General features: G+C 62.3%; 84 protein-coding genes and 1 pseudogene (1 of these 85 only partly in view). 51 read left to right on the top strand and 34 right to left on the bottom strand.

Annotation, left to right across the window (positions count from 1 at the left end; all coding sequences use genetic code 11):
• On the bottom strand, positions 1-378 hold a 378-nt coding region (locus VLU25_03465; GenBank protein HSR66978.1), incomplete at its 3' end, for a hypothetical protein.
• A 42-nt stretch (positions 379-420) separates the two neighbouring features.
• Positions 421-774 carry an MGMT family protein gene (locus VLU25_03460; protein HSR66977.1) on the bottom strand — a complete coding sequence of 118 codons (354 nt, stop codon included), beginning with the start codon at positions 772-774 and terminating at the stop codon, positions 421-423.
• Between the two features lie 150 nt (positions 775-924).
• Here VLU25_03460 and VLU25_03455 point away from each other — a divergent pair, with 150 nt between their 5' ends.
• On the top strand, positions 925-1,302 hold the full coding sequence (locus tag VLU25_03455; GenBank protein HSR66976.1) for a response regulator: 378 nt from the start codon (positions 925-927) through the stop codon (positions 1,300-1,302).
• Between the two features lie 16 nt (positions 1,303-1,318).
• Here VLU25_03455 and VLU25_03450 read toward each other — a convergent pair whose 3' ends face one another.
• The 3 genes from VLU25_03450 to VLU25_03440 are packed head-to-tail and all read right to left on the bottom strand — an operon-like array spanning position 1,319 to position 3,583.
• Entirely contained in the window at positions 1,319-2,104 is a 786-nt protein-coding gene (locus VLU25_03450) for a hypothetical protein (protein ID HSR66975.1), read from the bottom strand.
• Between the two features lie 56 nt (positions 2,105-2,160).
• Positions 2,161-2,958, bottom strand: coding sequence for a zf-HC2 domain-containing protein (locus VLU25_03445; GenBank protein HSR66974.1), 798 nt, complete (start codon positions 2,956-2,958; stop codon positions 2,161-2,163).
• A 4-nt stretch (positions 2,959-2,962) separates the two neighbouring features.
• The gene (locus tag VLU25_03440; protein ID HSR66973.1) at positions 2,963-3,583 is read right to left on the bottom strand and encodes a sigma-70 family RNA polymerase sigma factor; all 621 of its coding nucleotides are present in this window, start codon (positions 3,581-3,583) and stop codon (positions 2,963-2,965) included.
• Positions 3,584-3,926: 343 nt separating this feature from the next.
• Between VLU25_03440 and VLU25_03435 the strand changes: the two genes are divergently transcribed.
• From VLU25_03435 to VLU25_03425, 3 genes are read left to right on the top strand one after another with little or no spacing between them, the layout of a single operon-like run.
• Positions 3,927-5,543, top strand: a complete 1,617-nt coding sequence (locus VLU25_03435; GenBank protein HSR66972.1) for a M28 family peptidase — start codon at positions 3,927-3,929, stop codon at positions 5,541-5,543.
• A 14-nt stretch (positions 5,544-5,557) separates the two neighbouring features.
• Complete coding sequence (locus tag VLU25_03430) at positions 5,558-6,049, top strand: DinB family protein (GenBank protein ID HSR66971.1); 492 nt, start codon at positions 5,558-5,560, stop codon at positions 6,047-6,049.
• A gap of 13 nt (positions 6,050-6,062) precedes the next feature.
• Complete coding sequence (locus tag VLU25_03425; protein HSR66970.1) at positions 6,063-8,900, top strand: insulinase family protein; 2,838 nt, start codon at positions 6,063-6,065, stop codon at positions 8,898-8,900.
• Between the two features lie 315 nt (positions 8,901-9,215).
• Here the strand turns inward: VLU25_03425 and VLU25_03420 are convergent, their stop codons facing one another.
• Genes VLU25_03420 through VLU25_03405 form a run of 4 tightly spaced genes read right to left on the bottom strand, consistent with a single transcriptional unit; the run spans position 9,216 to position 15,622 of the window.
• Positions 9,216-10,709 (bottom strand): hypothetical protein, encoded by a 1,494-nt coding sequence (locus VLU25_03420; protein HSR66969.1) that lies wholly within the window; start codon positions 10,707-10,709, stop codon positions 9,216-9,218.
• A gap of 27 nt (positions 10,710-10,736) precedes the next feature.
• Positions 10,737-12,095 carry a DUF4340 domain-containing protein gene (locus tag VLU25_03415; protein ID HSR66968.1) on the bottom strand — a complete coding sequence of 453 codons (1,359 nt, stop codon included), beginning with the start codon at positions 12,093-12,095 and terminating at the stop codon, positions 10,737-10,739.
• Positions 12,092-14,824: a Gldg family protein gene (locus tag VLU25_03410; protein HSR66967.1), complete on the bottom strand. Its 2,733-nt coding sequence runs from the start codon at positions 14,822-14,824 to the stop codon at positions 12,092-12,094. The genes VLU25_03415 and VLU25_03410 overlap by 4 nt, the downstream gene beginning before the upstream one ends.
• Positions 14,825-15,622 carry an ABC transporter ATP-binding protein gene (locus VLU25_03405; protein HSR66966.1) on the bottom strand — a complete coding sequence of 266 codons (798 nt, stop codon included), beginning with the start codon at positions 15,620-15,622 and terminating at the stop codon, positions 14,825-14,827. It lies immediately after the preceding gene.
• Positions 15,623-15,806: 184 nt separating this feature from the next.
• Here VLU25_03405 and VLU25_03400 point away from each other — a divergent pair, with 184 nt between their 5' ends.
• Positions 15,807-16,802, top strand: a complete 996-nt coding sequence (locus tag VLU25_03400; GenBank protein ID HSR66965.1) for a tetratricopeptide repeat protein — start codon at positions 15,807-15,809, stop codon at positions 16,800-16,802.
• Between the two features lie 54 nt (positions 16,803-16,856).
• On the opposite strand, the gene VLU25_03395 is transcribed toward VLU25_03400, so the two are convergent.
• The 4 genes from VLU25_03395 to VLU25_03380 all read right to left on the bottom strand — a co-directional run bounded on the left by VLU25_03395 (position 16,857) and on the right by VLU25_03380 (position 22,105).
• Complete coding sequence (locus VLU25_03395) at positions 16,857-18,251, bottom strand: NAD(P)(+) transhydrogenase (Re/Si-specific) subunit beta (GenBank protein ID HSR66964.1); 1,395 nt, start codon at positions 18,249-18,251, stop codon at positions 16,857-16,859.
• Positions 18,252-18,260: 9 nt separating this feature from the next.
• On the bottom strand, positions 18,261-18,551 hold the full coding sequence (locus VLU25_03390; GenBank protein ID HSR66963.1) for an NAD(P) transhydrogenase subunit alpha: 291 nt from the start codon (positions 18,549-18,551) through the stop codon (positions 18,261-18,263).
• Positions 18,551-19,702, bottom strand: coding sequence for a Re/Si-specific NAD(P)(+) transhydrogenase subunit alpha (locus tag VLU25_03385; GenBank protein ID HSR66962.1), 1,152 nt, complete (start codon positions 19,700-19,702; stop codon positions 18,551-18,553). Before VLU25_03385 ends, VLU25_03390 begins: the two co-directional genes overlap by 1 nt.
• Positions 19,703-19,804: 102 nt before the next feature.
• Entirely contained in the window at positions 19,805-22,105 is a 2,301-nt protein-coding gene (locus VLU25_03380; GenBank protein ID HSR66961.1) for an amino acid permease, read from the bottom strand.
• Positions 22,106-22,297: 192 nt separating this feature from the next.
• On the opposite strand from VLU25_03380, the gene VLU25_03375 reads away from it, so the two are divergent.
• The gene (locus tag VLU25_03375; protein HSR66960.1) at positions 22,298-23,002 is read left to right on the top strand and encodes a hypothetical protein; all 705 of its coding nucleotides are present in this window, start codon (positions 22,298-22,300) and stop codon (positions 23,000-23,002) included.
• Positions 23,003-23,403: 401 nt separating this feature from the next.
• Here the strand turns inward: VLU25_03375 and VLU25_03370 are convergent, their stop codons facing one another.
• Positions 23,404-23,763, bottom strand: a complete 360-nt coding sequence (locus VLU25_03370; protein ID HSR66959.1) for a hypothetical protein — start codon at positions 23,761-23,763, stop codon at positions 23,404-23,406.
• 348 nt (positions 23,764-24,111) lie between these two features.
• On the bottom strand, positions 24,112-27,486 hold the full coding sequence (locus tag VLU25_03365; GenBank protein ID HSR66958.1) for a glycosyl hydrolase: 3,375 nt from the start codon (positions 27,484-27,486) through the stop codon (positions 24,112-24,114).
• A 149-nt stretch (positions 27,487-27,635) separates the two neighbouring features.
• Between VLU25_03365 and VLU25_03360 the strand changes: the two genes are divergently transcribed.
• The gene (locus tag VLU25_03360) at positions 27,636-28,118 is read left to right on the top strand and encodes an HXXEE domain-containing protein (protein HSR66957.1); all 483 of its coding nucleotides are present in this window, start codon (positions 27,636-27,638) and stop codon (positions 28,116-28,118) included.
• Positions 28,119-28,478: 360 nt separating this feature from the next.
• Here the strand turns inward: VLU25_03360 and VLU25_03355 are convergent, their stop codons facing one another.
• A complete protein-coding gene (locus tag VLU25_03355; protein HSR66956.1) occupies positions 28,479-30,149 on the bottom strand; it encodes a hypothetical protein in 1,671 nt (556 codons plus the stop codon).
• A gap of 172 nt (positions 30,150-30,321) precedes the next feature.
• Complete coding sequence (locus VLU25_03350; GenBank protein ID HSR66955.1) at positions 30,322-30,945, bottom strand: hypothetical protein; 624 nt, start codon at positions 30,943-30,945, stop codon at positions 30,322-30,324.
• 847 nt (positions 30,946-31,792) lie between these two features.
• Here VLU25_03350 and VLU25_03345 point away from each other — a divergent pair.
• From VLU25_03345 to VLU25_03275, 15 genes are all read left to right on the top strand, one after another.
• Positions 31,793-32,335 (top strand): RNA polymerase sigma factor, encoded by a 543-nt coding sequence (locus VLU25_03345; GenBank protein ID HSR66954.1) that lies wholly within the window; start codon positions 31,793-31,795, stop codon positions 32,333-32,335.
• A gap of 22 nt (positions 32,336-32,357) precedes the next feature.
• The gene (locus tag VLU25_03340; protein ID HSR66953.1) at positions 32,358-33,098 is read left to right on the top strand and encodes a zf-HC2 domain-containing protein; all 741 of its coding nucleotides are present in this window, start codon (positions 32,358-32,360) and stop codon (positions 33,096-33,098) included.
• A 26-nt stretch (positions 33,099-33,124) separates the two neighbouring features.
• On the top strand, positions 33,125-35,644 hold the full coding sequence (locus tag VLU25_03335) for a CHAT domain-containing protein (protein ID HSR66952.1): 2,520 nt from the start codon (positions 33,125-33,127) through the stop codon (positions 35,642-35,644).
• A 172-nt stretch (positions 35,645-35,816) separates the two neighbouring features.
• On the top strand, positions 35,817-36,812 hold the full coding sequence (locus tag VLU25_03330) for a serine protease (protein HSR66951.1): 996 nt from the start codon (positions 35,817-35,819) through the stop codon (positions 36,810-36,812).
• A gap of 106 nt (positions 36,813-36,918) precedes the next feature.
• Positions 36,919-37,140 (top strand): hypothetical protein, encoded by a 222-nt coding sequence (locus VLU25_03325; GenBank protein ID HSR66950.1) that lies wholly within the window; start codon positions 36,919-36,921, stop codon positions 37,138-37,140.
• Positions 37,141-37,270: 130 nt separating this feature from the next.
• Entirely contained in the window at positions 37,271-37,852 is a 582-nt protein-coding gene (locus VLU25_03320; protein ID HSR66949.1) for a DUF2585 family protein, read from the top strand.
• 45 nt (positions 37,853-37,897) lie between these two features.
• On the top strand, positions 37,898-38,125 hold the full coding sequence (locus tag VLU25_03315) for a ribbon-helix-helix domain-containing protein (protein HSR66948.1): 228 nt from the start codon (positions 37,898-37,900) through the stop codon (positions 38,123-38,125).
• The gene (locus tag VLU25_03310) at positions 38,122-38,532 is read left to right on the top strand and encodes a PIN domain-containing protein (protein HSR66947.1); all 411 of its coding nucleotides are present in this window, start codon (positions 38,122-38,124) and stop codon (positions 38,530-38,532) included. Before VLU25_03315 ends, VLU25_03310 begins: the two co-directional genes overlap by 4 nt.
• A gap of 193 nt (positions 38,533-38,725) precedes the next feature.
• The gene (locus VLU25_03305) at positions 38,726-39,268 is read left to right on the top strand and encodes an ArsI/CadI family heavy metal resistance metalloenzyme (protein ID HSR66946.1); all 543 of its coding nucleotides are present in this window, start codon (positions 38,726-38,728) and stop codon (positions 39,266-39,268) included.
• Positions 39,265-39,849, top strand: a complete 585-nt coding sequence (gene sigZ / locus VLU25_03300) for an RNA polymerase sigma factor SigZ (GenBank protein HSR66945.1) — start codon at positions 39,265-39,267, stop codon at positions 39,847-39,849. The genes VLU25_03305 and sigZ overlap by 4 nt, the downstream gene beginning before the upstream one ends.
• Positions 39,850-39,940: 91 nt before the next feature.
• Positions 39,941-40,960: a TIGR00341 family protein gene (locus VLU25_03295; GenBank protein HSR66944.1), complete on the top strand. Its 1,020-nt coding sequence runs from the start codon at positions 39,941-39,943 to the stop codon at positions 40,958-40,960.
• A gap of 55 nt (positions 40,961-41,015) precedes the next feature.
• Entirely contained in the window at positions 41,016-42,002 is a 987-nt protein-coding gene (locus tag VLU25_03290; GenBank protein ID HSR66943.1) for a DUF72 domain-containing protein, read from the top strand.
• A 14-nt stretch (positions 42,003-42,016) separates the two neighbouring features.
• Positions 42,017-42,439 carry a VOC family protein gene (locus VLU25_03285; GenBank protein HSR66942.1) on the top strand — a complete coding sequence of 141 codons (423 nt, stop codon included), beginning with the start codon at positions 42,017-42,019 and terminating at the stop codon, positions 42,437-42,439.
• 25 nt (positions 42,440-42,464) lie between these two features.
• Complete coding sequence (locus VLU25_03280) at positions 42,465-43,646, top strand: cystathionine gamma-synthase family protein (protein HSR66941.1); 1,182 nt, start codon at positions 42,465-42,467, stop codon at positions 43,644-43,646.
• Positions 43,647-43,754: 108 nt separating this feature from the next.
• Entirely contained in the window at positions 43,755-44,930 is a 1,176-nt protein-coding gene (locus VLU25_03275) for a M20/M25/M40 family metallo-hydrolase (GenBank protein ID HSR66940.1), read from the top strand.
• Here the strand turns inward: VLU25_03275 and VLU25_03270 are convergent.
• The 3 genes from VLU25_03270 to VLU25_03260 all read right to left on the bottom strand — a co-directional run bounded on the left by VLU25_03270 (position 44,927) and on the right by VLU25_03260 (position 46,705).
• The gene (locus tag VLU25_03270; protein HSR66939.1) at positions 44,927-45,574 is read right to left on the bottom strand and encodes a hypothetical protein; all 648 of its coding nucleotides are present in this window, start codon (positions 45,572-45,574) and stop codon (positions 44,927-44,929) included. The two genes, VLU25_03275 and VLU25_03270, sit on opposite strands and share 4 nt — an antisense overlap.
• A 213-nt stretch (positions 45,575-45,787) precedes the next feature.
• Complete coding sequence (locus tag VLU25_03265; protein HSR66938.1) at positions 45,788-46,246, bottom strand: YHS domain-containing (seleno)protein; 459 nt, start codon at positions 46,244-46,246, stop codon at positions 45,788-45,790.
• A 51-nt stretch (positions 46,247-46,297) separates the two neighbouring features.
• Positions 46,298-46,705, bottom strand: a complete 408-nt coding sequence (locus VLU25_03260; GenBank protein HSR66937.1) for a DUF4383 domain-containing protein — start codon at positions 46,703-46,705, stop codon at positions 46,298-46,300.
• A gap of 241 nt (positions 46,706-46,946) precedes the next feature.
• Here VLU25_03260 and efp point away from each other — a divergent pair, with 241 nt between their 5' ends.
• From efp to VLU25_03245, 3 genes are read left to right on the top strand one after another with little or no spacing between them, the layout of a single operon-like run.
• The gene (gene efp / locus VLU25_03255; GenBank protein ID HSR66936.1) at positions 46,947-47,504 is read left to right on the top strand and encodes an elongation factor P; all 558 of its coding nucleotides are present in this window, start codon (positions 46,947-46,949) and stop codon (positions 47,502-47,504) included.
• A gap of 25 nt (positions 47,505-47,529) precedes the next feature.
• The gene (locus VLU25_03250; protein HSR66935.1) at positions 47,530-49,206 is read left to right on the top strand and encodes an electron transfer flavoprotein-ubiquinone oxidoreductase; all 1,677 of its coding nucleotides are present in this window, start codon (positions 47,530-47,532) and stop codon (positions 49,204-49,206) included.
• Complete coding sequence (locus VLU25_03245; GenBank protein ID HSR66934.1) at positions 49,203-50,168, top strand: threonine dehydratase; 966 nt, start codon at positions 49,203-49,205, stop codon at positions 50,166-50,168. Before VLU25_03250 ends, VLU25_03245 begins: the two co-directional genes overlap by 4 nt.
• A gap of 18 nt (positions 50,169-50,186) precedes the next feature.
• Here the strand turns inward: VLU25_03245 and VLU25_03240 are convergent, their stop codons facing one another.
• The 5 genes from VLU25_03240 to VLU25_03220 all read right to left on the bottom strand — a co-directional run bounded on the left by VLU25_03240 (position 50,187) and on the right by VLU25_03220 (position 59,992).
• Positions 50,187-50,384, bottom strand: coding sequence for a hypothetical protein (locus VLU25_03240; GenBank protein HSR66933.1), 198 nt, complete (start codon positions 50,382-50,384; stop codon positions 50,187-50,189).
• A gap of 1,099 nt (positions 50,385-51,483) precedes the next feature.
• A complete protein-coding gene (locus VLU25_03235) occupies positions 51,484-53,328 on the bottom strand; it encodes a carbon starvation protein A (GenBank protein ID HSR66932.1) in 1,845 nt (614 codons plus the stop codon).
• 379 nt (positions 53,329-53,707) lie between these two features.
• On the bottom strand, positions 53,708-57,202 hold the full coding sequence (locus tag VLU25_03230; protein HSR66931.1) for an FG-GAP-like repeat-containing protein: 3,495 nt from the start codon (positions 57,200-57,202) through the stop codon (positions 53,708-53,710).
• 341 nt (positions 57,203-57,543) lie between these two features.
• Positions 57,544-58,062, bottom strand: a complete 519-nt coding sequence (locus tag VLU25_03225; protein ID HSR66930.1) for a polymer-forming cytoskeletal protein — start codon at positions 58,060-58,062, stop codon at positions 57,544-57,546.
• Between the two features lie 151 nt (positions 58,063-58,213).
• Complete coding sequence (locus VLU25_03220) at positions 58,214-59,992, bottom strand: SLC13 family permease (protein HSR66929.1); 1,779 nt, start codon at positions 59,990-59,992, stop codon at positions 58,214-58,216.
• Between the two features lie 326 nt (positions 59,993-60,318).
• On the opposite strand from VLU25_03220, the pseudogene VLU25_03215 reads away from it, so the two are divergent.
• Positions 60,319-60,711, top strand: a pseudogene (locus VLU25_03215) (peroxiredoxin-like family protein).
• On the opposite strand, the gene queC reads toward VLU25_03215, so the two are convergent.
• Complete coding sequence (gene queC / locus VLU25_03210) at positions 60,699-61,367, bottom strand: 7-cyano-7-deazaguanine synthase QueC (protein HSR66928.1); 669 nt, start codon at positions 61,365-61,367, stop codon at positions 60,699-60,701. The pseudogene VLU25_03215 and the gene queC sit on opposite strands and share 13 nt — an antisense overlap.
• 104 nt (positions 61,368-61,471) lie before the next feature.
• On the opposite strand from queC, the gene VLU25_03205 reads away from it, so the two are divergent.
• From VLU25_03205 to VLU25_03155, 11 genes are all read left to right on the top strand, one after another.
• On the top strand, positions 61,472-61,753 hold the full coding sequence (locus VLU25_03205) for a hypothetical protein (GenBank protein HSR66927.1): 282 nt from the start codon (positions 61,472-61,474) through the stop codon (positions 61,751-61,753).
• A 5-nt stretch (positions 61,754-61,758) separates the two neighbouring features.
• Positions 61,759-62,601: a hypothetical protein gene (locus tag VLU25_03200; protein HSR66926.1), complete on the top strand. Its 843-nt coding sequence runs from the start codon at positions 61,759-61,761 to the stop codon at positions 62,599-62,601.
• A gap of 22 nt (positions 62,602-62,623) precedes the next feature.
• Complete coding sequence (gene menC / locus VLU25_03195; GenBank protein HSR66925.1) at positions 62,624-63,751, top strand: o-succinylbenzoate synthase; 1,128 nt, start codon at positions 62,624-62,626, stop codon at positions 63,749-63,751.
• Positions 63,752-63,951: 200 nt separating this feature from the next.
• Positions 63,952-64,398, top strand: coding sequence for a cytochrome c maturation protein CcmE (locus tag VLU25_03190; GenBank protein HSR66924.1), 447 nt, complete (start codon positions 63,952-63,954; stop codon positions 64,396-64,398).
• A gap of 58 nt (positions 64,399-64,456) precedes the next feature.
• The gene (locus VLU25_03185) at positions 64,457-66,454 is read left to right on the top strand and encodes a heme lyase CcmF/NrfE family subunit (protein ID HSR66923.1); all 1,998 of its coding nucleotides are present in this window, start codon (positions 64,457-64,459) and stop codon (positions 66,452-66,454) included.
• 29 nt (positions 66,455-66,483) lie between these two features.
• A complete protein-coding gene (locus VLU25_03180; protein ID HSR66922.1) occupies positions 66,484-66,804 on the top strand; it encodes a hypothetical protein in 321 nt (106 codons plus the stop codon).
• On the top strand, positions 66,801-67,544 hold the full coding sequence (locus tag VLU25_03175; GenBank protein HSR66921.1) for an ABC transporter ATP-binding protein: 744 nt from the start codon (positions 66,801-66,803) through the stop codon (positions 67,542-67,544). The genes VLU25_03180 and VLU25_03175 overlap by 4 nt, the downstream gene beginning before the upstream one ends.
• Positions 67,545-67,552: 8 nt before the next feature.
• Entirely contained in the window at positions 67,553-68,221 is a 669-nt protein-coding gene (locus tag VLU25_03170; GenBank protein ID HSR66920.1) for a heme exporter protein CcmB, read from the top strand.
• A complete protein-coding gene (locus tag VLU25_03165; protein ID HSR66919.1) occupies positions 68,205-68,927 on the top strand; it encodes a cytochrome c biogenesis protein in 723 nt (240 codons plus the stop codon). Before VLU25_03170 ends, VLU25_03165 begins: the two co-directional genes overlap by 17 nt.
• Before the next feature lie 15 nt (positions 68,928-68,942).
• Positions 68,943-69,083 carry a hypothetical protein gene (locus VLU25_03160; GenBank protein HSR66918.1) on the top strand — a complete coding sequence of 47 codons (141 nt, stop codon included), beginning with the start codon at positions 68,943-68,945 and terminating at the stop codon, positions 69,081-69,083.
• Between the two features lie 115 nt (positions 69,084-69,198).
• Entirely contained in the window at positions 69,199-70,146 is a 948-nt protein-coding gene (locus VLU25_03155; GenBank protein ID HSR66917.1) for a hypothetical protein, read from the top strand.
• 94 nt (positions 70,147-70,240) lie between these two features.
• Here VLU25_03155 and VLU25_03150 read toward each other — a convergent pair whose 3' ends face one another.
• A complete protein-coding gene (locus tag VLU25_03150) occupies positions 70,241-70,681 on the bottom strand; it encodes a prepilin-type N-terminal cleavage/methylation domain-containing protein (protein HSR66916.1) in 441 nt (146 codons plus the stop codon).
• A 266-nt stretch (positions 70,682-70,947) separates the two neighbouring features.
• Between VLU25_03150 and dnaK the strand changes: the two genes are divergently transcribed.
• The 3 genes from dnaK to VLU25_03135 all read left to right on the top strand — a co-directional run bounded on the left by dnaK (position 70,948) and on the right by VLU25_03135 (position 74,417).
• Positions 70,948-72,876: a molecular chaperone DnaK gene (gene dnaK / locus VLU25_03145; protein ID HSR66915.1), complete on the top strand. Its 1,929-nt coding sequence runs from the start codon at positions 70,948-70,950 to the stop codon at positions 72,874-72,876.
• A gap of 114 nt (positions 72,877-72,990) precedes the next feature.
• The gene (locus tag VLU25_03140; protein ID HSR66914.1) at positions 72,991-73,992 is read left to right on the top strand and encodes a J domain-containing protein; all 1,002 of its coding nucleotides are present in this window, start codon (positions 72,991-72,993) and stop codon (positions 73,990-73,992) included.
• A gap of 32 nt (positions 73,993-74,024) precedes the next feature.
• Positions 74,025-74,417 carry a helix-turn-helix transcriptional regulator gene (locus VLU25_03135; GenBank protein ID HSR66913.1) on the top strand — a complete coding sequence of 131 codons (393 nt, stop codon included), beginning with the start codon at positions 74,025-74,027 and terminating at the stop codon, positions 74,415-74,417.
• On the opposite strand, the gene VLU25_03130 is transcribed toward VLU25_03135, so the two are convergent.
• Positions 74,414-74,842, bottom strand: a complete 429-nt coding sequence (locus VLU25_03130; GenBank protein ID HSR66912.1) for a hypothetical protein — start codon at positions 74,840-74,842, stop codon at positions 74,414-74,416. The genes VLU25_03135 and VLU25_03130 overlap by 4 nt on opposite strands.
• Positions 74,843-74,897: 55 nt before the next feature.
• Here VLU25_03130 and VLU25_03125 point away from each other — a divergent pair, with 55 nt between their 5' ends.
• From VLU25_03125 to VLU25_03090, 8 genes are all read left to right on the top strand, one after another.
• Positions 74,898-75,197: a BMC domain-containing protein gene (locus tag VLU25_03125; GenBank protein HSR66911.1), complete on the top strand. Its 300-nt coding sequence runs from the start codon at positions 74,898-74,900 to the stop codon at positions 75,195-75,197.
• A 57-nt stretch (positions 75,198-75,254) separates the two neighbouring features.
• A complete protein-coding gene (locus VLU25_03120; protein ID HSR66910.1) occupies positions 75,255-76,988 on the top strand; it encodes an aldehyde dehydrogenase family protein in 1,734 nt (577 codons plus the stop codon).
• A 160-nt stretch (positions 76,989-77,148) separates the two neighbouring features.
• Positions 77,149-78,723 carry a VTT domain-containing protein gene (locus tag VLU25_03115; GenBank protein ID HSR66909.1) on the top strand — a complete coding sequence of 525 codons (1,575 nt, stop codon included), beginning with the start codon at positions 77,149-77,151 and terminating at the stop codon, positions 78,721-78,723.
• 7 nt (positions 78,724-78,730) lie between these two features.
• Positions 78,731-79,813: an FtsX-like permease family protein gene (locus VLU25_03110; protein ID HSR66908.1), complete on the top strand. Its 1,083-nt coding sequence runs from the start codon at positions 78,731-78,733 to the stop codon at positions 79,811-79,813.
• Positions 79,806-80,543: an ABC transporter ATP-binding protein gene (locus VLU25_03105; GenBank protein HSR66907.1), complete on the top strand. Its 738-nt coding sequence runs from the start codon at positions 79,806-79,808 to the stop codon at positions 80,541-80,543. The genes VLU25_03110 and VLU25_03105 overlap by 8 nt, the downstream gene beginning before the upstream one ends.
• Before the next feature lie 3 nt (positions 80,544-80,546).
• Positions 80,547-80,816 carry a hypothetical protein gene (locus VLU25_03100; protein HSR66906.1) on the top strand — a complete coding sequence of 90 codons (270 nt, stop codon included), beginning with the start codon at positions 80,547-80,549 and terminating at the stop codon, positions 80,814-80,816.
• Positions 80,817-80,895: 79 nt separating this feature from the next.
• Positions 80,896-81,603, top strand: a complete 708-nt coding sequence (locus VLU25_03095) for an outer membrane lipoprotein carrier protein LolA (protein HSR66905.1) — start codon at positions 80,896-80,898, stop codon at positions 81,601-81,603.
• 56 nt (positions 81,604-81,659) lie between these two features.
• On the top strand, positions 81,660-82,529 hold the full coding sequence (locus tag VLU25_03090; protein ID HSR66904.1) for a symmetrical bis(5'-nucleosyl)-tetraphosphatase: 870 nt from the start codon (positions 81,660-81,662) through the stop codon (positions 82,527-82,529).
• Positions 82,530-82,542: 13 nt separating this feature from the next.
• Here the strand turns inward: VLU25_03090 and VLU25_03085 are convergent, their stop codons facing one another.
• The 3 genes from VLU25_03085 to VLU25_03075 all read right to left on the bottom strand — a co-directional run bounded on the left by VLU25_03085 (position 82,543) and on the right by VLU25_03075 (position 87,003).
• Positions 82,543-84,006 (bottom strand): sodium:solute symporter family protein, encoded by a 1,464-nt coding sequence (locus tag VLU25_03085; GenBank protein HSR66903.1) that lies wholly within the window; start codon positions 84,004-84,006, stop codon positions 82,543-82,545.
• Complete coding sequence (locus VLU25_03080; protein ID HSR66902.1) at positions 83,999-84,247, bottom strand: DUF3311 domain-containing protein; 249 nt, start codon at positions 84,245-84,247, stop codon at positions 83,999-84,001. Before VLU25_03080 ends, VLU25_03085 begins: the two co-directional genes overlap by 8 nt.
• An 80-nt stretch (positions 84,248-84,327) precedes the next feature.
• Complete coding sequence (locus tag VLU25_03075; protein ID HSR66901.1) at positions 84,328-87,003, bottom strand: TonB-dependent receptor; 2,676 nt, start codon at positions 87,001-87,003, stop codon at positions 84,328-84,330.
• 146 nt (positions 87,004-87,149) lie between these two features.
• Here VLU25_03075 and VLU25_03070 point away from each other — a divergent pair, with 146 nt between their 5' ends.
• Genes VLU25_03070 through VLU25_03060 form a run of 3 tightly spaced genes read left to right on the top strand, consistent with a single transcriptional unit; the run spans position 87,150 to position 88,451 of the window.
• Complete coding sequence (locus VLU25_03070) at positions 87,150-87,644, top strand: GNAT family protein (protein HSR66900.1); 495 nt, start codon at positions 87,150-87,152, stop codon at positions 87,642-87,644.
• A gap of 28 nt (positions 87,645-87,672) precedes the next feature.
• On the top strand, positions 87,673-88,101 hold the full coding sequence (locus VLU25_03065) for a cupin domain-containing protein (protein HSR66899.1): 429 nt from the start codon (positions 87,673-87,675) through the stop codon (positions 88,099-88,101).
• Positions 88,098-88,451 carry an extradiol dioxygenase gene (locus VLU25_03060; GenBank protein HSR66898.1) on the top strand — a complete coding sequence of 118 codons (354 nt, stop codon included), beginning with the start codon at positions 88,098-88,100 and terminating at the stop codon, positions 88,449-88,451. Before VLU25_03065 ends, VLU25_03060 begins: the two co-directional genes overlap by 4 nt.
• Before the next feature lie 282 nt (positions 88,452-88,733).
• Here the strand turns inward: VLU25_03060 and VLU25_03055 are convergent, their stop codons facing one another.
• The 3 genes from VLU25_03055 to VLU25_03045 all read right to left on the bottom strand — a co-directional run.
• Positions 88,734-90,377: an MBL fold metallo-hydrolase gene (locus VLU25_03055; protein ID HSR66897.1), complete on the bottom strand. Its 1,644-nt coding sequence runs from the start codon at positions 90,375-90,377 to the stop codon at positions 88,734-88,736.
• Entirely contained in the window at positions 90,374-90,745 is a 372-nt protein-coding gene (locus tag VLU25_03050; protein ID HSR66896.1) for a DoxX family protein, read from the bottom strand. The genes VLU25_03055 and VLU25_03050 overlap by 4 nt, the downstream gene beginning before the upstream one ends.
• A gap of 198 nt (positions 90,746-90,943) precedes the next feature.
• On the bottom strand, positions 90,944-92,879 hold the 3' portion of the coding sequence (locus VLU25_03045; protein ID HSR66895.1) for a winged helix-turn-helix domain-containing protein. The gene runs 179 nt beyond the window's last position; only the last 1,936 of its 2,115 coding nucleotides appear in the window; its start codon lies off the right edge, out of view — the gene reads right to left on this strand; it ends in the stop codon at positions 90,944-90,946.

Genomic DNA, 92,879 nt, shown 5'->3' with positions numbered 1-92,879 from the left:
CAAGAGCTTGAACCAGGCGCTCCATTCCATCAGCGCCGGCTGAGGCAGCAACAGGAAGAGCATCTGGAAGGGATTGAGAGCCGCTGACACGGAATTGGCCAGAAAAGGCACTCCGGCCTGTACGTAGGGATTCCACAGGGGCAGCCTCCCTTGGGCCAGTTCGCTGCGCAGGTAGACCTGGTAGGGATAGACCTGGTCGGTGATGTCGCTGATGATGGGATTCTGGACCGACTTGAGGTCGATCAGCTTCCTCCAGGGCTGCATTTGGCCCACGATATCGGCCGGAACGAGGGTCTGAGAGGTGGCCAGCGCCCGGATTAGAAAGAGGGCCGCCAGCAGGGCCAAGACCAGCAAGTGGAGCGCGCTGCGTTTGCTCATCTCAGCGTTCGATGTTGCCGCGCCTGCCTCTCGCCGTCAACGTCAGGACTCCTCGCGGCCTGGCTCCGCAGGCCGCCAGCGGCAGCGCTGCATGTCGACGTTGCCGTTTTTGTCAAAGTGCACGCCTTCGGCTTGCAGTAGTGCCTTTTGGGTGCCTTGGGGAAGATGGGGAAGGCTGTCGGTCGAGCAGCCTCCGCGGGCGTTGACGACGCGGTGCCAGGGAACGTCGTCGGGACAGCGGCGCATGGCCCAGCCCACCGCACGCGCCGACAAGCGGCTGCTCAGCAGGTTTGAGATCTGGCCGTAATTCATGACCCGTCCGGCAGGGATGCGGCGGACCCAGCGATAGACTTCGTCGAATGGTCCTTTCCGAATAGTAGTGTATTTTTTCGACACAATAAGGTCATTCCTTCATTCAAGGGCGGGTAGCGCCGATGATTTCGAGTCGCGGAGATTGTTCTATAATACTTTTTTTCGGGCAACCGATAAGTAGGGGAGCGACTGGCGGCCGCCAAGCCGCTGCTCCATAGACAAAGGGGAGGACACTTGGCTCGCATCTTACTGATCGATGACGAGGATATGACTCGCGCAATGCTGCGCCAAGCGCTGGAAATGAAGGGCCACGAGGTGCACGAGGCGTCCAACGGGGACGAAGCTCTGAGAGTTCATCGAAAGACGCCCTGCCCGCTCGTCATCACCGACATCTTGATGCCCGAGAAGGAAGGGCTGGAAACCATCGTGGAACTTCGCCGCGATCATCCCGATCTGAAGATCATCGCCATGTCGGGAGGCGGATCCGCCGGCAACCTGAATTTCCTGGAAACCGCCGGAAAGCTGGGCGCCCAGGCCACTTTGCAGAAGCCCTTCGAGTTGGCCGCCCTCTTTAAGACCGTCGATTCCCTGCTTGAGAAGGAATCAGCCTGAGCGGGCACTCGGGCAATCAGTAGACAATGACCTGGGCCTTGACCTGGGCCATATCGCGCCGCCCCGCCTTGTACTCGCGGATGACCGTGACCGGTATGGAGACGATCTGACGCGACTCGACGCTTTTCCCCCCGGACAGTACGCTGTACTGGTTATGCGGGCCCAGTACCCGCAAGCCGCTGGCGGAAGTGGTGAGCACCAGATTGACGTACTCGCCCTCGCCCACGTGGCTGAGGCGGTCGCCGTATTCGGCTACGGTCTCAACCAGGTATCCTCTCACCTTCTCCAACTCGTCCAGGCTGCGGCTGCGCAGTTCTTCCATTTCTTGCTGCATCTCGAGCTGGCGCTGGTGAGCCTCCTTCAACCGTTCCCGCACGGTGAGTTGCGGCTCGGTCTCCTCGCCGCCCTGCTCGCGTGCCCGTCCCCCGGCGACTATCTCGCTTTGAAGCTGATAGGCCTTGCGCAGGTTCCATTCGGCTAAAGCGACTCCATCGTTCTTAAGACTCAGAGTCTGGGCCACTGGGATGGTGAGTACAAAGACGGCGCCTTGGCGGGGCAGGTAATAGCTCTGCACCGAGGTGGATGAGAACACCATGAAGTTCCCTTTCACCTCTCCGCGGGTTACCACCTCGACGGTGGTTTCCAGCAGCCCGTTCAATCCCTCCAATTCCCTCTCCACCTGGGAAGCGTCGATTGAGGCGCTTTGCTGAGCGGCAACAGGCAAGCTCATCAGCAACGCCGTCAGCGTCAGCAACAAAGCGTATCGAAGCCCGGTCGTAAGTGTCTGGTAATGGTTCTGCACGATGACCTCCTAAGTATTGCCTGAGGCGACGGGAGACTGTTCCTCCCGAGCCTGCTTTATTCACCGGTCTTTTGGGGCGAACGCCGGTCCATGCTCTGGGCCAGCGCTTCTCCCAGAAAGGAAACTCTCTCGCCCAGCACGGCATCGCGCTCGACGAACTGCTGCATGTTGGAGTCCACCACGGCAAGGCGCCTCAAGTAATCGCGGCGCAGATCGCCGTAGGCCTGATTGATCCAGTGCTCAACCTGACGCAGCGACTGTTGATCGTCCACCTTCCAGGCCAGGCTGAGTTCTTCCTCCAGGTCGGCGGCAAGCGACTGAAGACTGCGTTGGCGGGCTTGCTCGCTCTGGCTGAGGCGGTGCTCCAGCAGACGCACCCGGGCCAGCGCCTCGGTCAGCGCGCGGTCCCGAAAGGCCAGGTTTTCATCCACTTGGGTGAGCAGTTGGCTGCTCCAGTCCTGCAAGCGCTCTTCGCTCAAGCTTGAGGGGGGCGCCGAGCCGAATCCGGCCGTCAGGACTCCGTCCGTTACCTGGAGGCGAAAGCCGCCGGCCGCCAAGCCTGCCACCGTCAGCAACAACAACGCCGCCAGCGCCACCAGGGCCCTGCCCAGGCTGGACAGCCGGCCCCAGGCTTGCAGCAGGCTCAGGCGGGCCTCGTCTTGAGGCACGAAGAAGTGATGAGGTACGGGCACGTCCTCCAAGCTCTCCAGCGCGGCGAAGGTCTCTTGCAAGCTCTCCTTCTCGCGGCGGCAGACGTCGCACTGCCGCAGATGCTGGCGCAGGGCCCGCCTTTGCGAGGCGGAAAGGTCATCCATCAGGTAAGGGGCTATCTCTCGGCTATGGCGGCATTCCATGATGTCAATCTCCCATCCCGCAGGCCTGCAGGCGCTGTTTGAGGCCTTGCAGTCCCGCGTAGAAACGCGACTTGACGGTGCTCATCGGTATCTCGGTGACAGCCGAAATCTCTTCGAAGGTCAGGTCTTGAAAGACCTTGAGCTCGATGGCCATCCTCTGCTCGGGCGGCAGTCCGCCCAGGGCCCGGCGAACCCACTGGCGGCGTTCCCGCCGCAGAAGGCTCTTTTCCTGCTGGGAGTCGCCGGCCGTCAGCTTGCTCGAGAGCGGCCCGGCATGACCGGGTTCGTCCAACGAGCGCGGGGCCTTCCGCGGTTGCTTGCGCAAGCGGGTCAGGCAGTGATTGGAGGCAATGCGGTAGATCCAGGTTGAGAACTTGGATTCCAATCTGAACCTCCGAATGTGCCGGAAGGCGGCCATGAAGGTCTCCTGAGTGACCTCTGAGGCGTCCTCGGGATCGCGCAGCATGCGCAAGGTCAGGTTGTAGATCGGCTGCTGCCAGCGCAGCACCAGGCGGTTGAAAGCCACCCGGTCGCCCTTCTGGGCCTCGACCACCCATTGCAACTCCTGATCTTCAGTGTTGGCGCCGAGCGTCGCGGACCGTTCCGCGGAATCTGTGATTCTCAAAGCTTCTTCCATGCCTTGCGGCCTCCCGGCCTCGCATCGTGCCCCGGTCTCTTGCTGCGGCGGCCGACCGCCTGCTCCCGGACGTTGCGGGCTGGAGCCCTCCTCCATTTTCATCGTCCCGTTTCGCCCTCTTTAGACACGGACTGCGGGGCCTTGGTCGAAAAACTTGAAGGGGCCCGCTCGAACCATCCCTCCATCCTTTCGTCTAAAAGGCGCGGCTTGACTTACAATTATAAGACCGGTCAGCCATTGACCTTTTGGGAACAAGGCCAGGGAGGCCATCTTGCACTTCAGTCGGCAGAGGACAAAAGGATGGAATTCCACAGGCAGGGCGGCCCTTCGCTTGCGGGCCTTTTGCCTGCTCATGGCCGGACTCTGTCAGGGTCTGGCCGCTGAGACTCCCTCCGACAGCGACCGCCTGCGCCGGCGCGGCTTGGAGAGCATCACCTTGGAGGAATTGCGTGAGGACGTCGAATTCTTCTCTTCTGAAGCCATGCGGGGACGCGAGGCGGGCAGCGAGGCCAACCGCCGCAGTGCCGAGTTTCTGGCCGAGCGCTTTTCCCGACTCGGACTCGAGCCGGCCGGCGAGGAAGGCTATTTCCAGCCGGTAACGCTGGTCCGCTCGCTTCTGGCGGGAGACAACCGGCTGCTCTTCAAGACAGGACGCACGGGGGCCGAGACCCCTCTGAGTCTGCAGGAGACCTTCACCGCAGAGCGCTTTTCAGCATCGGGGGAGGCGTCAGGCCGGCTGGTCTTCGCGGGATACGGCATCACGGCTCCCGAATGGGGCTACGACGACTACCAGCAGGTCGACGTCGATGGCCGCATCGTCCTCATCCTTCCCGGCCAGCCCGAGGGCCGGGATGAAGACGCCCGCCACGGGCAGGAATTGGAAAAGCTGCTCAACGCTCAACGGCACGGCGCCGCAGCGGCCATCGTCCTGGACCGCTCGCACAATATGTCCTTCTCCGCCCACTTAGCCTGGCCCAAAGACCTCTCCACTCAACGCTTCCTGCTGCAGGAGGAGGTCGATCAGGTTCGGATTCCAGCGGTGCGGGTGGCCCTCGAGGCCGTCGAAGAGCGCTTGCTGACCTCGGGCTTGGACGTCGAGCTATTCATCCAAGAAAGCGGCCGCTACGCCAAGCCCCGCAGTTTCTTGCTGCCGTCTTTGGAGGCCGAGTTGGCGGTGAGCGTGGAACGCCAAGCCTTTCAGGTGCGAAACGTGCTGGGCAGGCTGGAGGGAAGCGATCCCCAGGTCTCGCAGCAAGTCGTGGTGCTGGGTGCTCATTTCGACCACATCGGCACCCGGGGAGCCGAAATCTATCCCGGCGCCGACGACAACGCCAGCGGGGTTTCGGCCCTCCTGGAGATTGCCGAAGCCCTAACCGAAGGCCGCCGACCGCCCCGCCGCAGCGTACTTTTCGCCGGTTTCAATGCCGAAGAAAAAGGATTGCTGGGCTCGCGCCACTACGTCCGGCACGCCAGAATTCCGCTGGATGAAACGGTGGCCATGTTTCAAATGGACATGATCGGCCGCGATGAAGAGATTCCGGCCACCGACGACTACCGCTTCACAGGGCTGGAATTGCAGACGGCCCGGCAAAACCAGAACGCCCTCAACGTGCTGGGCTACAGCTTCAGCCAGGACCTCCGCGAACTGGTCAACCGCAGCAACCGGCGCGTCCTGCTGCAGGTACGTTTTCGTTACGACGACCACCCCATCGATCTCTTGCAGCGCTCCGACCAGTGGCCTTTCCTGGAGCGGGGAGTGCCCTCGCTGCTCTTCACCACCGGACTGCATCCCGACTATCACCGTCCCGGCGACACCGCCGACAAGCTCAACTACTCCAAGATGGAGCGGGTCGCCCAACTGGTTTATCTTTGTGTTTGGGAAGCCGCCGAAGCTCAGTCGCGCCCGGCATTCGACGGCACTCCCCTTATCAGTCCGCCGGGCCAATAGCCGCGAGCCTGAAGATGAACGACGAAGTGGCCCGGGTTTTTACCGCCCAAGCTCGCCATCACCTGCAAGAAGATTTCATGCCGCGAGTGGGCAAATGCGTTGAGCAACTCTCGGCCAAGGAACTCTGGTGGCGTCCCAACGAGAACTGCAACAGCATCGGCAATCTGCTCATGCATCTGTCGGGCAACGTGCGCCAATGGATCATCGCCGGCGTAGGGCAACAGCCCGACGTGCGCAAGCGCGATGAGGAATTCGCCGCCCGTCAGGGGGCCGGCGCCCGGCAACTGATGGAGAATCTGCGGTCCACCGTGGACGAGGCCTGCCAGGTCATCGAGACGCTGACCGGCCCGCAATTGCTGGAAACCCGCCGCATACAAGTCTATGACGTCAGCGTGCTGGAGGCCGTCTTTCACGTTGTCGAGCACTTTTCACATCACGTCGGCCAGATCATCTACATCACCAAATCGTTGCGCGACACCGATTTGAAGTTCTACCAAGGACTCTGATAGGAATTCCCCGATGAAGCGTTTCTGCCTCACTCTGCTGGCCCTGTCTCTGTTCGTCCCTTATCTGCAGGCTCAACGCCCACGGGGCGAGGCCCCTGCCTGGGAACATGAATCCTCGGATATCCCGGTCAATCCCCGCATCCGATTCATCGATCTGGAAAACGGCATGCGCCTGGCCTGGATGGCCAATCCTGAACCCGACCAGCGCAGCTACCTGCGCATGCGCGTCTCGGTGGGCTCGCTGGCCGAAGAGGACGATGAGCTGGGAATGGCCCACTTTCTCGAGCACATGGCCTTCAACGGCACCCGAAACTTCCCTCCCGGCACCCTGGTGGAGTGGTTTCAGGAGCACGGAATGGCCTTTGGAGCCGATTCCAACGCCTCAACAGGCTTCGAGGCCACCGTCTACCAGATCGATCTGCCCTCCTCGGACGGCCAATCGATCGAAGAAGGGCTGCGGGTGCTGCGCGATTTCGCCGACCGCATCGTTCTCAGCGCTCAAGAGGTGGAGGCCGAGAAAGGCGTCATCGACGCCGAGCAGGTGGAGCGCGATTCCGCCAGCCTGCGGACCTTCGTCAAGCAGATGCAAATCGAGCTGGCGGGCACACGCATCCCCCAACGCCTTCCCATTGGCGAAAAGGAGGTGCGGGCCCGCTTCAGCGTCGACATGATCGAGAACTTCTACCGCAAGTGGTACCGTCCCGAAAACGTCACCCTGGTGCTGGTGGGAGACCTGGAAGATCTCGACCCCGAGCCCCTCATGCGCCAGGCCTTCGAGGACTGGAAGGCGCCCGACGGCCCTCCTCAGGAGGTGCCTCCCGTCCGACAGCCCACCTTTGAGGAGCGCTATTACAACATCTATGAGCAGGAGATCCCGACCGCTCAAGTCAGCCTGGAAATGCTGCGCCCTTACGAAGAGAGGCCGGATACCAAGGCCGAACGGCTCAAGGACCTGCCCCTCTCCATCGCCCGCGGCATGCTGAATCTGCGCTATTCGGAATTAGCCAAGCGGGCCGGCGCGCCCTTTCTCAACGCCAGCGTGGGCCGCAGTTCGGCCTTCGAGGTGATCGAGGGACAAAGCTTGACGGTCATCGCGGCTCCCGACAAGTGGCGGGAGGGGCTGGCTCAAGCCGAACAGGAATTGCGCCGGGCTATCCGCTTCGGCTTTCAGCAGCCCGAGCTTGAGGAAGTCAGGGCCAACGTCCTGCGCAGCCTGGACGAGTCGGTCGAGCGCGAGAAGACCCGCGCCAGCGGCGGATTCGTCAACAGCATCCTCTCGGCCGCCGGTAACGACGTGGTGGTCTCTGACGCTGAAACCAACCGCGCCATCCTTCGACCCGCCCTCGATGCACTGACGCTGCAGGCCTGTAACCAGGCCTTCTCGGAAGCCTGGGAGGAAGGCACGCTCCAACTCAGCCTGGTCGGAGCCGTCGACCTGGGCGAGGAAGCCGAACAGATCCTGCGCCAAGCCTTGCAGGAAAGCCGCCAAGTCGAGGTGGAGGCGCCCGAAGCCATCAGCGTGGAGGCCTTTGCCTATCAGTCCGACCCGGAAGTCAAGGGCGCGATCACCGAGCGGCGCCACATCGAGGATCTCGACATCCACCAGGCGGCCTTCGCCAACGGTGTCCTGGTCAACATCAAGAAGACCGACTTCAAGGAGAAGCAGATCCTCATTCAAGGACGGCTGGGGGAAGGCCTGCTGACCCTCGACAAAGACCGTCACCCAATGAGCCTGGTGGCCTCGCAGGTCTTTGCGGCCTCCGGACTCGAGGCCCACAGTTCGGATGATCTGCGCCGCATCCTGGCCGGCAAACAGACCGGCTTCAGTTTCTCGGTGGCCCAGGACTATTTCGGCATCGGAGGTTCCACCACCTCCGAGGACCTGCTGCTGGAGTGCGAGCTGATAGCGGCCTACCTGCAACATCCCGGCTGGCGTCCCGAGGGCATGAACCAGTTCAAAGCCGTGGTGCCGCGCATTTACGAAGGACTGCGCCATCAGCATCAGGGGCCGTTGCAAAGCCAGTTCATTCCCGGACTCTATAACAACGATCCGCGCTTCGGCCTGCCTCCTCAAGAGGCCGTCAGCCAGGTCAGCATGGATGACTTGCGCGCATGGCTCGATCCGCATCTCAGGGAGGCCCCGCTGGAGGTCACTTTCGTGGGCGACCTCGACGTGGAAGCGGTCCTGGATGCCGCCGCCCGCACTCTAGGACGCTTGCCTCAGCGGCGGCCCTTCCGCCGCTATCAGGACCGCCGCCAGGCTCCCGCGCCCAAGGCGGGGGTGACGGCTGAATACCAGATCGAAACCAGCGTGCCCAAGTCGCTGCTCTACATCGCTTATCCCACCACCGACGGCATGGAAACCGAGGTGCGGCGCAAACTCTATTTCCTCAGCCAGGTCGTCGACGACCGGCTGCGCAAGGAGATCCGGGAGAAGTTGGGAGCAGCCTACAGCCCCTCGGCCTCCTCCCAGACCAACACCGTCTTCCCCGGGGTGGGACTGCTGGCCGTCCAGTCCATGTCCGATCCCGAAAAGGTCTCCGAACTGCGCCAGGCCTGTCTGCAAGTGGTCGCAGCGTTGGCCGGCCAAGGGACCACTCAGGACGAAGTCGACCGCCTCAAGCAACCTCTGCTCAAGCAGATCCGCGACCTCAAGCGCTCCAACAGCTACTGGCTTTCCAGCATCGACGAGAGCCAAAGCCGCCCTCAAGTGCTGGACGAGGTGCGGAACCTGGAGGAGTTCTACCAAGGGCTGCAGGCTGCAGACCTCAACCCGCTGGCCTCCCAGTACCTGCCCCAAGAGCGGGCCTCGTGGGCCGTCGTCAGTCCTCAAGAGGCAGGCGGGCGATAGTCTTGGGAGGCAGCGAGCGGGCCAGTGCAGTGCGTCAGAAGTTTTGAGCCACCCTGTCGGTTTATTCCGCGCTTTCAGCGTTCAGACCTTTGCCGTCCAAAACCCAGGGTGGCGCCGCCGTCTCGCTATCGCTCGCCGCGGCTGACCGTGGGCTGGGCTGGCGAATCTGTCGCTGTCAGGGACAAGAACGGAGGGCCCTGTCTCAGAACTCATGACCGGCAGCACGAGCCTCATACCGCCTGGAGTGATCAAGCCTTCACCCGCGGTCGCTGGAACTTGACTTCCGGGTGTGAACTTGTCGGCCACCTGGTGGCCCTAGCGGGAAGGAAGCCAGGTTTCATGGACGTGCAGCCAGCGCACGCCGTTGGGAGCTCCCTGAGTGCGGCGGAAGAGGGCCGAGGCGACGCGGCCTCGGCTTTTCCGGCCGTCCAGGTTCTGCCATTCCTCATAGACCGCCAGGAAAACCCCCGGAGCCACTTCGGTTCCCCGGAAGTTCTCGATCCAGTAACGGGCCTGACCCCCGGGTGCCGAACCGTAGGACTGGCGCAAGGCGGGGGCCAGCTCTTCGATGGGAAAGGCCATGCCCGAGGGATTGATGATGTGGAAGTTGTCGTCCATGGCCGAAGTGAAGCGGGCAAAGGTTTCGTCGCTGTTCTCCAGCACCGAGTTGGCCCAATCCTGAAAGAACTGGTGCAGTTCCTCGACTTCGCGCTTGCATTGGTCCCGCAAGATGGGGCCCGCGGTGGACTGGCTGGGAACGGAGGCGGACTGCTGCTCGGGCGAGTCCTGGGCCTTGGCGGGGGAGGACTGGTTAAAAGCCATGGTTTGCAGTTGCTCCACGAGATCTTCCAGGGTTCTGAGTTTGAGGACGGCCAGTTGATGGCTGCCTTCCGACGATATCCACAGCGTCTCCCCTGAAGGGTGAACCGCCATTACGATGGGAATCTCGCCCGCGGGGAGGCGGCCCAGCGTGCGCGCTCCCGGAATGGAAATCACGGATATGTCGTGACTGCCGGTATTGTTGACGAAGGCCATATCGCCATCCGGCACGACCACGATCGAGAACGGCGATTGCCCGATTCCCTTCTCGAAATCGGCGCTGAGAGTGCGTCCTCGGATATCGATCATCGAAAGTTTGTTCTCGCCGCGCACGGCCACGCCGTAGACGGTATCGCGGCGCATCACGGCGCCGCCGCTGGGATTCCGGCCCACCGGGACGTCGGCCAGCCTTTCACCGCTCTGCAGGTCAAAAATGGAGACATCGCCGTCATCGTAGTTGGGCACGAAGGCCAGTGTCCCGTCGGAGGTAGCGGAAGGCGGGAAGGGACGGTTGCCGGTGGAGAGCACTTTCTCCACCTTGAAGGTGTTGCCGTCGATGACCCGCAGTTCATTGCTCTGCTCGGTGCTGACCAGGAAGCGCCCTTCGGGCAACGGCACCAGCAGGGAAGATCCCGGTGCCGTCTCGATCTCCTCCAGGAATTCAAAATCGGGAAGGCTGTAACGGGCGATTCCGCCCTGGCCGAAGCGGGTGACGGCCAAGCCTCCGCGGTTGGGCAAGACCGCCACTCCCAGAGGTTGGCCGGCAACTTCGTGACGAGCCCTGACTTTGAGGGTCTCCACGCTGATGACCGCTACGCTGTCCGATCCCGAGGCCGTCACGTAGGCGGTCTTGCCGTCCTCGGAGAAGGCGATCTGGTGAGGATTCTGTCCTACGTCCAATAGCGCCAGGAGTTGGAAACCCAGTTTCTCCTGCCCCTGCAGGCAGGAGATCATGGCGGCTATCGCCGCGACGCTCCAAAACGTCCTCATGAAAAGATCCTTCCGCTCGCTGGGAGGTTAATCCTCCTCCTTGATCAGGTCCGACCGCTCCACGCGGACCTTGCGGAAGCTCTCGTCGGAGATGACATAGTACCAGTCGGCGAAGCGGGCGTTAAGTTCCTGAGACTTGCGGCGCCCTGCCTCGACCCGTTCCTTCCAGCGCTGGTGGACGTCGTGCAGGCCCTTGTTCTGCTGATCGGCGGCGGTCCAGTCGTCCCGCTCCTTGTCCTGGAAGTCGAGGTTGGCGGGCTTTGGCGGCTCGGGAAAATAGTCGGGCAGGAACTCGGTGGTGACGAAGAGATAGCGGTTCTCTCCCGGGCCCTGCGACTCGTCCTGCTCCGATTCCCCCCCGGCACTGATGGTCTCGCCGCTGCCGTAGACGATCTCGCCGAAGCGCAGAGTGTAGCGTACGCCCTTGTTGGTGCGCACCTGCAACTCGCCTTCGTTGGAAAGCAGACTGCCCTCCACCGAGAAGAAGTAGCCCTTGTCTTGAAGATCCATCTGGTCCTGGCGCGTCAGCCGCAGGCCCTCTTCCTCGATGCGGTTGAGACCCTCGGAAAGCCCTTGCGGCTTGGGACGCACGCCCACGATGGAAAGCTCGTCGACAGCCGTCAGCAGTTGGTCGACTTTGCTGCTGTCGACTTCTTCACGCGAGCCCTCGATCTTCCACTCGCCGCCGTCCTCAACCACCACCAGCGAGCCCCGGTTGCGCACCACCCCGCTGCGCTCGTCAACGGAGTAGTCGAGCAAGGTCAGCTTATCGATTGCGGCCTTGTCGACCTCCAGCAGATCTTGCTTGATCCAGTCCTGAAAACGCGTGGAGATATCGAAATCGACCTTGGCCGAGTAGACCCTCTTCTGGCCCGGCAGGCGCACGAAGCGGTATCCGGGACGGTCCTCGACTTCTTTGCCGATGATGATGTCGGCCAGAACTTGGTCGTTTTCGCCCCTCATGGTGACGCGGCGTCCGCGGCCTTTCAGCGAGGCCGCGGTGTCGTCGAGCGGATCGCCCACGCCCATGGCCTCATGATCGGCCGCATTGTCGCTGCGGAAGTCGTCGCGCGACAACTGGATCACCCCGGCAGCCGTCTTGGCCAACTGCTCTTCGCCGTCGGCGGGATACCCATGGTGGGAAGGAATAGTCCAGACGCCGCCCTGGGAGGTCACCTTGAAGGCGTCGGCGGAAGCGGTTTCATCGTCCCAGGTCACGACCTCCAGGGTCACGGCCTGGTTGGGATCGGTGAAATCGGGAAAGAAAGGCTGTCCCTGGTCGATGAAGCTGTCGGGTGTATATCCGGCGGGAGCCGTAACGACGGCCAGCAGTACCAGCAGGACGGCTCCGGCGGCGAAGGCCATGGTCTTGGTCAATTCGTTCATTGCTCCTCCTTGAGTTTCCGGCTTTCCGCGGCGCCCACGTTCTCGCGGCGGCGGCGGCGCAGGAAGATCCAAACGCCCAGCAGCAGCACGGGTATGGGCGGCAACAAAACCGCGAAGGTGCGGATGTTGCTCTGGATGCTGCGTATCTTGGCCTCCATCTCTTCCTCGGCCGCCCGCACCTGGGACTGGCGGCGCGACTCGATATTGGCTTCGGTCACCTCCAGCTTGCGGCTTTCCACCTCTTGCAGGTTGCGAGCCATGAACTGCTTGGCCTGCTGGTCGAGATCGGCGCGGTTGCGCACCTCGGCCACGGCATCGTTGAGGCGCTGCTGAGCTTCGGCCAAAGCGGTGTCGGCTTCCTGCTGAGCGGCCTCTTCCTGAATCAGGCGCTGTTCGTTGAACTCACGGATCTGCTCTTCTACCGCGGTCAACGTCCGATGCTGTACCCTCCGGCTGCGCAGATCGATGAAGGACTCGTCTCCCAGGAGGCTGTCCATGGCGTTGAGGAAGAAGGTCACGTTGTCGAAATTGAGGTTCTCCGGCCCGGCCGCCCGGATGCGGAAGAACTGCTCGGAGATGAAGTCGAGGTCGGTGACGACGATGACGTCGGTTCCCGAGGCCGACTCCTCTTCGGAATCCGCCGAGCCGGCGTCCTGGTCTGAATCCTGCGAATCCGCCTCCTCGGAATCGGCCTCCGCCGGGGGCAGCGAGCGTGAGCGGACGCGGGCGGCGCAAACGAAAGAGCCCGGTCCGCGGTTGCGCAGAGGACGGGGATTGAGCTGGGCGCCGAAAAAGCCGCGGCTCACCATTTCCTGGTAAAGCACCGTCCCCGCTTGTTGCCCGGTGGCCAGCAGGGGAGTGAATTCATGCTCCTCGTCGGCGCCGGTCAGCAGTCCGGGATAGAGCAGCACCACTTCCTGCAACTGGGAGGTGATGATGGAGTCCGGATTAAAGGCCATGGGATTGCCGCTGCCTCGGCCCACGAACACCACCTCGGGAGGAAGGGTGGAGAGGTCGGGATGCGGATTGTAGGAGTCCCACACCACCAGCGCAGGCTGCCACATCACTCCCAGCGCCGTCATGAAAGATTGAATGTCGCCCTTAGGCTTGGGCGGGGGCTGATTCTGCATGAAGGGATTGCGGTTTGCTCCCGCCTGCTCGCTGGGAGCCTGAGAAATATCGCTTACCGGCAAGGGATCGACCAGCAGCAAGGAGGGAACGCCGGTCTCGATGTAGGCTTGCAGATTGTCCATCTCCTCCTGAGAAAGGGAAGACGGAAGCACCACCAACAATCCGTCCAGTTGTTGGGTGATGGGGGCGGCGGCCGAGATTTCCACCACGTCGTACTGTTTGCGCAACTCCTCCACGACCGACCAGGGCGGCTGGGTGCGCATGGTTTGGAAGTCCATGCCCCCGAAAAGCCGGATGCCGGTATTGACCACGCCCACCCGCTTGCGCTGGGCGTCGGCCACCACCCGGATGCTGCGCATGATCTCGTATTCGGGGGGCAGTCCGCGGTCAAAAAACTCGATCACCTGTTCGCGCGGTCCGCTGGTGAAGGCCAAACCCATGAAGATTTCGGAGACACTGCTGCGTCCGCCTTCCAGGTCGGCCGCCTGGCGTGGACCGATGCCGAATTTCTCGCGGGCCTCGCGGGCCTCTTCGCTGAAGGGCTCGGTGGACTGGATGTAGACCTCGACGGCGCCTCCCGCCACTTCGTCCACCTCGCGCAAAGTGCTGAGCAGATTGGCGCGTGCCTGCACGTAGCTCTCCGGCACCTGGGGCGAGATATAGGCCTGAATCAGCACGGGACGGTCGTCCGGCAATTGACGCAGCACGCGATGGGTCTGCTCGCTGAGGGAGTGCAGTTGCTCGGCGGTCACGTCCAGCCGCAGGCCGGCGCGTCCCAGCATGACGTTGAGGGCCAGAACCGACACGGCGATGGCTGCCACACGGACCAACTGATGCGTCCACATGGGGTAGCCGTCAGCCTGGCGCGGCCAGTGACGGCGCCCGATCAGCAGCACGTTGGCATAGAGCAGCAGCGCCCCCAGCGAGAAGAAATAGAAAAGCCCCGAAAAGCTGATGACTCCGCCGGCGAAGTCGCTGAAAGGATCGAAGACGCTCATGGGCGAGAGCATCCCGCTCAGCCAGGCCCAAACCGAATCGGCCACCGGCCCGATAAAGACGAAGAAGGAGCAGAAGACGGCGCCCAGGATGAAGGCGATGGTGGCGTTGTCGGTCAGCAGCGAAGCCAGCATGCCCACGGCGATAAAGGCGGCTCCGATCAGCCAGAATCCCAGGTAATTGCCGAACATCAGTCCCAAGTCGGGACTGCCCAGCCAGAAAAGCACCAGGACGTGGCTGAGCGACAGCAGCAAGGAAGCGGTATACACGCCCAGGGCGGCCGCATACTTGCCCAGCACGACCTCGAGATCGGTGGCGGGAAGCGTCAAGAGCAGCTCATCCGTCCCCTGCTTGCGCTCCTCCGACCACACCGACATGGTCAGTGCGGGGATGAAAAAGAGCAGCAAGTAAGGGAAGAACTCGTTGAGCTGGTCGAGATTGGCCAGGTTGTTGCGGAAGAAGTCCTCCTGCCAGAATCCCGCCGCCGCACTCAGGAAAATAAACAAGGTGATGAACACGTATCCCGAGGGATTGGAGAAGTAGCGGAGCAGATCGCGCTTGATCAAGGCCCAAACGATGTCCCAGTTGATCTTGAATTCCATTTATCCTGCCTCCCCTGCAGCGCCGGCGCCGTCGGAATCAGCCAGGTGCCCATAGTTGGTGAGCCGGTAAAAGGGTTGCTCCAGGGACCCGTTCTCTTTGAGCTCATCGGGAGAGCCGTCGAACACCAGGCGCCCGTTATGCACCAGCAGAACCCGGTCGGCCACCGCGTCCACCTCTTGCAGGATGTGGGTGGAAATGAGAACCGTCTTGGTGCGTCCCAACTGCTGGATGTTCTCGCGGAAGCCGCGGATCTGGTTGGGGTCGAGTCCCGCCGTCGGCTCGTCCATGATGAGCACTTCGGGATCATGGAGCAGGGCCTGGGCCAGCCCTACGCGCTGGCGGTAACCGCGCGAGAGCTTGCCGATGGGCTTCTCCAGCACCTGCTCCAGGCCGCACTGGTCGATGACCGTACCCAGACGGGCTGTGAGTTGCTCTTGCCCCATCCCGCGGGCCTCGCCGAAAAACTCCAAGAGTTCCATCGGCGTCATGTCCTCGTAGAGCGGACCGTTCTCGGGCAGGTATCCCAATTTTTTGACGGCCTCGATGCGCTGCGAGCGCACGTCCAGGCCGGCGATGCGGGCCTCGCCCTGGCTGGGGCTGAGATAGCCGGTCAGGATCTTCATGGTGGTCGTCTTGCCGGCGCCGTTGGGCCCCAGAAAGGCGACGATCTGGCCCTGAGGAATGGAGAAACTGATGTCTTCGATGGCGACGAAGGGTCCGTAATACTTGCTCAACCCTTGCGCCTCGATCATTGACTGCGATGGGGAACCGTCCATATCAACAATCTCCATGTTCATTACCGGATCGTGGTCGTGGTAACCGCCTCGGACCGGAATCGGTCCAGTATGGGAGAAAAAGAATTTAGCAAAAAGAACGCAATTCCTCAACCCCGACTCCACCGATTGCAATCTTGGCGTCGATGCACTAAAGTTGTTCAATCGCTCTATCGCAAACATCGGACACGGTTTTTCGGAGGCTGAGGTGAAGAAAGCGGCGTTTTTTCTGCTCTTGACTTTTCTCTCCCTTCCCCTGGCGGCCCAGGGTCCCAGCCGCGACGCAACCAGCACCTTGCAGGTCAAGGTCATGAAGGCGCCCGGCGAGGATACGCTGCCCCAGAGCATGATGCTGTCTGTGTTCTCCAACACGGGTTATTACAGCCAGGAGATCGTCCACCCCACCCGCGGCAACGTTTACCTGGACGGACTCAAGACCGGCAGCTACACCCTGCGCCTGGAAAGTCCCGGCAGGGAAACCGTGGAAACCATCGTGCGCATCGATTCCGGCTTCAGCACGGGCAGCCGCAAGACCGTCACCATACGCCTCGGCAAGCCCAGAGTCGACGCCGAACTGCCGCCGACCGACGAAAGCAAGGTCAGCGCCGCCTGGCTCGATTTGCCCAAGGACGTCCGCAAGGAAATCGACAAAGGCGATCAGGCCGCGGCCAAGAAGGACCACGAAAAAGCCGTCAAACACTACCTCAAAGCCTTGAAAAAGAAACCCGACGTCTTCCACGTCTACAACAACCTCTCGGTCGAGTATCTGGCCCTGGGCCAACCCGACAGAGCCATCGAAGCCCTGCACAAGAGCGCCGAGATCGCACCCGACCAGCCGGTGGTCTACCGCAACCTGGGAGCCATTCATCTTGATCTGAGCCAACCCCAGGAGGCCATCGGTTACCTGAAGAAAGCCGCCCAGATGGACGCGCAAGACCAAGAAACCGCCATGTTCATGGGCGAGGCCCATTACCAGCAGGAAGACTTCGGCCAAGCCCTGGCCTGGTTCCAGAAGTCGGAGCGCGACAGCGGCAATTCGGCCGAGTTCTACGTCTACACCGGCAACTGTAATCTGCGCACGGGAAACTACCAGGAAGCCATCCGCCGCTTCGAGCAGTTCCTGGAAGTGGAATCCGAGGGCTCCCGCGCCGACAGCGTCCGCGACGTTCTGGCCAAGGTCAAAGCCTTCATCCAGCAACAATAGTTCGACTTTAAAGTTCGAACAGTTCGAACTTGGCAACTCGGACTTCGAACTTCCCTAGTGTCCCTTGAATTCCGAAACCACCGCCTGCACCGAGGCCTTGGCGTCGCCGAAGAGCATGCGGGTGTTGTCCTTGAAGAAGAGCGGATTCTGGATGCCGGCGAAGCCGGTGGCCAGCGAGCGCTTGGAGACGATCACCGTCTTGGCCTTGTCGACGTCGATGATGGGCATGCCGTAGATGGCGCTGGACTCGTCTTCGCGGGCCGAGGGATTGACCACGTCGTTGGCCCCGATCACCAGGCACACGTCGATGGTCTCGATGATGGGGTTGATGTCGTCCATCTCCACCAGATTGTCGTAGGGCACGTCGGCTTCGGCCAGCAGTACGTTCATGTGTCCGGGCATGCGTCCGGCCACCGGATGGATGGCGTACTTGACCTCGCAGCCGTTGGCTTCCAGCAGATCGCCCAGCTCCTTGACCACGTGCTGGGCTTGGGCCACCGCCAGTCCGTAACCGGGCACCACGCAGACCGAAGAAGCGGCTTCCAGAATCAGGTAGGTGTCCTCGGGCGAGATGGGTTTGGCTTCGCCCTGCTCGCCGCTTCCCTTGGCCGGACCCGTGCTGACCGCTCCGAATCCGCTGAAGAGCACGTTGCCCAACGAGCGGTTCATGGCCTTGCACATGATCTGGGTGAGGATGATTCCGCTGGCTCCCACCAGCGATCCGGCCACGATCAGGATGTTGTTCTGAATCACGAAGCCCGCGGCGCAGGCGGCCAGTCCCGAGTAGGAGTTGAGGAGCGAGATCACCACCGGCATGTCGGCGCCTCCGATGGGCATGACGCTGAGGACGCCCAGCAGGAGCGAGATACCGATAACCACATAGAAGTAGGTCTCGGCCGTGGCGCCGGCGGGCTCCAAGGCGAACATGACGCCGGCGGCCACCATGCCCAGAAGCAGGAGGCTATTGACGAATTGCTGCCCGGGATAAAGAAAGGCGGGACCGACCTTGAGCGGCCCCAGCTTGAGGTCCTGCAGCTTGGCCCAGGCCACCAGGCTTCCGAAAAAGGTGACGCCTCCGATGAGGACGGCCAAGAGAATGGTGACGGAGAGAAAGAGCGTCATGGCCTGCGGATCTCTCACGTATTCGCTCCAGCCCACCAGCAGCGAGGCGGCGCCGCCGAAGCCGTTGAAAAGGGCCACCATCTCGGGCATGGCGGTCATGGCCACGCGCTGAGCGGCCACGGCGCCGATCAGGCCTCCGACAACAACCCCGATGGCGATGTACTGAAATTCCAGGATGCCCTGGTGAAAGAGCGTCGCCCCCACGGCCAGCAGCATGCCGAAAGCCGAAACCAGGTTGCCCCGGCGGGCGGTGGCGGGAGAGCTGAGCAGCTTGAGTCCCATGGCGAAGAGAAGGGCCGAGACGATGTAGACGAGTTCAATGGCGATAATCATTTACTACTGTCCCTTCTTCTTGAACATGGCCAGCATGCGGTTGGTCACCATGTAGCCTCCCACCACGTTGATGGTGGCGAAGGCCACCGCCAGGGTTCCCAGGATGACGCTGAGGCCCTCGGCTCCCGAGCCCGAGGCCAGCAGCGCTCCCACCAGGGTGATGCCCGAGGTGGCGTTGGCGCCCGACATGAGCGGCGTGTGCAATGTGGATGGGACCTTGGAAATCAGCTCGAATCCCAAAAAAATCGAAAGCATCAGGATAAAGGCCAGAAAGATTGCGACTTCGGCTCCCATTAGTTGCCCTCCTTTTGCTTGGCGCGGATATCCAGCAGCATCTGATTGACGACCTTGCCGGCGTGGGTGATGAGGCAGCCCTGGACGATCTCGTTTTCAAGGTCGAGCACCAGCTTCTTGCTCTCCTCGTCCCACAGGTCGGTGAGCAGATTGGTGAGGTTGCTGGAATACATCTGGCTGGCGTCGGCGGCCAGTTCTCCGGGCAGATTGACGAGACCGACCAGCTTGACCCCGTCCTTCTCCACGATCTCGCCGACTTGCGAGCCCTCGACGTTGCCCCCGCTTTCAACGGCCATGTCGACCACCACGCTGCCCGGCTTCATGCCCTTGAGCATGGCGGCGTCGACGATGCGGGGCGCGGGGCGTCCGAAGAGCTGGGCCGTGGTAATGACCACATCCGACTGGGAAATAATCTTGGCCATCCCTTTCTTCTGCATCTCGATCTGCTCCGGCGTCAGTTCCTTGGCGTAGCCCTGCTCGGTCTGTCCGGTCTCGCCCAGATCGATCTTGACGAACTTGGCTCCCAGCGAACGCACCTGCTCTTCCACCACCGGACGCGTGTCGAAGGCCTCGACCCGGGCGCCCAGGCGCTTGGCGGTGGCGATGGCCTGCAGTCCGGCGACTCCGGCCCCGATGACGAAGACGCGGGCGGGAGCCAACGTCCCCGCCGGAGTGGTCATCATGGGCAGTCCCCGGTTCAGTTGGCGGGCCGCCACGATGACGGCCATGTAGCCTCCCAGAGAAGCCTGGGAACTGAGCGCGTCCATCTTCTGGGCGTAGGTCGAGCGCGGAACCATCTCCATGCTGACGGCGCTGACGCCGGCCGCGGCCAGTTCGTCCACCAGCTCGCCCTCCTTGAAAGGGTCGAGGAAGGAGACGTGGATGGCGCCTCGCTTGAGCCAGCCAACCTCCTCGTCGGGAGGCTTGCGCAGGCGCAGCACGACGTCTGAGGAAGACACCAGCGCCTGGCGGTCGGATACCACTGCCGCGCCGGCTTCCTCATACTCTTCGTCGCCGACTCCGATGCTCTGCCCCAAGCCGGATTCCACCTCGATTTCGGCGCCTGCCGAGACCAGTTTCTTGACGTTGGGGGGAATCATCGAAACCCGCTTTTCGCCGGCATGAGATTCTTTGGGAATTCCGATCTTCATCGAACTGATAACCCCTTGTCTTGCGATTGTTTACCCATTTCGCGTGCATCTTAACAGGTGGATGGGCCGATAGCGAGCAGGGGGGAGAAAAAGACGTGACCCTCAACCGAGGATTTTCTTGATCCAGCCCTTGGTCTTGCCCTCGAAACGCCTTACGATCATCACCGAGGACTCGGAGAAGCGGGCCACTTTCTCGGGGATCTCGCCGAAGAGGACGCTGGAAAAGACCCCTTCGCGCGAAGAGCCCATGACCAGCATGTCGTACTCGGAAGCCGCCTTGACCAGCGAAGTGGCGATGCGGTCCGATTCGATCAGCAGGTGCTCGGACACCTTCTCAAGGGCTGTGCGCTGGACGGTCTTTGAAATCCACTCGTCGGCGATCTGACGGTCACGCTCCGTGGCGCCCTTGGCCAGCACGTAGCAACAGGCCACTTTGCTCTTATATTCCGACCGCAGTATAGCCACGAATTCGGCTGCCAGCGTAGCGTGAGGTCCACCGGCGGTGGGCAGCAGGATGCGTTTGAACTTGAAGGGTTCGACCAGCTTGACGGTCATCAGGTCGCAGGGAGCGTGACGGACAACCCGGTCAGCCACTTCGCCGAAGATGCGGTCGCGCGTGGTCGTATATCCCTTCCAGCCCATGACGATAAGCGAGGCGCCTTCGCTTTCGGCGGCCTGCAGAATGCCGTCATGAGCCTGGTGGGCTATGCGCAGCGCGGTGCGGGTGTGGACTCCGGCCTCGCGTCCCTGTCGCCTGGCCGCCCGCAGCAGGGGCGACTTCTGCTTGATGAAGCGCATTCCCTCGTGGATGGGAAGGTTCTGAGGTATGGTCACCACCGAGAGAACCACGATCTCGCCTTCTTTGGCCTTGGCGATGGGAACCGCCAGCTTCATCAGCGGCTCCACGTGATCGGGGTTGTGAATGGGGATGAGGATGCGGTAGTGCTTGATGGCCTGGGCCGCCGGACGCCCCACCTCCAGCACCTGCGGGATCTCGGTGGCCGCCTTCTTCTCGAAATAGGCGAAGTACACGAAGAGTCCCATCAGCAGCCAGGCGATGGCGATATACCAGGAACGGGGGTCGAACTTGAACTGGTAGACGGCCAGTCCCAGGTTGAGCACGATGGCCAGCAGCGGCGTGACCGGATAAAAGGGCACCCGGAACATGGCCTGCCGCTCTCCGGGGAACTTGCGCCGCAAAGCGATCAGGGCGAAGTTGACCAGCGCGAAGGTGAGCAGAAACATGAGGCTGGCCGCCGATCCCAGCACCTGGATGGGAAAGGCCGCCGCCAAAATGGCCGTCACCACCCCGGTGGCGGCCACCGCCAGATGAGGCGTGAGCCGGCGAGGATGGATGCGGCTCAGCGAGCGCAGCAACATCTTGTCGCGGCTCATGGAAAAGGCCACCCGCGAAGAGGCCAGCACCGAGGCGTTGAGCGCCGACAGAGTCGAGAGCAGGCCTCCGAAAATAATCAATCCCACCCCGAAAGAGGGCATGAACTGCTCGGCCGCCCTCACGATGGCCGTCTCCTGATAGGCGCCCAAAAACTCCCAGGACGAGCCTTCCTGAGGCTGAATGGCTCCGACACAGACGATGACGATGAGCAGGTAGATCACCACCGTGACGACGAGGGAGATCATGGTGGCCCTGGGGATATTGCGCTCGGGATGCTTGATCTCCTCTGAAACGGTGGCGATCAGGTCATAGCCTTCGAAAGCGATGAAGGTCAGCCCCATGGCCAACAACACGCCGTTGAATCCCAGAGGCAGAAAGGGATCGAAGCTGGCCGCCGCCTGGGCCGGCTCGGCGGCGATCTGGCGCATGCCGAAGTAGATGAAGATGGCCAGGATGATGATCTTGGCCACCGTCAGGATATTTTCCACCGACCCGCTGACGGCGGTGCCGTGAATGTTGATAAGGCTGAAGGCCAGGACGATGAGCAGGGTGAAGAAGATGATCGAGACTTGCTCGCCGAAAGTGCCCGCGGCCCATTTCGTGAAGAACGGCACTACGCTGTGCAGGCTTTCCCAGAAGTAGCTGCCGAATCCCAGTGCATAAAGGGCGCAGGCGATGATGTAGCAGAACCAGAGCATCCACCCCGATGCGAATCCCACAGGTCCGGGAAAAGCCGTTTTGATAAAGGCGTATCCGCCTCCCGACTTTGGATAGGTGGATGCCAGTTCGGCATAGGCCAGGGCCGTCAGCAACGTGACCAGTCCGTTGAGCATGAAGGCCAGCAGAGCCCCCGGCCCGGCCACTCCGGCTGCGATGCCGGTAAGTACGAAGATGCCGGCGCCGATCATGGCTCCGATGCCGATCATGGAGGCATCGAAGAGCCCCAGGCTGCGCGCGAAGGAAACTTCGTGGTTCTTGCCGCCGGCCGATTGCGATGGCTCGCCCATGGGCCATTGATTGTACGGCGCTGGCCTTCAAAGGTCCAATCGGTTTCTGACCGGGGGCCTTGCCGCCAGGTCAAACTTTTCCAATACGCGAGGAATCCTCCTCTGGCAAACTGAGAACCGTCAAATGCTCGTACATGGCGGCTGGAAGGGAGATCGGAGATGTCGTTCAAAAAATCAGGCGTTTACCGTTGAATGGCGGTTTGGTGGCGCACGGAATCGGAGGAGGAGGAACGCAGCCCCCACCTCTACATCATGAACGCCGACGGCAGCGGCCAGCGCAGGCTGATGGCCGAGTCGCTCGGCACCTCGGCTGGCGCCACCTTCTCGCCCGACGGCCTCCGCATGGTCTTTTCCCGCAAGGCCGAAGGACAGCCCAGCGACATCTTCGTGGCCAATGCCGACGGCAGCGATCCGCGGCGCCTCAGCGACGATGACCGCACCAACTCCTCGGCCGCCTTCTCACCCGACGGCTCGCTCATCGCCTTCTATTCCGATGACGGCGAAACCTCCAACATCGAAGTCATCCGTCCCGACGGAAGCGGCCGCCGCGCGGTCGTGAAGGGAGGCAAGCACTGGTATCCGCAATGGTCTCCCGACGGCGCCTGGCTCCTCTACACCACCGCCCCCGACCCCCAAAACCTCGACGACCTCGACCTCTACATGACCCCCCTGGACGCCTCCTCCCCGCCCCGCCCCCTCATCCAAGCCCCCGGCCGCGAGCCGAGGGCCGCTGGAGGCCGCATTAGAAGGTGCCACCCGATGCCGGTGTACAAGATCGCCGCAAGGATGCGCCTCCCCACTTGGCCGGGGGCCGAGCGTCTCTTTCGGCCATACCAGCCGGCCGGATCGATTCATCCAGGTGATGGCCATGATAATCGCCCGTGGTCGCTGAGCTAACCCGCGGCACTGAGGGGATCGCCGCAGGGATGCGCTTTCCCACCTGGAGACAAGCGGCCCGGCTCTCGGCCAGGCGTGCGCGGCGTCTGGCCGCGGCGGTGAGTTTTGCGAGGTGCGGAATTGCCATTGCAGCGCGTCAGAAGTTCTGAGCCACCCGTCGCGTTATTCCACGCTTTTCCAGCGTTCGCACCTTGGCCTTCAGGGAGCTTGTGCTGACTTCTCAACCCAGTCGGTGCCTCCGATGCCCTCGGTCGATCCCGTCACCAATGCCACTTTGCCTTCTATTCCCAGTTCCATCTCTGATTTCTCCTCAAAAGGGGAGCCGTCCTTTTGTTCCTTCGCTTTCTCTGGAGTCTATGAACGATGGCTGCTGGGGCGGATGTGTTTCAGGGACTCGGCACTTAGTGAGCTGGCCTTTTGGCTCTTAAGGCGGCGAGAGCGAAGAGGACGGCGGTTAGGAAGAGGGGCAGGGAGACGCTGAGGAAGGGGGGCCAGGCGCGGTAGGTGGAGAAGAAGAGGGTGAAAACCAATGCCAGTGCCAAGAGGGCCAAGGCTCCTGCCAGAGGGTGTTCCCAGGCCAGCCAGAGGGCGGAGCCGAAGATGGCCGCAGGGATGAGGTGGATGGCGAAGCCGATGAGCTTCTCCCACCACTGGCCAGGCAGGGAAAAAGCGTCCAGGCTGAGGATGGTGAGCAGGAGCAAGTAGGCTAAGCCGATGCCTCTGGCGGTCCAGAGGGCGATATTGCGAGAAGTGGCATCCATGAGACACCTCCTTCTTCCATGATACTCGCGAAGGGGCGCTGAGGTAACCCCGCGGCACTTACGGGATCGCCGCAGGGATGCGCCTCCCACCCGGCTGGGGGCCGAGCCGCCTTTCTGAGCGGGGAGACGGCTGGCTGGTTTTCTGCCTTCTCCAGTCTGTGGCCGGGAGCGGGATGCTCGCCTGAGCGGGGGAGGCGGCTGGCTGGTTTTTTCTGCGGCCGGGGGTGAGCCGCCTCGCCTGAGCGGGGAGACGGCTGGTTGGTTTTTCTGCCTTGCAGTCTGCGGCCGGGGGCGGGCCGCCTCCCCCGGCAGGAGGAGGCAGGCGGTTGGTCTTCTATTGGCGGTTTCTTACTTTCTCCAGTCGATGGTGCGGCCGGGGGTCCAGGGGGCGCCCAGGTCGGAGAGGCGTTGTTCCAGGGCCGGGACGCCGTTGCTGAGCATGTCGTTGATCTCAGCGATGAGAGGGTCGAACTCCTGCTCGATGATCTGGTAGACCTGCCGCTGGGTTCCGGTGGGATCGCCGATGGAGCGGAAACCCGTGAAGATGGTGGTGTTGACCCGCGATGAGAGCGAGGGGGGCTGGTCCTGGTCGAGGCGGCGCCGGGTGGGGTCGCCGAAAAGCGTGCGGCGGACGCTGTCCAACCGGTCTTCCAGGTTGTCGAGCTGATCTTCGACGTCCTGCGGATAGGGTTCGACCGCCTTGAGGGCGCCGCGCATCAGTTCCAGCTTGTTGCCCAGATCGCCCACTGCCTGGCGGGCGCCGTTCATGGCCCGGCTCAATTCCATCAGACGCCGGTTGAAGGCCAGCATGGCCTCGGGATCGCTGGGCGGGAAGGTACGGTCGCCCAGCAACGTGACCTGGAAGCTCTGCGGACCCGCCACCTGGGTCACCTGGCCGTTGACGCTCTTGGAGAGGGTCACGTTGTAGGTGCCCGGCAGCACCAGGATTCCCGAATCGACATCTTCGTCGGGATCGGCTGCATCGTCGTCGGCGCGGGTGATATTGGGGAAGCGAAGGTCCCAGTTGATGCGGTGTACGCCCTCGCGGGCCGCATGGCGCAGACGACGCACCTCGTTGCCCTGAGCGTCGGTGATGATGAAGAGCAGGAAGGGCTCCTCCTCTTCTTCCTCGGCCCGCATCTCGTCATAGGAGGGGTACGCGATGACTTCCTTGTCCTTGAACTTCTTGGACTCCTCTTCCTCGCGCTTGTCTTCGAGGGTCTTGATGGTTTCCTTGAAGTAAAAGGTGATCTTGGCCCCCACGTCGGGGTTGGGGGTGACGAAGAAGTTCTCGCCCTGAAAGCCTTTGCCGCCGCCTCCGACACGGCTGTAGGGGATGAACATGAGGCCGTCTGAAACCTCGAAGATGTGACCTTCCTGGTCGATCAACTCCTGGCTCAAATCGCGCAGGGCGCTGTAGTTGTCGAGGACGTAGAAGCTGCGTCCGAAGGTGCCCAACACCAGGTCGTTCTCACGCTCCTGGATGGCGATGTCGCGCACCGCGATGGTGGGCAGACCCGCCTTGATCTGCTTCCAGTACTGGCCTCCGTCGAGGGTGTAGAAGACGCCGAATTCGGTTCCCGCGAAAAGCAGGTCGGGATTGACGGGATCTTCGGCCAGGGCGTAGACCGAGCCGCGCTCGGGCAGGTTGGCGGCGATGGAGGTCCAGGACGCCCCGCGGTCGGTGCTCTTGAGGACGTAGGGCTTGAAGTCGCCCCGCTTGTGGTTGTTGAAAGCGGCGTAGACGGTGTCGTCGGCGTGGCGCGACGGCAGCAGTTCGTTGACGTAGGTCATGTCGGGAACGTCGGGGAAGGTGTCGTAGCGGGTCCAGGCGCCGCCGCCGTCGCCGCTGACGTGGACCAGCCCGTCGTCGGTGCCGGCGTAGAGCAGTCCTTCCACGCGGGACGACTCCTCGAGGGCCACGATGTTGCCGTAGGTGGACGTGGAAGCGTGCTTGGCCACGGCGTCCATGGGCCAGGTCTGACCCATCACCTCCAGGGTGTTGCGGTCGATCTGGCGGGTCAGGTCATCGCTGACGGCGGTCCAGCTTTCGCCGCGGTCGTCGCTGCGGAAGACCTTGTCGGCGGCGAAATAGAGGCGCGTTCGAGAGTGGGGACTGATGAGCAGAGGCGCGTCCCAGTTCCAGATGTAAGCGTTCTCGCCCGCTCCTTCCTGGGGCTGGATGGCGATGCTTTCCCCGCTGCGCCGGTCAAAGCGGGCCAGGTTCCCGTACTGAGACTGGGCGTAGATGATGTTGGAGTCTTCGGGATCGACCTGGGTCTCGAAGCCGTCGCCGCCCTTGGTGACGAACCAGTCGGCGTTCTCGATGCCGTTGCGGCTGGTGGTGCGGGACGGCCCTCCCAGGCTGTAGTTGTCCTGGGTGCCGCCGTAGACGTTGTAGAAGGGCTCGGCGTTGTCGACCTCCACCTTGTAGAACTGGGTGATGGGCAGCGTGGTCATGTAGCGCCAGTTGCGTCCCCGGTCGTAGGACTCGTAAACGCCCCCGTCGTTGCCGTTGAGCAGGTAGTCGGGATTGTCGGGATCGATCCACAGGGCGTGGTCGTCGACGTGGCGGTTGCGTCCGCCGTAGCGTTCCCAGGTGGCGCCGCCGTCGTGGCTGACCTGCCCGAAGGTGTCCATCGAGTAGACGCGGTCGACGTCGGTGGGATCGGCGAAGATCTCCTGGTAGTAGTTGCCGCGCGAGGTGTAGGAACTGCGCCTGCTCCAGGTTTCGCCGCGGTTGGTGGAGCGGAAGAATCCGCCCCGGCGCCCCTGGGCTTCCACGATGGCGTAGAGGACGTCGGGATCGGCGGGCGAGATGTCCATGCCGATGCGTCCCACGTGGCCGCCGGGAAGGCCCTTCATGATCTTGCGCCAGTTGGCGCCGGCGTCCTCAGACTTGTAGACGGCCGACTCGGGTCCTCCGTCGATGAGGGTGAAGACGTGGCGGCGGCGCTGGTGGGCCACGGCGTAAATGAGGTCGGGATCGCGGGGGTCGAGGTGGACCTCGCTGACTCCGGTGTGCTCGCTGATCTCGAGCACCTTCTCCCAATTCTTGCCGCCGTCGGTGGACTTGTAGAGTCCGCGGTCGCCTCCCGCCGACCACAGCGGACCGTAGGCCGCCACGTAGACCACGTTGGAGTCACGGGGGTCGACGGCGATCATCCCGATGTGCTCCGACTCTTTGAGTCCCATGTGCTTCCAGGACTTGCCGCCGTCCAACGACTTGTAGACGCCGTCGCCGTAAGCCACGCTGCGCTGGTTGTTGTTCTCCCCCGTCCCCACCCAGACCACGTGGAGATTGTTGGGATCGAGAGTGACGCAGCCGATGGAATAGGAGCCCTGGCTGTCGAAGATGGGATCGAAGGTGATGCCCTTGTTGTCGGTCTTCCAGACGCCGCCCGAGGCCACAGCCACGTAGTACTGGGCGGGGTTGTCGGGATTGACGGCGAAGTCGGCGATGCGTCCTGCGGTCAGAGCCGGGCCGATGCTCCGGAACTTGAGCGCCGGCGTTTTTACTTTGTAGAGAGGAGGCGTCTCGTCCTTTTTCTCTTCTTCCTCTCCCTCGGCTTGCGCCTCCTGGCCCTCCCCGCTTTGTTGCTGCTCCTGGAACAGGGGTGCGGAAAGGCCGTGGGCCGTAACCGGGGCCACCGCAACAGCCGCAAGAATCAACACCAGGACAAGCGTCACATGTCCCCCAATAGCTCTCACCTTCGTTTTCATGGTTCTTTTCCCGTTCTTGTGGTCGAGTGTTCACATTCGTTCTTCCCGTAATCCTAGCGGGAGAGAAGCGGCGAGTCGAGGACGCGCACCAAAATAAGGAAAATCGGCGGCATCGGGCTCCTTTTCCCGAAAGCGCAGGCAGCCTTAGAATGCAGGCGAAGGGATACGGTTTGACTGGACGCTGGACTTGGCTCTATCCGATCACGCTGACACTTCACCTGTTGGAGGAGTTGTGGGCCGCGGGCGGCTACCATCCCTGGCTGGCCAGTCATGGAGGAGCGGCCATGTCCACGGTCTCTTTCTTGGCTTTGACGGGCGCGGGCGTGGTGGCGCTGTCGGCAGGGCTCGCACTGCTGCGCGAGGACTGGCTGCAGTGGCTGGTCATGGGCCTGGCCTTCTTCTACCTGGTCAATACGGCGGCTCATCTTATCGAGTGCCTGTTGACACACTCCTTTTCGCCTGGCTCATTCTCAGGGGTATTGCTGTGGCTGCCGTTGGCTCTCTTTACGCTCTCCAGGACTCGGCAGCGGCACGGACGCATCCCGGCCTGGGGCAGGCTGCTGGCGCTGACCCTGGGGGGCCAGGCAGTCCTTACCTTCAGCTTGTGGCGTCCGCTGCTTTGGCAGGGCTAGTGCTGCCGGTCATAAATTCTGAGCCAGAGGCTCCGTTTCTTGTTCCTGACGGGGACAGACTCGCTATCCGAGCGCTGCCGGTCATAAGTTCTGAGCCAGTGCCGCCGTTTTTGTCCCTGAAAGAAACAGATTCGCCAGCCCAGCGACTGTGTTGGAAGTCAAGTCCGGGCTCGCTGAAGGCAAGCGATTCGCTAGCCCAGGGTCAGCCCCGGCGAGCGCAAGCGAGACGGCGGCGCCACCCTGGGTTTCAGACGGCAAAGGTGCGAACGCTGAAAGCGTGGAATAACGCAACTGGGTCACTCGAAACATCTGACGCACTGCATCAGCCGGCCATGGCCGCAAGGATGCGCAGGCCACCACTCAGAAGCGGGAGGCGGCCAGTTCGATGTCGGCGTTGGCCCAGGCCTTCTCGAACCGCTCTTTGACCAGGGCGGCCTGATCTTCTTTGCCCTGGCGCATCAGGGCCTGGTGGAGCCCGAAAAGGGCCCAGCCGTTCTCGGGATTGCGCTTGAGGTCCTCCCAGTAGACCACTTCGGCTTCAAAGTCGCGTCCCGCTTCAAGCAGCACGGCGCCCAGGTTGAGGCGGGCCGGGAAGTCCCAGTCGGCAGGTTCGGTGTAGGTCATGCCGTCCTCGTAGCGGACGGCCGTCGACAGCTCTGCCACGGCCTCGTCGTAGCGTCCCTTGCTGGCCAGGATCTCGCCGGCCAGCACGTGGCGGGCCACCTGCAGAACCAGTTCGCCGGGATTGGACTGGGCGTGCTGGTCATCCATGCCGGGATCGTTGAGGAGGACGTTGAGGCGGTCGAGTTCGGCAGCGGCCTGATAGAGGTGTCCCTGGCCCCTGAAGGCCATTCCGCGGGCGTAATGCCAGACACCGCGCACCAGTAGCGCCTCTTGGGGAGGCTGAGGCTCGGCCAGGATCTCGTCCCACTTGCCGAAGCGGACTAATGCGAAAAAGGGCGCGATGCGGAAGTTGGAAACGTGATGAGCCATCTCGTCGGGCACCTTGCTGGCTGTCTTGCGGGCGGCGGCGATGGCTTTCTCGCCGGCTCCTTCGCGCGAGGCGGCGGCCCAGATGAAGTGGATGTTGTGGGGGTAATAGCCCTCGGGATAAAGCCCTTGAGCGGCGCACTGGGTGATGTAGTCCTCGTCGGCTTCCACCGCCATTTCGTTGCTCCTGGTGGCGTCGGCGTAGCGTCCCACGCGGATGTAGACGTGGGAAGGCATGTGTACGATGTGTCCGGCGCCGGGCATGAGTCCGCCCAGCTTGTCGGCGCTGGGGACGGCCAGATCAGGCTCGGGCGAGGCCTCCACGGCGTGAATGTAGTAGTGATGAGCCCCGGCGTGATCAGGATGCTTTTCGATCGTCTCCTCCAGCACCCGGGTGAACTCCACCGTGCCGGGACGCGGCGTGCCGTCCTTGTTCCAGTATTCGTGCCCGGGCCAGGGATTGACGTTCATCACCGAGGCGGCGAAGAAGGTCTGGATGTCGGGATCGTCGGGATAGTCGTTGGCCACCTTGCGCATGGCGTCGCGGTAAGCCTCGTCCAAGGGCAGCCGCTCGGCCTCGGGATCTTCAGCGTAGCGCTGGGCCAGGGCTTCGATGAGGGCTTTTTCCTTGTCGCTGACCGAGCCGCGCAGGGCCATGGCCTTTTGGATGGCGGCATAGGCCTTCTTGGCGTTCTCGGGACCCATGCGCGAATTGATGTTGGGTCCCAAAGCCAGAGCCTGTCCCCAAAAGCACATGGCGCAGCCGGGATCGCGCCGGGCCCCCTCGCGGAAGGCGCGGATGGCTTCGGCGTGATTGAAGCCATAGGTCAGCGCCAGTCCCTGGTCGAAAAACTTCTGCACGTCCTGGTTGGCGGCGGTAATGGAATAGGAGTGGTCGCCCAGCCCCTCCAGGTAAGGGGCGATCTGCCCTTCCTCCAGCCGCGGGTCGGTCTTCCAGCGTTCGTCGTCGTTCTGAGCGGCGAGGGCGGCGCTGGCCAATAGCACCAAACCGCAGATCATCAAAGACTTCTTAATACTCATCGCTTTGCCTCCGTCACAGTTCAGTCTACAGCATAAGGCATAGACTGCTCTTAACTGCATGCGAAGAATCTGCGGAAAAGGGATCATGGCCCTCATCTCACACATTCGCGATGGAGGCAAGTTGGTCAGAATCGCCATCGAAGGAAAAAGCCGGGGCAGGCAGCGAACCTCCTCAGGGATGTCCGTGGCCGTTGCTTTCCAGCTCAATGGCTGTGACCGTGCCCGAAGTGGGATCGAATTCCTGAAGGGCCGCCATCGACGCCCGGTTCGGGCCAGAGGCTCGAACACGAGCCTGCCCGCCTTGTCCCGGCCGCCGGTTGAGGATGGCCCTGACGACAGTCAGCCGCGTCGAGTTGAACTCTTTGAGGACTTCCCCGAAGCGGAGTTCCAGCTCGGGATTCGTCAGGTCGGGCACGCCCAGACGGTGCCACTTGAATTCGATGCCGGGACATTGGTTGTCTTCCACGCTGGCCATCGAATAGATGACCTTGCGGCGGAACTTGAAGCGGAACAGGCCCTTGATCAAGCCGGCAGGGGAGAAATGCTCCAACCACTTGCGCACGCTCGGTGAGCGGTGCAGCTTGAGCCTCCAGTAGAGACGCTTCAGGTCTTTGTGCTTGGAGATCCTGAGCAACTCATGGTTCCAGGTGATGTTCAGATTTCTCTCTTCAGCATCGCCGATCTTGATGGTCATGCCCTCGGGATCGAAGGGCTCCTCAAGAAAGATATCGAACTCCCTGTCCGGATGGCCCCTATTCTTCTCTAAGTTGTAGTCGGAACTCAGGCTAGCCCTCAACACGGGAGCCCTGAATACGAAGCCGTATTCCGGAAGCCGAATCTCAAGGCCCCGGACCTCGGCCTCAACACTCGTCTTGGCCGAGCTTTGACCCCGTATGAGTCCTTCCACCGACGTGGATGCCGCCTGGAAGGAAAGAACTGCATTTCCCTGCGGCCCTTTGCTCTCTTCTTTGGCTCGGCCTCCGATACTGGGAAGACACCCCGAGGCCCACACAGTCGGAGCGTCACCCCGATTATCGGGGGCTTCGTTCTGGGCGCCGCCGGTGCCGAAAGTGGCCGCAACGCCAACCGCGCCGCCGCGAAACATGAACCGATCATCGTCTCCAAAAGCGCCCCCGCCACCCTGGTTGGCAAGCCGCGTCGTTTGAGCAGGTGTGTCATTCATCGTTTAGACTCGCTTTCCCTTTTGAGGTTGTGAGAGACGCCAAAACCGCGCTCTCCCCGTCCTCGTGCCTCTCTTGTTCGTTCAGGAGTAAGTAGGGCCGGGGGCGCCAACTGTTCGGAAAAAATCAAAGTCGAAACGTTAGACGGCCTGAAAAGGACTTTTCGGCCCTTGACGACCGGCTGCCAGGCTGCTTAAATCAGCCGCAAGACGCAATACCTGGCAGGACTGCACCTCCGGCAGACTGATTTTTGCGAACAGTTGCGAGAGTTCCCATTACTTACTTGTCAAGACTGCCGTTAAGCGGCGGCGGGCCGATGTAGTTAAGTTCGATTGGAGAACCTTTGTGGCAAGGACTTCTCGCAGCAACCTTTTGAGGTTCTCGACGCCCCGCGACCGGAAAGAGAACCGGTTTTCAGCCGGAGTTGAGCCCTGCTCGGATTCCTCGAATTCGAGGTTGGCCATGTCACGCTCAGAACGTGATCTCAAAGCTAAGCAGTGGCTGAGAAAGATTGCCCAGGAAGGAGATCACGAGGCTGGCGGCATGCTCTACAAGACCTTTTCACATCCGATCATAAAGTTCCTATACGGCATGCTGGGCATTTACGAAGATGCCGAAGGAGTGTTTCACGACGTGATGATCGCAGTCTGGACGGGAGCGGCAAAAAGATACCGGGGCGGCAATCCGACCAGCTACTTGTTCGGCATCGCCCACAAACAAGCTCTCGCAAGGATCTCGAGAAGGACTCCCTCGGTCGATCCCGGGCGACTATTCGAATGCGAAGACCACAACCCCCTGATCGACGAACTCCTGATCAAGCACGATCTGACAATGCGAATGCTGAGAGGGCTGCCCCAACCAGACCGGGAGCTTCTGATCCTCTCCGAAGTCCATGAACTCTCTTCTATTGAGATTGGGAAGATCCTCAACCGTCCTGACGGAACAGTCAGACGACGTCGACGTGAGATCCTTGAGAGGCTGCGAAGCTCCAGGCTGGGAAAATAAAGAACCTAAGGAAAGTGGTTGAATGAGTCACGAAGACCTTGAAATGCTGTTGCCTGATTACGCGGCAGGGCAACTTCCCCGGCTTCAGCGCTGGAGAGTGAGCCGTCACCTAAGAGGCTGCTCCTCTTGTCGGCAAGCGGTGGAGGATTACCGGCAAATCAGAGCGTCAGTGCGCAAGTGGTCCGACGACATCCCCCAACCTTCGCCGGAGAACTACGACCGGTTCATGAGTTTCATCGCCGAGACCGAACCGGCCCCAGACGATTCGGCCCGCACCCTGCCCGTCTGGATCTGGAAGACCGTCCCGCTCACGGCGGCCGGCCTGCTGGCCGGCCTGAACCTGACGCTCGGTTTTCAACTTGCCGATCTCAAGTCTCCCCGTGATTTCGAGCTGGTCAACCTAACTAACGTCCGAGGGCCGGGTTCCCAAGGCCAAAACTCCGACACCCTCAACGTCCCGGTGGCAGAAGAACAGCGCTTTGTCGCCTTGCAGATCGACATCAACACCTTCGATGACGCTTTGCAGCAGTTCATCGAGTTCAGCGAATTCCAGTGCAGCCTTCGCGGCGAATCCGGAGAGGAGCCTTTCGGAACTTGGCAGGCGACCGGCCGGAGTCAACTCAATCTGCTGTTGCCGGCCCAACCGCTGGGGATTGGCAAGATCTGGACCCTGACCATTGAGGGCCGCAGGGATTACGATAACAGGCTTGTGCCCATCAGAAGCGTTTCCTTTGTCACCACGCGGCCACTCCCTCGTGAATAGGTGCAAAACCTCCAGGAGAACCATCGATGAGAGAATGGGTAGCGATTCTCACAATGCTCCTGACCGCTTGCAGCCAGGGAACAGCACCGGAAGAGCCTGGCGAGGCCGAGGAGCGTATCATCTCGGCAATCCGGAGCGGCGACTGGACAGAAGCGTCCAATGCCGCCAAGAGGACCCTCGAAACCTGGCCCAATCTTCCCGAGGTGCAGCAACTCAAGTTTCGGCTGCTGAGAGCCGAAGCCCATCTGGGGGCCCGCGAGCTGGCTCAGGCGGCGGTTCTTCTTCAGGCCGAAATCCCGGAAAGCGAGGAATTCGCCCGCCTGCGCGTGAGACAGCAGATGTTGAGGGCAGACATCCCGCGCTACCGCAGCCGGGCCGAGCCAGACGAAGAACTGGGACTCGAGTTGCGCCGTTCAGCCATCGATCTCTACGACAAGGCCTTAGCGGAAGCTGAAGAACTCGGCGACAGCCTCCTGAGAGCCGAAATCCAGAACCGCCAAGGCCAGCTCTTGATCCGGATGGGCGAGTTTGCCACGGCTGAAACGGCCCTGCTGGAGGCGCTGGACTCGGCCCGCGAGGAAGAAGACGTCTACCTTGAATCCCTGGCCACTTTGAATCTTGGCTATCTGAATCTGGCCCGCCACCATTGGGACAAAGCCCTCAATTGGCAGGAGCAGGCCCTTGAGGCGGGCCGAAAGGCGGGTTCGCGCATCGTCCAGCAAGTCGCCCTCTTGGATCTGGCAATCAGTCATCGCAGGCTGGGACATTTCGAGGAGTGCCGTCAACGGTGTCGCGAGATGCTGAACTGGGAGGAGGCGCCTGCCTTCGACGTCGCTGAATGTCTTGGAGAGATCGCCAACAGTTACGTGAGGGAAGGACGCTATGCAGAGTCCGAGGAGCATTTCCGTTCGGGCATAGCCAAGGCCTTGGAGCTTGAGGAGCTCCATCAGGCCGGGCGCCTCGCCGGCAACTTCGCCGTTGCTCTGCTGCTGCAAGAACGGTGGGAGGAGGCCGAGGACTTCAATGCCAGGGCGATGGACTGGAAACGCTCACAGGGCGACGTCAGGAGTTTGATCTATCAGCGGCTGACCCTGGCCCGCATCCACCTGGGCCGCGGGGAGTTCGACCGTGCCGAAGTCATCCTGAAGACGATCCTGCAGGACCCGGATCTGCATGCTCAACTCCGCTGGGACGCCATGGCGGGACTAGCCAAGATCTCCGCGGCGCGGCGCGATTGGGACGAGGCCGACCGCTACTACCGACAGGCGCTTGCCGTCATCGAGCGCTCCACCGACCTTCTGCAGGAGCAGATTCACCGCATCGAGTTCTTCGCCGTCCTAGCCCGCTTCTACCACGACTATGTGGAGATGCTGCTCCAGCGGGGTAAAGTGGCCGAGGCCCTGCAGGTGGTGGAATCCAGCCGGGCCAGAGTACTGGCGGAACGATCCGAAAACGCCGCTATGCTGCGTAACGGATACCAAGCGCCCGATTATCAGGGAGCGGCCCGGCGCTCAGACAGCGTCTTCCTCTCCTACTGGCTGGGACCCGAGCGTTCCTGGCTGTGGGAAGTTACGGCACAGGGCATTGACGTACATGAGATTCCCAACCGGGCCAGAATCGCCGATTGGGTGGAACGTTATCAAGACTCGGTGATCCGAGAGCGCAATTACTCAACGGCGTCCAAGCTGGGACAAATACTCTACGAACGATTGGTGTCACCCGCCGACATCGCCCCGGGCAGCACGGTTTACCTGGTCGCCGACGGACCTCTGCATGGACTGAATTTCGAAACTCTAGTCGTGGACGGGCACCAGCCTCATTACTGGATTCGGGACGTCACCCTGATTTTGGTGCCCACGCTGGATCTGATCGCCGCGCCAAGCGAGGCCGAGGGTCGAGCGGACCGGGTGCTGCTCATCGGGGATCCGGAAGAAATGCCCCCATGGGGCCGGCCTCCCCGAGCCGCCGAGGAAATCCTGGTAATCATCGAAAGTCTGCAAGAGCGGACCCATCTCGTATTGCGCCGCGCCGAGGCCACGCCAGAGAGGTATCTGGAAGAAACAATGAACCAGGGCTTCAGCTTCATCCATTTCGCAGCTCACGCCGAAGCAAATCAGGAGAAGCCGCTGGAATCGGCGATCATCCTGTCCCGCTCCTCCCCTCTGAAAGCTTTTAAGCTCTATGCCCGCGACATACTGAACCAGGGCGTAGGAGCTGACCTGGTAACGCTCTCCGCCTGCCACAGCGCGGGGGCTAAGGCCTATTCTGGCGAAGGTCTGGTCGGCTTTGCATGGGCTTTTCTGCAGTCTGGTGCACGACGGGTTGCGGCAGGTCTGTGGGAGGTGGACGGAGACGCCACCTTTCATCTTATGCAGCACTTCTACCGTCAGATGTCTCGCGAGGTCGCCCCCCCTCAAGCTCTGCGCAGCGCCAAACTCAGGATGCTTGATTCCCAGAACGAGAACTTCCGCCAGCCCTTTTACTGGGGAGCCTTCCAACTCTTCGTCCAGCACCCCGAGTCTCTCAACGGTTCCCAGCCGCGCTGAAGAAATCCGAACAGTGAGCCTCCTCTGGAGGACTTACTTAAAAGAGGCACAGATTAATCAATCACTCTTTGATCTTCAGCCGGGTCGAGTTGTGCCTGGCCAGGTCTGATGGAGGCTGAAGATCTGCCCTTGAAAAGGAGCAGAGATGCTAGAACAAACGGTACCAGAAGAAATGCTTGACTTGGCGTCGGTACAAGCGGGAGCCGAGGAGGACCTGCTGGGCATGGCCAACGTGCAAGGAGTGGCCTTGGGACACAAGGTCAAGGACGGCCAGGAGACCAAGGAGCCCGCCATCTCGGTGCTGGTCTCTCACAAGGTCGACCCCGCCCTGCTGTCGTCCGAAAACAGGGTCCCCAAGTCGATCAAGAACGTCAAGACCGACGTGGTCGAAGTGGGGGAGATCTTCGCGGGCGACCAGTCTCCCGGCAATGCCTCGGAAGAAACTGAGGCGGATGCCGGAATCCAGGCCGCGCCCTTCTCTCCAGGGCTTCGGCGGCGCCTGCGCCCCGCACGGGGCGGCTTCAGCGTCAGCCTGGCCCATCAGGGAGGCACGGGAACGATCGCCACGGGCTGCTATGACTTGACCCCTTTCCCCAGCAAGCCCTCGGCCTACTACATCCTCAGCAACAACCACGTGCTGGCCAACTCCAATGCGGCGCCCATCGGCTCCGCCGTCATCCAGCCCGGACGTGTCGACGGAGGCGTCTTTCCCCGCGACTTCATCGGCAAGCTGAGGCGCTTTATCCCTATCCGCTTCATCAGCGGAGGCAACGCGCCCTGCAACTACGTGGACGCCGCCATCGCCGAATGCAACCTGCAGGACCTCGACCGCGATCCCTTCTGGGGCGGACCGGTCAAGACCCTCTACACCGCGCCCAAGGTGGGCGACATCGTGCAGAAGGCGGGACGCACCACCGGCTTCACCACCGGCCGCGTAACGGCCATCAACGCCACCGTCAACGTCAACTACGGAGGCGGACGCGTGGCCCGCTTCTGCCGACAGATCGTCACTTCCGACATGAGCGCCCCGGGCGACTCGGGAAGCCTTGTCACCAATCTGGACGAGGGGGCGGTGGGCCTGCTCTTCGCCGGCTCGTCGGTGGCCACGATCATCAACAACATCGCCTTCGTCCAGCTCCTTCTGCGCGTGCGCATCACCGAGAAGTAGCGTCCACCGCGATGGCGCATCGTGGACCCGAAAGGCATGCTACGATGACTCTTATAAAGGGATGGAGGCTTCCCGAAGCCTCCATCCCTTGAGGAGAAAACCGGCCATGAGTCAACAAAAGAAAACCATCGCCTCAGCCCTGCGCAAGGCCGAGTCCTGGCTGGACGAAATCGACGGCGTGGAAGGCGTGGGTCAGGGCAAGTCGGGCCAGGAAGACTGCATCACTGTCTTCGTCTCCCACGAGGCGGTGGCGGAGAAGCTCCCCAAGGAACTCGACGGATTCAAGGTCGTGGTCAGCGCCGGCGGCCATTTTCAGGCCCTTTCCTAGCGCCAGATCCACCACCGGCCTCCAGTCTCACCGCCACAGTCATTGACGGGGCAGTCCGCGAGCAAGCCGTCTGGCCCTCGACGAAGTCCGCTCGGAGTGACCGAGACGCCGGGCACGGTATACTTCGGCTATGCCCGCCTCTTCCTCAACGCTCGGCCGACGGCACCTGCTGGGCAGCGTGGTTTGCCTGGGCTTGACGCTGATCGTACTGGCCCTGATGGGCAGGCCCTGGTGGTGCAAGGGAGGGGAGGCGGATCTGTGGTCGGGGGCCATCAACAGCTTCCATAACTCCCAGCACCTCTTCGATCCCTACTCCTTCACCCACGTTCTCCACGGAATCGGCTTCTACGCACTGCTCTGGCTGCTGACGCGCCGGCGCTGGACGGTGCTCGACCGGCTGCTGGCGGCTCTTGTCATGGAGTCGCTGTGGGAGATCGTTGAAAACACGAGCTGGGTGATCGAGCGCTATCGCGAGGAGACCATGGCGCTGGGATACTATGGAGACAGCGTGGCTAACTCGCTGGGCGATATCCTGGCCTGCATCGCCGGCTTCGCCCTGGCCGCAAGACTTCCCGTGTGGGCCTCGATCAGCCTGTTCATCGCCATCGAAGCGCTGCTGCTGTTCTTTATCCGGGACAACCTCCTCTTGAACATCATCATGCTGTTATGGCCGCTGGAAGCCATCAAGTCCTGGCAAACGGGGGGCCCATGATGCCGACAAGCGATAGTTGTTATCAGACTATGTTATAGTGATAACATGATTAGGACCCAGATCTCCGTCGACGAGGCACTCTACGAGCGGGCCAAGGATGTTGCCAGGAGGCAGGGCATCTCACTTGCGGAGCTTGTTCGCCGCGGCATCGAGGAAATGGTTTCCCGAGTGCCCGCAGACAAGCCTTGGATGGCGTATGCCGGGATGGTAGAAGGTGAGCCAGACGATAGCGAGACTATCGATGATGTCGTGTACGGGCGCGACACCCCATGAGTCTAGCCAAGGTTTTCCTCGACAGCGGCATCTTCATTGCTTTCCTCAACGCCCGCGATAAGCACCACGCCCGGGCGCTCGCTCTGTTTGACGGTCCTCAGGTCCGCTGGCATACGTCCTCATTGGTGCGGTCCGAAGCCTACTCATGGTTTCTCCACAAGTACGGGGAGGAGACGGCTCGCCAGTTCCGGCTTTTCATCGACAACCTCGACGGTTTGGTCGTCTTCGACACTGATCCTGAACACCATGCGGAAGTCGGCAGGACGCTCGACTCGCTACGCGGCTCCAAGCTGACCTATGTCGACGCATCCAGCCTCGCTCTTATGGCCAGGCACGGCATCGGGCAGGCCTGGGCCACGGACCGCCATCTCGGACTGACGGGAATCCAAATCCTCCCGCGCATCTGAGCCGTTTTCCACCCCCGGATTTCCCGGTTTCAGGGGGGGAACGTGCTCCAGTCGCCGAAGGAGAGTTCGCGCGAGGCGAATGGGTAGATGACCAGGCGGGTCTGGGGGGAGAGAGTGCTGGAATTGAGGAGCGGGCGGCTGCTGCGTCTTTTTGGGGAGACCTCCGTCTACGGGGGTGAAAGGAGTTTTGAGAATGAAGGAAAACCACGTTTCAGCGGTTGAGTTTCCGGGGCAGACCCGCATACATATCGGACTGGCAGCAGGCGATCTCGATCGCTCGCGCGCCTTCTACCGCACCCTGTTGGGCGTCGAACCCTCCAAGGAGAGGCCGGGCTACGTCAAGTTCGAACCCGCAGATCCTTCGGTCAATCTGACCCTCAACCAGAGCAACGGCTCAAAGGCCACGAGCAACCTGCCCACCCACTACGGCATTCAGGTCAAGTCGACCCAGGCCGTGGAGGAGGCCTCGCAGCGACTGCGCCAGGCGGGAATCGAGGTCAAGGTGGAGGAGCAGACCGCCTGCTGCTACGCTGTACAGGACAAGGTCTGGGCCAACGACCCCGACGGCAACGAGTGGGAGGTCTTCGTGGTCACTCAGGCTGACGCGCCTGAGCGGCGGCAGGCCGACAGCGACTGCTGCAGCGAAGCCGAGACCGAGTGCTGCAGCGAAGAGGACCGGCAGAGGATCGCCGCCGCGGGAGCGGGCCAGGCCCGGACGGAGTGTTGCAGCCGATGACGAGTTCCCGGCCAGTAACGACCGAGGAGGTTTACGGGCTCCTGAGTTCCAAGCTCAGGAGCTTTCTCCTCTCCCGCACCCACGACCGCCAGGTCGCCGACGACCTCTTGCAGGAGACTTTTCTGCGCGTCCACCGCAAGCTGGACTCGGTGCGGGACGAGCAGCGGCTCAATAGCTGGGTCTTTCAGATCGCCCGCAACCTGGTCATCGATCACTACCGCGCCCGCGGGCGCACCGTTGCCGGCGACCTTGGCGAATCCCCGGCGGACGCTGTGCCCGGCCCATCCTCCTCGACGCCGAACTTGAATCGGGAAGTCGCCTCCTGGCTTCCGGCCGCCTTGGATTCCCTGCCCCCCGAATATTCCCGTGCGGTACGCCTCTACGAAGTAGAAGGGCTCTCCCAGCAGGAGATCGCTGAGCGCCTGGGACTCAGCCTTTCGGGCGCCAAGTCGCGCATCCAGCGGGGACGCCGCAAGCTCAAAGGGCTGCTCGAGGACTGCTGCCGCTTTCAATTCGACCGCCGCGGCAACGTCCTCTCCTACCATCCGCGAAACTGCTCCTGCGAGGACTGCGGCTCCTGATTTCGTATCGTCTTTCCCGGCAGGGAGCAAGATGCTAGAATCACGTCGTTTCTGATTCCAAAACCGCACGTAGTCCTTGAGCGAACGAAGCATGTCCTTACGCCTGCTGGAAATCACGGGACCTAAGGAAGAGATCGAGGGCGTCCCCGATCTGCTGGAGGAGATCCCGCTCGTCCATCTGTGGACGTCGGCTCCCGAGAACGCCACCCGTCAGGTCCGCATTCTGCTCGACGCCCAGCAGGTGGAATCCGTTTCCGACAAGTTGCTCTCGCATTTCGGCTCCGACTCCGGCTTTCGCCTCACTTCCCTTCCCGTGGAGGCCACTATTCCCGCGGCCGAGCAGGACGAGGAGGAAAAGGACTCTGAGGGGGATAAGCAAGAATCGAAAGACTCCGGACCCAAGAGAATCAGCCGCGAGGAGCTTTACCAGGACCTCTCTCAGGCCAGCCGCCTGACGCCCGTCTACCTGGCCATGGTGGGCCTTTCGACGGTGGTGGCGGCGGTAGGCCTGATTCGGGGCGAGGTGGCCATCATCATCGGAGCCATGGTGATCGCGCCGCTGCTGGGACCCAACGTGGCCTTGTCGCTGGCCTGCACGCTGGGCGACCCCAAGCTGGCCAAGCGTTCCATGAAGGCCATCGCCGCCGGATTGGTCACTGCGGTCGCCTTGTCGCTGCTGGCCGGAGCCCTGCTTAACGCCGATCCGCGGGAGCCCCAACTGGCTTTGCGGACAGGGGCCGACGTGGGCGACATCATCCTGGCGCTGGCGGCCGGCGGCGCCGGTTCGCTGGCCTTTACCAGCGGCGTTCCCGCCGTGGTGGTGGGCGTGATGGTGGCGGTGGCCCTGCTGCCTCCGCTGGTGACGGCGGGATTGCTGGTGGGCGCCGGATATCCTTCGCAGGCTTTGGGAGCTCTGATGCTCACCTTGACCAACGTGACCTGCGTCAATCTGGCCGCCGTGGCCACCTTCCTGATCCAGAAAGTGCGTCCGCGCACCTGGTGGGAGACCAAGCGGGCCAGGAAGGCCACCCGTATCGCCGCCGCCACCTGGATCACCATGCTGGCTGTGCTGCTGGGTTTGATGCTGGCGGGGTACGTGAAGGGCGTCTGAAAAAAAACGCCCTCCCGGAAACACGAAAAAGAGAGATTGCCGTATCATCGGGCCCATGGACGGGCAGCTATCGTTGTTTGAAGAGCAGATGCCTACGGGACGCAAAGTCCTTCCCGCGCCGGTCGACGAGTCTTTGCGCCACACGGCCGAGAAGTTGCCGGCGGGCATCCGCCTGGGAACCTCAACCTGGTCTTTTCCGGGCTGGAAGGGCATCCTCTACGACCGGGGCGCAACCTCGCAACTGCTGGCACGGCATGGGCTGTGGGCTTATGCCCGCCATCCTTTGCTGCGAGCCGCTGGAGTCGACCGCACCTTCTACGCTCCCATCACCGCCGAGGACTTCGCGGCTTACGCCCAGGACGTCCCTGAAGGCTTCCGCTTCCTGGTCAAGGCCCACGAATACTGCACGGTCGCCCATTTTCCCCTCCACAACCGCTACGGCGAGAAGGCGGGGCAAGACAACGCTTACTTTCTGGATTCAGACTACGCCGAGGAATTCGTCGTGCGCCCCTATCGGGAAGGCTTGGGCGACAAGGCGGGCGTGCTTCTCTTTCAGTTCAGTCCCATGGACGTGGGCCGGCTCGGGGGACGCCGCGTCTTCTGCCGGCGGCTGCTGCGCTTTTTGACCTCGCTTCCTCCGGGCCTCCACTACGCCGTGGAACTGCGCAACAGCGAACTCTTTCAGGACGACTACCTGAAGGTGCTTGAAGAAAGCGGCGTCGTGCATTGCCTCAACATCCATCCCACCATGCCGCCCATCAACCGCCAGGCCGAGAGGATCCGCCATCTCCCCGGCCCCACCGTCATCCGCTGGATGCTGCATACAGGACTCACCTACGAGTCGGCCGGCCAGCGCTATCATCCCTATGATCGCCAGGTCGATCCCGACCGCCCCACCCGTCAGGCGGCGGCCACCATCTGCCGTTCCGCCGCCGCTTCGGGACGGGACGTCTACGTCATCGCCAACAACAAGGCCGAAGGCTGCGCACCGCTCACCCTGTTCAGCCTGGCCGAAGCTATCGTCGCGTCCCATGAGGACTGAGGACCAGAAGCCCTATGAAAGACTGGAAAATCACAACCACCATCCCCACCTTCGCGGTTCCCGAGCTGCAAGCCGGCATCGACTTCTACACCCGCCTGGGATTTGAGACCGACTGGAGCTGGCCCGACGACAATCCCACCCATGCGGGCCTCTATCGGGGCGAGTGTTCCATCATGCTCTGCAAATCCGAACCCTGCGAACGGGCTGACGTGTACTTCATTGTCGACGACGTATCTGCCTGCCATGCCCAGGTCATGAAGGGAAGGTGCTGGGAAATGGTCTCTGAGGCGGCCGCCCTCGCCAATCGCGAAGATTGCCCGCCCAAGCAGGCCCTGCACCCGCCCGCGGAGCCGGGCGATACCGACTATGGACTGCGGGACTTCTCCGTCGTCGATCCCTGGGGACATCACATGACCTTCGGAGAGGTGATGCGATGACGGACAACTTGAGAGGTAAGGAGCAATGAACCAAGAGGAGAAGAAGCCCGGGCTGGGGACGCAGGCCGTCTGGGGCGGCGAGGACGAACTGGGCTGGCAGGGCGCCACCCAGGTTCCACTGGTGCACAGCGTGACCTTCGGCTTCGACGACGTCGACACCTGGTTGGAGGTGAGCCTGGGACGCGCCCCCGGCCATGTCTACAGCCGCAACACCAATCCCACCGTTCAGGTCTTCGAGGAAAAGATGCGGCTGCTGGAAGGCGGCGAGGCGGCCATCAGCTTCTCTTCAGGAATGGCCGCCGTCTGCACCACCTTCTTCGCCCTGCTGCGTCCCGGACGCCGGGTGGTCAGCATCCGCGACACCTACGGAGGCACCAGCCTGCTCTTCCTGCAATACCTGCCGCGCTACGGGGTGGAAGTGGAGCTTTGCCAAACCGACGATCACGAGGCCATCGAGGCCGCCGTCGCGGAAGGCTGCGACCTGCTCTACCTGGAGAGCCCCACCAATCCGACCCTCAAGGTGCTCGACCTGGACCGCCTCATCAAGGCGGGAAAGCGGGCCGGAGCCGTCACCGTGGTCGACAATACCTTCGCCACGCCCGTCAACCAGCGTCCTCTGGAGATGGGCGCCGACTTGGTCCTGCACAGCGCCACTAAGTTCCTGGGAGGCCACTCCGACACTCTTGCCGGGGTCCTCTGCGGACGCGGCGACCTGGTCAAGAAAATCTTCCAGTTCCGCGAGGTCAACGGGGCCAGCCTGGCTCCCGCGGTGGCTCATCAGCTCATCCGCAGCATCAAGACGCTGGAAGTGCGCGTCCAGCGCCACAATGAAAACGCCCTCGGACTGGCGCGCTTTCTCCGAGGTCACTCCAGGGTCGAGCAGGTCTACTACCCCGGACTGGAAGACGACCCCGGCCACTCCATCGCCCGCAAGCAAATGAGCGGTTTCGGAGGCGTGGTCAGTTTCAGCCTTCCCGGCGGATATGAGGAGGTAAAGCGCTTCCTGGAGAGGCTTCGCTACGCTCATCGGGCGGCCAGCCTGGGATCGGTCTCTACCCTGATCGGCCCTCCCGCCGCCACCAGCCACGTCGAGCTGACCCCCGAGCAGCGGGCGCAACTGGGCATCCCCGAAACGCTCATCCGCTGCTCGGTGGGCATCGAGAACCTGAAAGATCTCCAGTCCGACTTCGCCCAGGCTCTGGAGTGAGGATGATCGAAGTGGTGCCTGTTGGTTGCACCTCTCGGCAGCAGGAGGCGCACGAAGCGCTTGTGGGACAAGGCGCGGCCAAGTCGGAACAGTCGGAACATCTACGCCATGCTCATTGACCGCGACTTCACGCTTGAAACCCTGCAGAGCCTGGTTCGAATCGACTCCCGCAATCCCGGTCTGCAAGAAGGGGCGCCGGGGGAAGCGGCACTGGCACGGTTTGTCTCTCGAAGGCTCGAGGAAATGGGCTGGGAAACCGAGTCCCAGCAACTGGGAGAGGAGCGATGCAATGTCGTCGCCCGGCGCCGGGGGACCGCCGATGGCCCCTCGCTGATGCTCAACGTTCATCTCGATACGGTGGGCGTGGAGGGAATGAAGGATCCGTTCTCGGGCGACTTGCGCGGGGGACGCGTGTGGGGACGCGGGGCGCAGGACAGCAAGGGCGGGATGGCCGCCGTGTTAGGGGCGGCCAAGGCGGTTTCCGAGAGCGGAGTCGAGTTGAAAGGCGACTTGGTGCTGGCTTTCGTGGCCGACGAAGAGCATGAGAGCATCGGAACGGAGCGCCTCATGGAAGAGGTGAAGACCGACGCCGCCATCGTGCTCGAACCTACCGATCTCGACGTTTGCATCGCCCACCGCGGTTTCGCCCTCTTCAAGGTAGGTACCCGCGGACGCACTGCTCACGGCGGCCAATCCGACATTGGAATCGACGCCAACATGCACATGGGGCTGTTGCTGGCCGAACTTGAGCGGCTCAAGCATGAATGGGAGCGGGAGCACCGCCACCCGATGCTGGGCTCGGCCTCGCTGCACGTCCCACTGATCTCTGGAGGCAAGCAGCCCTTCATCTACTCCGGCCATTGCGCCGCCCAGGTGGAATGCCGTACCGTTCCGGGACAGACGGTGGACGGAGTGACTGCCGAGTTGCGCCAGACCCTCGAAGCGCTGGGCAAGCGGGTGGAAGGCTTTCAAGGCTCGCTGGAGCTCCTGCAATGGCGGGCTCCCTTCCAGACCGATCCAGAGCGGCTGATCGTCCAAACCGTCTGGGCCGAGGCTGAAGCCGTCCGCGGGGAGGCGCCGCGTATCATCGCTCACCCCTGGTGGGAGGATTCGGGCCTGCTGGCGGCAGCCGGGATTGAAACCGTGGTGATCGGACCCAAAGGCGAAGGCCTGCATAGCGAGTCAGAATGGGTGGACGCCGATTCGGTCGTTGACTTGGCCCGCATCCTCCATCGGAGCGTCCTCTCCTATTGCGGCGATTCCCTCTGTGCCCCGGGACGCTAGATCCCCAGCCACCCGTAGGGCGCCCAGTTCTGCCACTCGTCACGGTAGGGCTTAAGCAGGTCGATGTTGTGCTGTGGAGCGGTCTGGGTCTTCGACTCCTCCAGCTTTGAAAGGTCGACGCCGCTGATGTCCGACTGCTTGGCGGCCCTGACGATCTCGTCGATGGCGCTATTGGCGATGTCGGCGCCCAGCGCCTGATAGCAGCTCCGGCGCACCCAGCGGTACTCTTCCATGCTGAAGCCCTGACGGTTGATGGCCTCGACCTGGGCGCGCTTTGCCTCAAGAATAAGACCCCGCATGTCGGTGAAGAAGCTCAGGTAGTCCATGACCCCCATGTCGCTGCCCTTCTTCGACCGATACTTGTCCTCCATCCGCTGGTACTCCTCTCCCAACTGGGAACGGATGTCGCGCTGCACGGCCACGAAACGCTCGACTTGGGCGGCGTCCAGGAGCCCGTTGGCGGGAATCGGATAAGGCCGCGTGTTCTCGACTTGCTGCTCCACGCGGTTGTACTCTTCGGCAAAGGCCGTGACCTCCGCGTAGGCATCGCTCAAGGGCTTGTAGACAAAGAAATAGCTCCCCACCGCAATTCCGATTCCCACCACCACGACCAAAAGCGCGCACCCGATTAGCAGCTTCTTCATTAGGTTTCTTCCCCTCCTCGCTTCGGAAAAAAGCGGACAGCATTGTAGCCGATTCAACAGGAGAGCGCACTTCGAACTTCGTAAATCGCACTTCGACCTTGGCTTGGGGGGACAGGTCCGGACCCGGGAGAACCCGGGTCCGAAACCCGTCGGGGTTCCCGCGTCAAAGGGGGGAGACCTATGTTGCGCGGGTGTTTTTGGGAATGGTCGGACTTAGAGATCAGAGGGAGCTTTATCCTTGATCTCGGTCCAGTTCTTCTCGGCTTTTGAGATGTTGCCGGGAATGTCTTGCTTCCAAGTGGACTGGATTTGGCGGTTGAGGTTGAGGTAGAGGGTGCCGTTGACGATCCTCCAGACCTCGGGATCGCCTACGAACTTCTTGCCAACCGACACGCCGTAGGCGCAGAAACCGCCGAAAGCCGGAGCGTACTTGGAAGGGTTGCGCTCAAAGGCCTTCTTGTTGTCCTCGCTGGCGAAGAGATAGGTCTCGCCCTGGTACTCGGCGATGTGGTCTCCGCTGCCGCGGACGGCCTTGGCCTGGCTGTGATAAGCCACGGCGTCATAGCCGGCGAGGGCGACGGTGCTGGTGCTGTGGGGGCTGCCAGCCAGCAGCAAAGAGCTGCCGGCCAGCAGCAGGGATAGGGTGGCTATAGTTGCGATGATGCGTTTCATATCTTTACTTTCCTCGTCTGATTGATTTGGTTTTCTGATTTGAGATTCGCTTCAGGCCTGATGGGCCAGGGCGGCGGTTTGCGTCGACTTATGCGACACGTAGCCTCCGGCGGCGATGGCCGCGCCCAGGCCAAGGTGGAGGAAGTTGTCCACGAAGTTGATGTGGACCACTCCCAGCAGGTGCCCCTCGGAAGCGCCGCCCAGGGCGATGAATCCGTAGAGTCCCACCAGGGTGTAGACAACGCCGAAGGACAGCATGAAGGCGGTGGAAGCCCGGCTTCCCGCCAGCGCCACGGCCACGAATCCGACGGCCGTGAAGAGGTGGACCAGGTTGTGAGCAGTGTTGGTGACGAAGAATCCATTTTTGCCAACCAACGGGTTGGGGATGAATCCGATCAGGGCCGCCGCCGCGAAAGCCGCCGCGAAGACCCAGGCAAGGGTTGTGGCTATGTTTTTCATGTGGTGTCGTTTCTCCTCAGTTCTCCATTAACTTTCGTTCCAAGCACGGATGGCGCTTGATCGAATGCAAGTCATCCGTCTTTGGCGCGGTTGGATGTGGTCCGTGGGAGACGGGTTACGTTTTACCGTACGTTCGGTCGGAATTCTGACAAGGGGGGGCGCAAGCCCTCCGTCGCTAAAGCTATGGAGCGCTTCGCTCTGATTGCGCGGCTGAGCGCGGCTCTGATATCTTAGCGAGCCTATGATTCACGCCACCCAGATCCGCAAGGGAAACGTTTTGCTGGTCAACGGAGAACCCCACCGGGTGATGGACTTTCATCACCGCACGCCCGGCAAGGGACAGGCCATCGTGCGGGCGCTGCTGCGGAACCTGAAAACGGGAGCCTCCTACGAGCAGCGCTTCAATTCCAATGAGACGGTTGAGCGCGTCATCCTTGAGCAGAAGGAGATGCAGTACCTATATAACGACGGCACCCACTACCATTTCATGAACACCGAAACCTACGAGCAGTTCCCCATCGACGTGGAGATGCTGGGCGACGCCAAGGACTACCTGAAGGAAGAGCAGACCATCGAGGTGGAGTTTTTTGAAGACTCCCCCATCGGCGTCAGCCTGCCCAAGGTGGTGGAGTTGCAGGTGACTGAAACGGAACCCGAGCTGAAAGGGGCTACCGCCAGCAATTCGCCCAAGCCGGCTACTCTGGAGACCGGCGTGGTGGTTCAGGTACCGCCTTTTGTGAAGGTGGGCGACGTCGTCCGCGTCGACCCTTCCGAAGGCCGCTACATCGAACGCGCTTAGAACGAGAACGCAACCCCCGGGAAACATGGAACGTGAACAGCTTCAAGTAGATGTGCTCTTCGTCGGGGCGGGGCCGGCTTCCCTCGCCGGAGCCCTGCACCTGTTGAAGCTGATCGAGAAGCACAACGCCTCGGCAGAGCCTTCAGATAAGATCGAAGACCCCCTCATCTTGGTCATCGAGAAAGGCCGCGAAATCGGCTCCCACATCCTCAGCGGAGCCGTGGTCAATCCGCGCGGCTTCGATGAACTGCTTCAGGACTTCCCGGGCAAAGAGCCTCCCTACGAGGCGCCGGTCGGCGATGACGCCCTTTACCTGATGGGCAAGAACAAGGCCTGGCGTTCGCCCATCACTCCGCCTCCGCTCAAGAACAAGGGCAAGTACGTGGCCTCGCTGAGCAAGCTGGTGCGCTGGATGGCGGAGCTGTGCGAAGAGGCGGGAGTGGAAGTCTACCCCGAGTTCCCGGCCGTGGAGCTGCTCTTCGAGGGCGAGGCCGTCAAAGGGGTCCGCATCGGCGACAAGGGAGTGGACGAGAAGGGCCAACCCAAGGCCAACTTCGAGCCGGGAATCGACGTGCTGGCCAAGGTCACCGTCCTGGGGGAGGGGGTGCGCGGGACGCTTTCCCTGCAGGCCATCCGCAAGCTGGGACTGGACCGCGACAGCCAGCCCCAAATCTACGCCGCCGGCGTCAAGGAAGTATGGCAGGTCCCCCGCGAGGTCGAGGCCGGAACCGTCTACCACACCCTGGGCCAACCCCTGGGGACCAAGGAATTCGGAGGCGGCTTCATTTACACCATGGGGGACAACATGATCGACCTGGGCTTCGTGGTGGGGCTCGACTACGAAGATCCCACCACCGATCCTCATGGACTCTTTCAGCAGTTCAAGTCGCACCCCTGGGTGCGCGAAATGCTGAAGGACGGCAAGATGCTCTCCTACGGAGCCAAGGCCATCCCCGAGGGCGGCTATTACTCCATGCCCCGTCCCTGGGCGGAAGGTCTGCTGCTGATCGGCGATTCGGGAGGATTCCTGGACGCCCAGAAGCTGAAGGGCATCCACCTGGGCATGAAGTCGGGCATGCTGGCGGCCGAGACCATCCTGGACTGCCTCAAGGCCGGCGATTTTTCCGCGCAGCGGCTTTCCGGCTTCAGCGAGCGCTTCGAGTCGAGCTGGGCCAAGAAGGAAATGTGGTCGGTGCGCAACTTCCGCCAGGCCTTCCAGCGGGGTTTCTACAGCGGGTTTTTCCAGGCCGGTTTTCAGTTCATCAGCGGCGGACGCGGCTTGATCGATCCCATGCCCACCAAGGCCGGCCATGAGCGCATGCACATGCTGGCCAAGCACTTCGCGGACGGGCGCAAGCCCGACACCGCCCGCTCCTTCGACAACAGGCTGACCTTCGACAAGCTGGAGTCGGTCTTCAACTCCGACACCGCCCACGAGGAAGATCAGCCCTGCCACCTCAAGATCGCCGACTACGACATCTGCAACAACCGCTGCACCGAGGAGTACGGCAATCCCTGCCAGCACTTCTGTCCGGCCCACGTCTACGAGATGGTGGAGGAGAGCGGCGAGAGCGGCAAGAAGCTGCGGGTGAACTTCACCAACTGCGTCCACTGCAAGACCTGCGACATCATGGATCCCTACCAGATCATCACTTGGACGCCTCCGGAAGGCGGCGGCGGTCCGGATTGGAAGATCATGTGAGCTTTTTCAACATCCAGGGCGTATTCGAAGCGCGCCCCGTCGTCTACCGCCATCTCAAGCCCACTCCGCTGCTCAACCATCCATTGCTGGACGCCTATCTGGGCACCTGTGCCATGGTCAAGCACGAGAACCACAATCCCACCGGGTCTTTCAAGATCCGCGGCGGACTCAATTACATGGCCCGCCTCAGTCCCGAGCAGCGCGAGGCGGGAGTGGTGACGGCCACCCGCGGCAACCACGGGCAGTCGGTAGCCCTGGCCGCCCGCATCAACGGCGTCAAGGCCGTGATCGTCGTTCCTCACGGCAACAACCCCGAAAAGAACGCCGCCATGAGGGCCTACGGGGCCGAACTGATCGAGCACGGACGCGACTACGACGAAGCCCGCGAACTGGTGGAAGAGATGCAGCACGAGCGGGGGATGCTTTACGTGCACTCGGCTAATGCGCCCCACTTGGTGCACGGCGTCGGCACCTACACCTTGGAAATCCTTGAGGATCTCCCCAACCCCGACTACATCTTCGTTCCCCTGGGCGGCGGCAGCGGCACCGCCTCTGTGCTCACTGTGGTGCGGGCCATAGCCCCCAAGACCAAGGTCATCGGCGTGCAGGCCGAAAACGCCCCGGCCATTTACCTGTCCTGGAAGAAAGGCGAGATGGTGACCACCGATTCGGCCGACACCATCGCCGACGGGTTGGCCACCCGCGTCCCCTTCGAGATGACTTTCGAGGTCATCCGCCGCCACGTCGACGACATCGTCACGGTCAGCGAGGAGGAGATCCGCGAAGCCGTCCGCCAATACTTCCGCACCACCCACAACCTGGCCGAAGGCGCCGCCGCCGCCCCCCTGGCCGCAGCCTACAAACTCCGCTCCCAGCTCCAGCACAAATCGGTAGTCCTGATCCACTCCGGCGCCAACATCGACACCGCCCTGCTGCGGGAAATCTTGTCTGAGGACGCTTAGGCGGCAACCGGGTTCCGTCTATTCTTCCTCCACTCCTCGCGGAGTGATCAGACCGGCAAGAGCTCCAACCGCGGCTGATCCGAGAGCGATCAGGCTCTCGGGAGTCTTTTCAGCGGGCGACAAGGCGAGATAGAAGGCGAAGCTGATGGTGAGAATGACCGCGGCTCCCAAGAACCAGATCACCCGCCGATAGAGCCAAACCTCGTTCGCTGCCAAGAAGGACTCCCGAAGCCATTTGGAGGCGTGATGAGGTTGGCTTCATGCTGTTTCGTGTTCTCCTTCCTCGGCCACTCCTCTGCCTGCCCATCAAGCCTCTCGCCTCCCAGAAACCAGCCAGCCGCGAGAAGCTAGGGTGTGAGGAGCCTGGTGGGAGGCGCATCCTTGCTGGCGATGGGCACAATGGCCACATGGTTGAGTCAGTCGAGGCCTTTGAGGTCGGTAAAAGAAAGGGCTTGGTTGTCTTGGTTGAGGAGTGGGAGCAGTCTATTGCCCCTCCTGAGCACTCAGGTTGGACCATTTCCCGGTCTGGACCATTTTATCCAGGTGCGAGGTTACCTCCATCGCCGCAAGGATGCGCCTCCCACCAGGCATGGCTCCGATCGACCTTTGGAGGCGGTCTGCCCCCTGGAGCCCCCCCTCTTCCCTCAGACCCCTCCCACTTCAAAAAAGCCCGGTATGCCACACGACGAAGAGCGGCTCTGAGAACATTAGTCGCTTCCTTCTCGACACCCCAGCCGAAGGCCTTGAATTCCCACATACGCCGTATCAATCAACTGCCCTGCGGCTCAACACGTCCATTGTCGGAGGGAGAAGAGATTTTCAGAAGCCTAGGAGAGGTCGGCAGCTAGATCCTCCGATTTTGGCTATAGGTAGCGAGCAGCCTCATACCGCCGAGAGCAATCAAGCCTTCACCGCCGTCGCTGGAACTTGATTTGTGTGTGAGCTTGTTGGGCCACCTGGTGCTGCCGGTCATAAGCCCTGATCCAGGCCGCCGTTTTTTGTCCCTGAAAGGGACAGATCCGCCACCCCAGCGACTGTGTTAGAAGTCAAGTCCGGGCTCGCTGAAGGCGAGCGATTCGCCAGCCCAGGGTCAGCCCCGGCGAGCGCTAGCGAGACGGCGGCGCCACCCTGGGTTTTAGACGGCCTATGTGCGAACGCTGAAAGCGTGGGATAACGCGACAGGGTGGCTCAAAACTTCTGACGCACTGCACTAGTGGCCCCAGATCATCCTAGCCCATCTTTGGCTCTGCGCTAAGTGCTATGCCCCTTAACGGGGAGATATCGACGCAAAAAAGGGCCTACCTGCAGTCGCCGATCAGCAGGAGCGGCCGCCTTGGGGGGAGTGGGCCAGGGGCGGGAGGGGGTCGGGGAGGGTGCCTTTGGCTTGGTTCCACATGAGGGCGCCTTCCCAGATCATCCAGGCTTGCAGGATCTCCACGCCGATTCCGATGAGGAAAAGAAGCCAGTTGCCTTCCGCGTACCAGCCGGCGATCTGGTGGAACATGGCCCAGGCCGGGAGGACGACCATCAGGATGCCGGGGACGGCCAATATCCAGATGGGCTTTTTGTGGCGGATGAGGTAGAAGGCGATGACCATGAAGGCCAGTCCCGCCAGCAGTTGATTGACGGCGCCGAAGAGGGGCCAGAGGATGAGTCCGCCCGAGCCGGGGCCCGAGGGGCCGGGGACCAGGGCCAAGGCGCCGCCGGTGACCACGGCTACGGTGGTGGCCGTGTACTTGTTCTTGAGCACGGGCAAAAAGCTCACCGATCCGCCCAGCTCCTGCAGGACGTAGCGTTGCAGGCGGGTGGCGGTGTCGAGGGTAGTTGCGGCGAAACAGGCCACCATGACGGCGATCAGAGCGATGCCCATCTTGATGGGGATGCCCAGCGCGCCCAGCATGTTGGCTCCGCCCTCGATGAAGGCGCCCACCTTCTTGACCAGCGACATGCTGACCCAACTGCCTCCGTAGTACTGGGCCCAGGCCGCCTGGCCGGTCAGGGCCGCGCCCGAAGCGTCGGTGATGGGGACGAAGTCTCCGCCCTCAAGCCTCCACACGCCCATTCCGATGCCGGCGCAGCAGGCGATGATGACCAGCACGGCCAGTCCGCCTTCCAGCAGCATCGACCCGTAGCCGACGACGGGGGCGTCGCTTTCCTTTTCGATCTGCTTGGACGAGGTGCCGGAGGAGACCAGACAGTGGAATCCCGAGACGGCCCCGCAGGCGATGGTGATGAAGAGGAAGGGGAAGAGCGGCGGAGCATCGCCCGGCGCATGGGAGTTGACGGCCGGGGCCACGAATTCGGGATGGGCCACCAGCAGGGCGCCCATGATGAGCAGCAAGGTCACGACCAGTTGGTGCGAATTGACGAAGTCGCGGGGCTGCAGCAGCATCCACACCGGCAGGGTGCTGGCGACAAAGCAATAGACCAGCAGAATGAGCGTCCAGAGGACGACGGCGGAGGAGAGTCCGCCGATCAAGCCGGCGTCGCTGCCGGCAAAGAGCGGGATGCCCAGAAGGTCCTGGAAGGAGATGGGCAGGTGGTAGGCGCCCAGGTAGACCATGAAGTAGACGATGGCCAGCGCCAGCAGCGAAGGCGCCATGAGGCGTCCGTTGTATTTGTAGAGCCAGAAGCCCAAAGCCACGGCGATGGGCAGCGAGGCCCAAACCGAAAGGACGGTCTGAGGATAAACCGAGAAGATGACGGCGATGACCAGTCCGAAGACGCCGATGACGATGGCCAGGGCCAGGAAAAGGATGAAGAGGAAGAGGATGCGGGCGCGGGGCGAGATCATGCGTCCGGCCACGTCGCCGATGGTCTGTCCGCGCGAGCGCAGCGAAACGATGAGCGAACCCAGGTCGTGGACGGCGCCGATGAAGATCGATCCGAAGATCACCCACAGCAGGGCCGGCAGCCATCCCCAGAAGACGGCGATGGCGGGTCCTACGATGGGGCCGGTTCCGGCGATGGAGGTGAAATGGTGGCCGAAGACGATCCAGCGCCGGGTGGGGACGTAGTCGACTCCGTCGCGCATTTCGCGCGAGGGCACGGTGTTTTCGTCGCTGAGCCCGAAGATCTTGCGCGAGATGTAGCGTCCGTAGGTGTTGTAGGCGACGATGAATCCGACCGCCGAGAGCAGGGCCACCAACAAAGTGCTCATAGGAACCGATCCCCCCGTTGTCTTGCCAAGAGCCTAATTATTCCAAATCCCGACCGAAAAGTGCAAAACCGATTCTCCTCTAGCGCAAGACAGTCGAGGCGCTTCTTCGGAAACTTGGGAGGCGCATCCTGAGCTGACTCCCTGCGACCACTGACAGCGGCCTCCTCGGCCAGCCGTTGCGTGACGTCCTCTCCATCGCCGCAAGGATGCGCCTCCCACCAGCAGAGGATCAGCGCAGCCCTCCATAGCCTTGCCGAAGGCGGGCCACAAGGATGCGCCTGCCACTTGGCCGCTCCCCAGCCGTACTGCAAGGCGGACCAGCCGAGGCGTCTCTCCCCAGCCAGCCGCCTTCCGCGGCAGATCTACCAGGCTGCGGTCCTCAATACTCAGGCGGGCCAGACGACTCGACGATGCGGGTGTTGTAGAGGCGGCGGTAGTTGTCGTGCGCGGGGGTGTCGGGGTAGTGCTCGTTGTCGGGGTAGGGGAAGGCGCTCATTCCGTGGAAGGGCAGGGGCTCGACGGAGTAGGGGGCGGCTGAGTTGATGTCCATGTCCTTGCCGAAGCCGTCCACGTAGAGGACGTAGTCGCGCACCCATCCCTGGGCGAGAGCGGGAAGTCCGCTGACGTCGAAGGAAACCTCGATCTGATCGCCGGAACGGGTGATGACGTACATGTCGTCGGCTGCTTGCAGCAGCGGCCTGACGTCCCCGAAGCGGGTGTAGGCGCCGGCGTGGACCTTCCAGCCTCCTATGGGGGAGACTCGATCGTAGAAATACTGCTTGGGCCGCCGTCCGTCGGGGCTGGCGAACTCGGGGAAGCCGTAGAAACCCAGGTCAGCGCTTTCGGCCTCGAGCCGGGCGATGCGGTAGTCCTCGCGGGCGGGGCCGCTTTCCACCAGGATCTGATCCCAGTAAATGCGCATGTTGGTCAGGATGCGCACTTGACGCGAGTCGGATAGGAACCTGCCGGAAAGGTCGACGGTCATGGCCTTGGGGAGACCGGCGGGGAATCCCATGCGCTCGAGGACGGTGGTCCAGCGTCCTTGGCCGTCGCGCACCTGCAACACGGGAGGCTTGAGCTGCAAGCCCGCCTGCGAGGCGGCCAGATTGCCGGTGCTGTCGGCATAGTCGATCCAAGCCTGCATGACCAGCACCGTGCGCTCGGGCGAGACCTCACCGAGGTCGAGAATCAGTTCGTGGTCGCTGGCGTAGCCTTTGAAAGGCAGGTCCTCGAAACTGTGCGCATAGATGCGGTCGATGTGGCGCAAGGCGGGAAGCAGGTCGTTGCCCTCTCCGTCGCGGGCCGCAACAGGCGGACGCAAGTGGCTCAGGGTATGCAGCCGGAAGGGGTCGTAGGGCGGACCCGGCAGAAGCTTCTCGTCGGGAAGCACCTCGTAGTCAGCCGGATGATCGACAGCCAGCAGTTGCACCTGGTCGAAGATGATGACTTCTTCCAACTGGTTGTTGAGGCTGACCTTGACGCGCCCCTCCTCGAGGCGCAGCTTGTCGCGGGGAAGCAGCAGATATTCGTCGGTATCGGGATAGTTGTAACGTCCGGGCGCCAGCAGGTAGCCGTAGGCGCTGCCGCCCAGAAAATCGGTTACGAACTCGTAGGACTCGCCGTTCCACACGTAGAGGATGGGGCAAGAGGTGCCCTTGCGGTCGAGTTCGTCGATCTTGAAGACCTGCGAGACGGGCGGATTGAGTTCGGACTGCAGCACGCCTCCCGGCCACAGCAGGCGCAGAAAGTCGACCCGGGTGCGCTTGCCCAGGCCGAAGTGGACGCGCGAAGGCGACTGAGAAAGCATTCCGCTTCCGCCCGCCACCTCGCTCTTGAGGTGGAAGTCGCCGGAGCGGATCTCGACCTTGGTGCCGATGCCCGACTTGTTGGAATTGGTGCCGCGGGCGGCGATGCTGATCCAGTTGTTGGCGTTGCCTCCCTCGTTGAGCAGCAGCAGAGGGGAGGCGCCATTGACGCTGACCACGATGTCGAGGTCGCCGTCGCCGTCCACGTCGCCCACCGCGCCGCCCCGCAGCGGACGCCCGTCGTAGGCGTCGAGTCCGGTGCGGGCGGTGACGTCGCTGAAGCGTCCGCCGCGGTAGTCGTAGAGGCGGATGCCGCTGGGGCCGTCTTCTTGCATCAGCGGAGCCGCCAGCACCAGCAAGTCAAGGTCGCCGTCATTGTTGTAGTCGAAGAGGTGGAAAGCGTAAGCGGTCGATGGAATATCGGGAAGCTGCCGGGCCTCGAACCGCCTGCCCTGGACGTTGAGCAGCGAGCCTCCCCGCGCCCCGGCCGCTACCACATCCATCCAGGCATCGCGGTTGAGGTCTCCCAGGGCGAGGGCCCCGGCCTCTCCGCCGCCCTCCAATCCCACTTCAGCCGCCAAGTCGCGAAAAGTGCCGTCTCTCAAGTTGCTGAAAAGCTGGTTGGGCGCCCCTTGATTGACCATGTAGAAATCGATGTCGCGGGAGTTGTCGAAGTCGGTGGCGAAAATCCCCACGGTACGCCGCGCCTCCCCGCCCAGCTTGGACTCGCCCGAGACATCGGTGAAGGTTCCGTCGCCGTTGTTGCGGTAGTGACGGTTGGAGGCGCCCGCCAGCTCCCGCAGCGAGCTTCCCGCGCTTTTCGAAGGGTCGATGAAACCGGCCACGAGCAAATCGAGGTCGCCGTCGTGATCGGAATCGGCGAACACTCCCCCAAGCCCCCAGGACGCATCACCCACTCCGGCCTCTGAAGTAATGTCCGAGAAACGCCGTCCGTCGTTGCGCAGAAGCCGGTTGGCTCCGGCGTTGATGAGGTAGAGGTCGAGGTCGCCGTCATTGTCGATGTCGCCCCACAGCGCCGCCAGCGTGCGGTCCTCGAAGTCGAGTCCCATTCCCTCGCTCACGTCGCTGAAGGAGCCGCTTCCATCGTTCTGGAAGAGGGCTCCCCCGGCTCCTTGAGCCGCGCTGTTGGCCAGGTACAGATCGAGGTCGCCGTCACCGTCATAGTCTCCCAGGGCCAGGCCCGAGCCGAGGGCAGGAGCCAGTTGCCGGTCGAGCGCCTGCGGACTCTCGGCACGCACGACGGCTCGGCCCGGTCCCCCGTGGCGAAAGGACGCCAGGCCTCCGTCCTGCGCCGCACGGCGGAAGCGCACCGCGATCTGCTCGGCGGAGGCGTCGCTCTCGGTTCCCGGCAGATACCGGGACGGGATGCGGTCGATCGCCACCGCATAGCGTCCCTGCTCGCGGTAGGACTGCCCTATGGTATCGGTGCCGCTCAAGCCCTCCAGGGCGCGGAAGCGATCGAGCATCTTCATGGCCTCCTGGCGGTCGCCGCTGCGCATCAAGGACTGGGACAGCCCGTAGTAGGCCGACTTGTTGTAGGGCTCCAGCTCGATGGCCTTCTCGAAGAAGGGAATCGACTTCTCGTATTCGCGCAGCGACCGGTAGAGGCTGCCGATGAAGTAATTGGTGGCGGGATCGTCGGGATCCTGCCGGTGCACCTTGAGGAAAGACTCCAGGGCGGCATCCTGCTGGTGGTTGTTGCGTTGCAGGATGCCCATGGTGTAGTGGGCCTGGATTTGGTCGGGATCGAGGCTCAGCGCCCGGGTCAGGTCAGGTTCGGCCTTCTCGTAGTCCTGCAGATAGAAATAGGCCAGCCCGCGGTTGACCCACCCGGGAACGAAGCTGGAGTCAGCTTCGATGACCCGGGAAAATTCGGCGGCCGCCTCCTCGAACTTGAGCTGGTCCATCCAGGCGATCCCCAGGTTGTTATGCCTGAGGACGGCGGTAACGCGCGAGTCCTGGGCGCCGCTGGAAGGCGCCAGAGCTGCCCACGAGAACAGGGTCAGCAAGGCGATGGCGAGAGACGTCGAAGCGGCCCGAAGATTCATGGCGACCATTGTAGCCGATCACCCACCCGAACTGTGGGAGGGGCAGCCCCGCGGCGATGAAGGCGATGCTGCCAGGGGGCGGGGCGGGGGAGTTAAGCTGGCCGCATCGCAATCGAGTCAGCTCAGGCAGCTTCCGGTCACTCTGGCGGGGATCGCCGCAAGGATGCGCCTCCCACCAGCAGAGGATCAGATCAGCCCTCTGAAGCCTGCCCGCCCTCTGTAGCCTTGGCGTTGGAGGGGCGAAGGAGGCCGCAAGAATGCGCCTCCCCACCAGAGCCGGACCAAGCCAAGACCATGGCTAAAGCAACGGCGGGCTGGGACTCCCTGCCCACAAAGACCCGTCAGAGGACCGCGGCGCTCTTCGACTTCTCGTCCCTGGAGCCTTCGCTCTTGGAACTCTCGCTACGCTCCGAGGAGCCGTGCTGGGCCAGCTTGTTGGCGGTTGTCGCCAACCCCGTCTTTGAGCCCTCCATGTCGATGCTGCCGGTGAAGCGGCAGCCGTCTTCAAGGCAGACGCGGGGGGCCGTGATGTTGCCCTGCACCGAGCCCGTCTTGCGGACCACGACCTGCTCTTCAGCCTCCAGGTTGCCGTCCACCGAGCCTTCCACGCTGACAATCTTGGCCAACACGTCGGCTTTCAGCGAACCCTTCTGGCCCACCGTGACGTTGTTGCCCTTGAGGCGGATGGTACCCGTGACCGTGCCGTGGACGATGAGGTCTTCGCTGCCCGAGACATCGCCTTCAATACGGATGCTGTGGCCGATAATGGCCCGTTCCTTGAGCTGCCGGGCGGCGCTTACGGAAGGGGTTGAGGATTCCTCGTAGCCGTTATCCTGCTCTTCGTTCTTTTTCCAAACCAACTCGCCTCTCCTTTCCGATTTCTCCAATCGGTATCAGCCTGGCACGCAGTCTTCCTTTGTACAATCGCGCCCGAGGACCCGTCAAGGGATAAGGTCACGAACTTTTGGCGAATTTGAAGACAACGCGGTCGAAGACCTCCTGGCGACAGCGTCAGAAGGGCCAGAAGTAGGGGATGGCGAAAGTGGCCAGCAGCCAGAAGAGGATGTTGAGCGGCGTCCCCACGATCAGAAAGTCGGCGAATTTGTATCCGCCGGGTCCGAAGATGAAGAGGTTGGTCTGGTATCCCACAGGAGTCATGAAGCAGGCGGAAGCGGCGAACATGACGGCGAAGAAAAACGGTTCAGGACGCACCCCGAGCTGTTGAGCCACCGACAGGCATATCGGCACCATGAGAACGGCGGTGGCGTTGTTGGACATGATGGCCGTCAACAGCGACGTGACCAGATAGACTCCCGAGAGCACGGCTTCCGGCCCCCAGGCGCGGAGCGTATTGACCAGTTGCTCTCCCAGATAACCCGCCAGTCCGCTATTTTCCATGGCTATGCCCAGCGGGATCAGGCAGCCCAGCATGATGATCGTCTGCCAGGAAATGTTGGTGTAGAGCTCGTGCAGGCGCACCACCTTGGTAAAGACCATGGCGGCCACGGCCAAGAGGGCGGCTTCCAGGATGTCGAGGGCGCCGGTAGCCGCCGCCAGCACCATGGCGCCGAAGATTCCCATGGCCCAGTAGATCTTGCTCTGAACCACGATCTCGCTGTCGACCTCTTCCAGCACCAGGAAGTCGGGCGAACGGCGCAGCGATTCCAGGTGGTCCTTATCGGTCAGCACCAGAAGCGAGTCGCCGTACTCCAGCCGGTAGGTGCCGATCTTCTGGCGCACCATCTTTCCGTGGCTGCGGATGGCCAGAGCGGTGGCCTTGTAGGTCTGGCGGAAATTGCTTTCCTTGAGAGTGCTCTCGATGAGGGCCGAGTTAGGAGAGATCCAGGCCTCGACCAGCACGATGTCGTCGTCGGTCAGATCTTGATCCTGCAGCTTGAGGGCCTTCATCTCCAAACCCTGCTCGCGCTGAATGGTCAACAACGACTGGGGCGCCCCCGAGACCAGCAATTGGTCGCCCGGCTCGATGTTCAGCGGCCCCATCGTCAGCAGGCGCTTGGGACCGCGCAAAATCTCCACCACGTCGACGTTGTAGCGTTCGCCTAAACGGGCTTCCGGAATAGTCTTTCCGATCATGGGCGAGTTTTCTCTGACCCTCAGGTCGGTCACGAAATGGCGCAGCGAATAGTCGGCCGTCAGGCTCTCGCCCGAGCGCCGCGAGGGAATCAGCCGGACGCCGATGAAGACCAGATAAAGCGAGCCCGCGGCGAAGAACACCAAACCCATGATCGTGGGATCGAACATGCCGATCTGGAGCCCGGACTCGCTGTATTTCTGCACCTCGTCGGCCACGATCAGGTTGGTGGAGGTCCCGATCAGAGTGCAGGTGCCCGCGATGATGGCGGCGAAGGACATGGGCATCAGCAGCTTGCTGATCTGAAATCCCTGCTTGCGCGCCACCGAAATGGTGATGGGAAGGAAGAGAGCCACGGCGGCAGTGTTGTTGATAAAGGCTGAGAGAATGCCAACGGCGATCATGATGGCGATCATGACCTTGAGTTCGCTGTCGCCCGCCAACTGGACGATGCGGTTGGCGAAATAGTTGAGGCCGCCCGTGCGCTCGATGCCCAGGCTGAGGGCCAGCATGCAGGCAACCGTCACCGTGGCTTTGGCGCCGAAGCCCGACACCGCATCGGTCGGACTGATCTGATCGGTCAGCAAGAGGGCGCCCAATGTCATGAGGCTGACCTTGTCGGCCGGGAACACATCCATGGCGAAAAGCACCATGGCCGCCGTGATGATGGCAGCCAGGATCATCATGTCAACCGTCATAGGCAGTCCTGTTCGCAGTCCTCCATTTCGATTCTTGTCCGGGTCCGGCAAACCGCGCCGTACCCTGGTTGGCGGATTTCCATCCGTCAGTATAATGGTCAAGACCTTGATCCGCAACGTCGGAGAGGTCCGCACCTAAAGGTGTAAGTCTTTTAGAAACAATAATTTGCTGGCAATCGAGGAGATCCCGAGCTGTGCAAGCGCCTGATTTTGAGCTGACTGACAGCCAGGGCCGCAAGCATACCCTGCGCTCATTTCTTGAGCAGGGACCGGTGCTGCTGGTCTTCCTGCGCCATCTGGCTTGACTGCCCTGACGCGATCACGCGGCGCAGTTGCGCCGCTTCGAAAAGGCATTTCAGGAACGGGGCGTTCAGATCGCCCTCATCGCCTTCGGTACGCCCCACTGGGCCCGGATCTTTCTCGATGAAGCGGGTGTCGATTTTCCCCTGCTTCTGGATCCCGAGAGACGAGTCTACAAAGCTTACGGACTGGATCGAAGCCTCATGGGAGCCTACTCTCCACAGGTCATCTGGTATTACCTCAAGGCCATCTTCAGCGGACGCAAGGTCAGGCTCAGTTCCCAAGGAGACGTGCTGCAACTGGGAGGCGACTTCCTGCTCGACGGCCAGGGACGCATCGTCATGGCTCATCGCAGCCGCGAACCGACCGACCGTCCTTCTCCCCAGGCTATCCTGCAAGCCTGGGATCAGTCTTGGTAAGGGATGGGGTCTTCCGCGCCGGCCTGTTCAAAGCCCCGCAGACGCAGCAGGCAGCTTTCACAATGCCCGCAAGCTTTCTCTTCGTTGAGATAGCAGGACCAGGTCAAGTGGATGGGGGCGTTGAGCTGCACGGCCCGCTTGACGATGGCTTTCTTGCGCAGGTGGATGAGCGGAGTGACCAACTCGATCTGCGATTCGGGCCGGGTCCCCTCGCGGACGGCCACGTTGAAAGCCCGGAAAAAGGATTCGCGGCAGTCCGGGTAACCCGAGCTGTCCTCTTCTACGGCTCCGATGTAGACCGCGTGGGCGCCGATGACCTCGGCCCAGCCCACCGCCACGGAGAGCATGCAGGCGTTGCGGAAGGGAACGTAAGAAACGGGAATGCCTTCTGCGTCGAGTCGATCGCGGGGCAGTTCGATCTTGCGGTCGGTCAGAGCCGAGCCTCCTATGACAGCCAGGTGGCTGAGATCGGCTGCCAGGCGTTGATCGACCTTGTAGAAGTCGGCGATCTCCTCAAAGGCCCGTCGCTCCCGCTTCTCGGTGAGCTGGCCGTAGGAGAGGTGGAGGAAGGCCAACTCCATCCCGTTGTTGGCGGCCACGGCTGCGCTGACGCAACTGTCTAATCCTCCACTGACAAGGCATACGGCTTTGGCCATGGCGTGATTATAACGGGTTGAAGGGACTGCTGAGCGTCCGCTTGCCAAGCGGGCCGTGCTAAGCTTCGTTGGTGCGCAAGCGGACTTGGATTATATTAGCGGCCATGCTGGTTCTTTTCGCGGCTTCGCTGGCCGTGCTGCGCCTCTACCAGACCGACCTCATCCAGGCGGCGGTGGTCAACGCCATGGTGCAGAAGGCTCCGCCGGGGGAGGAGGAGCGCATTCGGCGCACCTTCGCCGAGTGCCGCAGTCAAGCCCGCCGCGATGACCGGCAAGAAGAGTACTTGAGGGCTCTCTTCGCCGTCTCCCAACGGCTTGAGAAGACTCAGAAGATCGACCAGGAGCAGTTGGACGAGCTCCTCAAGCTGCTCCAAGAAGCCCATTGACTCGCATGAGCGTGACCTGCCGCAGACTGAAGGGGTTCCAGGACTTCCAGCTTTGCTACGCGCTGCAGGAGGAGGTCTGGGGCGAGGGTTTCTCGGGGTGCGTCAAGCCCGTCATGCAGATGATCGTCGACAAGATGGGAGGCGTGGTTTCGGGCGCCTTCGAAGAGGACGGCAGCCTGGCCGGATTCGTGCTCGGCCTGACGGGACTCTACCGAGGCCGCCTGGCCCACTGGTCTCACATGCTGGCGGTCCACCCTTCGCGCGGCGGATCGGGCGTGGGACGCAGCCTCAAGTGGCACCAGCGGGAGTGCGTCATGAAACTCGGCATCGAGGAGGTGTTTTGGACCTACGATCCGCTGGAATCGCGCAACGCCCACCTCAACCTGAATCTGCTGGGAGCCCGGGTGGAGGAATATCAGCGCGACTTCTATCCCGGCTCTGAGAGTCCCCGCCACGGCCACGGCACCGACCGCTTTCTGGTTTGCTGGAGGCTGTCCGAGGAGCGGGTCTGCCGGCTGGCCCGGGGACAGCCGGTGGCGCGTCCGTCCGCCGACGATGCGGTGCGGGTTGAACCGGCTCACGGCAGTGTCGACAAGCAGGGCGTTCCCCAGGCCGGCGAGTGGAGCGGGGCCAAGCGCCTGCGGGTCGTCATCCCCGCCGAAATCGAAGCCGTCAAGTCGCAATCGGCCCAGGCCGGGAAGGCCTGGCGCCTCTTCACCCGGGCCGCTCTCGAACACTACCTGTCATCGGGCTACCAGGTCGTCGCCTACTTCCCTCCCGCGGCGGCAGGCGATCCCCAAACCCGCTGGGGGAGCTATCTCCTGCAACAGACTCAGGGCGAACGCTAGCCCGGCCCCGGGAGAAACGAACATGCTCACGATCCGAAACATCGAACTCACCGAGCTTCATTTGCCCCTGGTCGAGCCCTTTCAGATCTCCTCCGGCATCCAGCGGGTCCGCCAAGTCCTGCTGGTGCGGGTGGAGGACGCGGAGGGCCTGTCGGGATGGGGGGAGTGCGTGGCCGGAGAGTCGCCCAACTACTCTCCCGAAACCGTCGGCACGGCCTGGCACATGATCGAGAAATGGATCGCCCCGCGCCTGATCGGAGCCGAGTTGGAGGAACCCGGCCAGGTGCGTCCGCTGCTGGAGAAGGATTTCCGCGGACACCATATGGCCAAGGCGGGCGTGGAGATGGCTTGTTGGGCCCTCTTCGCTGAAGCCCGCGGCCTGGCCCTGGCCCGGCTGCTGGGCGGAGTGCGCGAGAAGGTGGAAGTGGGCATTTCGATCGGCATTCAACCCACTCCCGAGAGGTTGGTCGAGAAGGTGGCCCTCGCCCTGCAGGAAGGCTATCGCAAGATCAAGGCCAAGATCATGCCCGGGGCTGACTTGCGGTACGTCGAGGCGGTGCGGCGGGAATTGGGGGACGGGGTCCCCTTGATGGTGGACGCCAACAACGCCTACACCCTGGACGACCTCGACACTCTCAAGGAGCTGGACCAGTACGGGCTGGTCATGATCGAGCAGCCGCTGGCCTGGGACGACCTGGTGCGCCACCGCGAACTGCAGAAGCAGCTGCGCACTCCCATCTGCCTGGACGAGTCGATCACCAGTCTGGAGCGGGTCCAGGACATGGTGACCCTGGGCGCCGGGCGCATCGTCAACATCAAGCCGGGCCGCGTGGGCGGCCACGCCTCCTCGCGCCTGATACACGATTTCTGCGCCTCCCAGGAGATACCCGTGTGGTGCGGCGGCATGCTGGAAAGCGGAATCGGCCGGGCCCATAACGTGGCCCTGGCCTCGCTGCAGAACTTCCGCCTGCCGGGCGACATCTCCCCCAGCTCGCGCTACTGGAAACGCGACATCGTCCGTCCCCAGTGGACCACCGACGGCCAGGGCCGGATCTCCGTTCCTTTCGACCGTCCCGGCCTGGGGGTGGAAATCGACCACGAGTTCGTCGATTCGTTGACCCGGCGGCGCCTTCTGCTGGAAAACTCCTGAAGTCGCGTCGATTGTGTGAAAAGCTGGAAGAAATCTGACAGTCTTTTCGTCCAAGGGTTCGGTCCCGGCGCCCTGAACTGTTAGAATGGCGGTGTAGCGAGGCCGAGGGAGGTTCGGACGGCCTATTCTGCGGCCAGGCGGTACCTTCTGAAAGGCGTGCGCGGTACCTATATCGAAGAAAGAGATTTTCGGAGGCCGAAATGCCTAACGCCAAGTTCCTCATAGCTGGATTTCTGATCCTGGGAGCCATCTCCTACTTGATGTTCAGCGGCATCAACGATTCGATGGTTTATTACTACACGGTGCCCGAGTTGCTGGAGCAGGGACCTTCTTTGCAGAACCGAGGCCTGCGTCTCAGCGGACACGTGCTGGCAGGCAGCATCGAGCGCAACGACAGTCTTGACCAAGTCAACTTCGTCACGTTCGACATGACCACGGGGGAGACGGTGCCGGTACTTTATCAAGGCATCATTCCCGACACTTTCAAGGATCACGCCGAGGTTGTGGTGGAGGGCGAGTACGATGCCTCCGCCAACCTTTTCCGCGCCAATACGCTTTTAGCCAAGTGCCCCTCCAAGTACGAAAGCCGGGAAGAGGGCTACGAGGAAGAGGCTTACGGAGAAGAGGCCGCATCGCCGGCCAGCTAGAGAACAAGCCGCCCCCGCGGGGTGTACCGACCTCTCAACGCTCGAAAGAGAAACGCCCATGATTCCCCTTTTTGGATGGTTGTGCCTGGTAGCAGCCTTTGTCTTGAGCCTTTACGGACTGGTGGCCGGCACGCTGGGAGGCGTCAAGCGCAATAACCCGCTTGTACGCAGTTCCGAGAACGCCGTCATCTCGGTCTTCGCCCTCATCCTGACCGCCTCCGTCTGCCTGCTCTACCTGATTCTGACCGACCGTTTTCAGGTGGCTTTCGTGGCCAGCGTCAGCTCCACCAGCATTCCGCTCTTCTACAAGATAACGGCGCTGTGGGGCGGACAGGCCGGGAGCCTGCTCTTCTGGCTGCTCATCCTTTCGGCGCTGTCGGCCGTGGTGGTGGCCCAGAACCGCCGCCGCCACCGCGACATGATGCCCTGGGTCACCGTGACCCTGCAGGGGACGCTGCTCTTCTTCTGCATCCTGCTGCTCTTCACCTCCAATCCATTCGAACTGCTGGAGGGCATCCCCGCCGACGGCAGAGGACTCAATCCGCTGCTCCAGAACTATTGGATGGCCATTCATCCCCCCATCCTCTACATCGGACTCATCTCCGTCACCATTCCTTTCGCCCTCTCCATGGGAACTCTCATGGCGGGCAAGCTCGACACCTCCTGGATTCCCATCACCCGGCGCTGGAGCCTCTTCAGTTGGATCTTTCTCACCCTGGGCTTCACCCTGGGCGGGGTTTGGGCCTACGAGGAACTGGGGTGGGGCGGCTACTGGGCCTGGGATCCGGTGGAGAACGCCTCCTTCATGCCCTGGCTGGGCATCTCGGCCTTTCTCCATTCGGTGATGATCACCGAGAAGAAGGGGATGCTCAAGGTGTGGAACTTCACCCTCATCCTGCTGGCTTTCGAGCTGACCATGTTCGGGACCTTCATCACCCGTTCGGGGGTGGTCCAATCGGTGCATTCCTTCGCCCGCTCCAGCATCGGCGTCTACTTCGTGGTCTTCCTGGCCGTGTCGACCATTTTCGGGTTGTTCTGGATCGCCTACCGGTCGGGAAGCCTGACCAGCGAAGGCAAACTGCGCAGTTTTCTTTCCCGCGAAGCCACTTTTCTCTTCAACAACTGGCTCTTTTTGGCCATCTGCTTCGCCGTCTTCTGGGGCACGGTTTTCCCCATGGTCAGCGAAGCCGTGACAGGCGAAAAGATCACCGTCTCGGCGCCTTTCTTCAACCGCGTCACCTGGCCCTTGGGAGCCTTGTTGCTGGTCCTCACCGGAATATGCCCGCTCATCGCCTGGCGCAAGGCCTCATGGAAAAACTTCCGCCGCAACTTCCTCTATCCCGTAGTAGGAGGTCTTGTGAGCGGGTTCGCTTCACTGGCGCTGGGCGCCCGCGGCTTCATTCCGCTGCTCTTCTTCTCCGCTTCGGGATTCGTGGCCGCCACCATCTTCTTCGAGTTCTTCAAGGGAGCCCGAGCCCGCCAGACCATCCGCCCCAGCAACTTCCTGGTGGCTCTGCGCGACCTCACCTTCATGAACAAGCGCCGCTACGGCGGATTCATCATTCACGGGGGCGTGGTGCTGGTCTTCGTAGGCATCATCGCCAGCTCTTTCTTCCAGCGCGAAGAGGTCTTCACGCTAGCCACCGGCGAGTCTTTCAGCATGCCTCCCTACGAGTTCACGCTGGAGGGCGTGGAAATCCGCCAGGACGCGGAGAAGCAGGAGTTCTACGGCTGGCTGCGGGCTGAGAAGAACGGACACTTCGCAGGCCTCTACTCGCCCCAGATCCATTACCACTTCAAGCAGGAACAGCAGGTTTCCGAGGTGGCCATCAACTCCACCCTGAGCGAAGACGTCTACGTGGTGCTGTCGGGAGTGGACCAGGACGCCGGACAGGTGACCTTCCGCGTCTTCCACAACCCCATGGTGGCCTTTATCTGGGCAGGCATCGGGATCATGGTGCTGGGAGGACTCTTCGTCATGACCCGCGACAAGAAACCGCTTTCCCGCTCCCGGGTCAAAGAGCGGGAAAGCGGCGTACAGGAAGCGGCGGCCTAGAAGGGCCGGCCGTCCCGGGGAGACTCGTCATGGAACTGCTGATCGCCGCCATACTCTTCATCGCCGTCGTCCTCTACGTGGCCTTTCCCGTCCTCTTCGACGAAGAGGCCAAGGCCGAGCCCGCCTTCCCGGTCGACAAACGCGAACAACTGCTGGCCGAGAAAGAACAGTTGATCCTCAACCTCAAAGACATCGAGATGGACTACAAGATGGAGAAGCTCTCCGACGAGGACTACCAGCGCCTGAAGCAGGAATTCGAGCAGCGGGCCATCGACGTGCTGCGGCGGCTGGACGAGGTGGCGGATCACGAGGACTCCCGAGAGGCTTCGGCCCACAAGGCTCCCGCATGAATGCCGCTCCCATCCTCCAACTCAAGGGACTGACCAAGCGCTTCGGACGGGTGGCCGCCCTGCGCCGCCTCCATCTTGAAATCCGGGAAGGCGAATTCGTGGCCCTCTTCGGACCCAACGGCGCCGGCAAGTCGACCTTGCTCAAGGTGGCCGCCACGCTGCTCAGTCCCGACGAAGGAGAGACCGTCTTTCAAGGGGGCGCGCCCATGCGTTCGGCCCTGGGCTACGTCTCCCACCAAAGTTTGCTCTACGGCAACCTGAGCGGACTCGAGAACCTGACCTTCTACGCCCGCCTCTACGCACTCGGCGATCCCGCCGGCCAGGCCCGCGCCATGTTGCAGCGCATGGGCCTGGAGCAGGCGGCCCACCAACTGGTGAGAGGCTATTCGCGGGGGATGAAGCAGCGCTTGACGCTGGGCCGGGCGCTTCTGCACGATCCGGCCCTGCTGCTGCTGGACGAGCCCTACACCGGACTGGACCAGCATGGCGGACGGCTGTTGACCGAGACGCTGAGCCTGCTCAAGTCGCAGGGACGAACCGTCTTTCTGGTCACCCACAACGCCCGCGAGGGCCTGGAACTGTGCAGCCGCGTCCTCATTCAGAACGCCGGCCGCATCGTCTTCGACGCCCCCCGCAGCGAAGTGACGGTCGATGACTTCGAGTCCATCTACTTTCAGAAAATCGAAGAGACCCGCCCCAAGCGCAAACGGCGCAAGAGACGGGCAGCGCAGGCAGGATGATGAAACTCTTGAGGACCACCTGGATTCTGGCCGCCAAAGACCTGCGCATCGAGTACCGGGCGCGGGAGGCCTTCCAGACCACCCTCTTTTTCGCCGTCCTGGTCCTCATCATCTTTCAGTTCGCATTCGATCCCGGCAGCAAAGCCACCATCGAAGCCTCGCCCGGCATCCTCTGGGTGGCGCTGCTCTTTCCCGGCATGATCCGCCTCAACCAGTCCTTTCAGATGGAAATCGAAGAGGACTCGCTGCACGGCATCGTGCTCTCTCCAGTTGACCGGGGCGCTTTCTTTTTGGGAAAGTTCCTGGCCAACTGGATTTTTCTGGGCCTGGTGGGACTGGCTTCCACCGCGGCTTTCCTGGTCTTTTACAATTTCGCTCCCTCCACGCGCTTCCTCTGGCTGCTGGCGGTGGAGTTGATGGGCCTGGCGGGATTCGCCGCCGTGGGCACGGTGCTGGCCGCCATGGTGGCCAAGTCCTCCAGCCGCGAGGTGCTGCTGCCCATCCTCATTTTTCCCATCGTCATCCCCGTCATCATCGCCGCCGTCAACGCTTCGCAGGAAATCCTGCTGCGCGACGACCTCAATACGCTGTGGAGCTGGATGCAAATCCTGGGAGCCTTCGACGTCGTCTACCTGGCGGCGGGATTCGTGGTGTTTGAATATGTGGTCGGCGACTAACCGAAAACAACTGCTGCAGGCTCAGAAGTACCTCAAGGCCGCTGGCTGGCTGGCCTGGCCGGTCTTCTTCCTGATTCTTGCAGCCCTCTATGCAGCCTTCATCTATGCTCCCCGCGAGCGCGTGATGGGAGAGGTGCAGCGCATCTTCTACTTTCACATCGGAGCCGCCTGGAACGCACTTTTCGTGTGCTTTCTGGCCGTCTTCATCGCGGGAATCCTCTACCTGTGGAGGGGAAACCGCATTTGGGACCAGGTGGGCGCCAGCTTCGTCGAGATCGGACTGGCCTACACCACCATCAACCTCACCACCGGAATATTCTGGGCCCGTCCCGTCTGGAATACCTGGTGGCCTTGGGGCGACCCCCGCGTGACCCTGATGCTGGTGCTGTGGCTGATCTACGTGGCCTACATGATCTTCCGCTCCACCATGCCCGAGGGGGAAAAGAAATATAAGTACTGCGCCGTCTTCGGCATCATCGGCTTCCTCGATGTCCCCCTGGTCTACGTTTCCATCCACATCTGGCGCACCATCCACCCCAAGGTCATCACCAGCCAGGGCATGGCCCTGGAAACGCCCATGATCGTAGCCCTCTTCACTTCCATGGCGGCTTTCACCGCCCTCACGGCTCTGCTCTTCTGCCTGCGCATGTCGATGAGGCTGCAGAGGACGGCGGTGCTGGAGCGACTCTACGAAGAAAACCCTTGAAGGAGTTTTGAGGACATGTCAATCAATTGGTACCTGTTCGGCGGATACGCATCAGTGTGGCTTATCCTCTTCCTCCTGCTGCTCTATATCCTGCGCAAGCAGCGGCAACTGGCCGAAGACATCCGTCGCCTGCAGGAGGAAGACGAGCAACCGTGACCGGCTCGGCGATTCGCCTCGGGGAGGCCTTTCCAACATCGCCTGTCGCACCTGCACCTGGTTCGAGGCCTTCCCATCTGAACTTTAGGCGGCCGGCGTCGTCTACAATAGGAACATGCAGCGCTTGTTTCTTCTCTTGACGGCAGGCTTGGCGGCCCTTTCCATGTGGCCGCCGGCGGGACGGGCCGCCGACACCCGCGAAGTCCGCTATCTGACCTTTACCGCCAAGGACCGTCACGACATCTACATCCGCAGCCTGGAGCGCGATGAGGTCAAGTTGTGGATCGACGGCAAGCCGGTGGAGATCGGCTACCTGGGAGGGGAGGACGCCGACACCGAATTCCTCTTCCTGGTGGAAAACAGCTATCGCACCGCCGATTACCATGTCAGCCTTCCCCAGTGGGGGCAGGTCAATATCATCGACCGGGTGCGGGCGGCGCTGATCGACGGATTCCTCTACGACATCACCCGGCGCGGTCCCGCCGCTCTGGCCGAGTTCGAGTTCGAACCTAAGATATTGCAGGGATTCACCCGCCACGACGACGAGATCATGTGGGCGCTGCGCCAGATGAAGCCGCGTCCCGCCGAGCTTGAAAACCGGGAGGTTCTGGTGGGCCGCCAGATGCTGTGGGCCTTCGACATCCTCAGAGCGCGCGACGCCATGCGCAAGATCCTGGTGATGTTCACCACCTATGTCGACCGCGAATCCCTCCTCAACCTGGATGAGTACCGCGACAGCCTCGGCCTCTATGACGTGGAACTCTACGTGGTCTCCTTCGCCAGCAGGGTGCAGGGCATCGTTGGCCGCAAGCACGAAGAGCGCATGAACCGTTTCTTCTTCAAGAAGCTGGCCGAGGAAACCGCCGGCAAGTTCTACCTGACCGGCGAGCACGTCTACATGAGCGACTTCATGGACGACCTGCGGGCCCGCCTCTCCCACAGTTGGACGGTCGGCTTCTACGTCACCCCGGGCGAAGAGCGCCGCTCACACCAGATCAAGCTGCAAGTGCGCGAAAAGTCCGACAAAGTCAAAGTCCACCATCGCGAGACGCTCGTATACTAGCGTCTCGAACTTCCAACCTCCAACGCCCAACTCCCAATTGGGAATACTTGTGAGTTGGGAATCTGGAAGTTGGGAGTTGGGCTGGAAACGGCAATTAATTGCCGTTTCCGCCCAGAGGCGGACTGTTGGCGCCGGCTGCTCCTCCGGCCGCCCAGCGGATGACGCCGGTTTCGTCGGAGAAGAAAGAGCGCCTGCCGGTGCTTTCCGAAATGGGCGAGGCGGTGACCGTAAAGCCGGCAGCCCCATTGCCCGTGACGGCGAAAGTGTAGCCGTCCTTCTGACCTGCGGCCAGCACCTCGTCGACCAGTTCCACGGCGTTCAAGTCGGCCAGGGAAGCGGCAAAGGAGCCGTTGCCCGCCACCGAGAAAAAGGCGATTTGAGCGGTGGTGACGGTCCGCACCGAAGTGATGGCCGAAGCCTCGTTGGCGGCGATGCGGGATTGCACCAGGTTGGGGATGGCGACGGCGGCGATAATGCCGATGATGGCGACGACGATCATCAATTCGATGAGCGAGAAACCCCGTGTGCGGTTCATGTCTGAAGCCTCCTTGATCGGGCCGGATGGATCCGTCCCGCCGTGAGCTGGGCCATAGTGGTCCCAGCCGGCTCATCGACACTAGCACCGAGGCTCATTAGTCTTGTGTGACGCCACTCACCTGCCTCACCAGCGGCATTCTTCCGGCAAACGAGATTGACGACCCTACCTTGACAGCCCCCGACTCAACTCTTATATCACTACACGGACTTAATAAGAACCGAGTGCTTCTCTGTGAGAAGTTCTTGATAGGAGGACACTAAACCATGGGAAAGATTATCGGAATCGATCTGGGGACGACCAATTCGGTCGTCGCCGTCATGGAGGGCGGCGAGCCTTCAGTCATCACCAACCCGGAGGGTTCGCGCACCACGCCGTCCGTGGTAGGCATCTCCAAGAACAAGGAGCGGCTAGTGGGGCAGGTGGCCAAGCGCCAGGCCGTGACTAATCCTGAAAACACCGTCTACTCGATCAAGCGCTTTATGGGCCGCAAATACGGCGAGGTCTCGGAAGAGGCCAAGATGGTGCCCTACAAAGTCATCAAGGCTCAAAACGGGGACGCCTGGGTCGAGGCGGGAGGCAAGCAATACTCTCCCCCCGAGGTTTCAGCCATGATCCTGCAAAAGCTGAAGGCGGCGGCGGAAGAGTACCTGGGGGAGAAGGTGGAGCAGGCCGTCATCACGGTCCCCGCTTATTTCAACGATTCTCAGCGTCAGGCCACCAAGGACGCCGGCAAGATCGCCGGGCTTGACGTGCTGCGCCTGGTCAACGAACCGACGGCGGCAGCCCTGGCCTACGGGCTGGACAAGAAAAAGGACGAAACCATCGCAGTCTACGACTTCGGCGGAGGCACCTTCGACATCTCCATTCTGGAGGTGGGCGAAGGGCTGGTGGAGGTTAAGTCCACCAACGGCGACACCCATTTGGGCGGCGACAACATCGATCAACTGCTGATCGACTGGATCGTGGAGGAGTTCAAGAAGGACCAGGGCATCGATCTGTCCAAGGACAAGATGGCCTTGCAGCGCCTCAAGGAGGCCGCCGAGAAGGCCAAGATGGAGCTTTCCAGCGCTCAGGAAACCGACATCAACCTGCCCTTCATCACAGCCGATTCCAGCGGTCCCAAGCACCTGAACCTGACCCTCTCCCGCTCCCGCTTCGAGCAGTTGGCGGGAGACCTTCTCAAGCGCACGCTGGATCCCTGCGAGAAGGCCATCAAGGACGCCGATCTGTCCCCCTCGGACATCGACGAGGTGGTCCTGGTGGGCGGCTCCACCCGCATCCCCATGGTGCAGCGCCTGGTGGAGGAGTTTTTCGGCAAGGCTCCCCACAAGGGCGTCAATCCCGACGAAGTGGTAGCCGTTGGCGCGGCGGTGCAAGCCGGCGTGCTGGGAGGCGACGTCAAGGACGTCCTGCTGCTCGACGTGACGCCTCTGACCCTGGGCATCGAAACCCTGGGCGGCGTCATGACCCAGCTTATTCCGCGCAACACCACCATTCCCACCCGCAAGTCCGAGACCTTCTCGACGGCGGCCGACAACCAGCCCTCGGTAGAGATCCACGTCTTGCAGGGCGAGCGGCCCATGGCCAAGGACAACAAGTCGCTGGGCAAGTTCCACTTGATGGGAATTCCGCCCGCGCCCCGCGGCGTGCCTCAGATCGAGGTGACCTTCGACATGGACGCCAACGGCATCCTCAATGTCAGCGCCAAGGACAAGGGCACGGGCAAAGAGCAGAAGATCACCATCACGGCCTCCAGCGGACTCTCCGAGGATGAGATCGAAAAAATGGTCAAGGACGCCGAGTCCCACGCCGGCGAAGACCAGAAGAAGAAGGAATCCATCGAGGTCCGCAATCAGGCCGACAGCATGGTCTACAACACCGAGAAGATGCTGTCCGAGAATCGCGACAAGATCTCCGAGGAAGAGGCCAAGGCCATCGACGACGCCTTGGAAGCCACCAAGAAGGCCATCGAATCGGACGATACCGATCAGATCAAGGCCGCCATGGAGAATCTGCAGCAGACTTCTCACAAGATGGCCGAGGCCATGTATCAGGCCCAGCAGCAGGCTGCCGAAGCGGCTCAAGGCGCGCAACAGCCAGGGGCTGAGTCCGAGGGCGAAAGCGCAGAGGAGAAGTCCGAGGACGAAGACGTTATCGACGCCGAGTACGTCGACGTCGACGAAGGCAAATGAGCTCCCTTCTGGAGCATCTGTGTCCTCCGCAGAACATGAGGGCGGCTTCCCTTTCGGGGGGAGCCGTCCTTCTCTGCAACGCACGTGAAACTGATTTGAGGCCGAGCGTTTTCAATGGCTGAACAAGACTATTATCAAGTGCTGGGCATAGGCCGGGACGCTTCGGAAGCAGAAATCAAGAAGGCTTACCGCCATCTGGCCCGCAAGCTCCATCCTGACGTCAATCCCGGCGACAAGCAGGCGGAAGAGCGCTTCAAGAACATCCAGTCCGCCTACCATGTGCTCAAGGATCCCGAGAAGCGCAAGCTCTACGACCGTTTCGGCTTCTACCGCGAGGGCATGAAAGATCAGGCGGGGCAAGCCTTCAGCGGAGGAGGTTTTGGCCCCGGCCAGAAAGGCGGCTTCGAGGGATTCGATTTTTCCCAGTTCGGATCGGCCCAAGGCAGTCAGGGCCGCCAGGGCAACTTCCGCGACATCTTTTCAGATCTCTTCAGCAGTTTTCGGGGCGAGCGAGGCGCCCAGGGAGGCTTCGGCGCCCGCAAGACCAAGGGCGCCGATTTGGAGTCCCGCATCCGCATCCCCTTTATGGATGCCGTCAACGGCGTCCAGCGCCAAATCAGCGTATCCCGCCAGGTCAACGGGCAGGGGACGGCCCAGCGCACCGAGCGCTTCAAGGTCAACATCCCTCCCGGAGTCTCCGATGGTTCCCGCATCCGGGTGCCTGGCAAGGGGCATCCGGGACAAGGCGGCGGACCGCCCGGGGATCTGATCCTGCGCATCGAGGTGGAGCCGCACCCCCACTTCGGACGGCAGGGAGACAACATCACCCTGCAGGTGCCGCTGACCTTCGAAGAGGCGGCCCGGGGCACCAAGATCGAGGTTCCCACCATCGGCGGGAAGGCCAAGCTGAAGATTCCGCCTGGCACGCAGGGCGGTCAAAGGCTGCGCTTGCGCGGCCGGGGCGTGCCCTCGCGGCGCAAGAAAGGGCAGCGCGGCGACCAGATCGTAGAGATCAGAATCGCCGTCCCCCGTCTTCGCGACGAGCGCTCCAAAGAGATCCTGGAGGAGTTCGAAAAACTGAATCCGCAAGACCCGCGGCGGGGCCTTTGGTCCTAGCCGCTTGAGAATCTTTTTCGAGGCGCACGGCAATGGCTAAGAAAGACGCCGGTTACACCATCGGAGTGGTGGCTCAGATGTACGAGATCCACCCTCAGACGCTGCGGACCTACGAAAGAGAAGGCCTGCTCAGCCCTTCCCGCTCCAGAGGCAACACCCGCCTCTTCGGCGAAGAAGACCTGCAGCGGTTGGAACTGATTCTTTCGCTGACGCGCGAACTGGGCGTCAACCTGGCCGGGGTGGAGGTGATCCTGCACATGCGCGAGCGCATCGAGTCGCTGCAGGGCGAGTTCCAAGCCCTGGTGGAATACGTGCATGCCCGTTTCGGCGAATCGGAAGCCTTCGCCGAGCACCTGCGCACGGCCTTGACGCGCGTCCCCGACTCTCAGTTGATCCGCGCGGTCAAACGCAAGAGATCGTCCTAATCCAGGTCGTCCTCCGGGCCGCAGTCGGCCAGCCTGCGGCGCAACCGCCTGTAGGCCGCCCTGGCCGCGGCCAGACGTTTGGGACGGGCAAGCTCTGACTCATCCAGCAAGCGGTTCATTTCCTCATAGGCCCTCTCCAGAACGGGAAGCAAGGCGGCCGTGCGGGTGGGATCGTAGGGTATCTCGACTTCCTTCAAACCCAACTCTGCGAAGATCTTCAGGTAGCGGGCGGTGACGTTGTCGGGACAGGTGACGCGCTTGCGGCCCATCTTGACCTCGTAGCCCAGAAAAGAGAAGAAAATGCGGGCCCGGCACTTGCGCCCCAGAAGGGGCACGCTGCGGGTGCGCAACGGCAACACCTGAGTGCAGTAGATGCGGGCGATCTGCCCGATCCGCCGATCCGTATCATTGGGCTTTTCCGTCATATTGACGCGCTCCGATTCCCCGTGTTAGTTTTAGCCGACCTTCGAGGAGGATTCAATGTCGCTTGAAGCATTGGGAATGGTGGAGACGCGGGGCTTTACGGGCTCGGTCGAAGCGGCCGACGCCATGGTCAAGGCGGCCAATGTAACGCTCATCGGACAAGTCTACATCGGGGCGGCCTTCGTCACCGTCTTCGTGAGGGGCGACGTGGGAGCCGTCAAGGCCGCAACCGACGCCGGAGCGGCCGCCGCCCGGCGGGTGGGTGAATTGGTGAGCGTGCATGTGATTCCGCGTCCGCACCAGGAACTTGAGAAAGTCCTCCCCCAATTGCCGTCGGCCTCCAACAAGAAAAAGTAATCGGCCCCAGCCGGCCCAGGCTGCTGAGGGTCCCAAAGCTCGCCCCTAAGCTTGATCGTGCTCCAAGACAAAGATCTCGTCTCAGTACAGCAGGCGCGTCAGGCGGCGCAAGCGGCCTATGAGGCCGAGCAGGTCCTCAAAGACTTTTCCCAGCAGCAGGTCGACGCCGTCGTGGCCGCCATGGCCGAAGCGGCCCGGGTCGGCGCCCGCCGCCTGGCTGAGATGGCGGTTGAAGAAACCGGTTACGGCAAAGTCGAAGACAAGGTCATCAAGAACCTCTTCAGCGCGGTCGACATCCACAACTACACCAAGGGACTGAAGACCTGCGGCGTGATCCGCGAAGACAAAGAGCGCAAGATCATCGAAATCGCCGTGCCCTTCGGCGTGGTGGCGGCCATCATCCCCACCACAAACCCCACCTCCACCGCCATTTTCAAGATCCTCAGCTCCATCAAGGGCCGCAACACGGTGGTGGTGGCGCCTCATCCGCGGGCCGTGCGCTGCACGGTCGAAACGGCCCGCATCATGTACGAGGCGGGACTCAAGGCCGGCCTCCCCGAGAACTCCGTACGCTGGCTGGAGCAGGTCGACCTGAAAGGCACCACCGAACTGATGCGCCACCAGCGCACGGGGGTCATCCTGGCCACCGGCGGACCGGGGCTGGTACGGGCCGCTTATTCATCGGGCAAGCCGGCTTACGGCGTGGGATCAGGCAACGTCCCCTCCTTCATCGAGCGGACGGCCGACGTGCCCAAGGCGGTGCGCGACATCGTGGCCGGCAAGAGCTTCGACTGGGGCGTTCTATGCTCCTCCGAGCAGGCCATCGTATGCGACCGTCCTGTCGAGCGGCAGGTGCTGGAAGAGCTGAGCCGGAACAACGCCTACCTGCTCGACGAGGAAGAAACCGCCGGGATCGAGACGCTGATTCAGAAAGAGGACGGCTCCTTCAACACCGAGATCGTGGGCCAGAGCCCCGCTAAGCTGGCCTCCATGGCGGGCTTCTCGGTTCCTGAGAGCACCTCCTGCCTGGTGGGGCGGGCCAAAGGCGTGGGACGCGAGCATCCTCTCTCGCGCGAGAAGCTGTCGCCCATCCTGGCCTTCTTCGTGGAGGACGGCTGGGAGGCGGGATGCGAGCGCTGTATCGAGATCCTGCACTACGGCGGATTGGGGCACACCATGTCGCTGCACTCCAACGACCGGCGGGTGATCATCGAGTTCGGCCTTCACAAACCGGCCTACAGGGTCTGCGTCAACACTCCCGCCACTCACGGCTCGGTAGGGCTGACGACATCGGTTCCGCCCTCCATGACGCTGGGTTGCGGAGCTCCGGGAGGCAACATCACCTCCGACAACATCACCGCCATGCACCTGGTCAACATCAAGCGTCTGGCCTTCGAAACCCGCAGCGCGCAGTCCCTCGACTTCAGCCGCAGCGGCAAAAGGTCCTCGTCGTCTCCAGCCGCCGCCCCTTCGGCAGAGGCGCCCTCGTCGGGGGCCTCCGACATCGACATCGACTCGGTGCGCCAGGTGGTGCGTTCAGTGGTCGAGCAGTACTTGGGACAAAAAAAAAAGGTCCCGGCCCCTCAGGTGACTTCTCCGCCCTCGGTTGAAGAAGCCGAACCGGAGCCGTCAGCCGCCGCAAAACCGCCCGCGGCCGTGGAATTCGTGTGCGAGGACGACGTGCGCCAGGCAGTGCGCAACAAGTCGACCATCGTGGTGGATCAGAAGACCATCATCACGCCGGCTGCACGCGACGCAGCGCGCGATCAGGACGTCCTCAAATGGGAGTGAGGAAGCCGGACTGCAAGAGGCCGGGGCGGCGGACGCAAGCACAGCTTGCGGGAAGGCTCGGAGATGCGGTTTTGGAGGGACTTGCGAGTGGTATGCCGCATGCACTTCAGGGCAGTGCGAGTATGGTAGTATACCCCTTTTTGTCTCGGGGGAGGCTTTTGTGCTGTTGGCTCTCGGCATTCTGGATGCGCTGAAGTCGGCTTTTCGCTGGCTGACGGAATTCGCCATGGGACTGGGCGGTCCCGGGCTGTTCCTGCTGGCCATGGCCGACTCCTCCTTCCTGTCGGTGCCCGAAGGCAACGACATCCTCATCATCGTCAAGTCTTCGGGAGAGGGCTGGTTGACGATGACGGGATTCGTACTCTGGACCATCGCCGGCTCCACCATCGGCTGCTGCATGCTCTACGGCGTCGGACGCTGGGGCGGCTCCCGCGTAGCCAAGCGTCTCAATCCGGAGCGGGTGGAAAGCATCGGACGCCTCTACAGCCGGCGAGGCGTGTTCACCATCATCATTCCCGCCATCCTGCCGCCGCCCACCCCCTTCAAGGTCTTCGTCCTCTCGGCTGGGATCTTCCGGCTGCCCTTCCCCACATTCGTTGTGGCGGTGGTGATCGGACGCTCCATCCGCTATTTCATGTGGGGCATTTTGGCCGTCCTCTACGGGCTGGCCGTCCGCGACTGGATCGTGGCCAACGCCACGACGGTGGGCATTTTCGCCCTGGCGGGCTTCTTGGTTCTGATGGTGGTGCTGTTCTGGAAGGTGCGCCGCCGCCGCCCTCCCCGAGGAGGCAGCAAAAGCAAGGCGGGCACGACGGTCGCGGGGTTTACGCTGCTGCTGCTGGCCACCACCGCCGGGCGCTGCGGCGCGGTGGCTGATCGGACAGAGGTCGAGATACCCCTGGCCCACCGAACCGCCCAGTCAGCCTCCTTGTCGGACCTGGTCGAGCTGCTCAACCAGCGCTATGCCGACTACCAGAACATGACCGTCTCCAGCCTTCAGGTGGAATTCACCGGCACCAACATCGAGGGGGCCGTGCTGGAAGAAGAACGCTACCGGCGGGCCAATGCCGTGCTCATCGCCCAGCGTCCGCAAAGCCTTTATCTCAACATCAAGAATCCCATCGGCGGCGCCTCGCTGGCCGCCATGGCCTCGCAAGCGGGTCGCTTCCAGATCTACGTCCCGCGCGAGAGGAAGTTCTTCGTAGGAAGCACCGATCTGGTGCTGAAGGAAGAGGAAGACGATTCGCGGCTCAGCGTGCGCCCCCATCATCTGGCCCGGGGGCTTCTGATCGAACCCATTCCCTTTGGCGAAACGGGTTACTTCGTCACTCTGAAAGAACACGAGGACGAACGCTTCAAGTACTATGTGGTTGCAATAGTGAAGCTGGAAGCAGGCCGCCCCGTAGGAGAGTTGCAGCGCGAAGTGTGGTTCGAGCGCAGCCAGATGCGGCTGATCCGCCAGCACTACTACAGCCGGGGCGGAGTCCTGGAAAGCTCCATCGTCTATGCCGATCCGGTCGAGGTGGAAGGGCGCTTGGTCTGCAGCGTCATCGATCTGGACCGCCCGCTCGAGAACTACAGCATGAAGTTTGAACTCGACCCGGAGAGCATCCGCATCAACCGGGAGCTCCAGGAGGAAACTTTTGTCGTTCGACAACCCGCGGGCGTAGAACTCATCGATTTGAGCGAGGAGGCCCAATCCGCCCAGCCGCCGGTTGGGCGGAACGGCCGTTGAAAACGCTATGCTGAAACTGATTTCCGCCAATTTGCGCGAACGTCCCACCCGCACCATCGTCAGCGTGCTGGCCGTGGCCTTGGGCGTAGCCCTGGTGCTGATCAGCGTCGGGTTGGCCAACGGACAATTGACCGAACATGCCAAGCGGCTGCAACGGGTGGGCGCCGATCTGCTTTTGCAGCCTCCCAATTCTTCCCACATTCTGGCCATCAGTTCGGCGGCTCTGGACGAACGCCTGCTGCGCCTGGCCAAAGAGGTGGAAGGCGTTGCCGGCGTTTCGCCCGTTTTGGTCATGAGCGACCGCTTTAAGCAGATCTTCGGCATGCAGCGCGAATTCGTGGAGTTCAGTCCTTCCATGGAATTCGTGCAGGGGCGCATGTTCCGCGATCCCTACGAGGCGGTGGTCGACACCATTTACGCCGAGCACAACAATGTCAGCATGGGCGACATGCACGAGCTGATGGCTCATGAATTCCGCATCGTGGGCATTTACCGGGCGGGGACGGCCGTGCGGGTTATGATTCCGCTGGAGACCGCACAGGAACTCAACGGCTCGCCCGGCAAGTGCTCGGTCTTTTTCATACGCGGCCAGCAGGGCCTGCCCCTGGAGACCGTGGAAGAGCGGTTGATGGAGCGCTTCGAGGGCTTTACAATTACCCGGAGTGCCGAGCTTCAGGAGATCTGGGTTGAAAACACCCCGGCGGTGAGGCCCTTTATGATGGCCATCACTTCCATCGCCGTGGTGGTCAGCTTTCTGGTCATCCTGCTGTCGATGTATTCGACCATAACCGAACGCACCCGGGAAATCGGGATCTTGCGCTCATTGGGGGCCTCCAAGGGGTATATCGTGCAACTTATCCTCAAGGAATCGCTGCTGATTTGCATCATCGGCGTGGGCTTGGGGTTCATTCTAAACGTGGTGGGACTTTACTTGGTGGGCCAGGCTTTTCCCACACTGCCGGTGGAGACTCCGCTGGCATGGCGCTTGGGCGCTCCGGTCATGGCCGTGTTGGGGGGAACCATCGGTTCCATCTATCCCGCCATCAAGGCGGCCCGCCTGGATCCCGTAAGAGCTCTAGGCTATGAGTAAAAAGCTGGACATTGTGAAGAAGCAAGAGCTGCTGAAAGTAGAAGACCTGCACATGGTCTACCAGAGCGGAAAACTGGAGTCGACGGCTCTGAGAGGCGTCGGCTTTAGGGTCAAGGCCGGGGAATTCGTGGCCATCATGGGCCCCAGCGGGTGCGGCAAATCGACCCTGCTGCACATCATCGGCGGACTGCTCAGACCCAGTTCGGGACGCGTCCTCATCGACGGATTCGACATGGCTCAGGCCAAAGACGGCGAACGCACGCGGGTGCGCCGGGACAAGATCGGATTCGTCTTTCAGCGCTTCAACCTGCTTCCCACCCTGACCGCCCGCGACAACATCGAGTTGGCGTCGCGCCTGCACAACAACCACTTCGACATCGGCAAGGCCAACGAGCTGCTTCGCATGTTGGGGCTGGAAGACAAGATGCACCACAAGCCCTCGGAGTTGTCGGGCGGCGAGCAACAGCGCGTCGCCATAGCCCGCGCCATCATCAACCGCCCCGCCCTGCTGCTGGCCGACGAGCCTACGGGCAATCTCGATTCGGGCAATTCGCGCATGGTGCTGGAGATGCTCAAGCACCTCAATCAGGAATACAAGCAGACCATCCTCATGATCACCCACGATCACGAGGCCGCCGCCAGCGCCGGCCGCATCCTGGAGATGCGCGACGGCAAGCTCCTGAGCCGGGTGCAGAACCTCTTCTACGCCATGGAGCAGAAACTACTCTAAGCCATGTGGAAAGGCATCATCCGGGTCCTGTTTTGGACGTATGAGCGAGGCACGTTGCAGTACGACCTCATGGTGCTGGCCATTCTCGCCTTCATCTTCCTTACGCCCATGGGGGTCTTTGACGGATCGATTTTTCGCGATGGCGGACAGGACCCGGCGGCGCCCGTGGAGGAGAGCGCTCCCCCCTCATCCCGCAGCGCCAGGCCCGAGCCCGCGGAGGAAGTCCCGGAGAAGCCGGACGAGGATGGGCTAGGTCCTCAGCGGACCCGCTGAGAACCGCGGCGCGCCTTCACCCCAAGAATTCTTGCTCCGATTCGATCCCGGCCGCGTCCTAGAGTCTTGAGGTACGGATATGAAGCGTTGGACCGCACTGTTTTCGATTCTCTTCTTCCTCCTGTCGGTAGTGTTGGCGGCTGAAACGGCCCCTCAAGAGGACGATTTGACCCTCGATCAGGTCTTGCAGCGCCTGGACGAGCGCTCGCACAAGGTCAAGTCACTGCATTCGGGAATCGAGATCAAGAACTGGATCAAGCTGCTGACGGAATTCGACCGTCCCGAGAAGGGCGAGATCTGGCTCCTCAAGGACTCTGGAAAGACCTATTTCCGCCGTCAAATCGAGGAGCCGCACACCAATGTCCTGGTGGTGGACGGTCAAGAAGCCGTCTACTACCAGCCCCGCATCAAGCAGGCCGTCCTCTACAGCCTCAAGGGCGGAGGCCAAAAGCAGCACGGAGTGGGCAACCTCTTTTTCGCCCTGTTGACCGACCGCGAAACGCTGGAAGGCAACTATCAGGTGGAACTGACGGGGCGTGAAGAGATCCGGGGCCAGAACACCTACGTCCTGCAGCTCATCCCCCGCGACCCGCAAGCGGCCCGCGACTTTTCAAAGCTGGTCTTCTACCTTTCGCCCCAGCACTGGATGCCTCTGCGCCAAACCATCCACCAGAGCATCGGCGACTACCAGCAGATGGACTTCACCGACCTGGAGATCAATCCCAAGATCGACAAGAACCGCTTCGACCTGAAGCTGCCCGACGACGTCCAGCGCAAGCGCCTCTAAAGGGCCAGAAGGGGTGATGGATATTTGCGAGTTGACCACTTGACAGCATCGGGGGCTTGCGTTTACACCTTGGCTGGTTCATGGCCACCTATGTGATCGGCGACATTCAGGGTTGCTACAAGACGCTGCGCCTTCTGCTCAAGGAGGTCGGCTTCCGGCCATCCAAGGACCGCATCTGGCTGGTGGGCGACATCGTCAACCGCGGCCCGGGATCGCTTGATGCCCTCCGCTGGGCCTATCAACTCAGCAACAAAGGTCGCCTGGTGACCGTTCTGGGCAATCACGATCTGCACCTGCTGGCGGTGGCCGAAGGGCTGCGCAAGAGCCGCGAGGGCGACACGCTGGACGACATTTTAGAGGCCGAGGACCGCCACGAGTTGCTGGACTGGCTGCGCCACCGTCCTCTGCTCCACCGCAAGGGCAAGAAAGTGCTGGTGCATGCAGGGCTTGCCCCGGATTGGGACATCGAACGGGCCGAGGACCTGGCTCACGAAGGAGAATCGGCCCTCAGCGGACGCCACTACCGGGCCGTGTTGGAGCGCCTCGACGGGCGTCCCGTCAGCCAGTGGAAGGAGAGCCTCGCCGGTCCCGACCGCATCAACGCCATCCTGCAAGTCTTCACCCGCATCCGCACCTGCACGACCACCGGCCACCTCTGCCTGGGCTACGGCGGACCGCCCAAGAAGGCACCCCGCGGCTGCATTCCCTGGTACCAGGTACCGGGACGCGCCAGCGCCCGCCACACCATCTTCTTCGGTCACTGGGCGGCACTGGGCCTGCACATCGGCAAGCGCATCAGGGCCCTGGAGAGCGGCTGCGTATGGGGCAACGAAATGACCGCGTACCGCCTCAAGGACGGCAAGGTCTTCCAGGTCCCCTGCGCCGAACCCGAACTGCAGAAAAAGACCTCCAAGAGCCGGGCCTGACCGGCACCCGCGGTTACTCGACGACGAACTGGTCGACGTGGTTCCTTTCCAGCGGCTGAGTGAGAGGAGAGACGGCGAGCAGCGTCAGCGCGTTGGCGGCCAGGCCCCACAGTCCCGGATGGATGTTCTGCCATTGCAGGCCGGGGACCAGGTTGAAGAGCAGCACCACGGCGAAGCCTGCGAAGAGTCCGCTGAGGACGCCCGCCCGGGTGGCGCCGGGAAAGAAGAAGGTGGCCAGCAGCACGGGGAAGATCTGGGCGATGAATCCGTAGGAGAGCAGCAGCAGGAAGACCAGCGACAGCTCGGTCCCCACCGCGAAGATGTAGGCCACGGCGCCGATCGCCACCACCAGTATGCGGATGAGAAAGATCTCGCGCTGAGGACTCAGGTCGGGCTTGGCCACGCGGTAGAGGTCGCGCACCAGGATGGAGCCGGCGGCGTGCACGATGGCATCGCCGCTGGACATGGAAGCCGCCAGCGCTCCGGCGCAGAAAAGGCCGATGACCAGGGCGGGAAGTTCCATCGACATCAGGACCGTGGGCAGGATGCTGTCGGCGGGGCTGACTCCCGGAAAGCTCAGGATGGCCGAGAAGCCGATGAACATGATGGGCACCAGGAAGATCTGGAAGGTGGGATAGAAGACGATGGTCTGCTTGAGGGTGCGGTTGTTCCTGGCCGTGTAGATCTTCATGAAGTAGTGGGGCCAGAGGCTGAATCCGATGGCTGAGATGGCGATGGCGCTGGAATAGCCTCCCCAGGTCCACAGGTCGCCTGCGCCGTCCAAGCCGGGCGGCGTAAGCATTTCGGGGCGGGCTTGGGCGATCTGATCGAACATGGGACCGATGCCGCCGTAGAGCTTGTAGGGCAGGTAGAGCCCCAGCACCCAGGCCAGAATCAACATGAAGATGCCCTGGAAGGTGTTGGTCCAACCCACTCCCATCACGCCCGAATGAAAGACGTAGATGAGCACCACTCCATAGGCGATGGCGGCCCCGAGCCACTCGGGAATGCGTCCTTCGGTGACCACGTTGAATACGTATCCGGCCCCCTGCATCTGCAAAGTCAGATAGGGCAGAAAGGCGATCAGGCTGATGACGGCCAGCACCGCCGAAAGCAGCGGACTCTGGAAGCGGTGGGCGAAGAGCTGGGCCTGGGTGACGTATCCGAAGCGGCGTCCCAGCCGGGCGATGCGGGGGCCGAAGAAGTACCAGGGCAGCAGCCCCACGGTGCCGTAGGAGAGGATGTAGAAGACGGCCGCCCCCCGCGAGTAGGCCCATCCCGGCGCACCCAAAAAGGCGAAGGCGCTGAAGATGGAAGCTCCCATCACGAAGTAGAGCACCAGGAAGCCCAGCGAACGGTCGCCCGCCACATAGCCTTCGGTGCTCTCCGAAGCCTTGCGTCCCGAGTAGAGACCGACCACAAGGGATGCCCCCAGGTAGCCGACGGTGACCAGAAAGACGATAACCCAGCTACTCATCGTCGAACTCTCCCTTTCTCGACTCCCACAGGTAGATGGCCAGGATGAGAAAGAAGCAGGCCAGCAGCCAGGACACCAGGTAGACCAGCGAGAAAGGCATTCCCAGCAGGCGCGGCTCGATGCGGCTGAAGCTGGGATAGATGGGCCACAGCATGGCCAAAAAGGCCAACAGGAAAAAAGCCGCGGCTCCCCCGTAGACCAGGCGCTGCCGAGGGGTGAGTTTGGAGGAGAAAAAGCGCATCCTCAGTGTTATAGACGAATCGTTGCTCGCTGACCACCCAGGGGAAGTTCGAATTTCGGAATTCGAGTGTCGAATTCTGTCTATGGAGGGCCGAAGGCCAGGGAAAAGCGGGCGGAGAGGCCGGGAGAAGGAAATCCGATGAAGGTTTGGTAGTCGCTGTCGGTGAGGTTTTCAAGGTGTGCCCGCAGGCGCAGGCGGCGGGAAAAGCGCCAGGTGGCGGAGAAGTTCACCACGCCGTAGGCGTCCACGCGGTCACGTTGGGGGACGGGGATTTGACGGTCGAAGCTGGCTCCCACCCAACGTCCCTGCAGGAAGAGGCTGAGGCGGGGGTGCGGTGTCAGGTCGAGCGAGATTCCGCCGGTCTGGCCGGGGCGATGAAGCAGCGGCGCGGGACTGCCCAGGTCTTCGCTTTCGGTAAAGGTGGCGTCGGCGCGCAGCGTCCAGCGCGGATCGGGCGTCCACTGGGCGAAGACCTCCACCCCCTGGGTGCGCACCCGCGAGCGGTTGACGTGAAGGAACCGGTCGAAATCGAAATCGATGAGGTTTCGGAAGCGGTTGTGGAAGTAAGCGCCTCCCACCAGCAGCGAAGCCCGCGGAAAGAGGCGGTCGAATCCCAGGTCGCCGCCCCAACTGCGTTCTTCCAGCAGATCGGGATTGCCGCCCAGGGCGTCGGGGCTGGAAAGGGCGAAAAAGCTGGGCAGCTTGAAGGCTCTGCCAATCGAGCCGCGCAGGCGTGTGGTTTCCGATCCCAGGCGGTAGCTGAAGGAGGCGCGGGGCGAGAAGACGGCCTCGAAGCCGCCGGGCTTGTCGATGCGTGCTCCGCCTTCCACTTGCAGGGGGCCGCGGTGGAAGCGCAGAGAGGCATATCCGCCGCCGGTGGTGCGCTGGTCGCGGTAAGAGCCGTCGATGCGTCCGCCGAATTGGGGAGGCAGCAGCAGGAAGGTCTCGGCCTCTGCGTCCTCGTGGTCGACCTCGGCGCCCAAGGAGAGATCGAAGTGCTCGTCGAGACGCAGATCGCCACGCCAGCCGGCGCGGGCGCGGATGTAGGTGGTGTCTTCGTCGGTGGGAGGTACGGCGAATCCGATGGCGGGGGTGAAGCGCTCCAGGCGGTGCCGGTAGATGCCGCCCGCCAGGTTGTGCTCAAAGCGTCCGCCGGCGTCCATGCGCAGGTCGGCGGCCAGGCTCCATTCCTGGTTTTCTGAATGGCGGACTTGGCCCGAACCGAAGAGGGGTCCGCCCGATCCGTCGCTGTAGTCGTCGGCCTCCCACACCGATCCGCGGGCGTTGAGGCGCAGCGAGTTGCTCAGGCCCTGCCAGCCCAGGCCGGCTTGCAGGTTGACGGATTGGTAGTCGTCCTCGGCGATGCGTCCTTCTTCACCTTCTCCCAGCAGGTCCAAAAAGTAGTCGAAGTGTCCCGAAAATCCGCCTAGTGAGGCCTGGGCGCGCAGCAGGGAAGCGTTTCCGCCCTCGATCTCGGCAGCCCAGGACGGTGCGCCGCGGTGGACGGGCCGGGTGGTCTGGCCGTCCTTGGGGTCGGGTTGTGCAACCAGGTCGCTTCCCCGGCGGGTGGTGAGGTAGATGACGCCGGAAAGCGCCTGCGATCCGAAATAGCTGGAAAGCGGTCCGCGCACCACCTCGATGCGTCCGATGGCCGAGGCCGGGATGCCCTCCAGGTTGTAAATGCCTCCGATCTGGTCGGTGGAATCGTTGAGCGGCACCCCGTCCAGATAGACCAGGGTGAAATTGGGATCGCCTCCCCGCACGTAAGCCACCGAGGTGCCGCCGCGGCTGCCGTTGGACAAGACGTGCACTCCCGCTACGGTCTTCAGCACCTCCGCCACCGTGCGGGCTCCCGAGGCATCGATCTGAGCGGCTTCGATGACGCTCACCGCCGACCCGGGTAGCTGAGCCGGACGGGCGTTGACGGTCACCGTATCGTGGATCTCCGGCAAGGGCGGATCTTGCTTGGCGTCCTCATCCTCGTCCTGGCCTCGAAGGGTGCGCATCAGGCCTGGACACAATGCCAGCCCCACCAGGAAGAGGATGGAAGGCGCCGAAGGACGTCGAAAGAAGGTGCGCGAGCGCTTTCCATTCGGCCCTGGCCCCTCGCGGCGCCTCCAGCAGGCCAGGCGGAAGGCGGCGTAGCCCAGCGCTGGAACCACGAAGCAGAGCAGCACCAGCCACAAGATCGGCACCTCTCCGCCGGCGGCGTCTCCAGCCCAGGAATAGATCAGGCAGATGGGAAGCGTCCCCAGCGACGTCAGGGCGGTGAAGCGGCGGTAGGACATGCGGCTGAGTCCGGCCAGGCAGCTCACCACTTCGGTCAGCATGGGGACCGAGCGGCTGAGGACGATGGCCCAGGCTCCGTAGCGCCGGAAGAACTCCTCCACCCGCACGCTTTCCTGCGACCCGATGACGGCCTCGAAGCCTTCCTGCCCGAAACGCCTGCAGATCCAGAATCCGGACAGTGCGGCTCCCATCGCTCCCAAAAAATTGAAGACGAAGCCCAGCCACATGCCCTGGAAGTATCCGGCCAGGGTCATCACCACCGAAGACGGTATCGGCAGCGCCAGGTCCACCAGCAACAAGAGCGAAATCACGGGCCCCGCCAGACCCCTCAACCCCTTCTCGTCCAGAGCGTCGCGCAGCCAGCGGGCCAGATTCTCCTCTGCCATCCATCCCCCCGCCTGGAAAAGCAGGAAGGTGAGCGAGAAGAAGAGAAATAAGCTCAGACCGATCCAGGCCAATCGTCTCAAGGTGCGTCTCCGTTAAGGCTGAGAAATTCCAACGGTATTCTACACCTCTGAACCCATTGACGCGCGGAGATCCTAGTGTCTTGAGCTCCATACCCAGCCAGAAGGCGTTCCTTGTGGCAGGATATCTTCCTGAGGAGCGGTGCGAGATGCATGTCGACATCCGGAAGGCGACCGAAGAGGACGCGGCGGCTGTGGCGGCCGTAATGAATGCCGTCATCGCCGAAGGCGAATTCACGCTCTTCGACCAGCCCTTCTCGGTTGAAGAAGAAATCCGTTTCATCGCCTCGCTGGGGGAGCGCAGCGCCCTTTTCGTGGCGGAAACACCTGAGGGGATCGTCGGTGTCCAGTCCTTGGACCTGTTCTCGGACTACGCCGCCTCAGGAAACCATGTCGCCACCCTGGGCACCTGGCTGCTGCCCCGGGCCCGCGGCAGCGGCGCGGCCATGCTGCTGGCCCGGGAGTCGTTGCGCTTCGCCCGCCGCAAGGGCTACGAGAAGGTGGTCATCCAGGTCTTGGCCGGAAATGCCCGCGCCCTGGCCTTCTACCGCAAGCTGGGATTCCGTACCATAGGAACGGCCCGGCGCCACGTGAAGCTGAAAGACGGCTATCACGACGAGATCTTCCTGGAGATGCTTCTCTAGGGCCTTGTACGAACCGAGGAGGATAAGAATGAAGAAGACGGCATTGATGGCGTGGTTGACGGCGTTGGTCCTGGCTTGTGCCCTGGGTGCCCAGGAGGAGCCGCAAGTCGAAGTCCTGCAATTGGCCAAGACCACGGCAAGCTGGGACGGCAGGGCGCTGGCGGCCTATCCTCAAGGGCAACCGGAGATCACCATCTCGCGAGTCGTTGTTCCGCCCGGGGTCAAGTTGCCGTGGCACAAGCATCCCGTCATCACCGCCGGGGTGGTGCTCAAGGGCCAATTGACGGTGGTGACCGACCAGGGTGAGCGGCTGCATCTGAAAGCGGGCGAGTCAATCGTCGAGGTTTTCCAGAAGTGGCATCAAGGCAGCAACGATGGCGACGAGCCCACCGAGATCGTCGTTTTCTATGCCGGGGTGGAGGGGACGCCCATCGTCATACCGAGGGACGAGCAATGATCAGCGGAGCACACGCGGTGATCTACAGCAAGGATGCCGAGGCTGATCGGGCCTTCTTCAGGGATGTCCTGCAGCTTCCCCACGTGGATGCGGGCGGCGGCTGGCTGATCTTCGCCCTGCCTCCCTCTGAAGTGGCGCTTCACCCGGCCGAGGCCAGCGGCAGGCACGAGCTGTTCTTGCTCTGCGACGACATCGAGGCCTTCCTGGCCAAGGCAGGCGAGCGCGGCGTCCAATGCAGCCCGGTGAAGGATCGAGGCTGGGGTCTGCTGACCGACATGACCTTGCCCGGCGGCGGAAAAATCGGCGTCTACCAACCCCTCCGCCCCACCCCGCTGAGCGGCAGTGGTTAGCGCGCTGCCTTAAAGACGCGTTCGGCGGCGAGCGGCAGATCAAGCTGGACGAAGTAGCTCTCAGGGTAGAGGTAATCTTCCCCTGACTCATCGACAACGCGCAGGTAGTTCTGCGCAATCTCATGATCTCGCGGATACTTCCGCCGACCGCGATGATTTCGATCTCTGAGATCTCGCCGATTACCTCGAAGTTCATGCTCAAGTCCGAACTCCAGAATGCACCTCCAGATCACCCAACCGCGGGGACCGAAACTCTATCACCTCGTGTCTTGGAGCACCATGCTACTGCTCGCCAGCGGGCGCAAGGTCCTCCTCCGACAGGACCCTTTCCAGATCCCCCCAAGAGACGGAGGCGGCGGCCCCATGGGAGGTATAGATCCGCTGCGGTCGCAGGTTCCGCTGGCGGAGCCACCGGGCCAAACCTCGTGTCGGGGCCAGGTGCGCGGCCGACGGTCGCCCGGCGGCGGGCCAGGCATAGGCCAGATCGGCCACATAGAGGATTCCCTGTTGGGGCAAGTGCATCACGGCCATGCCCTGTGCGTGAGAATTGCCCTCGAACTCGAGAAGCTCAATGCGATTGGGCCCCTCTCCGAGCATCCGGCTGGCCGAGAATTCTTCCAGTCTCAGATCAGAAGCGGTCAGCTCAGGAGCCCCTGGATCCAGGGTATGGGGCCTTTGCAGAGCCCTGCGGACGATGCCCGACAGATCCGCTGCCGTAACGATCGTCGCTCCGGCCGCCAGAAATTCCCGCAGTCCGCCTGCATGATCGCCATGATGATGGCTCAGGACCAAGTAACGAATGGGCTTGCCGGGCACGGCTTCCCGTATCAGGTCGATGTACTGGCGGGAGACAGACCCGCTGCTGGCCCCTGCTACGAAGTCCGATGCCGGCAACTGATGGAGTTCCAGCCATCCGGTGGGAGCCTCGAAAGCGGCGATCTCTTCTCCCAGATCGACAAACATGACGTGGAACCCGGTGCGCAGATTGGGCACAAAGTAGACGCCCGGAGCGACCTCACGCGGTGAAGGCCGAGGTTGTAGGGAGCCGGAGCGCGGCTCGATGCGCCGAGGTTCGGAGGGAACCGGGATCTCAGCCGGCACCTGAAATACGGGCGCCTGCTCCACATTCGTGGTAGTGACACTCTGGTAGCGGACTTCTTTCAGCATCCTGTCGCCGACCCGGATGCGGTAGCCTGCGGGATGCCGCAGTTCGTCCGTATCCGACCAGTCAAGGAACTCCCAGGATATTAGCGTGTCGCCGAGCAAAGGGACGTCCGCCAGGTACTCCAGGCCGCTCAGATGGCCTTGATGCTGATCGAAGAGCAGAGTCACGGTTTCGCCGTCCAGAGGCAGCGTGACCAGGTCCACCGGGCCCTGACCGCCGCGGCGGCTGCCCAGATAACGCAGAGCCGACCGCTGGTCCATTGCCCCACGCAGAAGAAAGGGAGGCATCATGCGGGCCACCCGCCTTCGGTCATGAGCGAAGCCGGCCCCGGCAAGATGGATGGCGAACTTGTCGACCAGGTGCACCAGGCGCATCTCGTCGGGAGGGATGTAGACAAAGCGCAGCGACTCCCGGCTGCCGTCAGGCCGCTGGTACTCTTGCGAATAGCCCGACCATCCCCGATCGCTCAGGTAGGCCAGCGATTCCTCGTATTCGACCCAAGTGTCACCTTCGGTCGCGGTTCCCTGGAATTGAGCGGCCAAGTTGAGCCGTCCCTTTCCCAGGACTGCAAAGCTGGGCAACTGACCCTCCTCGTCTGCCAGAGCATCGCTGGCTCGCAAGACGATCTCGTGGGCGGCGCGATAGCTGGCTTCGGTTGAAACGACAGAAGTCTGGGGCCGTGAGTTGGCGGTGTCGGCGGTGCAGTGCCACAGGCACAGGGCAGCCAGGAACGTGAGTCCAGCCACTCGGATTTGTTTCATGAGTCTTTCTTCCCTTTCAACCGGCGGAGCCAGGTATCGATGGCCCAATGCCCAGGACCCGTCAGAGCCAAAGTGGTAAAGGCGGCCAGATAGAGGAAAGCCAGTTCCTTGCGGCTGAAGGGGTCGCCGCTATGGAACAGGAAGAAAGCAACCCCGAGGCCGGTCATCAGGGGTAGACAAGCAAGCCGTGTGGCCAAACCCAGGGCGACCGCCATTGCGCAGAAGAACTCCGCAAAAGCCATCAGACCCATCGACAAGGAAGGGCCCAGACCCAAGGGATCGGGGAACTGATCAACGCCGCTGATAAAGCCCCTCAGAGTGCCTAGCCCGTGAGTCAAGGCCATTGAGAGTCCAAAGGTCAGCCGCATCAGCAAAAGGCCCAGGTTAGCCGACCGCGCCTTGGTCCCACCCGAGGCGGCCAGAGAGGACTTTCCATGATTTTCCGCTTGCGACATGGTGCCCGTTGACGCCCTGCGCCGTACGCAGGTTCGGAATAAGGGCTGGAGTTATCCTGGCGGAAAGCTAACGGTCTTCTTCAGGCGATGAATCGAGAGCCGGACCACCCTTCACTCGGTCGAGGGAGCCGCTTCCAGGCCGCCTAACAGCATGATGTCGCTTTGCAGGGAAACGATCGTCGAAAGGTAGGCGAATCGTGCGTCCGCCGAGAGCGCCAGGGCCGAGTGGGGAGCCATCCGCGGCAAGAGGGCCGCTTCAACTCTCTCGCCGCTTTTTAAGTCGAGCCGCATCAAACGGGTTTGCGCTCCGCCCGGGGGGCGCTGCACAAAAAAGAGCCATTCCCCCGCCAGCGCCCAGTTGCTGCGCTCGGATACCGGGAAATCGGAAACGATCAGATGGGAGGGACCTCCGCTGGAGGGCATGCGCCAGATGCCGGGCCGGCCCCGACGTGTGAAGTAGAGCCACTTGCCGTCGCTGGAAGGCCGCGACGTCAGTCCTCCATCCTGCGTCACCTGAACCGGCGAGCCTCCTGGGAAGACAAGGGAATAGATCTGCCAACTGCCGTTTTGCTCCGAGGCAAAGTAAAGCCGTTCTCCATCGTGCGACCAACTGGGATAGGCCTGCCGTTGGCTGCTTTGTCCGAGCCGGCTCGGAGAGCCCCCGTCTATCTGCAGCACGAGTACAGAGGGGCCGTCCGGGCCGCGAGTCTCGAAAGCCAGGTGGAGGCCGTCCGGCGACCAGGCCAGGGCATCGATGAATGGGCCCCCGAGGTCGGTCAGGCGCCGCGGTGCATCACCGTCGGCGCGGGAAAGCCAAACTTCGGGATGCCCTGAGCGATCGGAGACGAAGGCCAGGCGTTGGCCGTCGGGTGAAAGGGCCGGACTCCAATCCCAGCGGGTTGAGCGGGCTATTGCTCGCCCTTCGGAACGGGGCTCGCTCAGATCCAGGCGCTCGATGTCGGCCCTGCTGGTCCAGGCCAGGTAAGCGAACTGATCGGAGTCGGGCGAAGCCGAGGGAGAATCCAGGTCCTGACCAGCGCCTGTCACCAGGTGAATGGAATCCTGGCTGAGGGAATAAGACCACAGGGAAAAGAGGCCGCCGCGGTTGGAAGAGAATAGGATGGAGTCTCCCCCGCGGCTCCAGTCCAATCCATGGATCTTGAGTCCGTCCCCGGTCAGTCGCCGGGCTGGACCTTCCGGCAGCGGCTGAATCCAGATGTCTTCGACTCCCAGGGTGGGACTCCGCAGGAAGGCGAGCCAGCGCCCGTCGGGCGAAAGAGTACCCGAGAAGTCTCCCAGCCAGGACTCAGGAGGAGAAGTCAGCGGCGGGCCGCGCCGGCCCTCCAGAGTCAGCGGATAAATCCGAAATGGAAGATTCGGGCCAGGTCGTTCCGACAACAGCAGGCCCTTTCCGTCTCTTCTCCAGTGCAAGCCGTCGCTGTCCGGGTTCAGGCAATCTGCAAGCTTGCGGTCCTGGCCGCCCAATGCCGATACCAGCCGGATCTGGCATCCCTCGGTCGAGAGGCTCAGGTAGGCCAAACGGCTCCCGTCGGGCGCCCAAGTCGGCTCCTGATCGGCGGACGGATTCCGGGTCAGCCGTCGAGCCACTCCTTCGCCTGGCTGGATGAGGTAGAGGTCGAAGTTGTCTTGCTCAGGGCCATTCCAGGCAAAAGCGATGCGATCTCCAGGTCCATAGGCGGGATCGACTTCCAGTCCTTCGAAGGTAGTCAAGGGGGTTATGTGGAAAGAAGCAGTTCGCCGAAGCATTGAAGGCTCAGCAGCCCAGGGGAGCAGGGTGATGGCCAAAGCGGCAGCGGCTGCGCCCAGGAGAGCTACGATCCATGGCCTGGCCTTTGAGCTCTTCCAGAATGGAGGGGCGGACGGACCTGACTGCTCAACCGGAGCCAATAGCCGGTATCCGACCTTGGGAAGAGTCTCGAGATATTCACCTTCCGCCGGATCCTGACTGAGAATGCGGCGCAGCTTGGAGACGGCGGTGTTGAGGGAGTCTTCGCTGACGGTCACCTGCGGCCAAACGCGCTCAAGA

The sequence above is a fragment of the Acidobacteriota bacterium genome (genome assembly GCA_035471785.1).
Taxonomy (GTDB): domain Bacteria; phylum Acidobacteriota; class UBA6911; order RPQK01; family DATIPO01; genus JANQFM01.
Note: the sequence above shows the minus strand (reverse complement) of the source record. Positions and strands in the feature narration are given on the sequence as shown.

Coding starts and splice junctions, on each gene's coding strand:
- VLU25_03445 (HSR66974.1), bottom strand. CDS start 2,958: ATGGAATGCCGCCATAGCCGAGAGATAGCCCCTTACCTGATGGATGAC.
- VLU25_03430 (HSR66971.1), top strand. CDS start 5,558: ATGAACGACGAAGTGGCCCGGGTTTTTACCGCCCAAGCTCGCCATCAC.
- VLU25_03425 (HSR66970.1), top strand. CDS start 6,063: ATGAAGCGTTTCTGCCTCACTCTGCTGGCCCTGTCTCTGTTCGTCCCT.
- VLU25_03420 (HSR66969.1), bottom strand. CDS start 10,709: ATGAGGACGTTTTGGAGCGTCGCGGCGATAGCCGCCATGATCTCCTGC.
- VLU25_03415 (HSR66968.1), bottom strand. CDS start 12,095: ATGAACGAATTGACCAAGACCATGGCCTTCGCCGCCGGAGCCGTCCTG.
- VLU25_03410 (HSR66967.1), bottom strand. CDS start 14,824: ATGGAATTCAAGATCAACTGGGACATCGTTTGGGCCTTGATCAAGCGC.
- VLU25_03405 (HSR66966.1), bottom strand. CDS start 15,622: ATGAACATGGAGATTGTTGATATGGACGGTTCCCCATCGCAGTCAATG.
- VLU25_03390 (HSR66963.1), bottom strand. CDS start 18,551: ATGGGAGCCGAAGTCGCAATCTTTCTGGCCTTTATCCTGATGCTTTCG.
- VLU25_03385 (HSR66962.1), bottom strand. CDS start 19,702: ATGAAGATCGGAATTCCCAAAGAATCTCATGCCGGCGAAAAGCGGGTT.
- VLU25_03380 (HSR66961.1), bottom strand. CDS start 22,105: ATGGGCGAGCCATCGCAATCGGCCGGCGGCAAGAACCACGAAGTTTCC.
- VLU25_03375 (HSR66960.1), top strand. CDS start 22,298: ATGGCGGTTTGGTGGCGCACGGAATCGGAGGAGGAGGAACGCAGCCCC.
- VLU25_03370 (HSR66959.1), bottom strand. CDS start 23,763: ATGGATGCCACTTCTCGCAATATCGCCCTCTGGACCGCCAGAGGCATC.
- VLU25_03365 (HSR66958.1), bottom strand. CDS start 27,486: ATGAAAACGAAGGTGAGAGCTATTGGGGGACATGTGACGCTTGTCCTG.
- VLU25_03360 (HSR66957.1), top strand. CDS start 27,636: ATGCAGGCGAAGGGATACGGTTTGACTGGACGCTGGACTTGGCTCTAT.
- VLU25_03355 (HSR66956.1), bottom strand. CDS start 30,149: ATGAGTATTAAGAAGTCTTTGATGATCTGCGGTTTGGTGCTATTGGCC.
- VLU25_03345 (HSR66954.1), top strand. CDS start 31,793: ATGTCACGCTCAGAACGTGATCTCAAAGCTAAGCAGTGGCTGAGAAAG.
- VLU25_03340 (HSR66953.1), top strand. CDS start 32,358: ATGAGTCACGAAGACCTTGAAATGCTGTTGCCTGATTACGCGGCAGGG.
- VLU25_03335 (HSR66952.1), top strand. CDS start 33,125: ATGAGAGAATGGGTAGCGATTCTCACAATGCTCCTGACCGCTTGCAGC.
- VLU25_03330 (HSR66951.1), top strand. CDS start 35,817: ATGCTTGACTTGGCGTCGGTACAAGCGGGAGCCGAGGAGGACCTGCTG.
- VLU25_03325 (HSR66950.1), top strand. CDS start 36,919: ATGAGTCAACAAAAGAAAACCATCGCCTCAGCCCTGCGCAAGGCCGAG.
- VLU25_03320 (HSR66949.1), top strand. CDS start 37,271: ATGCCCGCCTCTTCCTCAACGCTCGGCCGACGGCACCTGCTGGGCAGC.
- VLU25_03315 (HSR66948.1), top strand. CDS start 37,898: ATGATTAGGACCCAGATCTCCGTCGACGAGGCACTCTACGAGCGGGCC.
- VLU25_03310 (HSR66947.1), top strand. CDS start 38,122: ATGAGTCTAGCCAAGGTTTTCCTCGACAGCGGCATCTTCATTGCTTTC.
- VLU25_03305 (HSR66946.1), top strand. CDS start 38,726: ATGAAGGAAAACCACGTTTCAGCGGTTGAGTTTCCGGGGCAGACCCGC.
- sigZ (HSR66945.1), top strand. CDS start 39,265: ATGACGAGTTCCCGGCCAGTAACGACCGAGGAGGTTTACGGGCTCCTG.
- VLU25_03295 (HSR66944.1), top strand. CDS start 39,941: ATGTCCTTACGCCTGCTGGAAATCACGGGACCTAAGGAAGAGATCGAG.
- VLU25_03290 (HSR66943.1), top strand. CDS start 41,016: ATGGACGGGCAGCTATCGTTGTTTGAAGAGCAGATGCCTACGGGACGC.
- VLU25_03285 (HSR66942.1), top strand. CDS start 42,017: ATGAAAGACTGGAAAATCACAACCACCATCCCCACCTTCGCGGTTCCC.
- VLU25_03280 (HSR66941.1), top strand. CDS start 42,465: ATGAACCAAGAGGAGAAGAAGCCCGGGCTGGGGACGCAGGCCGTCTGG.
- VLU25_03275 (HSR66940.1), top strand. CDS start 43,755: ATGCTCATTGACCGCGACTTCACGCTTGAAACCCTGCAGAGCCTGGTT.
- VLU25_03270 (HSR66939.1), bottom strand. CDS start 45,574: ATGAAGAAGCTGCTAATCGGGTGCGCGCTTTTGGTCGTGGTGGTGGGA.
- VLU25_03265 (HSR66938.1), bottom strand. CDS start 46,246: ATGAAACGCATCATCGCAACTATAGCCACCCTATCCCTGCTGCTGGCC.
- VLU25_03260 (HSR66937.1), bottom strand. CDS start 46,705: ATGAAAAACATAGCCACAACCCTTGCCTGGGTCTTCGCGGCGGCTTTC.
- efp (HSR66936.1), top strand. CDS start 46,947: ATGATTCACGCCACCCAGATCCGCAAGGGAAACGTTTTGCTGGTCAAC.
- VLU25_03250 (HSR66935.1), top strand. CDS start 47,530: ATGGAACGTGAACAGCTTCAAGTAGATGTGCTCTTCGTCGGGGCGGGG.
- VLU25_03235 (HSR66932.1), bottom strand. CDS start 53,328: ATGAGCACTTTGTTGGTGGCCCTGCTCTCGGCGGTCGGATTCATCGTC.
- VLU25_03230 (HSR66931.1), bottom strand. CDS start 57,202: ATGAATCTTCGGGCCGCTTCGACGTCTCTCGCCATCGCCTTGCTGACC.
- VLU25_03220 (HSR66929.1), bottom strand. CDS start 59,992: ATGACGGTTGACATGATGATCCTGGCTGCCATCATCACGGCGGCCATG.
- queC (HSR66928.1), bottom strand. CDS start 61,367: ATGGCCAAAGCCGTATGCCTTGTCAGTGGAGGATTAGACAGTTGCGTC.
- VLU25_03205 (HSR66927.1), top strand. CDS start 61,472: ATGCTGGTTCTTTTCGCGGCTTCGCTGGCCGTGCTGCGCCTCTACCAG.
- VLU25_03200 (HSR66926.1), top strand. CDS start 61,759: ATGAGCGTGACCTGCCGCAGACTGAAGGGGTTCCAGGACTTCCAGCTT.
- menC (HSR66925.1), top strand. CDS start 62,624: ATGCTCACGATCCGAAACATCGAACTCACCGAGCTTCATTTGCCCCTG.
- VLU25_03190 (HSR66924.1), top strand. CDS start 63,952: ATGCCTAACGCCAAGTTCCTCATAGCTGGATTTCTGATCCTGGGAGCC.
- VLU25_03185 (HSR66923.1), top strand. CDS start 64,457: ATGATTCCCCTTTTTGGATGGTTGTGCCTGGTAGCAGCCTTTGTCTTG.
- VLU25_03180 (HSR66922.1), top strand. CDS start 66,484: ATGGAACTGCTGATCGCCGCCATACTCTTCATCGCCGTCGTCCTCTAC.
- VLU25_03175 (HSR66921.1), top strand. CDS start 66,801: ATGAATGCCGCTCCCATCCTCCAACTCAAGGGACTGACCAAGCGCTTC.
- VLU25_03165 (HSR66919.1), top strand. CDS start 68,205: ATGTGGTCGGCGACTAACCGAAAACAACTGCTGCAGGCTCAGAAGTAC.
- VLU25_03160 (HSR66918.1), top strand. CDS start 68,943: ATGTCAATCAATTGGTACCTGTTCGGCGGATACGCATCAGTGTGGCTT.
- VLU25_03155 (HSR66917.1), top strand. CDS start 69,199: ATGCAGCGCTTGTTTCTTCTCTTGACGGCAGGCTTGGCGGCCCTTTCC.
- VLU25_03150 (HSR66916.1), bottom strand. CDS start 70,681: ATGAACCGCACACGGGGTTTCTCGCTCATCGAATTGATGATCGTCGTC.
- dnaK (HSR66915.1), top strand. CDS start 70,948: ATGGGAAAGATTATCGGAATCGATCTGGGGACGACCAATTCGGTCGTC.
- VLU25_03140 (HSR66914.1), top strand. CDS start 72,991: ATGGCTGAACAAGACTATTATCAAGTGCTGGGCATAGGCCGGGACGCT.
- VLU25_03135 (HSR66913.1), top strand. CDS start 74,025: ATGGCTAAGAAAGACGCCGGTTACACCATCGGAGTGGTGGCTCAGATG.
- VLU25_03130 (HSR66912.1), bottom strand. CDS start 74,842: ATGACGGAAAAGCCCAATGATACGGATCGGCGGATCGGGCAGATCGCC.
- VLU25_03125 (HSR66911.1), top strand. CDS start 74,898: ATGTCGCTTGAAGCATTGGGAATGGTGGAGACGCGGGGCTTTACGGGC.
- VLU25_03110 (HSR66908.1), top strand. CDS start 78,731: ATGCTGAAACTGATTTCCGCCAATTTGCGCGAACGTCCCACCCGCACC.
- VLU25_03105 (HSR66907.1), top strand. CDS start 79,806: ATGAGTAAAAAGCTGGACATTGTGAAGAAGCAAGAGCTGCTGAAAGTA.
- VLU25_03100 (HSR66906.1), top strand. CDS start 80,547: ATGTGGAAAGGCATCATCCGGGTCCTGTTTTGGACGTATGAGCGAGGC.
- VLU25_03095 (HSR66905.1), top strand. CDS start 80,896: ATGAAGCGTTGGACCGCACTGTTTTCGATTCTCTTCTTCCTCCTGTCG.
- VLU25_03085 (HSR66903.1), bottom strand. CDS start 84,006: ATGAGTAGCTGGGTTATCGTCTTTCTGGTCACCGTCGGCTACCTGGGG.
- VLU25_03080 (HSR66902.1), bottom strand. CDS start 84,247: ATGCGCTTTTTCTCCTCCAAACTCACCCCTCGGCAGCGCCTGGTCTAC.
- VLU25_03070 (HSR66900.1), top strand. CDS start 87,150: ATGCATGTCGACATCCGGAAGGCGACCGAAGAGGACGCGGCGGCTGTG.
- VLU25_03065 (HSR66899.1), top strand. CDS start 87,673: ATGAAGAAGACGGCATTGATGGCGTGGTTGACGGCGTTGGTCCTGGCT.
- VLU25_03060 (HSR66898.1), top strand. CDS start 88,098: ATGATCAGCGGAGCACACGCGGTGATCTACAGCAAGGATGCCGAGGCT.
- VLU25_03055 (HSR66897.1), bottom strand. CDS start 90,377: ATGAAACAAATCCGAGTGGCTGGACTCACGTTCCTGGCTGCCCTGTGC.
- VLU25_03050 (HSR66896.1), bottom strand. CDS start 90,745: ATGCGGCTGACCTTTGGACTCTCAATGGCCTTGACTCACGGGCTAGGC.